This window comes from Streptomyces sp. AC550_RSS872, from assembly GCF_019049285.1.
Lineage (GTDB): Bacteria > Actinomycetota > Actinomycetes > Streptomycetales > Streptomycetaceae > Streptomyces.
The window spans coordinates 1-114,826 of record NZ_JAGMUL010000032.1 but is presented as its reverse complement, the minus strand read 5'-3'; the positions used below and the strand labels follow the sequence as shown (position 1 = coordinate 114,826).

General features: G+C 71.2%; 97 protein-coding genes, 5 pseudogenes and 1 riboswitch (1 of these 103 cut by a window edge). Of the genes and pseudogenes, 35 read left to right on the top strand and 67 right to left on the bottom strand.

What is annotated here, in order from left to right; all coding sequences use genetic code 11:
* Positions 1 to 152 (bottom strand): annotated as a pseudogene (locus tag KUM44_RS45405) (D-alanyl-D-alanine dipeptidase); its annotated part reaches 236 nt to the left of the window's first position; the annotation flags it as partial.
* A 106-nt stretch (positions 153 to 258) separates the two neighbouring features.
* Between KUM44_RS45405 and KUM44_RS16240 the strand changes: the two are divergent.
* From KUM44_RS16240 to glpK, 5 genes and pseudogenes are all read left to right on the top strand, one after another.
* Complete coding sequence (locus tag KUM44_RS16240; protein ID WP_217208598.1) at positions 259 to 684, top strand: Zn-ribbon domain-containing OB-fold protein; 426 nt, start codon at positions 259 to 261, stop codon at positions 682 to 684.
* Positions 681 to 1,871: a lipid-transfer protein gene (locus tag KUM44_RS16235; RefSeq protein ID WP_217208587.1), complete on the top strand. Its 1,191-nt coding sequence runs from the start codon at positions 681 to 683 to the stop codon at positions 1,869 to 1,871. The genes KUM44_RS16240 and KUM44_RS16235 overlap by 4 nt, the downstream gene beginning before the upstream one ends.
* 107 nt (positions 1,872 to 1,978) lie before the next feature.
* Entirely contained in the window at positions 1,979 to 3,631 is a 1,653-nt protein-coding gene (locus tag KUM44_RS16230; protein WP_217208586.1) for a GGDEF domain-containing protein, read from the top strand.
* A gap of 479 nt (positions 3,632 to 4,110) precedes the next feature.
* Positions 4,111 to 4,836, top strand: coding sequence for an MIP/aquaporin family protein (locus KUM44_RS16225; protein WP_217208585.1), 726 nt, complete (start codon positions 4,111 to 4,113; stop codon positions 4,834 to 4,836).
* A gap of 21 nt (positions 4,837 to 4,857) precedes the next feature.
* Positions 4,858 to 6,371, top strand: a pseudogene (gene glpK, locus KUM44_RS16220) (glycerol kinase GlpK).
* 128 nt (positions 6,372 to 6,499) lie between these two features.
* On the opposite strand, the gene KUM44_RS16215 reads toward glpK, so the two are convergent.
* From KUM44_RS16215 to KUM44_RS16195, 5 genes are read right to left on the bottom strand one after another with little or no spacing between them, the layout of a single operon-like run.
* Positions 6,500 to 7,105, bottom strand: coding sequence for an ATP/GTP-binding protein (locus KUM44_RS16215; RefSeq protein WP_217208584.1), 606 nt, complete (start codon positions 7,103 to 7,105; stop codon positions 6,500 to 6,502).
* The gene (locus KUM44_RS16210; protein WP_217208583.1) at positions 7,086 to 10,736 is read right to left on the bottom strand and encodes a hydantoinase B/oxoprolinase family protein; all 3,651 of its coding nucleotides are present in this window, start codon (positions 10,734 to 10,736) and stop codon (positions 7,086 to 7,088) included. Before KUM44_RS16210 ends, KUM44_RS16215 begins: the two co-directional genes overlap by 20 nt.
* 24 nt (positions 10,737 to 10,760) lie before the next feature.
* Positions 10,761 to 11,156: a DUF742 domain-containing protein gene (locus KUM44_RS16205; RefSeq protein WP_217208582.1), complete on the bottom strand. Its 396-nt coding sequence runs from the start codon at positions 11,154 to 11,156 to the stop codon at positions 10,761 to 10,763.
* A 9-nt stretch (positions 11,157 to 11,165) separates the two neighbouring features.
* The gene (locus tag KUM44_RS16200; RefSeq protein ID WP_217208581.1) at positions 11,166 to 11,603 is read right to left on the bottom strand and encodes a roadblock/LC7 domain-containing protein; all 438 of its coding nucleotides are present in this window, start codon (positions 11,601 to 11,603) and stop codon (positions 11,166 to 11,168) included.
* Entirely contained in the window at positions 11,600 to 14,455 is a 2,856-nt protein-coding gene (locus KUM44_RS16195) for a nitrate- and nitrite sensing domain-containing protein (RefSeq protein ID WP_217208580.1), read from the bottom strand. The genes KUM44_RS16200 and KUM44_RS16195 overlap by 4 nt, the downstream gene beginning before the upstream one ends.
* Positions 14,456 to 14,876: 421 nt before the next feature.
* On the opposite strand from KUM44_RS16195, the gene KUM44_RS16190 reads away from it, so the two are divergent.
* Together KUM44_RS16190 and KUM44_RS16185 are read left to right on the top strand one after the other, a co-directional pair.
* Positions 14,877 to 15,524 carry a hypothetical protein gene (locus tag KUM44_RS16190; RefSeq protein WP_217208579.1) on the top strand — a complete coding sequence of 216 codons (648 nt, stop codon included), beginning with the start codon at positions 14,877 to 14,879 and terminating at the stop codon, positions 15,522 to 15,524.
* A 191-nt stretch (positions 15,525 to 15,715) separates the two neighbouring features.
* Positions 15,716 to 16,699 (top strand): annotated as a pseudogene (locus KUM44_RS16185) (amino acid permease); the annotation flags it as partial.
* Here the strand turns inward: KUM44_RS16185 and KUM44_RS16180 are convergent.
* The 4 genes from KUM44_RS16180 to KUM44_RS16165 form a co-directional block, all read right to left on the bottom strand.
* Positions 16,700 to 21,400 (bottom strand): hypothetical protein, encoded by a 4,701-nt coding sequence (locus KUM44_RS16180; RefSeq protein ID WP_217208578.1) that lies wholly within the window; start codon positions 21,398 to 21,400, stop codon positions 16,700 to 16,702. It abuts the pseudogene before it with no gap.
* 101 nt (positions 21,401 to 21,501) lie between these two features.
* Positions 21,502 to 22,383: a hypothetical protein gene (locus KUM44_RS16175; protein ID WP_217208577.1), complete on the bottom strand. Its 882-nt coding sequence runs from the start codon at positions 22,381 to 22,383 to the stop codon at positions 21,502 to 21,504.
* Between the two features lie 31 nt (positions 22,384 to 22,414).
* A complete protein-coding gene (locus KUM44_RS16170; RefSeq protein ID WP_217208576.1) occupies positions 22,415 to 23,941 on the bottom strand; it encodes a hypothetical protein in 1,527 nt (508 codons plus the stop codon).
* Between the two features lie 82 nt (positions 23,942 to 24,023).
* Entirely contained in the window at positions 24,024 to 24,716 is a 693-nt protein-coding gene (locus tag KUM44_RS16165; protein ID WP_217208575.1) for a GntR family transcriptional regulator, read from the bottom strand.
* A gap of 129 nt (positions 24,717 to 24,845) precedes the next feature.
* Between KUM44_RS16165 and KUM44_RS16160 the strand changes: the two genes are divergently transcribed.
* The 5 genes from KUM44_RS16160 to KUM44_RS16140 are packed head-to-tail and all read left to right on the top strand — an operon-like array spanning position 24,846 to position 29,251.
* Positions 24,846 to 26,144 carry an MFS transporter gene (locus KUM44_RS16160; RefSeq protein WP_217208574.1) on the top strand — a complete coding sequence of 433 codons (1,299 nt, stop codon included), beginning with the start codon at positions 24,846 to 24,848 and terminating at the stop codon, positions 26,142 to 26,144.
* Positions 26,141 to 26,962, top strand: coding sequence for a putative hydro-lyase (locus KUM44_RS16155; RefSeq protein WP_217208573.1), 822 nt, complete (start codon positions 26,141 to 26,143; stop codon positions 26,960 to 26,962). Before KUM44_RS16160 ends, KUM44_RS16155 begins: the two co-directional genes overlap by 4 nt.
* Before the next feature lie 50 nt (positions 26,963 to 27,012).
* Positions 27,013 to 27,771, top strand: a complete 759-nt coding sequence (locus tag KUM44_RS16150) for a LamB/YcsF family protein (protein ID WP_217208572.1) — start codon at positions 27,013 to 27,015, stop codon at positions 27,769 to 27,771.
* The gene (locus tag KUM44_RS16145; RefSeq protein ID WP_217208571.1) at positions 27,768 to 28,385 is read left to right on the top strand and encodes an allophanate hydrolase subunit 1; all 618 of its coding nucleotides are present in this window, start codon (positions 27,768 to 27,770) and stop codon (positions 28,383 to 28,385) included. Before KUM44_RS16150 ends, KUM44_RS16145 begins: the two co-directional genes overlap by 4 nt.
* On the top strand, positions 28,382 to 29,251 hold the full coding sequence (locus tag KUM44_RS16140) for a biotin-dependent carboxyltransferase family protein (RefSeq protein WP_217208570.1): 870 nt from the start codon (positions 28,382 to 28,384) through the stop codon (positions 29,249 to 29,251). The genes KUM44_RS16145 and KUM44_RS16140 overlap by 4 nt, the downstream gene beginning before the upstream one ends.
* A gap of 199 nt (positions 29,252 to 29,450) precedes the next feature.
* Here the strand turns inward: KUM44_RS16140 and KUM44_RS16135 are convergent.
* From KUM44_RS16135 to KUM44_RS16115, 5 genes and pseudogenes are all read right to left on the bottom strand, one after another.
* Positions 29,451 to 30,299 (bottom strand): annotated as a pseudogene (locus KUM44_RS16135) (SGNH/GDSL hydrolase family protein); the annotation flags it as partial.
* A complete protein-coding gene (locus KUM44_RS16130) occupies positions 30,296 to 31,495 on the bottom strand; it encodes a glycosyltransferase (protein ID WP_217208568.1) in 1,200 nt (399 codons plus the stop codon). The gene KUM44_RS16130 and the pseudogene KUM44_RS16135, both read right to left, overlap by 4 nt.
* A complete protein-coding gene (locus tag KUM44_RS16125) occupies positions 31,492 to 32,622 on the bottom strand; it encodes a glycosyltransferase family 1 protein (protein WP_217208567.1) in 1,131 nt (376 codons plus the stop codon). The genes KUM44_RS16130 and KUM44_RS16125 overlap by 4 nt, the downstream gene beginning before the upstream one ends.
* A 197-nt stretch (positions 32,623 to 32,819) precedes the next feature.
* Entirely contained in the window at positions 32,820 to 34,238 is a 1,419-nt protein-coding gene (locus KUM44_RS16120; RefSeq protein ID WP_217208566.1) for a HEAT repeat domain-containing protein, read from the bottom strand.
* 301 nt (positions 34,239 to 34,539) lie between these two features.
* A complete protein-coding gene (locus tag KUM44_RS16115) occupies positions 34,540 to 34,932 on the bottom strand; it encodes an ankyrin repeat domain-containing protein (RefSeq protein ID WP_030054818.1) in 393 nt (130 codons plus the stop codon).
* A 347-nt stretch (positions 34,933 to 35,279) separates the two neighbouring features.
* On the opposite strand from KUM44_RS16115, the gene KUM44_RS16110 reads away from it, so the two are divergent.
* Entirely contained in the window at positions 35,280 to 35,474 is a 195-nt protein-coding gene (locus tag KUM44_RS16110) for a hypothetical protein (RefSeq protein WP_004002760.1), read from the top strand.
* Between the two features lie 40 nt (positions 35,475 to 35,514).
* On the top strand, positions 35,515 to 37,164 hold the full coding sequence (locus KUM44_RS16105; RefSeq protein ID WP_217208565.1) for a hypothetical protein: 1,650 nt from the start codon (positions 35,515 to 35,517) through the stop codon (positions 37,162 to 37,164).
* Positions 37,165 to 37,268: 104 nt separating this feature from the next.
* Here KUM44_RS16105 and KUM44_RS16100 read toward each other — a convergent pair whose 3' ends face one another.
* Positions 37,269 to 38,768 (bottom strand): PLP-dependent aminotransferase family protein, encoded by a 1,500-nt coding sequence (locus KUM44_RS16100; RefSeq protein WP_217208564.1) that lies wholly within the window; start codon positions 38,766 to 38,768, stop codon positions 37,269 to 37,271.
* A gap of 29 nt (positions 38,769 to 38,797) precedes the next feature.
* Here KUM44_RS16100 and KUM44_RS16095 point away from each other — a divergent pair, with 29 nt between their 5' ends.
* The 4 genes from KUM44_RS16095 to KUM44_RS16080 all read left to right on the top strand — a co-directional run bounded on the left by KUM44_RS16095 (position 38,798) and on the right by KUM44_RS16080 (position 42,396).
* Complete coding sequence (locus KUM44_RS16095) at positions 38,798 to 39,547, top strand: YitT family protein (protein ID WP_374202045.1); 750 nt, start codon at positions 38,798 to 38,800, stop codon at positions 39,545 to 39,547.
* Positions 39,544 to 40,314 (top strand): glycerophosphodiester phosphodiesterase, encoded by a 771-nt coding sequence (locus KUM44_RS16090; RefSeq protein WP_217208563.1) that lies wholly within the window; start codon positions 39,544 to 39,546, stop codon positions 40,312 to 40,314. Before KUM44_RS16095 ends, KUM44_RS16090 begins: the two co-directional genes overlap by 4 nt.
* A 55-nt stretch (positions 40,315 to 40,369) precedes the next feature.
* A complete protein-coding gene (locus KUM44_RS16085) occupies positions 40,370 to 41,743 on the top strand; it encodes an MFS transporter (protein WP_217208562.1) in 1,374 nt (457 codons plus the stop codon).
* Positions 41,744 to 42,021: 278 nt separating this feature from the next.
* The gene (locus KUM44_RS16080) at positions 42,022 to 42,396 is read left to right on the top strand and encodes an RNA polymerase-binding protein RbpA (protein WP_003977404.1); all 375 of its coding nucleotides are present in this window, start codon (positions 42,022 to 42,024) and stop codon (positions 42,394 to 42,396) included.
* A gap of 137 nt (positions 42,397 to 42,533) precedes the next feature.
* On the opposite strand, the gene fxsA is transcribed toward KUM44_RS16080, so the two are convergent.
* The 4 genes from fxsA to KUM44_RS16060 form a co-directional block, all read right to left on the bottom strand.
* Positions 42,534 to 43,088, bottom strand: a complete 555-nt coding sequence (gene fxsA, locus KUM44_RS16075; RefSeq protein WP_217208561.1) for an FxsA family membrane protein — start codon at positions 43,086 to 43,088, stop codon at positions 42,534 to 42,536.
* Positions 43,089 to 43,158: 70 nt separating this feature from the next.
* Complete coding sequence (locus tag KUM44_RS16070; protein WP_217208560.1) at positions 43,159 to 43,971, bottom strand: polyprenol monophosphomannose synthase; 813 nt, start codon at positions 43,969 to 43,971, stop codon at positions 43,159 to 43,161.
* A 556-nt stretch (positions 43,972 to 44,527) separates the two neighbouring features.
* A complete protein-coding gene (locus KUM44_RS16065) occupies positions 44,528 to 46,132 on the bottom strand; it encodes an amidohydrolase (RefSeq protein WP_217208559.1) in 1,605 nt (534 codons plus the stop codon).
* Positions 46,133 to 46,305: 173 nt separating this feature from the next.
* A complete protein-coding gene (locus KUM44_RS16060; protein ID WP_016434164.1) occupies positions 46,306 to 46,746 on the bottom strand; it encodes an Lrp/AsnC family transcriptional regulator in 441 nt (146 codons plus the stop codon).
* A 269-nt stretch (positions 46,747 to 47,015) separates the two neighbouring features.
* Here KUM44_RS16060 and KUM44_RS16055 point away from each other — a divergent pair, with 269 nt between their 5' ends.
* Positions 47,016 to 47,450: a hypothetical protein gene (locus KUM44_RS16055; RefSeq protein ID WP_217208558.1), complete on the top strand. Its 435-nt coding sequence runs from the start codon at positions 47,016 to 47,018 to the stop codon at positions 47,448 to 47,450.
* A 40-nt stretch (positions 47,451 to 47,490) separates the two neighbouring features.
* On the opposite strand, the gene KUM44_RS47570 is transcribed toward KUM44_RS16055, so the two are convergent.
* Positions 47,491 to 47,670, bottom strand: coding sequence for a hypothetical protein (locus KUM44_RS47570; protein ID WP_374202044.1), 180 nt, complete (start codon positions 47,668 to 47,670; stop codon positions 47,491 to 47,493).
* Positions 47,625 to 48,107, bottom strand: coding sequence for a phosphotransferase (locus KUM44_RS16050; RefSeq protein WP_374202043.1), 483 nt, complete (start codon positions 48,105 to 48,107; stop codon positions 47,625 to 47,627). The genes KUM44_RS47570 and KUM44_RS16050 overlap by 46 nt, the downstream gene beginning before the upstream one ends.
* Positions 48,108 to 48,313: 206 nt before the next feature.
* Between KUM44_RS16050 and KUM44_RS47565 the strand changes: the two genes are divergently transcribed.
* Positions 48,314 to 48,562 carry a hypothetical protein gene (locus KUM44_RS47565; RefSeq protein WP_254389586.1) on the top strand — a complete coding sequence of 83 codons (249 nt, stop codon included), beginning with the start codon at positions 48,314 to 48,316 and terminating at the stop codon, positions 48,560 to 48,562.
* On the opposite strand, the gene KUM44_RS16045 is transcribed toward KUM44_RS47565, so the two are convergent.
* Complete coding sequence (locus KUM44_RS16045; RefSeq protein ID WP_217208557.1) at positions 48,525 to 49,697, bottom strand: acyl-CoA dehydrogenase family protein; 1,173 nt, start codon at positions 49,695 to 49,697, stop codon at positions 48,525 to 48,527. The genes KUM44_RS47565 and KUM44_RS16045 overlap by 38 nt on opposite strands.
* Positions 49,698 to 50,032: 335 nt before the next feature.
* Between KUM44_RS16045 and KUM44_RS16040 the strand changes: the two genes are divergently transcribed.
* The gene (locus KUM44_RS16040) at positions 50,033 to 51,271 is read left to right on the top strand and encodes a glycoside hydrolase family 18 protein (RefSeq protein ID WP_217208556.1); all 1,239 of its coding nucleotides are present in this window, start codon (positions 50,033 to 50,035) and stop codon (positions 51,269 to 51,271) included.
* A 71-nt stretch (positions 51,272 to 51,342) separates the two neighbouring features.
* Here KUM44_RS16040 and KUM44_RS16035 read toward each other — a convergent pair whose 3' ends face one another.
* From KUM44_RS16035 to KUM44_RS16015, 5 genes are all read right to left on the bottom strand, one after another.
* On the bottom strand, positions 51,343 to 52,002 hold the full coding sequence (locus tag KUM44_RS16035) for a TetR/AcrR family transcriptional regulator (RefSeq protein WP_217208555.1): 660 nt from the start codon (positions 52,000 to 52,002) through the stop codon (positions 51,343 to 51,345).
* Between the two features lie 147 nt (positions 52,003 to 52,149).
* Positions 52,150 to 52,290, bottom strand: a complete 141-nt coding sequence (locus KUM44_RS16030; RefSeq protein WP_217208554.1) for an SCO1431 family membrane protein — start codon at positions 52,288 to 52,290, stop codon at positions 52,150 to 52,152.
* A gap of 64 nt (positions 52,291 to 52,354) precedes the next feature.
* A complete protein-coding gene (locus tag KUM44_RS16025; RefSeq protein WP_217208553.1) occupies positions 52,355 to 53,719 on the bottom strand; it encodes a peptidase C39 family protein in 1,365 nt (454 codons plus the stop codon).
* A 289-nt stretch (positions 53,720 to 54,008) separates the two neighbouring features.
* Positions 54,009 to 55,550: an amino acid permease gene (locus KUM44_RS16020; RefSeq protein WP_217208552.1), complete on the bottom strand. Its 1,542-nt coding sequence runs from the start codon at positions 55,548 to 55,550 to the stop codon at positions 54,009 to 54,011.
* A gap of 37 nt (positions 55,551 to 55,587) precedes the next feature.
* Positions 55,588 to 56,541 (bottom strand): hypothetical protein, encoded by a 954-nt coding sequence (locus tag KUM44_RS16015; RefSeq protein WP_217208551.1) that lies wholly within the window; start codon positions 56,539 to 56,541, stop codon positions 55,588 to 55,590.
* Between the two features lie 266 nt (positions 56,542 to 56,807).
* Here KUM44_RS16015 and KUM44_RS16010 point away from each other — a divergent pair, with 266 nt between their 5' ends.
* Complete coding sequence (locus KUM44_RS16010; protein ID WP_217208596.1) at positions 56,808 to 57,428, top strand: uridine kinase; 621 nt, start codon at positions 56,808 to 56,810, stop codon at positions 57,426 to 57,428.
* A 438-nt stretch (positions 57,429 to 57,866) separates the two neighbouring features.
* Entirely contained in the window at positions 57,867 to 59,732 is a 1,866-nt protein-coding gene (locus KUM44_RS16005) for an AAA family ATPase (protein WP_217208550.1), read from the top strand.
* 145 nt (positions 59,733 to 59,877) lie between these two features.
* Here KUM44_RS16005 and KUM44_RS16000 read toward each other — a convergent pair whose 3' ends face one another.
* The 9 genes from KUM44_RS16000 to KUM44_RS15960 all read right to left on the bottom strand — a co-directional run bounded on the left by KUM44_RS16000 (position 59,878) and on the right by KUM44_RS15960 (position 67,354).
* The gene (locus tag KUM44_RS16000; protein ID WP_217208549.1) at positions 59,878 to 60,966 is read right to left on the bottom strand and encodes a hemolysin family protein; all 1,089 of its coding nucleotides are present in this window, start codon (positions 60,964 to 60,966) and stop codon (positions 59,878 to 59,880) included.
* Positions 60,963 to 62,288 (bottom strand): hemolysin family protein, encoded by a 1,326-nt coding sequence (locus tag KUM44_RS15995; protein WP_217208548.1) that lies wholly within the window; start codon positions 62,286 to 62,288, stop codon positions 60,963 to 60,965. Before KUM44_RS15995 ends, KUM44_RS16000 begins: the two co-directional genes overlap by 4 nt.
* A gap of 222 nt (positions 62,289 to 62,510) precedes the next feature.
* Positions 62,511 to 62,978 (bottom strand): PH domain-containing protein, encoded by a 468-nt coding sequence (locus KUM44_RS15990; protein ID WP_217208547.1) that lies wholly within the window; start codon positions 62,976 to 62,978, stop codon positions 62,511 to 62,513.
* Positions 62,979 to 62,997: 19 nt separating this feature from the next.
* Positions 62,998 to 63,849: an ATP phosphoribosyltransferase gene (gene hisG, locus KUM44_RS15985; RefSeq protein WP_217208546.1), complete on the bottom strand. Its 852-nt coding sequence runs from the start codon at positions 63,847 to 63,849 to the stop codon at positions 62,998 to 63,000.
* A 50-nt stretch (positions 63,850 to 63,899) separates the two neighbouring features.
* On the bottom strand, positions 63,900 to 64,172 hold the full coding sequence (locus tag KUM44_RS15980) for a phosphoribosyl-ATP diphosphatase (RefSeq protein WP_031486114.1): 273 nt from the start codon (positions 64,170 to 64,172) through the stop codon (positions 63,900 to 63,902).
* Between the two features lie 34 nt (positions 64,173 to 64,206).
* Positions 64,207 to 64,692 (bottom strand): 6,7-dimethyl-8-ribityllumazine synthase, encoded by a 486-nt coding sequence (gene ribH / locus KUM44_RS15975; protein WP_217208545.1) that lies wholly within the window; start codon positions 64,690 to 64,692, stop codon positions 64,207 to 64,209.
* Positions 64,693 to 64,716: 24 nt separating this feature from the next.
* Positions 64,717 to 66,102: a GTP cyclohydrolase II gene (gene ribA / locus KUM44_RS15970; protein WP_217208544.1), complete on the bottom strand. Its 1,386-nt coding sequence runs from the start codon at positions 66,100 to 66,102 to the stop codon at positions 64,717 to 64,719.
* Positions 66,099 to 66,740: a nicotinamide mononucleotide transporter family protein gene (locus KUM44_RS15965; protein ID WP_217208543.1), complete on the bottom strand. Its 642-nt coding sequence runs from the start codon at positions 66,738 to 66,740 to the stop codon at positions 66,099 to 66,101. The genes ribA and KUM44_RS15965 overlap by 4 nt, the downstream gene beginning before the upstream one ends.
* A complete protein-coding gene (locus KUM44_RS15960; protein ID WP_217208542.1) occupies positions 66,737 to 67,354 on the bottom strand; it encodes a riboflavin synthase in 618 nt (205 codons plus the stop codon). Before KUM44_RS15960 ends, KUM44_RS15965 begins: the two co-directional genes overlap by 4 nt.
* Positions 67,355 to 67,501: 147 nt before the next feature.
* A riboswitch (FMN riboswitch) is annotated at positions 67,502 to 67,632 on the bottom strand.
* 171 nt (positions 67,633 to 67,803) lie between these two features.
* Here KUM44_RS15960 and KUM44_RS15955 point away from each other — a divergent pair.
* The 3 genes and pseudogenes from KUM44_RS15955 to KUM44_RS15945 all read left to right on the top strand — a co-directional run.
* Positions 67,804 to 68,481: pseudogene (locus KUM44_RS15955) on the top strand (glycosyl hydrolase family 18 protein); the annotation flags it as partial.
* 114 nt (positions 68,482 to 68,595) lie between these two features.
* Positions 68,596 to 69,483 (top strand): RNA polymerase sigma-70 factor, encoded by an 888-nt coding sequence (locus KUM44_RS15950; RefSeq protein ID WP_217208541.1) that lies wholly within the window; start codon positions 68,596 to 68,598, stop codon positions 69,481 to 69,483.
* A 114-nt stretch (positions 69,484 to 69,597) separates the two neighbouring features.
* Positions 69,598 to 70,353, top strand: a complete 756-nt coding sequence (locus tag KUM44_RS15945) for an SDR family oxidoreductase (RefSeq protein WP_217208540.1) — start codon at positions 69,598 to 69,600, stop codon at positions 70,351 to 70,353.
* Positions 70,354 to 70,465: 112 nt separating this feature from the next.
* On the opposite strand, the gene KUM44_RS15940 is transcribed toward KUM44_RS15945, so the two are convergent.
* Complete coding sequence (locus KUM44_RS15940) at positions 70,466 to 71,791, bottom strand: ROK family transcriptional regulator (protein WP_217208539.1); 1,326 nt, start codon at positions 71,789 to 71,791, stop codon at positions 70,466 to 70,468.
* Between the two features lie 159 nt (positions 71,792 to 71,950).
* On the opposite strand from KUM44_RS15940, the gene KUM44_RS15935 reads away from it, so the two are divergent.
* A complete protein-coding gene (locus KUM44_RS15935) occupies positions 71,951 to 73,162 on the top strand; it encodes an MFS transporter (RefSeq protein WP_217208538.1) in 1,212 nt (403 codons plus the stop codon).
* A 111-nt stretch (positions 73,163 to 73,273) separates the two neighbouring features.
* The gene (locus KUM44_RS15930) at positions 73,274 to 74,683 is read left to right on the top strand and encodes a uracil-xanthine permease family protein (protein WP_217208537.1); all 1,410 of its coding nucleotides are present in this window, start codon (positions 73,274 to 73,276) and stop codon (positions 74,681 to 74,683) included.
* Here the strand turns inward: KUM44_RS15930 and KUM44_RS15925 are convergent.
* Positions 74,665 to 75,807 (bottom strand): glycoside hydrolase family 6 protein, encoded by a 1,143-nt coding sequence (locus KUM44_RS15925; RefSeq protein WP_217208595.1) that lies wholly within the window; start codon positions 75,805 to 75,807, stop codon positions 74,665 to 74,667. The two genes, KUM44_RS15930 and KUM44_RS15925, sit on opposite strands and share 19 nt — an antisense overlap.
* Positions 75,808 to 75,981: 174 nt before the next feature.
* On the opposite strand from KUM44_RS15925, the gene KUM44_RS15920 reads away from it, so the two are divergent.
* A complete protein-coding gene (locus KUM44_RS15920; RefSeq protein WP_217208536.1) occupies positions 75,982 to 76,668 on the top strand; it encodes a DUF5995 family protein in 687 nt (228 codons plus the stop codon).
* A gap of 88 nt (positions 76,669 to 76,756) precedes the next feature.
* The gene (locus KUM44_RS15915; protein WP_217208535.1) at positions 76,757 to 77,686 is read left to right on the top strand and encodes an LLM class F420-dependent oxidoreductase; all 930 of its coding nucleotides are present in this window, start codon (positions 76,757 to 76,759) and stop codon (positions 77,684 to 77,686) included.
* A 15-nt stretch (positions 77,687 to 77,701) separates the two neighbouring features.
* On the opposite strand, the gene KUM44_RS15910 is transcribed toward KUM44_RS15915, so the two are convergent.
* Complete coding sequence (locus KUM44_RS15910; protein ID WP_217208534.1) at positions 77,702 to 79,399, bottom strand: NAD(P)/FAD-dependent oxidoreductase; 1,698 nt, start codon at positions 79,397 to 79,399, stop codon at positions 77,702 to 77,704.
* Between the two features lie 47 nt (positions 79,400 to 79,446).
* On the bottom strand, positions 79,447 to 80,235 hold the full coding sequence (locus KUM44_RS15905; protein WP_217208533.1) for a carbon-nitrogen hydrolase family protein: 789 nt from the start codon (positions 80,233 to 80,235) through the stop codon (positions 79,447 to 79,449).
* Positions 80,236 to 80,534: 299 nt separating this feature from the next.
* On the opposite strand from KUM44_RS15905, the gene KUM44_RS15900 reads away from it, so the two are divergent.
* On the top strand, positions 80,535 to 81,077 hold the full coding sequence (locus KUM44_RS15900; RefSeq protein ID WP_217208532.1) for a Repetin: 543 nt from the start codon (positions 80,535 to 80,537) through the stop codon (positions 81,075 to 81,077).
* On the opposite strand, the gene KUM44_RS15895 is transcribed toward KUM44_RS15900, so the two are convergent.
* The gene (locus KUM44_RS15895; RefSeq protein ID WP_217208531.1) at positions 81,046 to 82,242 is read right to left on the bottom strand and encodes an MFS transporter; all 1,197 of its coding nucleotides are present in this window, start codon (positions 82,240 to 82,242) and stop codon (positions 81,046 to 81,048) included. The two genes, KUM44_RS15900 and KUM44_RS15895, sit on opposite strands and share 32 nt — an antisense overlap.
* Before the next feature lie 243 nt (positions 82,243 to 82,485).
* Between KUM44_RS15895 and KUM44_RS15890 the strand changes: the two genes are divergently transcribed.
* The gene (locus tag KUM44_RS15890; RefSeq protein ID WP_217208530.1) at positions 82,486 to 82,893 is read left to right on the top strand and encodes a hypothetical protein; all 408 of its coding nucleotides are present in this window, start codon (positions 82,486 to 82,488) and stop codon (positions 82,891 to 82,893) included.
* Between the two features lie 30 nt (positions 82,894 to 82,923).
* Here the strand turns inward: KUM44_RS15890 and KUM44_RS15885 are convergent, their stop codons facing one another.
* The 6 genes from KUM44_RS15885 to rpe form a co-directional block, all read right to left on the bottom strand.
* Entirely contained in the window at positions 82,924 to 83,376 is a 453-nt protein-coding gene (locus KUM44_RS15885; protein ID WP_048581051.1) for an Lrp/AsnC family transcriptional regulator, read from the bottom strand.
* Positions 83,377 to 83,386: 10 nt separating this feature from the next.
* On the bottom strand, positions 83,387 to 84,868 hold the full coding sequence (locus tag KUM44_RS15880) for an amino acid permease (RefSeq protein ID WP_217208529.1): 1,482 nt from the start codon (positions 84,866 to 84,868) through the stop codon (positions 83,387 to 83,389).
* A 410-nt stretch (positions 84,869 to 85,278) separates the two neighbouring features.
* Positions 85,279 to 86,721, bottom strand: coding sequence for a GuaB1 family IMP dehydrogenase-related protein (locus KUM44_RS15875; RefSeq protein WP_217208528.1), 1,443 nt, complete (start codon positions 86,719 to 86,721; stop codon positions 85,279 to 85,281).
* A 132-nt stretch (positions 86,722 to 86,853) separates the two neighbouring features.
* Positions 86,854 to 87,165 (bottom strand): barstar family protein, encoded by a 312-nt coding sequence (locus KUM44_RS15870; RefSeq protein ID WP_217208594.1) that lies wholly within the window; start codon positions 87,163 to 87,165, stop codon positions 86,854 to 86,856.
* An 88-nt stretch (positions 87,166 to 87,253) separates the two neighbouring features.
* The gene (locus KUM44_RS15865; protein WP_217208527.1) at positions 87,254 to 88,297 is read right to left on the bottom strand and encodes a sugar-binding transcriptional regulator; all 1,044 of its coding nucleotides are present in this window, start codon (positions 88,295 to 88,297) and stop codon (positions 87,254 to 87,256) included.
* 78 nt (positions 88,298 to 88,375) lie between these two features.
* The gene (gene rpe, locus KUM44_RS15860) at positions 88,376 to 89,062 is read right to left on the bottom strand and encodes a ribulose-phosphate 3-epimerase (RefSeq protein ID WP_217208526.1); all 687 of its coding nucleotides are present in this window, start codon (positions 89,060 to 89,062) and stop codon (positions 88,376 to 88,378) included.
* A 134-nt stretch (positions 89,063 to 89,196) separates the two neighbouring features.
* Between rpe and KUM44_RS15855 the strand changes: the two genes are divergently transcribed.
* Positions 89,197 to 91,377, top strand: a complete 2,181-nt coding sequence (locus KUM44_RS15855; RefSeq protein ID WP_217208525.1) for an MMPL family transporter — start codon at positions 89,197 to 89,199, stop codon at positions 91,375 to 91,377.
* 192 nt (positions 91,378 to 91,569) lie between these two features.
* On the opposite strand, the gene KUM44_RS15850 is transcribed toward KUM44_RS15855, so the two are convergent.
* Both KUM44_RS15850 and fmt read right to left on the bottom strand, forming a co-directional pair.
* Complete coding sequence (locus KUM44_RS15850; RefSeq protein WP_217208524.1) at positions 91,570 to 92,988, bottom strand: RsmB/NOP family class I SAM-dependent RNA methyltransferase; 1,419 nt, start codon at positions 92,986 to 92,988, stop codon at positions 91,570 to 91,572.
* 106 nt (positions 92,989 to 93,094) lie between these two features.
* Positions 93,095 to 94,027 (bottom strand): methionyl-tRNA formyltransferase, encoded by a 933-nt coding sequence (gene fmt / locus KUM44_RS15845; protein WP_217208523.1) that lies wholly within the window; start codon positions 94,025 to 94,027, stop codon positions 93,095 to 93,097.
* A 278-nt stretch (positions 94,028 to 94,305) separates the two neighbouring features.
* Between fmt and KUM44_RS15840 the strand changes: the two genes are divergently transcribed.
* A complete protein-coding gene (locus KUM44_RS15840; protein ID WP_217208522.1) occupies positions 94,306 to 94,848 on the top strand; it encodes a hypothetical protein in 543 nt (180 codons plus the stop codon).
* Between the two features lie 151 nt (positions 94,849 to 94,999).
* On the opposite strand, the gene KUM44_RS15835 is transcribed toward KUM44_RS15840, so the two are convergent.
* The 14 genes from KUM44_RS15835 to pyrR all read right to left on the bottom strand — a co-directional run bounded on the left by KUM44_RS15835 (position 95,000) and on the right by pyrR (position 111,634).
* Positions 95,000 to 97,153 (bottom strand): primosomal protein N', encoded by a 2,154-nt coding sequence (locus KUM44_RS15835; RefSeq protein ID WP_217208521.1) that lies wholly within the window; start codon positions 97,151 to 97,153, stop codon positions 95,000 to 95,002.
* A 122-nt stretch (positions 97,154 to 97,275) separates the two neighbouring features.
* Positions 97,276 to 98,484 (bottom strand): methionine adenosyltransferase, encoded by a 1,209-nt coding sequence (metK, locus tag KUM44_RS15830; protein WP_217208520.1) that lies wholly within the window; start codon positions 98,482 to 98,484, stop codon positions 97,276 to 97,278.
* Positions 98,485 to 98,715: 231 nt separating this feature from the next.
* The gene (coaBC, locus tag KUM44_RS15825; RefSeq protein ID WP_217208519.1) at positions 98,716 to 99,927 is read right to left on the bottom strand and encodes a bifunctional phosphopantothenoylcysteine decarboxylase/phosphopantothenate--cysteine ligase CoaBC; all 1,212 of its coding nucleotides are present in this window, start codon (positions 99,925 to 99,927) and stop codon (positions 98,716 to 98,718) included.
* Positions 99,928 to 100,067: 140 nt separating this feature from the next.
* Positions 100,068 to 100,340, bottom strand: coding sequence for a DNA-directed RNA polymerase subunit omega (rpoZ, locus tag KUM44_RS15820; protein WP_003988945.1), 273 nt, complete (start codon positions 100,338 to 100,340; stop codon positions 100,068 to 100,070).
* A 67-nt stretch (positions 100,341 to 100,407) separates the two neighbouring features.
* Positions 100,408 to 100,965: a guanylate kinase gene (gmk, locus tag KUM44_RS15815; RefSeq protein ID WP_217208518.1), complete on the bottom strand. Its 558-nt coding sequence runs from the start codon at positions 100,963 to 100,965 to the stop codon at positions 100,408 to 100,410.
* Positions 100,966 to 101,023: 58 nt separating this feature from the next.
* Positions 101,024 to 101,347, bottom strand: coding sequence for an integration host factor (locus KUM44_RS15810; protein ID WP_003977346.1), 324 nt, complete (start codon positions 101,345 to 101,347; stop codon positions 101,024 to 101,026).
* A 299-nt stretch (positions 101,348 to 101,646) separates the two neighbouring features.
* On the bottom strand, positions 101,647 to 102,492 hold the full coding sequence (pyrF, locus tag KUM44_RS15805) for an orotidine-5'-phosphate decarboxylase (RefSeq protein WP_217208517.1): 846 nt from the start codon (positions 102,490 to 102,492) through the stop codon (positions 101,647 to 101,649).
* Positions 102,489 to 103,604: a quinone-dependent dihydroorotate dehydrogenase gene (locus tag KUM44_RS15800; protein ID WP_217208516.1), complete on the bottom strand. Its 1,116-nt coding sequence runs from the start codon at positions 103,602 to 103,604 to the stop codon at positions 102,489 to 102,491. The genes pyrF and KUM44_RS15800 overlap by 4 nt, the downstream gene beginning before the upstream one ends.
* Before the next feature lie 51 nt (positions 103,605 to 103,655).
* The gene (gene carB, locus KUM44_RS15795) at positions 103,656 to 106,964 is read right to left on the bottom strand and encodes a carbamoyl-phosphate synthase large subunit (RefSeq protein WP_217208515.1); all 3,309 of its coding nucleotides are present in this window, start codon (positions 106,962 to 106,964) and stop codon (positions 103,656 to 103,658) included.
* Positions 106,957 to 108,099 (bottom strand): glutamine-hydrolyzing carbamoyl-phosphate synthase small subunit, encoded by a 1,143-nt coding sequence (carA, locus tag KUM44_RS15790; protein ID WP_217208514.1) that lies wholly within the window; start codon positions 108,097 to 108,099, stop codon positions 106,957 to 106,959. The genes carB and carA overlap by 8 nt, the downstream gene beginning before the upstream one ends.
* On the bottom strand, positions 108,096 to 108,689 hold the full coding sequence (locus KUM44_RS15785) for a hypothetical protein (protein ID WP_217208513.1): 594 nt from the start codon (positions 108,687 to 108,689) through the stop codon (positions 108,096 to 108,098). Before KUM44_RS15785 ends, carA begins: the two co-directional genes overlap by 4 nt.
* Entirely contained in the window at positions 108,686 to 109,972 is a 1,287-nt protein-coding gene (locus KUM44_RS15780; protein ID WP_217208512.1) for a dihydroorotase, read from the bottom strand. The genes KUM44_RS15785 and KUM44_RS15780 overlap by 4 nt, the downstream gene beginning before the upstream one ends.
* 5 nt (positions 109,973 to 109,977) lie before the next feature.
* Positions 109,978 to 110,958, bottom strand: a complete 981-nt coding sequence (locus tag KUM44_RS15775) for an aspartate carbamoyltransferase catalytic subunit (RefSeq protein ID WP_217208511.1) — start codon at positions 110,956 to 110,958, stop codon at positions 109,978 to 109,980.
* Between the two features lie 103 nt (positions 110,959 to 111,061).
* Positions 111,062 to 111,634, bottom strand: coding sequence for a bifunctional pyr operon transcriptional regulator/uracil phosphoribosyltransferase PyrR (gene pyrR / locus KUM44_RS15770; protein ID WP_217208510.1), 573 nt, complete (start codon positions 111,632 to 111,634; stop codon positions 111,062 to 111,064).
* Between the two features lie 253 nt (positions 111,635 to 111,887).
* On the opposite strand from pyrR, the gene bldD reads away from it, so the two are divergent.
* Positions 111,888 to 112,391 (top strand): transcriptional regulator BldD, encoded by a 504-nt coding sequence (gene bldD, locus KUM44_RS15765; RefSeq protein WP_004002691.1) that lies wholly within the window; start codon positions 111,888 to 111,890, stop codon positions 112,389 to 112,391.
* A 177-nt stretch (positions 112,392 to 112,568) separates the two neighbouring features.
* Here bldD and nusB read toward each other — a convergent pair whose 3' ends face one another.
* The 3 genes from nusB to KUM44_RS15750 are packed head-to-tail and all read right to left on the bottom strand — an operon-like array spanning position 112,569 to position 114,730.
* Complete coding sequence (nusB, locus tag KUM44_RS15760) at positions 112,569 to 113,003, bottom strand: transcription antitermination factor NusB (RefSeq protein WP_217208509.1); 435 nt, start codon at positions 113,001 to 113,003, stop codon at positions 112,569 to 112,571.
* A gap of 2 nt (positions 113,004 to 113,005) precedes the next feature.
* On the bottom strand, positions 113,006 to 113,572 hold the full coding sequence (efp, locus tag KUM44_RS15755; RefSeq protein ID WP_031486831.1) for an elongation factor P: 567 nt from the start codon (positions 113,570 to 113,572) through the stop codon (positions 113,006 to 113,008).
* Between the two features lie 51 nt (positions 113,573 to 113,623).
* Positions 113,624 to 114,730, bottom strand: a complete 1,107-nt coding sequence (locus KUM44_RS15750) for an aminopeptidase P family protein (RefSeq protein WP_217208508.1) — start codon at positions 114,728 to 114,730, stop codon at positions 113,624 to 113,626.
* Positions 114,731 to 114,826: the final 96 nt, after the last annotated feature.

Here is a 114,826-nt window from a genome sequence, read left to right as displayed (position 1 = left end):
TTGTGCGGGGTGAAATAGCGCATCTCCTCAATGCTGGTGGGGTCCACGGTTCTCAGCGCCCCGAAATTCTCCGGCGCGGTGGCTCGCGTTTCGCCTGGGCGTGTCCTGCGTCTGTCAGGAGTCCGTTCCGCGAGGGAAGCAGCCGGATGCAATCCACTCGCAAGGTCGCTCTGCCGCTTCGCGTTTGCCCGTGGCACACTTCTGACGTCCCGTCAGATTCATTTCTCAGGAGGGACTATGCCACGCACGCGCATGCCTGTGGTCGCCCGGTGGTTCGCCGGTGACGGGGAGAACTTCCGGCTGCTGGGCACCCGCTGCTCGACCTGCGCTTCGGTCTTCTTTCCGCGGGAGGACGCCCACTGCCGCAACCCGGACTGCTCCGGCGGTGACCTGGAGGAGGTGCCGCTCTCGCGGCGCGGGCGCGTCTGGTCGTACACGGACAGCCGGTATCGGCCTCCGTCACCCTATGTGACCGATCCGGAACTTCCCTGGGAGCCGTACGCGTTGATCGCTGTGGAGCTGGAATCCGAGCGCCTCGTGGTGCTGGGACAGGCGGTTCCCGGGATCACCATCGCCGATCTGACGGTGGGCATGGAGGTCGAGGTCGTTCCGGGCGTGCTGCACGAGGACTCCGAGACCATCTGGACGACCTGGCATTGGCGGCCGACGGGGGTGGCGACGTGACGGACGAGGTGGCGGTGCTCGGTGTGGGGATGCACCCCTGGGGAAAGTGGGGACGCGGCTTCGTCGAGTACGGGGTGGCAGCGGCCCGCGCGGCACTCTCCGACGCGGGACTGGAGTGGCGGGACATCGGGTCGATCGTCGGTGCGGACACCGTGCGGGGTGGCTATCCGGGCTATGTGGCGGGGGCGACGTTCGCGAAGGCGCTCGGCTGGCAGGGCGCCCGGGTCACGAGCGTGTACGCGGCGTGCGCGTCCGGGGCGCAGGCCGTCAACACCGCGCGGGCGCAGATACTTTCGGGACTTGCGGACGTGGTGCTCGTGGTGGGGGCCGATGCGGCTCCCAAGGGGTTCTTCCGGCCGGCGGGCGGTGACCGGCCCGACGATCCGGACTGGCTCCGCTTCCGAGTTCTCGGTGCGACCAATCCTGCGTACTTCGGGTTGTACGCGCGTCGGCGGATGGCCGTGCACGGGGACAGACCGGAGGACTTCGCGCAGGTCAAGGTGAAGAACGCCGCACTGGGCGCGCTGAATCCCTACGCCCGCTACCGCAAGCCGGTCACCGCCGAGGAGGTCGCCGCCTCCGCGGTGGTCGCCGACCCGCTGCGGCTGCTCGACATCTGCGCGACCTCGGACGGAGGCGCTGCCCTTGTGCTGGCCGGCATGGAGTTCGCGCGTCGGCACGGTGCCACGGATCCGGTGCGTATCCGTGCGGTGTCCACTGTGACGCCGCGCTACCCCAACACGGTCCTGGATCTGCCCGACATAGCGACGGACTCGGCAGCGGCGGTGCGACCGGCGGACGGAACGTTCCGGGAATCGATCGCGCGCGCCGCCTACGAGGAGGCGGGCCTCGGCCCCGAGGACCTGAGCTTCGCAGAGGTCTACGACCTGTCCACCTCGCTGGAGTTGCAGTGGTATGAGGATCTGGGCCTGTGCGGCCAGGGCGAGGCCGTGAAGCTGCTGCGGGAGGGCTCGACAGCGCCGGGTGGACGCATACCCGTGAACATGAGCGGTGGCCTGGCGTCGTTCGGGGAGGCTGTTCCCGCCCAGGCCATCGCCCAGGTGTGCGAACTCACTTGGCAGCTGAGAGGAGGTGCTGGTGACCGGCAGGTCGCCGGGGCGCGGGTGGGCATCGCCGCGAACCAGGGGCTGTTCGGGCACGGGTCCGCGGTGGTCGCGGTGCGCTGAGACCTGACGACCAGGCATATATCTACGCAGCGTAAGCAACCCGGAATCCTGTGTGAACGTCTCATGAACTGGACTCGGGGGTGCGTGGTCGGCGCAATCATGCTCCCGTGGACTCCTGGACGGATACTCTCCGCTTCGCTTTCCAACCGGTGGTCAATCTGACGACCGGGGGAGTCGCGGGGCTGGAGATACTCGCCCGCCCGGAGACCGGCGACGTCCTGGCCGAAGCCCGCCGTGACCCCGAACTCGACGGTCGGCTGGCCGTGTTGGCGTTTCGTGCGGCAGCTCGCAAGGAGACGTTGCTGCCCATGTACGTCAACGTGTTCGCCGGCACTCTCGCCGACCTGGGCGGGCTCACCCCGCTGCGCGAGGCCGTGCGCGTGGCGGGTCGGTTGCCGTGGGAGGTGACGATCGACATCGGGCCGCCGTACACGCACGTGCCCCAGCAGGCGCTGCTGGAAGCGATCGGCGCCCTCCGCGGTCAGGGTTTCCGGATCTGTGCGGACGGCGTCGGAGACGGAGACGTCCCGCTGCGGTTGCTCACAGAGATGGCGCCGGACCTCGTGAAGCTCGACGCGTCCATGCTGACGCGACCGGCGGGGGCGCGGGCGATGCGGACGCTGTGCGAGCAGTTGGGCGCGCTCCTGTGCGTCGAGGGCGTGGAGACGGAACTGCAGTGCGCGTCCGCGCGGTCGGCCGGTGCGCAGCTGGCACAGGGTGACCTCTTCGCCCCGCCGGCTCGGCTGCCCGCGGCGGAGGTTTACGTTCCACCGCGCTCCCCCGGACTGGCGGCGACGCCGCGATCGGGACCGTCGGTGCGGGAGTTCGTGCGGCCGGCCGCACTGCTGCCCGCCACCGCGTCCGCCGGCCAGGTTCGGGCGCTGCTGACCGGGTCGCCGGACGTGTCCGGCGTCCTGCTGGTGGACCGCAGCGGTGTTCCGGTGCGATCGGTGCATCGTTCCCGCTTCCTGCTGTCGATGTCGGGTCGCTACGGCCATGCCCTCTATGCGGACCGGCCCGCGGCCAAGCTGGGGGATCAGCCGCGCACGGTAGGCGACGACGCCACGGCGTGGGAGGTGCTGGACGTCGTCGCGGACGGCGGCAGGGACCGCACCTCGGACGATGTGGCCGTGGTCGACCGGTACGGCCGGTGTGTGGGCGTCGTACGGCTCGCGGACCTCGTGCGGGCCCTGGCTGAGACCCGGGTCGAGGAGGCGGCCGGACTCAACCCGCTGACGCGGCTGCCGGGCTCGGACGCGATCACCGGCGAGGTGGACCGGCGGATCGCGGACGGGCGGACGTTCGCGCTGAGTTGGCTGGATGTCGACCACTTCAAACAGGTCAACGACGGAGCCGGTTTCGCGGCTGGCGACGAACTCATCCGGTCAGTGGGACGAGCGCTGCAACACGCGGCGTCGGACAGTACCCGCGTGGGTCACATCGGCGGGGACGACTTCCTGGTACTGGCGGATCCGGAGGGGTTGAACCCGCTGGCCGCCTCGGTCCTCGACACACCTTGGTCGGCAGCTGGACATCCCGTCACATTGTCGCTGGCCACCGTCCTGTGCGAACCCGGCAGCGTGACGGACCACCGGCAGGCGGCTTCCTGTCTGGCTCCGCTGAAGAAGGCCGCGAAGTCACTGAGCGGGGCGAGCTGGGTGCTGGGCCGCGCGGGGCTGCCCGGGCTGGAGATCCTGCGCGGGGTGGAGGCCGCCCCGCCCCAGGCTGAGTGCGCGGTGGCGGAGCCCGGCAGGGGGTGAGACGCTTTCTCCACGTGGCCGGCGGTGGCTGAAAGGTGACCGCGGGCCTCAGCACAGTCATGACCATCGGCCTCTGCCGGGTCCAGCAGGAACTGGCCTGCCTGCCGGCCCCAGCAGGGCCTCGGTGCCCATCCCACCCACCAGCGGGCGCGCCAGGAGCACGGTCGGCGTGGGTCCGTGCCCCGTCGGCACGCCCTCAACCGTTGGCGTCGGCGACCTTGACGCCCTCTGGACGCCGGTGAACACTTCCCGGTGTCAGCCGACATCGCCGTACATTCTCGGCGTATCCACGCACTGCGCCGTGCGGTTCCGCCTGGACCAAGGCCCACTCCCCCACGGGTGATTCGGCTGCTACGGCACGCTCGTCACGGACGCCGGGCGGGGCGCGGGACCATCCCTGCCTTCGGCTGAAGTCGCCATGGGAAACGCACCCCGCAGGAGAACCGGGCCGATGGTCCCGGTCAGGCCTAGGAGCCGCCATGAGCAATGGAGACATATTTCTCGGTGAGGTCATCGGGACCGCGATCCTGATCCTCTTCGGGGCCGGCGTGGTCGCCGCCGTCGTACTCAACTACTCCAAGGCCAAGGACGCGGGCTGGGTCGTCATCGCCTTCGGCTGGGGTTTCGGCGTGATGGCCGGCGCGTACACCGCCGCACCGCTGTCCGGCGGGCAGCTCAACCCGGCCGTGACGCTCGGGATCGCCATCGACACCGGGGAATGGGACAAGGTCCCCGTCTACATCGCCGGCCAGATGGTCGGCGCGATCCTCGGTGCGGTGCTTTGCTGGCTGGTCTACTACGCGCAGTTCCAGGCCAACGCCGACGAGGACATCGCTCAGCCGACCCTGGGGATCTTCTCCACCGCGCCCGCGATCCGCAACACCGTGGCGAACCTCATCACCGAGATCATCGCGACGATAGCGCTGGTGCTGCCGATCCTCGCCTTCGGGCTGACCAAGGGACTCGGTGTGTCCGGCACCGCGATTCTGATCGTCTCGTTCTTGGTCGTCGGCATCGGTCTGTCGCTCGGCGGTCCCACGGGATACGCGATCAACCCGGCCCGTGACCTGGGCCCCCGCATCGTCCACGCCCTGCTCCCGATTCCCAACAAGGGCACCTCGGACTGGGGTTACTCGTGGATTCCGGTAGTGGGACCGCTGATCGGCGGGGCGCTGTCCGGGCTCATCTTCAACGCAGCCTTCTGAAGAACCGACGAAGGGGACGCCATGACGGACAAGTTCGTCGCCGCCATCGACCAGGGCACGACCTCGAGCCGCTGCATCATCTTCAACCAGGACGGCGCCATCGTGGCCGTCGACCAGCGCGAGCACCGCCAGATCTTCCCCAAGCCCGGCTGGGTGGAACACGACGCCACCGAGATCTGGTCCAAGGTGCAGGCCGTGGTCGCCGGTGCGATCGCCAAGGCCGGGCTGCGTGCCGACCAACTCAGCGCGCTCGGCATCACCAACCAGCGTGAGACGACGGTTCTTTGGGACCGTGCCACCGGCAAGCCGGTGCACAACGCGATCGTGTGGCAGGACACCCGTACGGCGGCGTTGTGCAACCAGCTCGGCGGCTCGCACGGGCAGGACCGTTTCCGCGAGCAGACCGGCCTGCCGTTGGCGAGCTACTTCTCCGGCCCCAAGGCGGCCTGGCTGCTGGACAACGTGCCCGGTCTCAGGGCCCGTGCCGAGCGCGGCGAGATCGCCTTCGGCACCATCGACTCCTGGCTGATCTGGAACCTCACCGGCGGCACGGACGGCGGACACCACGTCACCGACGTGACGAACGCCGGACGCACCATGCTGATGAATCTGGAGACCCTCCAGTGGGACTCCTCGATCCTCTCCGCCATGAGCGTGCCGGAGGCCGTGCTTCCGGAGATCAAGTCCTCCGCCGAGGTGTACGGGACCGCCGTCGGGCAGCTGGCCGGGGTGCCGGTCGCCTCGGCCCTGGGCGACCAGCAGGCCGCCGTGTTCGGGCAGGCCTGCTACGCGACGTGGGCACGGCGAAGAACACGTACGGCACGGGCAGCTTCCTGCTGCTCAACACCGGTAACCGGCCGGTGCCGTCGAAGAGCGGCCTGCTGACGACCATGGGCTACAAGATCGGCAGTGAGGCGCCGGTGTACTGCCTGGAGGGGTCCATAGCCATAACGGGTGCGCTGGTCCAGTGGTTCCGCGACCAGCTCGGCATCATCCGCACCGCCGACGAGATCGAGTCCCTGGCGGCGAGCGTCGAGGACAACGGCGGCGCGTACATCGTGCCCGCCTTCTCCGGCCTGTTCGCACCGTACTGGCGCTCCGACGCGCGCGGGGTGATCACGGGACTGACGCGGTACGTCACCAAGGCGCACCTCGCCCGCGCGGTCCTGGAGGCGACGAGCTGGCAGACGCGCGAGGTCGTGGACGCCATGTACCAGGACTCCGGTGTGCAGATCACGACCCTGAAGGTCGACGGCGGCATGACGAAGAACAACCTGCTCATGCAGCACCAGGCGGATGTGCTCGACGTGCCGGTGATCCGGCCCAAGGTCTCCGAGACGACCTGCCTGGGTGCCGCGTACGCGGCAGGGCTGGCCACCGGGGTGTGGAACGACCTGGACGAGCTCAAGGCGCACTGGGCGAAGGACGCGGAGTGGACGCCCGCCATGACCGCCGATGTACGGGACCGCGAGTACCACAACTGGCGCAAGGCGGTGGAGAAGAGCTTCGGCTGGCAGGAGGACGGCGAGAGCTGACGGGACGGCTGAAGCCGAAGAACGGTCCACGCGTGCGTGCGTCCCGCGTGAGAGCCACGCGCGTGTGCCCATGAACCACGGCTCGTACCCCGGTCGGCGGGGGTACGGGCCGTGCCAGTCTCCCGGCGTCAGGTGGCCACGGTCTCGCGGCGGTCCGCCTGGAAGGCCATCGCGTGCTGGACGACACCGATGAGGATCTCCTTCACGGACTCCCTGTCGCGGGCGTCGCACAGCAGCAGCGGTACGTCGCTGTCGAGGTCCAGGGCCTGCCGGATGTCCTCCGCCGGGTAACGGTCCGCCCCCTCGAAGCAGTTGACGCCGACGAGGAAGGGTATGGAGCGCCGCTCGAAGTAGTCGACGGCCGCGAAGCAGTCCTCGAGGCGGCGGGTGTCGGCGAGCACGACGGCCCCGAGCGCGCCTTCGGACAGCTCGTCCCACATGAACCAGAACCGCTCCTGGCCTGGCGTGCCGAAGAGGTACAGCACCAGGTCCTCGCGCAGGGTGATGCGGCCGAAGTCCATGGCAACGGTGGTGGTGCGCTTGCCCTCGACACCGCTCGTGTCGTCGACCGGGCGGCCGGCCTCGGTGAGCAGTTCCTCGGTACGCAGCGGCCTGATCTCGCTGACCGCGCCGACGAGGGTGGTCTTGCCCACACCGAAGCCGCCGGCCACCAGGATCTTGAGCGTGACGGGCTCGACCGGAGGCTTCCCGCGCTCAGAACGCCCGAAGATCATCGATCTCTTCTCCTGCTTGATGGGGGTCGCGCGACGGCCGGCCGTAGCCACCGCCGCCAGGGGTTTCGATGACGAGTACGTCGCCGGGTCCGACGTCCGCGGAGTCGCTTCCGCCGAGTGCGGTGACCGTTCCGTCGGCGTGCTCCACGCGGTTGGCTCCCAGCGCGCCGGGTTCGCCGCCCGCCATTCCGTACGGCGGGACCCGGCGGTGCTGGGACAGCGTCGAGACGGTCATGGGCTCGTGGAACCGGATGCGGCGCACGGCGCCGTCCCCGCCGCGCCACTGGCCGGCCCCGCCGCTGCCGCGTCGAACGGCGAACTCGTCGAGTTCTACGGGCAGTCGCCACTCCAGCACTTCAGGATCGGTGAGCCGCGAGTTGGTCATGTGGGTCTGGACGACGGGCGCGCCGGGGAACCCGTTGCCCGCGCCGGATCCGGAGGCCACGGTCTCGTAGTACTGGTGGCGTTCGTTGCCGAAGGTGACGTTGTTCATGGTGCCGGAGCCCTCGGCCTGGACGCCCAGTGCGGCGTAAAGGGCGCCGGTGATGGCCTGGGAGGTCTCCACGTTGCCCGCGACGACCGCTGCCGGGGGTTCGGGGGCGAGCATGGAACCGGACGGCACGATGATGTCGAGGGGGCGCAGGCAGCCGTCGTTGAGCGGGATGTCGTCGGCGACAAGGGTGCGGAAGACATACAGGACGGCGGCGTTGACGACCGAGAAGGGGGCGTTGAAGTTCGTGGCCAGTTGCGGGGACGTGCCGGTGAAGTCGACGGTGGCGGAGCGGTTCTCGCGGTCCACGCGCACGCGTACCCGGATGAACGCGCCGGAGTCGGTCTCGTAGCCGTACTCGCCGTCGTCCAGGGCGTCGATGACCCGGCGTACCGCTTCCTCAGCGTTGTCCTGGACGTGCTTCATGTACGCCTGGACGACGGCGAGGCCGAAGTTGTCGATCATGCGGGCGACTTCGTCGACGCCCTTCTGGTTGGCCGCGATCTGGGCGCGCAGGTCCGCGAGGTTGGTCTTGGGGTTGCGGGACGGGTAGGGCGCGTCGGTGAGCAGGCGGAGAGTCTCGCGCTCGCGGAAACGACCGTTCTCGGCGAGCAGCCAGTTGTCGAAGAGGATGCCCTCCTCCTCGATGGTGCGGCTGTTCGCGGGCATGGAGCCGGGGGCGATGCCGCCGATCTCCGCGTGGTGGCCGCGCGAGGCGACGTAGAAGAGGATCTCCGGCTCACGCTCCGTGTTCGTCGCGCTGTTCGTGTCGAAGACCGGAGTGATCACGGTGACGTCGGGGAGGTGGGTGCCGCCGTGGTACGGGTCGTTGACGGCGTAAGTGTCGCCTGGACGCATCCCGGAACCGCGACGCCGGATGACCTCCTTCACGCTGGTCCCCATCGAGCCCAGGTGGACGGGGATGTGCGGGGCGTTGGCCACCAGGTTTCCGTCCGGGTCGAAGAGCGCGCAGGAGAAGTCCAGGCGTTCCTTGATGTTGACGGACTGGGCCGTTGATTCGAGGCGGGCGCCCATCTGTTCGGCGATGGACATGAAGAGGTTGTTGAAGACCTCGAGAAGAACCGGATCGGCTTTCGTGTCGAGATCGGAACTCTCCGTAATCGCCACGCGTTCCATGACCAGATGCCCGTCTTCGGTCGTCGCGGCTTGCCAGCCGTCGTCGACGACGGTCGTCGAGCTGGCCTCGGTGATGATCGCCGGGCCGGTGACAGTCTCGCCGGGGGGCAGGTCCTCCCGGCGGTGGAGGGGCACGTCGCGCCACGTGCCGCCCGTGTGGAGGCGGACGGTTTCCGGTGCGGCCGGGCTGCCTTCAGGGGTGGCTTCGTAGGGGGCGAGGACGGAGAGATCGGGGGGTTCGGTGATGCCGGTGGCTTCGACGGAGAGGGCTTCGACGACGATCGGGCGGTCGAGCGTGAAGGAGTACGTGGCGCGATGACGATCTTCGAAGGCGCGCCTCATCGTGTCGGGCTCGGTGAGCTCGACGGTGAGGGTGGTGTCGGTGCCGTCGTAGCGGAGTTGGGCGCGGCGGGTGGCCTTGATGCGGTCCTCGGGGACGTCCTCGTCGAGGAGTTCGGTACGGGCAGCGGATTCCAGGTCGTCCGCCGTCTTGTGGACGCCGGACATCGAGGCGGCCTCCAGGGGTGCCTCGACGGACTGTTCGCGCATGGCCGTGGTGTCGGCGAGGCCGATACCGAGCGCGGAGAGAACGCCGGCCATGGGCGGCACCAGGACGGTGCGGATGCCGAGGGAGTCGGCGACCATGCACGCGTGCTGGCCACCCGCTCCACCGAAGGTGGTGAGGGCGTAGCGGGTGACGTCGTGGCCCTTCTGTACGGAGATCCGCTTGACGGCGTTGGCGATGTTGGCGACCGCGATCTGAAGGTAGCCCTCGGCGACCTGCTCGGGCGTGCGGTCGTCGCCGGTCTGCTCCCGGATGTCGTGGGCGAGGGCGCTGAAGCGGTCGCGGACGAGGGCCGCGTCGAGCGACTGATCGCCTTCGGGGCCGAACACCTTGGGGAAGTGGGCGGGTTGAATGCGGCCGAGCATCACGTTTGCGTCGGTGACCGCGAGCGGGCCGCCGCCCCGGTAGCAGGCGGGCCCCGGGTCCGCGCCCGCCGAGTCCGGCCCTACGCGGTAGCGGGACCCGTCGAAGTGGAGGACCGAGCCGCCGCCCGCTGCGACGGTGTGGATGTCCAGCATGGGGGCGCGCAGCCTGACCCCGGCGATCTGGGTGGTGAAGACGCGTTCGTACTCGCCGGCGAAGTGCGAGACGTCGGTGGAGGTGCCGCCCATGTCGAAGCCGATGACTCGGTCGAAGCCGGCGAGCTGCGACATACGCGCCATGCCGACGATGCCTCCGGCGGGGCCGGAGAGGATCGCGTCCTTGCCGCGGAACTGCCCGGCTTCGGCGAGACCGCCGTTGGACTGCATGAACATCAGCCGTACGCCTTCGAGCTCGTCGGCGACGCGCTGGACGTAGCGGCGCAGCACGGGCGAGAGGTAGGCGTCGACGACGGCGGTGTCCCCGCGCGGGACGATCTTCATCAGGGGGCTGACCTCGCTGGACAGCGAGATCTGCGGGAAGCCGATACGGGCGGAGAGCTGCCCGACGGCCTGTTCGTGGGCGGGGTGGAGGTGGCTGTGCATGCAGACCACGGCGACGGCGCGGATCCCGTCGTCGTACGCCTCTTGGAGTCGGCCTTCGAGGGCGTCCAGGTCGAGCGCGCGCACTACGGTGCCGTCGGCGGCGATGCGCTCGTCGATCTCTACGACCCGTTCGTAGAGCAGCTCGGGCAGTTCGATACGGCGGGCGAAGATGCGCGGGCGGTTCTGGTAGGCGATGCGCAGGGCGTCGCGGAAGCCCCGGGTGATGACGAGGAGGGTCCGCTCGCCCTTGCGCTCGAGGAGGGCGTTCGTGGCGACCGTCGTGCCCATACGGACCGCCTCGACGGGGTCCTGGGAACCGTCGAGCAGTTCGCGTACGCCTGCGACGGCCGCGTCGGAGTAGCGAGCCGGATTCTCCGAGAGGAGCTTGTGCGTCAGCAGCCGGCCGTCCGGGCGGCGCGCGACGATGTCCGTGAAGGTGCCGCCTCGGTCGACCCAGAACTGCCAGCCTGTCACGTCACTACCCCGCTTCCGCGCCGCTCACAGCGCCCGCAGGCCGTTGATCACGTCGCGCAGAATACTCTCGTCCACCAGCTCCGCAGGCGGTACTGGCCGGTTCACATGGACGAATTCCGCGTCCACGAGATCCCCGATGAGAACCCGTACGACTCCGATGGGGAGATCGAGCTCGGCGGAGAGTTCGGCGACGGACTGCGGGGCGTGACGGCACAGTCCGACGATGTCCACGTGTTCCGGGGACAGCGTCGAGTCCGCTTCCGGGTCGTCCGCGTGCGGTTCCGCGACGACCACCGCGATCAGGTCGAGGCGGTGCTGGGCCGCACTGGTGGTGCGGCCCCGCGTCATGGCGTACGGACGAACGACTGGTCCGGCCTCGTCGTCGAACCAGTGGCTTCTTCCCTGACCCTCAGCGCTCATGCCATCCCACTACCCGCCCGCGGGCAGATCGGTGCGCGGAGCGGTGCCCAGGTGTACCCCGACACGCTTGACGAGCAGCGTCATCTCGTAGGCGACCAGACCGACGTCGGAGTCGGCGTCCGAGAGCACCGCGAGGCAGCTGCCGTCGCCGGCGGCCGTCACGAACAGGAACGCGTCGTCGAGCTCGACGACGGTCTGCCGGACGTTGCCCGCCTCGAAGTGCCGGCCCACGCCCTTGGCGAGGCTGTGGAAGCCGGACGCGACGGCGGCCAGGTGCTCGCTGTCCTCGCGGGTCAGGTCCTTGGACACACCCGTCGGCAGGCCGTCGCCGGAGAGCACGAGGGCCTTGCGAATGCTGGCGACGCGGTCCACCAGATCGTCGAGGAGCCAGTTGAGCTCGCCGGACTGGTTGGTCGCGGCGTGGCCGGTCGCCTTCGGTGCGGTCATCGACCGTCCCCCTTAGTCGTTCGTTGTGGTGCTGTGCCGGTGTGGGCGTCATCGCCCTCGGCGTTCTCCTGGCGGCCGCGCTGCCAGCCGCGTTGGAGGGAGGCCATACGGCTGCGGACCTCGTCCGCGTCCCGCTCGGCGAGCTCCGCACGGTCCTCGCCGCGCTGTGCGGGGCCTTGCTTGAGCTGCGGAGCGAGGCTGGCCTGTCGCACGCGCCGGGGCAGCGGTCCAACGCCGGAGCCGGTCTGCGGTTGCGCTGCGGCCCGGTTCGGGGCGGGGTCGTCGGGACCGCTCGACGCGATGGCGGGACGCCGTGTGCGTCTCGGGAGAGCCGGGGGTTCCGGCGGCTCACCATGGCCGTGCCCGGTGGAGAGCGAGGCGTCGCCGCGGTCGCTGATCCGGTCGGGCGCGTCGGCTCCTTCGCCGTGGTGTCCGGTACCGCGGCGGCGGGTCGGCAAGGGAGCGAGGCCGTTCGGCTCCGGACGGCTCGGGCCCGGCGAAGGCTCCGGGTCCGGTTTCTCCCGCCGGGAGCGCTGCTCGGTCACCGGACGTCCGTGCGAGCTGACCAGCTTGGGTGTCCGGCTGCGGCGGGGCAGCGGGACCGGGGCGCTCACCTCGTCGTCCGGGTCGGCAGGCCCCGGTCCGCCATGGATGCCGGAGACCGGGCGCTGTTCGCCGAGGGGGCCTGTCGTCTCGTCCTCCGTGGCGGCGAGGGTGCGACGCGGGCGGAAGAGGCCGCCGCGCTCGGTTTCCTCGTCGTCGAGCCCGTCCGGGAAGTCGCTGATGGCGTCGAGATCGACGGGGGCTTCCAGCTCGACCGGGCCGTCGAGGAGCGAGGCGGGCAGGCCGGGCACACGGGCGGGCACATGGGACAGGGCGGCCCGGCGCGCCTCCTCCAGCTCGGCCTCCTTGGAGGGCGTGGGACGGTCGAGGCGGAATCCGATGCCGTTGGTGTCGGGGACGTCGTCCGTGAGGAGTGCGTCGGGGATGAAGACGACGGCGGTGGTCCCGCCGTACGGCGACGGCTGCAGCGAGACCCGGACGTTCTGCCGCTGGGCGAGGCGGCTGACCACGAACAGGCCGAGCCGGTCGGTGTCGGACAGTTCGAATTCGGGTGTCTCGGCGAGCCGGAGGTTGGCGTCCAGGAGAACGTCGGCCGCCATGCCCAGGCCGCGGTCGTGGATCTCCAGGGTGAAGCCGTTGGCGACCCGCTCGCCCAGCACCTGGACGGCGGTGTGCGGCGGGGAGAACACCGTGGCGTTCTCCAGGAGTTCGGCCACGAGGTGGGTGATGTCCGCGACGGCCGGGCCGGTGACGGCGACGCGCGGCAGACGGCGGACCTCGATGCGCTCGTAGTCCTCGACCTCGGCCACGGCGGCACGCACGACGTCCATGAGCTGCACGGGTTTGCGCCACTGCCGTGAGGGGGCGGCGCCGGAGAGGATCACCAGGCCCTCGGCGTGCCGGCGCATACGGGTGGTCAGGTGGTCCAGGCGGAACAGGTCGGCGAGTTCGTCGGTGTCCTCGGTCCGGCGTTCCATGGTGTCGAGGAGCGTGAGCTGCTTGTGGAGGAGGACCTGGCTGCGGCGGGCGAGGTTGACGAAGACCTCGGAGACGCCGGCGCGCAGTTCGGCCTGCTTGACAGCGGCCTCGACGGCGGCTCGCTGGAGGGTGTTGAGGGCCTGGCCGACCTCGCCGATCTCGTTCTTGTCGTACTCCAGGCGCGGTACCTCGGTCTCCACGTCGACCTGTTCTCCGGCGGAGAGGCGGCGCATCACGCTGGGCAGCCGTACGCCGGATGCCTCGTGGGCCTCCAGGCGCAGCTGGCGCAGATCGCGAATCAGAGCGCGGCCGATGCGCACGGACAGGACGAGCGAGAACAGCAGGGCGAGCAGACCGAGGACGCCCGCGACGGCCGCCTTGATGATGACGCCCATCGCGACGGGGCTGACACGGTCCTGATAACGCGTGCCCGCCTCGTCGTTCATTTGGCTGAGCTCGTCGAGGACGCCCGCGGCGGCGGTGTCCCAGGTCTTGGCGTCGACGGTGCTGGGCCTGCCGGGCTGGGTGGCGATGACGGCCTGTTCGGCGTCGTGCAGTGGCGCCGTGGAGGCGTTCCGCCAGAACCGCTCGTAGCGTTCACGTTCCGACGAGGGCAGGTCCATCAGGCTGAGCTCGTACATCAGCGTGCGCTGGGCGACGAGATCGGAGACGTCCTGTATCTCCTCGCGCGAGAGCTTTCCGACCACGAGGGCGGAGCTGAGCAACGCGTCCTCGCGGGAGAGCAGTTCACGGGCTCGGGCGACGTTGAGAAGAGCGCGGGCCTGCTTGTCCATCGCGACGCTGTCGATCCCGTCGAGGGAGCCCAGCAGGGCGTAACAGGGGTCTACGAGCCGGTTGTAGAGGTCGAGGGCCTTGGTGCGGGTGACCGTTGCGTCCTCGACACTGCGGCGCAGGGGGCTGATGCCCTCGAAGGCGTCAAGGACGGCGGTCAGGCGCTCGCTGTCTCCTTGGTCCAACCCGTCGCGGACGTCAGGGTCCTTGGCGTTCTTGCGGATCTCGGCGACGGCGGCGTCGGTGGCGTTCCGGGTGGCCCGCAGTGCGGTCAGGGCGTCCGAGGCCCGGCGATCGGCGAGATAGACCAGTGCCTGGCGGCGTTCCTGCTGTAGGACGCGGACGGCGTCCTCGGTGGAGTAGCCGATCTTCTCGACGAGGGACGAGACCGTGAACAGCTGGGCCACACCTCGCCCTGTGAGTACCGTGGCGAAACCCCAGATGGCGGTCAGGGACACCAGCGGCACGAGAAGCAGCGCCACCATCTTCCGGCGGATCGACTTCCCGCGAAAGCGCATGGCCTCCCCCAGCTCAAACCCCCCAACCGGGCAGGGGGCACACCTGTGCGTCAACAATTGGCGCGAGCCTACTACCGACGCACAAGTAACTCGAAGATACATCCGGAAGCTGAACTTCCGCACTGCCGACGAGACATGGCGAGTTGTCCGGGCATTGCGGGAGATTGCCTCCCGTGATCCCCCGGCGGCCGCGGGGAGGGATCCGGCCGGTCTGCGGGGCCAGTTGGCCGGAAATTTATCCTTCTCGGGAATCTTCGGGAGGTCTCGATCGTCCTTCTGTACGGGAATGGGGGCGGAAGGAGCCACAGGAGCCGCATCCCGTCCCCGGGCGGCGTAAAACAGCGCAAGCCGGGCAGCCACTGGGGAGCCGGGTCTTCAGGCACGGGCAAGCGGTCTGCTGGCGGTGGGGAGTGACACGTTGATGGGCACGGCGGAGCGGCACGAGGCGGCCGAGGACGGCGCCACGGCGCCAGTGACGGCGCGGCGCGGCCCCGAAGCGCTGGATCGCGACATTCCGGTGGACGGAGGCGAGACGACGGGCGGCCGAGACGTCCCGGTGGGCGCGAGTGCGATGACAGCGGACGAGCGTGACACCTCGGCCGGCTCCGGTGTCGAGGCCACGAGGGACGAGCGCACAGTCGTGACAAGCGGCAGCGGGGCGAGCCGAGCTTGGTCGGCCCACCGGCCACTGTGGGTGGAGGAGCCCGCCCGACGGCCCCGGATGCCGGATCCGGTGCGGACGTCGGCCGTGCGAGCGGTGCTGATCATCGCGGTCACACTGATCCAGGCGATGGTGGCCTTCCTGTGCACCATGGCGGGATCATGGCTGGCCTTCCCGATGGTGATCAGCAGTGTGGTCAGCACCGTGGTGGCCACCTGGGGCGCCCTGGACGTCTGGGTGACGCGCCAGGTGTGGAAGCAGCGCAACGGCGTGGTCTCGACGCCGAGCAGCACGGCGCGCGCCCTGCGTCGTGAGCGGCGGCGGGCTCGACGCCAGGCGCGGCAGGCCGAGCGCGCACAGAAACGAATACGGCGGCAGGGCGGGGCCGGGCAGTTGTCGCACTCCTGAGGGTCGAGCGGCGCGAAGCCGGCGGCCACAGCGCGGTGCCGCCCTCAGCGTGCGGCAAGTCGGCCCCTGGCCGCCCGGGCCAGAGCCAGGGCCAGGGCCGCTGCCGTTCCACCGTGCCGCTACCGCCGGCTCAGGACCAGGTCGAGCGAACCGCCCCTGGAAGGGCACGTCATACGACGTCGACCGTCCCCGTCGTATTGATCGTCCTGTTCGCCGTCCACATCACCCGCGGCCCGCAGGTGGTCATGGAGACGAACGGCACCGGCGCGGGCTACGGCGCCGGCTATCTGGGCGCGTTCCTCGTGGCGTCACTGGCGTCCGCGTACGTCATGTACGGCTTCGACACGGCCTCCTCCCTCGGCGAGGAGTGCCTGGACCCGTCGCGCAACGCGCCACGTGCCATCATCCGCGCCATCGTGGCCTCGTTCGTCCTCGGCGGCCTGATCCTGCTGCTCGCGCTGATGAGCGTCTCCAGCCTGAACGGCGAGAAACTGTCGACGGACGGCCTCCAGTACGTCGTGCTCAACGTGCTCGGCCCCACGGCCGGCAAGGCGATGCTGTGGTGCGTGCTGATCGCCGTCACCGTGTGCGCCCTGGCGGTCCACACCGCGGCGATCCGGCTGGCGTTCGCGATGGCCCGGGACAACAACCTCCCGGCGTCCTCACGGCTGGCACGGGTCAGCCCGCGCTTCCAGACACCGATACTGCCGACCGTGATCATCGGCCTCCTGGCGCTCGCCATCCTGGTGGTCAACATCCGCCAGCCGCAGATCTTCACCGTCGTCACCAGCATCGGCATCATCATGATCTACCTCGCCTACCTCGGGGTCACCGCGCCGATGCTGGTGGCGCGACTGCGCGGCAAGTGGCAGCCGGCCGGCGACGGCAAGTTCTCCCTGGGCCGGTGGGGGCTGTTGGTCAACATCGTCGCCGTGGTGTGGGGCGCGGGCATGACCCTCAACCTGATCTGGCCGCGCGCCTCGGTCTACAACGCGACGGCTCCGTACCACTGGTATCTGCGGTGGGGCGCGGTGCTGTTCGTAGCGGTCATCGCGGGCGGCGGCTTCGCCTACTACTGGTTCGTCCAACGGCATCGGACGGGCGTCCTCGCCGAACACAGCCTGGAGACGACGGCCACGCCCGCCCAGGTCGACGTGTCGAAGGAGGACGTCTGATCAGCCGGCTGTCGCCGCGGGCCGCTTGTACATGCGCGTCGCCGTGATCTCGCTGTGCACCGCCTCCCCCGCCTGGGGCTGCTGGGGCAGTCCCGGGCGGAGGTGTTCCTCCACGCTGATGTACTTCAGGCCCGCCCTGAGGTCGGCGTCGTTGCGCAGTCGGATGACCAGCGGGAACTCGGCAAGCGCGGTCGTGTCGAACAGGCCGGTGGTGTAGAGGAGCTGGACGCCGAGCGCGTCCGACACGGCGCGCTGGAGTTCCAGCAGGTAGGTGGCGTTGGCACGGCCGATCGGGTTGTCGAGGAACAGGGTCCCGGCGTGCCGGTGCTTGTCCCGGCCCCGGTCGTTCGAACGCAGCGCGGCCATCGTGCAGTACAGGGCGATGGCCGCCGTGAGCAGCTGACCTCCCGAGAACACGTCGCCCATCTGCCCGACGGGTACGCGCTCGGCACGCAGCACGGCATCCGGCTTGAGGATCTCGACGGCTACGCCCTTCGGCTGAAGTGCCGCGGCAACGCCGCGCAGCAGCAGGGACATGCCGTCGCGTCGCAGGTCCGAGTTCTTCTTCACCGCGGCCCGGGTCGCCTCGTCGATGACCTCGCCCAGCCGTTCGGTGAGGGTGGCCTGGTCGGGCTCCTCGAAGCGGATGCGCAGGAACTCCTGCCCGGACCACTCGCCGAGGCCCTCGGGCAGCCGGGACAGCCGCTGGGCGGACCGCAGGGTCGTCAGCGCCGACTCGACCAGGCCCCTGAGCCGGTCCACGATCGAGTCGCGGTTGCGCTCCAGTTGCGCCAACTCGTCGGTGAGCACACGGAGTCGGGGCGCGAAGGCGTCCGCCCACTTCTGTGCGTGCTCGGGCAGCGCCGATGCGGGCAGCTCACGGATCTGCTGGCGGGCGGGGGTGCGGACCTGCTCGTAGCGCGTGGAGTTGGCGTGCCGTACGAGCACATCGCTCGCCTCGCGCACGGCGGCCTCGGCGGCGGAGAGGTCGGCGGCGCAGCCGCGCAGCGACCGGCGGGCCTCGGCGGCGGACTGCCGGGCCTCCTCCGGGTTGCCGGGGTACGGCTCGGGCGTCTCCTGTTCCTCGTCCGAGGTGTGCTCGCGCAGCAGGTCGCGCAGCATCGCGGCGATCTCGTCGAAGCCGCCTGCCGCGTCCTCGGCGGCGCGGTGCTCTTCGAGGAGCTCGGCGTGGGCCTCGCGGGCCTGTGTCAACGCCTCGGTGCGGGAGGCCAGTTCGGCGGTCGCGGTGCGCAGCAGGGCCTGCGCGTGCTCGGCGTCGCGCGGCTGGAGTTCCTCGGACAGCTCGGTATGTGCCTCGCCGCCCTCGGGCGCGTGCCGCTCGGCCTCGCCGCGCAGCCGCCCGAGCTGCTCGCTCGCGCTGGACATACGGGTCTCCAGGAGCTGGACGAGCTCCTCCGCGCGCGTGGCGGCCGCTTGCCGGGAGGGACCGTCGGAGCCGTCGGGCGACTGAAGGAGCTGCTCGGCCCGGGTACGGACCTTGTTGCTCAGCCGGTCCAGCTCCGCGCGGGCCGCGCTCTCGTCGCTCTCGGCCCGGGCCTGCTCGGCCCGCAGATCCGCGCCTACGCCGACCTTCTCGTACACCTGGGAGGCGGCCCGGTACGCCTCGCGCAGCGCGGGCAGGGACGACCTCGGGGCATCGGCGTCCGCGTCGGTGTCCGGTACGTCGTCGGGGGCGCCGGCGATCTCCGAGCGCTCGGCGCGCAGGGCACGCGCGGTGCGGCGCGCGTCATCGGCAGCGCGCTGGGCGGCACGGCGGTCCTCGTCGGCGGCCCGGGCACGCTCCAGGCACACCTGGGCGCGGGCCTCGGACTCGGTGGCCTCGTCGGCGAGTTCACGCAGCTTGACCTGCCAGCCGGCCCGCTCGCGCAGCCGGAAGGCCAGCCCGGCCAGGGCGTCGGCGGCGCGCCGGGCCTTTTGCGCGGCCTCCTGCCGCTCGTCGCGAACCTGGGCGGCCTCGGCGGCGGCTTCGTCGGCCTCGGCCCGCACGGTCCGCGCCTCGGCCAACTCGGCCTCGGACTCCTCGGCGAACGCGCGCGTGTCCCGGGCGGTCTGCGCCAGCTCGACCAGGTGGCCGGCCGGGCAGCCGGTCCGCCAGGAGGCGAGCCGCGCCGCCAGTTCCCGGTCCTTGCCGAGCCGGGCGGCGAGCGTCCGGATCTCCTCGTCCCGCTCGGTCGCCCGCGCGCGCAGCGCCTGCCGCTCCTCGTCGGCGGCATGCTCGTCGTGCATGGCGGGGTTCGGCGGCACGAGGAAGACGTCCCCGCTGTGCGCATCGGGCGCCGGGGTCGGGGCGAGCAGGGCTGCCGCCGTTCCGACCGCGACGGCCGACCGGGGCAGCAGCGCGGCGTCGCCGAGCGCCTCACGGGCACGCGCGTGCGTGTCGGGGTCGGTGATGATCACGCCGTCGACCAGTTCGGGCCGGGCCGCCAGTACGCGCGCGTGGTCGGCGGGGTCGACGGCCTGGGCGAGATAGCGCCAGCCGGGCAGGGCCGGGATGCCCTGTTCGCCGAGGAACTCCACGGTGGCCAGCACGTCCGGGCCGGGCGGCAGCAGCCCGCCGTCGCCGAGCGCACCCAGGATCCGGGAGTCGTCGGCGGCTGCCGTACGCAGCTCGAAGAGCTGCCGTTCGGCGGCGGAGACGGCGTCGTCGAGCAGTTCCCGCAGCTCGTCGGCGAACCGGTCCAGGTCCTCCGGCGTCAGGGCGCCTTCGCCGGCGGCACCCGAGGCGGCCTCCTGCGCGCCGTCGCGGGCGGTCGTGCTCCCCTTGCCGTCGTCACGACTGCGGGGTGCGGGCACGGCCCCGCGTCGCACACCGGATTCGGCGGCCTCCCCGAACTCACCGGTCAAACCGATCAGTTCGGCCAGCCGCTCCTCCGCCGCCAGCCCCTCGGCGAGACGGCGCTCGGCATCGTAGGCGCGCTCCGCAGCGGTTGCCGCGTCCGCCGCGCGGGCCGCCGTCAGCTCCGCGCGGGACTCGGTTGATGCCGCTTCGCGCGCGTGCTCCGCGGCTCGCCTGGATGCCTCGCGGGCGGTGTCCCAGGCGGCGACGGCCGTCTTCTCGGCGTCGCTCGCCGCGAGGGCCGCGCGGGCCGGGTCGGCGTCGGGCGCGCTGTCGTCGAGCCAGCCCGCGCGCACGGCCTCGGCGGTCTCCTGCTCGACCTCCGACAGCCGCTGCCGCAGATGCCCGACCTCGCTGCGGGCCCGCTGCGCCTCGGTGGCGGCGGCGGTGGAGTCCCGGTACGCGGAGTCGCTGACCTCCTGGAGGGAGGCGGACCGCTCCTCCTCCTCGTTGGCGAGTGCCTCGGCGCTCTGCGCGGCCGCTTGCAGGGCCCGTACGAGATCGACGGCGGCCTTGGCACGGGCGGCCAGCGCGGGGGCGGCGTCCCGCTCGGCCTCCTGGATCGCGGTGGCCACGCGCGCGACGCGGTCGGCGGCGGCGCGGTGTCGCAGCGCGGTCTCGGCTGCCTGCCAGGCGGAGTGCAGCGTGCGCGCCTCGGCGAGCTCGCGCTTCTGTGCGGCCGCCGTCTTCTCAGCCGCCGAGAGCGCCAACGAGGCGTGCCGGTAGGCGAGTTCGGCGGCGATCAGCGCGCTGCGCTCCCGCGCCGCCTCAGAGTGGGTGACGGCGTACGCGGCGGCGGTGACCCGCTGGGCGAGGTCGCCCGCCCGGACGCGCTCCTGGACTCCGCGCGCGGACAGCCGCCGGGCCAGGGTCCGGGTCCGCCGCTCGGCACCGGCGTGGATGTCACGCGCGCGTGAGCGGGTCTCGGCGACCTCGACGATCCGCCCGAGCAGGTCGACGGACCCGGCGGTGAAGTCCCGTTCGGCGATCAGCTCGGCACGCCGGCCCAGCTTGTTGCCGAAGCCGCTGACCAGGTCGGCGAGGCCGTCGGTGTCGCGGGTGTCCGTGACGGCCCGCAGCAGCAGGTCGGTGAAGTCGGAGTCCTTCTTGACCGCGAAGAGGCCGGCGGCCTCACCCTCGTCGGCGTTCATCTCCCGCTGGTAGCGGAAGAGTTCGGGGTCGAGGCCGAGGTCGCCGAGGTGCTCGATCCAGCGGTCGTGGATCTCCTCCCAGTGCACCTCCAGATGCGGATAGGCCTTGCCCGCCTCGGTGATGGCGTCCCGGAAGCCCTTCATGGTGCGGCGTCGGCCCTGGGCGCCCGACTGGCCCTCGACGGGCGGCCGTACGGCAGTGGACTCGGCGACGGGCAGGTTGTCCAGGCTCAGCCCGGGTCCGGGCCGGAAGGAGTACCAGGCCTCGGCGAACTTGCGCGGGTCGTTGGAGACCTGGCGTCCGCGCCACTCGCTGGCCTTGCCGACGACGACGCACTCGCCGGTGAGCGTGTGCTGCCACTCCAGCGCGACATGCCCGCAGTCGTCGGCGAGCAGGAACTTGCGCAGCACTCCGGAGCTGGCGCCGCCCAGGGTGTTGCGGTGGCCCGGCAGCATCACGGAGAAGATCAGCTTGAGCAGGACCGACTTGCCGCCGCCGTTCTCCAGGAAGAGCACCCCGGCGGGAGCGGGCCTGCGCGGCGGCCCTACGGGCTCCTCCTCGAAGAACTCCGCCTGCGTGGGCGCGGGATCGGGCACGGGCTCGCCCACACCGCGCAGGTCCAGCACGGTGTCGGCATAGCGCGCACCGGCCGGCCCGATGGAGTAGAGGCGGACCCGGGACAGCTCGTACATGGCGGACTCTCGTAAGTCTTCGGCTAGGTCTTGGGCGGATCAGGGACGTTCGGGGATTCAGGTGGAAGGGACTCGGGCGGGGGGATTCAGGAGCCGGGGACTCAGGCGGAGTGGAACGGCAGCCCGGCGTCGGCCACCAGCTCCAGATCGTCCGTGTCCTCGGCGGCCAGCAGCGTCGGCGTGCCGTCGGTGACCGGGACCACGCCCAGCTCCAGCAGTTCGGCCATGGCGGCGCTGCCCGCCATGTCACGCACCTGGAGTTGGTAGCGGGCCGTGGTGCGGTACGTGCCGCCGTTGTCGTCGCCGGTGCGCTGGAGGAAGCCGGAGTCGGTGAGGAAGGCGGCCGCCTTGCCGACGATGCCGGTGGTGGAACCGGCGAGTCTGCGCGCGTCCTTGGTGGCGCCGGTCGCGCTGCGTCTCACCCAGATCCGCCAGGCGGCCTCGAGACCGGGCGCGTCCGTCGCCGGGTCGGTGTTCTCACCCTGTTCGTCGGCGCGCTCCTCCAGCCGCCGGCAGGCCTGCCGTACGAAGGCGTCGACGCCGTTGACCGTGACGCGCCCGATGTAGCCGTCGTCGGCGAGGTCCTCGGGCCGAGGGAACGCCATCGCGGCGATGGCGAGATGGGCCAGGCCGTGCAGGAAGCGGTCGCTGCCGTCGGCGGAGGTACGACGCGCGTAGTCGCCCATGCGGACGGCGAACACGGAGTCCTCGGCGGCCGTCACGGCCATCCCCGCGCGCGGGGACACCTCCAGCACGACCAGTCCGAGCCCGGCGGCCACGGCGTCCGCGAGCCGCGCGAACGGCGGGTCCTCGCGGTAGCGCCGCAGCAGTTCCGCGTACTCCTGGTCCCGCGCGGGTTGCAGCTTCGGCTGGAGGCCGAAGGCGACCAGCCGGGCCGCGTCGGCGGCGTCGGCGGGGGTGACGGCGGCGGTCGCCGACGGGGCAGGGGCCTCCGCGTCACTCCATTCGACGTGCTCGCTCACGGTCGGTGCTCCTTGCTGCGCTGTTGCTCACTCATGCCGCTTCCGTCCTGTCCGCCGCCATCCCGGCCGCGTCCAGCAGGGCCGTACCGACGATGAGGTCGGCTCCGCCGAACTCGGGATCGTCCAGCTCTGTCCCGTCGTCCACGGCGAACAGCAGCTTCTCCTCGCCCTGCCGATAGGCCGTGCCGACCGGCGGGCTGGCCGCGTGAACGGCCAGCAACGCGACGAGATACGGCAGATCGGGGTCCTGTCGACGCGCCTGGGCCAGCAGCCCGGACAGTCTGCGCGGCGCGTCGGCCGGCAGGTCCAGCAGATCCATCGCCGCGGCCAGCTGCTCCTCGCTGAACCGGCTGTCGTCCGGCGTCGCGACGAGGTCCGGCTCGGGCATCTCGGCGCCCAGGTGCTCCCGCTCCACGGGCGGCGTCAGCAGTATGTCGACGAGGTCACCGACCCGCACCGACACCGGCGTGCGCAACCCGGTCCCGCGCGCGAAGAAGGCGTCCGTGACCCGGACGGACTGCTCCAGGGGCAACGGCAGGACGGGGGCGAGGAGATGGCCGTAGAGGTCGATCCCCGACGTCGTCATCGGCGTCGCGAAGGCCTGTCGGTCCTGTTCGGCGCGGAAGAGCGGTCCGGCCTCCAGCAGCCGCGACTGCAACTGCGTGTGCCGTCGGATGCAGTCCTTCACGATGTCGACCAGCTCGGCGGCGCGCCGCTTTTGCTCCGGGCCCTCGGTCTCGTCGCGGGCCTTGCGGATGTTGGTGAGGATCGCGTTCTCGTGGCGGTAGCGGTCGGCGACGTGGTCGAGGGCCTCGGCGATCATGTCCGGCACCGCGTTCAGCCAGTCGACCGCGCGGACGTTGCGGCGGGTCGCGTCCAGGGCCCTGCGGAGCGTCTCCGAGTACTGCACGGTCCGGTACCGGGCCTGCTCGGCGGCCAGCTGCGCGTCGGCGAGGCGGCCGCGGTTGATCAGCACCTCCAGCTTGACCTCGGCGGCGATCTGGGCGCTGGTGACGTCGGTGTCGAGGGCGCCGACGAGGACGTTGACCGCCTCGTCGGTCGTGCGGAGGTAGACGGTGCCGCCCGGCCCCGGCACCTCCTCGATCAGCTTGAAGTCGTAGTCACGGCGGACATAGCTGCCGTCCGGCGCGAACGTGCCGTAAACGGCACGGAAGCCGCGGTCCACGCTGCCGACGTTGATCAGGTTCTCCAGGACCCAGCGGGCCACCCGCTCGTGCTCGGCGACGGGGCGCTGCGGGGCCTGGGCGGCGATGCGCGGGATGAGGCGGGCGACGATCTCGTCGTGGTCGGCGCCCGTGTCGAAGTCCATGTTCAGTGTGACCAGGTCGATGGCGGCGAGGGCCACCTCGGCCATGCCGTACACCGAGTACTCGCCGGCGAGGTTGGCTTTGCGGGTGTCGAGGTCGTGCAGCGGCGCAGTGCACGCGAGCGCACGCAGCCGCCGCGCCAGCCCCTCGTCGGCGGCCGGGCCCGGAGCCGGGCGCGGCCCCGCGCTGAGCTGGGGCGGAACACGGTCCGTCGATGCAGGCGAAGTCACGGTGCACAGACTAGGTCCTGGGTCTGACATCGGCCCAAACGTCGGCGCTCCACCGGGGGAGCCGCAGTGGCAGGTCCCGCGGCTACGGGGCGCTCACGCGTCGCCGGTAGACCTCCACCACCCGCTCCAGCGAATCGTCGAGATAGACCGCGAGCAGCTTCTCGGCCTCGCTCCTGTCCCCCGCCTCCAAGGCCCTCAGGATCTCCCGGTTGCGCGCGAGGTACGGCTCGTGCAGCCGCCGCGGATCGTCCACCACATGAAAGGCCAGGCGCAGCTCCGCGAAGACGCTGCGCATCAACTCGTCCGTGCGGGCGCTCCCCGCGAGGGAGACCAGCTCCCGGTGGAAGTGGATGTTGGCGGTACCCAGCCCTTTCCAGTCACCTTCACGCGCCGCCCGCTGCCCCTCGTCGACGGCATCGGCGAGGCCGTCCAGGGCATGCGGCGGCTCGCCGAGGCCCCGTACGACGGCGCACTCGACGAGCCGGCGCGTCCGGTAGATGTCCTCGACGTCCTCCACGGTCAGGACCCGTACGAAAACGCCCCGGTTCAGCTCGTGCACCAGCAGCCGTTCATGGGTGAGCAGCCGGAATGCCTCGCGCAGTGTGTTGCGGGACACACCGAGCGCCCCTCCGATGCTGTCCTCCGACAGCCGGGTGCCGGGTGGGAAGAACCCTTCGGCGATACGGCTCCTGAGGATGTCCGAGACCCGCTCCGCGGTGCTCGTGCGGCCCAGGAGGGCACGGTCGTCGGCCAGTCCGCCCAGCTGCTCTGCCATGCCCGGAATTCAACCGCAGACACGAGAACGAAACAACAGGGGTATTGAAGGATCGTTCAACGATCCTCTACCTTGCTGCTCACCGTTCAGCTCAGCCCCGCACCCTCCGTCCCTCTCTGCGAGGTGCCCATGAGCACGACCCCTCCGCCGCAGGCGCTGCCCGACGCCCACTCCTCCGCTGACGAACGCGCCGCCGACGACGGCGCGTTGGCCTGGCTGCGCGCCCTGGGGCCGCGCGGCCGGCGCGCCTTCGCGGGCGCTTTCGGCGGCTATGCCCTGGATTCGTACGACTACTTCACGCTGCCGCTCAGCATGGTCGCGCTCGCCGCGTACTTCGGCCTGGACAGCGGCCAGACCGGTCTGTTCACCACCGTCACGCTGGTGGTCTCGGCGATCGGTGGCGCCCTCGCGGGTGTGCTGGCCGACCGGATCGGCCGGGTCAGGGCGCTGATGATCACGGTCGTCACCTACGCCGTCTTCACCGTCGCCTGCGGCTTCGCGCCCAACTACGAGACTCTGCTGGTCTTCCGCGCCCTCCAGGGCCTCGGCTTCGGCGGTGAGTGGGCGGTCGGCGCGATCCTGGTCGCCGAGTACGCGAGCGCCAGGCACCGGGGCCGGACCCTCGGCGCGATCCAGAGCTCCTGGGCCGTCGGCTGGGCGCTGGCCGCGATCATGTACACACTGGTCTTCTCGCTCGTCGACGACGACCTGGCCTGGCGCGTGATGTTCTGGACCGGTGCGCTGCCCGCCCTGTTGGTCATCTGGATGCGACGCCGGGTGCACGACGCGCCGGAAGCGGTCGCCGTACGCGAACAGAGCCCGCAGAAGGGTTCGTTCGCGGCCATCTTCAAGCCCGGCCTGCTGCGGACGACGGTCTTCGCGGGGCTGCTCTCCACCGGTGTCCAGGGCGGCTACTACACCCTGGCCACCTGGGTGCCGACGTATCTGAAGACCGAGCGCGACCTGTCGGTCGTCGGCACGGGCGGCTATCTGACGTTCCTGATCTCGGGCGCCTTCATCGGATACCTGACCGGCGGTTACCTCACCGACCGGCTGGGCCGCCGCCGCAACATCTGGCTGTTCGCACTGCTGTCGGCCATCTGCATCCTCGCGTACGCGAACATCCCGGACGGCGCCAACACCCTGCTCCTGGTGCTCGGTTTCCCGCTCGGGTTCTGCATGTCGGCGATCTTCAGCGGTTTCGGGTCCTACCTGAGCGAGCTGTACCCGACGGCGGTGCGCGGTACGGGACAGGGCTTCACGTACAACACCGGCCGTGCGGTCGGCGCCGTCTTCCCCACCACGGTCGGCTTCCTGGCCGACAGCTGGGGCGTGGGCGGCGCGCTGGTCTTCGGGGCGATCGGTTACGGCATCGCCGCCCTGGCGCTGCTCGGGCTGCCGGAGACGCGTGGGAAGGAGCTGGCGTGAACCGCACGGACGACCGCCCGGTCGCTCTCGTCGAGGAGCACGCGCACGCGTGGAGCCCGAAAACGGCACGCACCCGCTTCCGGAAGGGCCTCACGGGCCCCACGGCCGGGGTCGCGGCGGGCCACACCCAGGTCAACCTGATCTCGGTACCCGCCGACTGGGCGTACGACATGCTGCTGTTCTGCCAGCGCAACCCCAAACCCTGCCCGGTCCTGGACGTCACGGACGCCGGTTCGTGGACGACCGTCCTCGCCGAGGGCGCCGACCTGCGCACGGATCTGCCGCGCTACCGGGTGTGGCGGGACGGCGAGTTGGTCGACGAGCCGACGGACGTGCGCGCGCACTGGCGCGGTGATCTGGTGTCGTTCCTGATCGGGTGCAGCTTCACCTTCGAGTGGGCGCTGATCGCGGCGGGCGTCCCGATCCGCCATGTCGAGCAGGGCCGCAACGTGCCGATGTACGTGACCAGCCGTCAGTGCCGTCCGGCGGGGCGACTGCGCGGCCCGCTGGTGGTGTCCATGCGCCCGGTGCCGCCGGCCCACGTGGCGGCGGCGCTGAGGGAGACCGGCCTCCTCCCGGCGGTGCACGGCAGCCCCGTGCACTGCGGTGATCCGGCCGCCCTGGGCATCGCCGACCTGGGCCGCCCCGACTTCGGCGATCCGGTGGACGCCGGGCCGGACGACATCCCGATGTTCTGGGCGTGCGGAGTGACCCCGCAGGCCGCCGTGATGGCCTCGCGGCCGCCGTTCGCCATCACCCACGCGCCGGGCCAGATGTTCCTCACCGACGCCCGCGACGAGCGGTACCGCGTCGCCTGACAGCCGTCCGGCACGAGACATCGCCGGACAGACGAGACACAGAAGGAACCATGACCTCGATCGATCTGAACGCCGACCTCGGCGAGGGCTTCGGCCGCTGGCAGCTCACCGACGACGAACGCCTGCTGTCCGTCGTCACGAGCGCCAACGTGGCCTGCGGCTTCCACGCCGGGGACGCGGCCACCATGCGGCGGGTGTGCGAGCAGGCGGCCGGGCGCGGCGTACGGATCGGCGCCCAGGTCTCCTACCGGGACCTGGCGGGGTTCGGGAGGCGCGCGATGGACGTGCCGCCCGCCGAGCTGGCGGCCGAAGTGGCCTACCAGATCGGCGCCCTGGAGGTGTTCGCGCGAGCGGCGGGCACGCGCGTGTCGTACGTCAAGCCGCACGGCGCGCTCTACAACCGGGTCGTGCACGACGAGGAACAGGCCGGCGCGGTCGTCGACGGTGTGCTCTTGGCGGACGCCGCACTGCCCGTGCTCGGGCTGCCGGGCTCGCGGCTGCTGGAGCTGGCGGCCAAGGCCGGACTCCCGGCCGTCACGGAGGCGTTCGCGGACCGTGCGTACACCGAGCAGGGCACCCTCGTGCCGCGTGGCCAGGACGGCGCCGTGGTCACCGACCCGGATGCCGTCGTGGAGCGCTCGGTGGGGCTGGCCCGCGGGGGCGTGGTCGCCTCCCATTCGGGGGCCCCGGTCGAGGTACGCGCGCGTTCCCTGTGCCTGCACGGGGACACGCCCGGCGCCGTCGAGCTGGCCCGCCGGGTGCGGGCGCGGCTGGAGGAGTCGGGTGTCCGGGTGGAGGCCTTCGTATGAGGGCACTGCCCGTCGGCGACGACGCCCTGCTCGTCGAGGTGGCCTCGGGCGAGGAGGCCCAGGCGCTGCACGCGGAACTGCTGCGCCGCCGCGCGGCGGGCTCGCTGTCGGTGCGCGAGATCGTCCCCGCGGCCCGGACCGTCCTGCTCGACGGCCTCGCCGACCCGGCCCGCCTGGCCTTCGAACTGACCACCGCCGCGGTGCCGCCCGCTCCCCCACGCGCGCGTGAGGTCGTCGAACTCCCGGTGCGCTACGACGGCCCCGACCTCACCGACGTGGCCGCGCAGTGGGGCGTCGCCCCGCGCGAAGTGGCCCGTATCCACGCGGACACCGAGTTCAGCGTCGCCTTCTGCGGCTTCGCCCCCGGGTTCGGCTATCTGACCGGCCTGCCGCCGCGCTACGACGTCCCGCGCCGGGCCACCCCGCGCACGGCCGTCCCCGCAGGCGCGGTGGCGCTGGCGGGCCCGTACACGGGCGTGTACCCGCGCTCGTCGCCGGGCGGCTGGCAACTGATCGGCACCACGGACAGCGTGCTGTGGGACCACACACGTGTGCCGGCCGCGCTGCTGTCGCCGGGCACGCGCGTGCGCTTCGTTCCGGTGGGGAGCTCATGACCGACCGCGCGCTCGGCGTCGTACGCGCCGGAGCGCTCACCACCGTGCAGGACCTCGGCCGCCCCGGACACGCCCACCTGGGCGTGCCCCGCTCGGGCTCGCTGGACGGGCCGGCGGCGGCGCTGGCCAACCGGCTGGTCGGCAATGCCCCGGAGGCCGCCGTACTGGAGACCACGCTCAACGGCTGTGCCGTGCGGCCCCGTTCGACGGTGACCGTGGCCGTCGGCGGCGCGCCCTGCCGCGTCACGGTCGACGGACGCCCGGTCGCCTGGGGTGCTCCGGTGCGCGTGCCCGCCGGTGCGCTCCTGGACGTCGGCGTGGCCGTGTCGGGCGTACGGAGCTACGTGGCCGTCTCCGGCGGCATCGCCGTCGAGCCGGTCCTCGGCAGCCGCTCCAAGGACCTCCTGTCCGGCCTCGGCCCACCGCCCCTCACCGACGGCACGGTGCTCCCCCTGGGCCTGCCGACGCGGCTCCACACGCGCGTGGACGTCGCCCCGCAGCCGGCACCGCCCGTCGAACTCGTCCTTCGCGTGACGCCCGGCCCGCGCGACGACTGGTTCACCCCGGCGGCCGTGCGCGCCTTCACCTCCCGCGTCTTCCGCGTGTCCCCCGCGAGCAACCGCATCGGGCTGCGCACCGAGGGTCCCGCCCTGGAACGGGCGATCACCCGCGAACTCCCCAGCGAGGGCGTCGTCCTGGGCGCGGTCCAGGTCCCGCCCGACGGCCGTCCGGTCGTGTTCCTGGCCGACCATCCGACGACGGGCGGCTACCCGGTCATCGCCGTCGTCCGCGCTGCCGACCTCCCGGCCGCCGCGCAGGCGGTACCGGGCACCCCGGTGCGCTTCGTGGCCGTACGCCGTCGCTGAACGCCTCTCTCCGCCGCGCACGCGTGCGCTACGCCGCCTCCGGGGCGGGTTGCTGCCCCGGAACCGAACGCGGTCCCGGTACCGACAAGCCCTCCGGCAGGGGCCACTGCCCCGGTACCGACCGGGGCTCCGGTACGGGCCGCTCCAGCACGGGCCGCTCGATCACCGACCGAGGCCCCGGCACAGGCGGCCGCTCCAGCGCGGCCCGCTGCTCCGGCAACGGCACCGCCAGCGAGGCCAGCGCCACGGACACCGACTGCGCCGCGCGCAGGTCGAGCCGGCCGCAGGTGCCCTTCGCACGGTGCCGCATCTCGATGGCGGCGAGGCGCAGCAGCTGGGGCAGCAGGTCGTTGCAGCGCCGGATCACCCAGGCGGTGCCGGCGGTGGCCAGCCACAGCAGGCTCGCCGACCTGGTGGGCGGCGGGAACTCGGGCTCCACCGAAGGCGCGGCCCCGGTCGCGATGCCCCGCTTGGCCAGAATCGCGTGGAAGCGCGAGGCCAGTTGCCGGTGCCCACGCTCCCCGGGATGCAACCGGTCCGAGCTCCACATCGCGCGGTCGCCGATCCAGTCGTCGTCGACGGCGTGCAGATGTACCGCCCCGTACCGCTCGGACAGCGTGTGGACCACCGTGTTGACCGCCCGCTGCCGTCGGGCCAGCGGGGCGCCCAGCACCCCCGGCAGCCCCAGCATCGTGCCCGGGTCGGGCAGACAGGCCGTGAGCAACGCGGTGCCCTGCCGGGCGAAGGACGCGTAGACCTTGTCGAGGCGTTCGGCGATCTTCTCGATGTCGTAGGTGCCGCGCAGGGTGTCGTTGACGCCCACGACCACGGACGCGACCTGCGGGCACAGCGCCAGCGCGGCGGGCAGCTGGGTCTCCAGCACGTCCCGTGTCTGTGCCCCGCTGACCGCCAGGTTGGTGAACTCTGCGGAGGGTTCGGACAGCCCGGCGGCGAGCAGCGCGGCCCAGCCGCGCCACCCGTCCCCCACGGGATCGCCCACGCCCTCGGTCAGCGAGTCCCCGAGGGCGACGTACCGCAGCGGTCTCATGCCGCGCCCTCCGCACGCGCGAAGGGACGCACCGGCACCGCCGCGTCGTGCGCGGTGAGGAAGGCGTCCACCGCCGTGCCCCACCCGAAGCACTCCGCACGCGCGCGTGCCGCCTCCCGGCGCTCGCGCTCGGGTCGGTCGAGCAGCATCTCCACGGCGTCCGCGAAGGCGTCCCCGTCGTTGGCCGCGGTGGCCCCGGCGGAGCCGATCACCTCGGGCAGCGCGGACGACGAGCTGGCCACGACAGGAGTGCCGCAGGCCATGGCCTCCAGTGCGGCGAGCCCGAACGTCTCGGCGGGGCCGGGGGCCAGGCAGATGTCGGCGGAGGCCTGGAGCGCGCCGAGCAGGCTGCGGTCGGCGACATGCCCGAGGAAGGTCACCGGCAGGTCGCGCTCCTGCGCCCGCTGTTCGAGCCGCGCCCGCAAAGGGCCGTTTCCGGCCACCACGAGCACCGCGCGCACACCGCGTCCGCGCAGCGACTCCAGGGCGTCCAGCGCGGTGCCGGGCCGCTTCTCCACGGAGAGCCGGGAGCACATCACGAGGAGCTTCTCGTCGGCACGCGCGTGTGTCTCGCGCAGCGCCGCGTCGCGCAGGGTGGGACGCCGGTTCATCAGATCGACGCCCAGCGGGGCCCGTACGACGTTGCGGGCGCCGATCCGCACGAACTCCCGCTCGGCGAACTCGGTGGTGCACACGACCTTCGAGTAGGTGTGGGCCGTACGGACGTTGAGGGCGTCTGCGGCGCGGCGGGAGAGGTTCTCCGACAGGCCCCAGGTGCGCAGCACTCCGTCGGCGGTCTCGTGGGAGACCATCACGGCGGGGACCCGGGCCCGGCGGGCCCACCTGCCGGTCCAGCGCAGCGTGGTGCGGTCGGAGACCTCCAGGCGGTCGGGGGCGAGCTCCTCCAGGAGGGCCGCGACCCGCCGCTTGTCGATGAGCACGCGGTAGCCGCCGGTGCCGGGGAGCATCGGGCCGGGCAGGGTGATCACGCGGCCCTGCTCGGTCTCGCAGTCGCCGTACTTCTCGCCCGGCACGACAAGGACCGGGTCGTGGCCCGCCAGCTTGAAGCCCTTGCCCAGCTCGCGCAGCGCGGTCCGCAGCCCGCCTGAGGCGGGGGCGACGAAGTTCGCCAGCCGGACGATGCGCAACGAGGCGTTGACCGGCGTGTTCGTGGAAGTGTTCACCGAGCTGTTCATACCGCCACCGCCGGCCTCCGTGCCTTCAGCACGGCCTCGTAGTGGGTGATCAGTTGGTCGCCGATGGCCGCCCAGGTGCGCCCCTCGACCGTGGCACGCCCTGCGGCCCCGTACGCGGCCCGCAGCGCGGGGTCGGCGGCCAGGGACCGTACGGCGTCCCGTACGGCGTCGGCGTCGCGCGGCGGCACCAGGAGCCCGGTGCGGCCGTGGTCGACCAGGTCCAGCGGTCCGCCGGCGGCGGGCGCGACGACGGGCACGCCGCTCGCCATGGCCTCCTGCACGGTCTGGCAGAAGGTCTCGAACGGACCCGTGTGGGCGAAGACGTCGAAGGAGGCGAAGATCCGGGCGAGGTCGTCGCCGCCGCGGCGGCCCAGGAAGACCGCGCCGGGCAGCGCCTCGGCGAGGGCGGGCTGACTCGGCCCGTCGCCGACGATCACGACCTTCACGCCCGGCAGGCCGCACACGCCGGAGAGCAGGTCGATGTGTTTCTCGGGGGCGAGCCGGCCGACGTAGCCGACGATGGTCTCGCCGTTCGGGGCGAGTTCGCGGCGCAGTGCCTCGTCCCGGAGTCCGGGGCGGAAGCGCGCGGTGTCCACGCCGCGTGCCCACAGCTGGAGCCGGGGCACCCCGTGGGTCTGAAGGTCGTTCATGGACGCGCTGGACGGGACGAGGGTGAGGTCGGCGGCGGAGTGGACGGAGCGTATGCGCCGCCAGGCCGCGGCCTCGCCGGCGCCCATGTAGGTGCGGGCGTATCCGGCCAGGTCGGTCTGGTAGACGGCGACGGCGGGGATACCGAGCCGGGCGGCGGCGGCCATGCCGCGCACGCCGAGGACGAAGGGGCTGGCCAGGTGCACGATGTCGGGCTGGTGCTGGATCAGCGCGGCGGCGAGGCGCCGGCTGGGGAGCGCGACCCTGACCTGGGGATAGCCGGGGAGCGGGAGGGAGGGGACATGGACGACGGGACAGGGCGCCAGGGCGGCGGCCGCCTTGTTACCGGGAGCGGGGGCCGGGGCGACGACGATGGGGGCGTGACCGCGATCGACGAGGTGTCGGGCGGTCTGGAGCGCGCAGTGGGCCACGCCGTTCACATCGGGGGGAAAGGATTCGGTCACGATGACTACACGCATACCGGTGTTGTCGCCGTGCTGGACGTGGCCGCGTCAAAGTGGATCTTTCCGAACGACAAACGTCCCATGAGCGTTCCGCGGCGCCCCCGAGCGGGTCAGGTCATGTCCATGCACGCCTGACCCGCAGGTCACCCGGAGTTCACCCGGCGGGCGGATCTCCGCGACATTCACAGCGCGGACACATGCCCGCCCGCGGGTCAGCCGGAGGTCGTGTCCGGCCCGATGCGGCTGCGTACGGCCGTCTGCACCTCGGCCTCCTCGGCCGGATCGGCGGCCAGCCGGCGCAGTCGCTCGACGACGCGTGTGTCACCGGTCTCGGCGTGCCGGGCGGCGATCTCGCGGGTGGTCTCCTCGCAGTCCCAGAGGCACTCGACGGCGAAGCCGGACGGGAAGGAGGGGTCGGTGGCGGCCAGGGCACGGGCGGTGCGGCCGCGCAGATGGGAGGAGGCGGTCTCGCGGTAGATATGGCGCAGGACCGGGGCAGCGCAGACGATGCCGAGCCGTCCGGTGCCGTCGACGAGGGTCCACAGCGTCGGGGCGTCGGGGCCCTCGCCCCGTACGGCCTCCCGTAGTGCCGCGAGGACCAGGTCCTTGTCCTCGGCCCCGCCCCGGCAGGCGAGCATGCGCCCGGCGGCGGCGCCCAGCGGATCGGGCCGTCCGGCCCAGCCACGCGCGCGGTCCACGGCGGCGACGCTGCGCATCCGCTCGAAGGCGTCGACGGCGGCCTCCACGACGGCCGACGAGCCGGTGATCACAGCCGCCTCGATCAGGTCGGGGGCAGCGGGATCATTGCTGTCCGCGAGGTAGCGCAGGGCGGTGCAGCGGGCGCCGTCGGTGCCGTCCTTGGCCGCGGCGACGATGTCGGGCCGGTCCTCGGGGCCCGCGACGGCCATCAGGCACCGCGCGGCGGGCACATGGAGCGCGACTCCGCGCTCGATGCCCTGCTGGGCCCACTCGAAGACCGCCTGCACGCTCCACCCCGGACGGGGCCCGGTAGGTCGCATCTGCCGCTGCCAGCGGTCGAAGCAGCCGGCCTCGTGCGCGGCACGCACACGCGTGGCGATCGATTCGCGCGGATCCTCCGCCCACAGCCGCCACGGCCGTGGCTCAAAAGCATCGCGTACGGCGGCGGCGAGCTCGGCCTCGCCCTCGGGATCGGCCGGGAAACGCGCGAGGACGGGCGCGGCGAGGGCACGCAGCCCCGCGTCGTCGTCCCTGAGTGCCAGCTCGTCCAGAGCCCAGGCCCAGTTGGCGCCCGTGGCGGCGTACCTGCGCAGCAGTTGGAGCGCGTCCCGCCTGCCGTAGGAGGCGAGGTGGCCGAGGACGGCCAGAGCCAGCCCCGTACGTGACTCCTCGGTGTCGAGGACGTCCTCGACGTCGAAGAGGTGCGCCTCGATCTCGTCCAGCTCGCCGTTCAGGTCGAGGAAGAGACGGGCGTAGTACAGGGAGCGGTTCTCCACCTGCCAGTCGTGGCGGGGGTCCCGCAGCACACAGTGGTTCAGGGCCGCGAGCGCCTCGGCGCGCGGGGCGGTGAGCGCGTGCAGTGTGCCGTCGCCGCGACCCCGCTGAAGCAGGCCGAGCAGCGTACCGCTGGGCGCTATGACCGGTTCGAACATGGGAAACAGCCTCACATCAAGCGTCGACGCAACCGGGGTTCTTGCTTCACCTGGCCGCGTGACAACACGTCGGGGCGCCCGCCGTTTCCTGCTTGCTGTAGACCATCTTCCTCTGCCTCTCGTCGGTGGCCCATGCGGACCGCATCACGGCCCGCGCGGTGCGGCAACACCTGCCCAGCCATCGCGTCCGTGAATCACGACGTCATGATGACTCGGCACTTCCGTCTGCCGCGACCGAAATTTCGGCGGCCCTGTACCGCCTCCCCCGTTTTCCGTGTTCTTGCTGGTCAGATCACTCGGATCAGTGTGCGCCGAACAGCTCGAGCAGTTCGGTCTTGCCGAACATGCGGGCCGTGTCGACGGCCGAGGGGGTGCCCGCGGCCGGGTCGGCGCCGGCCTCCAGAAGGACCTTGATCACTTCCGTCTCCCCCTTGAAGACGGCACCGGCGAGCGGTGTCTGCCCCCGGTCGTTGACACGGTCGCCCTCGGCACCCCGGGCGAGGAGGGCGCGGACCGCGTCGGCGTGGCCGTGATAGGCGGCGAGCATCACGAGGGAGTCGCCGCGGTCGTTGGTGAGGTTGGCGGGAACGCCCGCGTCGACGTACGCCACGAGCGCCTCGGTCTGCCCCTGCCGGGCCAGATCGAAGATCTTGGTCGCCAGCTCCACGACCTCGGGGTCGGGGGCATCAGTCATCGGCCGGACCGCCTCTCACTACGAACACGGGGACTGCGGGAACTGCGGGAACTACTGGTACTGCGGGAACTGCTGGTGAGCACCGGGTACGACCGGCGAGCGGTGTCGGCCGTACGAGTGATTCGCCAGGGTACTGGCTCGCGCGGCACATGACCCGATGCGCCCGCGGAAAAGATCATCGCAGACACTGCCGGACGCAACACCCAAGCTCAGCCGTGCAAGGACACTCCGCCAACAGTAGGAAATCTGCCGAATTTCACCCAGTTGCACCTTTTATCGTATGGATACATCCTGTGAGCCTGGAAGTACTCATGGTGACTGTCCCCACCCAAACCAGGAGCACTCACATGATCCTCTCCATCTCAGGCGTCGTACTGCTCGGCATCGTCGTCTTCATCTTCTTCCGCAAGGACGGGCTGAAGGCGTCCCACGCCCTGATCTCAGCCCTGTTCGGCTTCTATCTGGCCAGCACGGCCATCGCCCCGAGCATCAAGGCCGGCGGCGAGAGCCTGGCGAGCCTCCTGGGCGGCATCCAGTTCTGACGCCGCCCGTCCAGCCCGTACGCACCTCCAGGAGACAGCAGTGGCCCGCCGCCCCCTCCCCCGCATCCTGAGCACAGGCAGCGCGCAGATCGCCCGAAGCCGGGAGCTGGCCCGGGCGCAGCTCACCCGAAGCCGGGAACTGGCCCGGACGGCGAGCGACAGCGCCTCTGACGTCCTCCATCCGCTGATCACGATCACCCGCGGTCTGCGCCGGCTGGCCTCGGCCGGGCGGCGCAGGTGGGCCGACACCCCCAAGGACAAACGCGGACCGCTGCTGTTCCTGGTGGCCTCGGTGATCCTGGTCGTGGCGCTCGTGCCGTACGGGCCGCTGCTCGCCGTCATCACCCTGATGGCGGCGGCAGCCTGGCAGGGCAGGGATCGCGAACCGGCCACGCCCGACGGGCCCGACGAGTCCCAGACGGAGCGGCTGAGATCGCTGTACGAGGCGCTGGTCCCGTACTTCTCCGCCGCCGACGACCCCGCGCCGCTGTACACCCACGGCGGCGAGTGGGAGAAGGCCTTCCCGGAGTACGAGTTCGACGGCACGAGCCGGATCAGCAGTCTTCTGGTCCGCTACCCGGCCTACTTCACCGACGGCGAGGCGGCGGCCCGCGCGCGGATCGAGCACCTGCTGACGGCGAAGTCCGGCCGCGGCCGGGAGTACCACTTCGCCTGGGACGAGGAGGGCAACGAGCTCGCGGTGAGCGTCCTCGCGCCGCTGCCCACCGACATCGCCGCCCAGCGCTTCGTCACGGCCCCCGGCGAAACCGTCCTCGGCTTCACCGACCCCACCCTGGTCCAGCGCATGCTGCCGCTCACCCACGGCGCTCAGCAGCGCGACGTACCGCCGGTCGTCTGGCGCACCGGCATCCGCTCCACCGAGCCCCATCTGCTGGCCCTGGGCCAGCCGGGCAGCGGCACCTCGACCCTGCTGCGCTCCATCGCCCTCCAGGCCCTTCAGTACGGCGACGTGGTCATCGTCGAGGGCGGCGGCACCGGCGAGTACGCGTGCCTGACCGGCCGGGACGGCGTCCTGGCGGTCGAGTGCGGGCTGGCCGGAGCGCTGGCGAGCGTGGAGTGGGCGGCGACGGAGACGGAGCGGCGCCTGATCGCCGTGAACCGGGCCCGCCAGGCGGGCAACCCGCCGCCGGAGGACACCAAGCGGCCGCTGTGGATCCTCCTGGACCGCCCGACCGCCTTCTCCCATCTCGCCGCCGCGGACAACCGCAAGGACCCGCAGTCCCTGCTCCAGGTCCCGCTCCGGCACGGCCGTGCTGTGGGCGTCACGGTCGTCGTGGCCGAGCAGTGGGACGGCCTGGACGCGCTGAGCGACGCCGTGCGCCAGCACACACGCGCGCGTGTCGTGCTCGGCCCCGCCACGGCGGAGCAACTGCGGACGGCCCTGGGCGCTCCCCCGCACACCACTCCGGTCGCCGACGTCCCGCCCGGCCGCGGCTACGCCCGTCTGGGCACCGGCCCGGTCCACCGCCTCCAGGTCCCGGCGACCCCGGACCCGTACGACGACGCGACCAGCGACGCACACCGGCAGGCCGTCCTGGAACTGCTGCCGGAGCGGACGACGCCGGTGGAGGCGGAGACGCTGGGCCGGCTGGAGAAGGCGGACCAGGAGCCGGAACCGGTACCTGCGGAAGCCGTGGTGGCGGAGGCCGTGGCGGCGGAGACTTCGTGACCCGGGCGGCGTGCCGGGCGGCGTGCCGGGTGGCGTGCCGGGTGGCGTGAGGCACCGGCCCGCCCCCGCTGCCACCCCGGCGCCCGGCCCTCACCCCGGGCGCATCACGCGACGAACGGCCGCGTCGACTCCCCCGCCCCGGTCGCCCCGCTCTCCACCAGCCGCGCCGCCGCCCCCAACCGCGCCGCGGCCTCCTCCGCCACCGCGCCCCCCACGGTGAACGGCAGCCGCACATACCCCTCGAAGGCCCCGTCCACCCCGAACCGGGGCCCGGACGGCACCCGGACCCCCACCCGCTCCCCGACTTCCGCGAGCCGCGAGCCCGACAGGCCGCCCGTCCGGACCCACAGCGTGAGCCCGCCCCGCGGCACCTCGAACTCCCACCCGGGCAGCTCCCGCCGCACCGCGGTGACGAGCGCGTCCCGGTTCTCCCGGGCCTGCCCCCGCCGCAGCTCCACCGCCTGCTCCCAACCCCCCGTACCGAACAGCCAGTTCACGGCCAGCTGCTCCAGGACGGGCGTGCCCAGATCGGCGTACGCGCGCGCGGCCACGAGACTGCGGATCACGTCCGGAGCCGCCCGTACCCAGCCGATCCGCATCCCCGCCCAGAAGGCCTTGCTGGCCGACCCGACGGTGATGACGGTCGACCCCGCGGGGTCGAAGGCGCACACCGCGCGCGGCATCTCCACGTCCGGGTCGAGCCACAGCTCGCTCATCGTCTCGTCGGCGACCAGCACCGTCCCCGCCGACCGCGCCGCGTCCACCAGCCGCCGCCGCTGGTCCTCGTCGGCCAGCGCCCCGGTCGGGTTGTGGAAGTCGGCGACGACATAGGCGAGCCGGGGCGCCGCCTCCCGCAGCACCTGCCGCCACCGGTCCACGTCCCAGCCGGCCAGCCCGTCGGCCATGGCGACGGGCACGAGCCGGGCGCCCGCCTCCCGCATCAGCTGGAGGATGTTGGCGTAGGACGGCGACTCGACCGCGATCCGCTCACCACGGCCCGCGAACAGATGACAGATCGCGTCCATGGCGCCCATGGCCCCGGTCGTCACCATGATCTGCTCGGGCATGGTCGCGATCCCGCGCGCCGAGTACCGGTCGGCGATCATCGCGCGCAGCGCCGGCAGCCCGGCCGGATAGTCGCCGTGGGTGTGGGCGTACGGGGGCAGTTCCTCCAGGGCGCCCTGGACGGCACGGGTCAGCCAGGGCTCGGGCGCGGGCAGCGCCGCGGTGCCCAGGTCGATCATCGAGCCCAGCGCCTCGGGCGGCAGCGGCTCCAGACCACGGGCGGGCAACGGGTTCCCGGCCGGTACGGCCGTCCAGCTCCCGGCCCCGCGTCGCGACTCCAGGAACCCCTCGGTGCGCAGCGCCTCGTACGCGGCGGCCACGGTCGTGCGGCTCACCGACAGGGCGAGGGCCAGTTCCCGCTCGGCGGGCAGCCGCGCGGCGACCGGTACGCGCCCCTCCAGGACGAGCAGTCGGATGCCGTCGGCCAGGGACCGGTACGCGGGCGGGCGCTTGGTGCCGGGGCCGGCGGGGCGGTCCTGCTGGGAGGTGAGCAGCCGGGCGAGCTGCGCGGCCCCCACCGCGGAAGTCCACTGCGCCATGATTCCAGTCCACCTTCCCCAAATTGGCCATGGAAGGCGCCGCCTCCCAAGCCACAGGGTGTCATGCATCAGTCCACTACCACCACAGGGGGCACGTCTTGTCCACGCAGGGGCATCCCACGAAACGGCTCACGCACGGACATCTCATACGGCGGCTGTCACAGCTCTACGTCGGGCTCGCGCTGTACGGCGCGAGCTCGGCACTGCTCGTCGAGGCGGGTCTGGGCCTGGAGCCCTGGAACGTGCTGCACCAGGGCCTCGCCGAACGCACCGGCCTGACGATCGGCGTCGTGTCGATCATCGTCGGCGCGGCAGTGCTGCTCCTGTGGATCCCGCTGCGCCAGCGCCCGGGCCTCGGCACCGTCTCCAACGTCTTCGTGGTCGGCCTCGCCATGGACGGCACGCTCGCTCTGCTTCCCGAGGCCCACACCCTGACCGTACGGATCCCCCTCCTCCTGGCCGGTATCGTGCTCAACGGCCTGGCCACCGGCCTCTACATCGCCGCCCGCTTCGGACCCGGCCCCCGCGACGGCCTGATGACCGGCCTGCACCAGCGAACCGGCCGCTCGATCCGCCTGATGCGCACGGCCGTCGAGGTCGCGGTCGTCGTAACCGGCTTCGCGCTGGGCGGCACGGTCGGCGCCGGCACGGTCCTCTACGCGGTGTCCATCGGCCCGCTCGCCCAGCTCTTCCTGCGCGTGTTCGCCGTCCCCTCGGCATCGGACGGCAGCACGGTCGTTGCCACCGGGCAACCCCGGGGGGCGATACTGCGTCCGTGAGCACCACGCGGATACGCCACCCCTACCTCGACCACCCCGGCCCGATCCCCTTCGCCCACCGGGGCGGTGCGGCCGACGGCCTGGAGAACACCGTGCTTCAGTTCCGGCGCGCGGTCGACATGGGCTACCGGTACATCGAGACCGACGTCCACACCACGCGCGACGGCAAGCTCGTCGCGTTCCACGACTCGACGCTGGACCGGGTCACGGACGGGGCGGGCCGGATCGCGGACCTGCTCTGGGACGACGTACGGCACGCGCGCGTGGCGGGCAGGGAGCCGGTGCCCCTCTTCGAGGAACTCCTGGAGACCTTCCCCGAGGTCCGCTGGAACGTCGACCTCAAGGCCGAGCCGGCGCTCCACCCCTTCCTGGAGCTGATGGAGCGCACCGGCGCCTGGGACCGCGTCTGCGTCGGCTCCTTCTCCGAGGCCCGCGTCATCCGCGCCCAGCGCCTGGCCGGACCGCGCCTGGCGACGTCGTACGGCACCCGGGGCGTCCTCAACCTGCGGCTGCGCTCCTGGGGCGTCCCGGCCGCGCTGCGCCGCTCGGCGGTCGCCGCCCAGGTGCCCGAGGCCCAGTCGGGGATCCAGGTGGTGGACCACCGCTTCGTTCGGGCCGCCCACGCGCGCGGGCTTCAGGTGCACGTGTGGACCATCAATGATCCCGAGGTGATGCACCGGCTCCTGGACCTGGGAGTCGATGGCATCATGACCGATCACATCGACACACTGCGCAAGGTCATGGAGGACCGCGGCGTCTGGGTCTGACCCCCGCCCCCGCCCCCAGCCGCGCACGGGATCATCACGGGGAAGCGAGGGCGCGGTGGGCACCGGAACCGTGCGGACAGAGCCGGCCGACGAGGCCGCCGGACGCCGGCGCGAGCAGCGCGGCTGGTACTTCTACGACTGGGCGTGCTCCGTCTACTCGACGAGCGTGCTCACCGTGTTCCTGGGCCCGTATCTGACGTCGGTCGCCGAGGAGGCGGCGGACGCGGACGGGTTCGTCCACCCCTTGGGCATCCCGGTGCGCGCGGGGTCGTTCTTCGCGTACTCGGTGTCCCTGTCGGTGATCGTGGCCGTCCTGGTGATGCCCCTGGTGGGCGCGGCGGCCGACCGCACCGGCCGCAAGAAGCCCCTCCTGGCGGCCGCCGCCTACACGGGAGCCACGGCCACCACGGCCATGTTCTTCCTGGACGGCGACCGCTATCTGCTCGGCGGCGTGCTCCTGATCGTCGCGAACGCGGCCCAGTCGGTCGCGATGATGCTCTACAACTCCTACCTCCCGCAGATCGCCCCGCCCGAGGAGCGCGACGCGGTCTCCTCCCGCGGCTGGGCCTTCGGCTACGCGTCGGGCTCCCTCATGCTGATCGTGAACCTGGTCCTGTATCTGGCGCACGACTCCTTCGGCGTCTCCGAGAGCACGGCGGTCCGCATCTGCCTCGCCTCGGCCGGCCTGTGGTGGGGCGGCTTCGCCCTGATACCGCTCCGCCGGCTGCGCGACCGCCGCGCCCGGAGCGAGGCGGGCGAAGAGGCACCGGCCGGGAAGAAGCAGGCCGCCATGGGCTTCCGGCAGCTCGCGGCAACCATCCGCGACATGCGCCGCCATCCGCTGACGCTCGCCTTCCTCCTCGCCTACCTGATCTACAACGACGGCATCCAGACGGTCATCTCCCAGGCCTCGATCTACGGCTCCGAGGAACTCGGCCTCGGCCAGTCGACGCTCATCGGCGCCGTACTGCTGGTCCAGGTGCTGGCCGTGGTGGGAGCGCTGACGATGGGGCGGCTGGCTCGGACGTACGGCGCGAAGCGGACCATTCTCGGCTCGCTGATCGCGTGGACGGTGACGCTGGCGGCCGGGTACTTCCTGCCGGCCGGGGCACCGGTGTGGTTCTTCGTGCTGGCCGCCGGCATCGGGCTGGTCCTCGGCGGCAGCCAGGCCCTGTCCCGGTCCCTGTTCTCCCATCTCGTTCCGCCGGGGAAGGAGGCCGAATACTTCTCGGCGTACGAGATGAGCGACCGCGGCATGAGCTGGCTGGGCCCACTGCTGTTCGGGCTCACCTACCAGCTGACCGGAAGTTATCGAGACGCGATCATCTCCCTCGTGGCCTTCTTCGTCCTCGGATTCGCCCTGCTCGCAAGGGTTCCGGTGCGCCGGGCGATCAGCGAGGCGGGCAATCCGGTGCCGAACACGATTTAGCGTTCCGAGTGAAAGGGCGGTAGTGTACGCGTTTGGCCTGCCAGGCGTACCGTTACTGCGCGTCAAAGATGCCGAAACGCTGGGTTACATCTGCTAGCAGATGTGACAAACCGGGCGCTGGTGGGTACGACATTGGTCAGCAAGGCTGCGGCTACGACGGCGACGCATCACCCGGAACGGGACACGGAACGGGAATCTTTACCGCCGACCGGACGTTGACCGGATGACGACGACAGCGACACCTGTCCTGTGGGCGACAAGCCCGGGAGGCACGATTCATGAGTGAGCGAGCTCTTCGCGGCACGCGCCTCGTGGTGACCAGCTACGAGACGGACCGCGGCATCGACCTGGCCCCGCGCCAGGCCGTGGAGTACGCATGCGAGAAGGGGCACCGGTTCGAGATGCCCTTCTCGGTCGAGGCGGAGATCCCGCCGGAGTGGGAGTGCAAGGTCTGCGGGGCCCAGGCACTCCTCGTGGACGGCGACGGCCCTGAGGAGAAGAAGGCCAAGCCCGCGCGTACACATTGGGACATGCTGATGGAGCGGCGTACCCGCGAGGAACTCGAAGAGGTCCTCGAGGAACGACTCGCCGTTCTCCGCTCCGGGGCGATGAACATCGCAGTTCACCCCCGGGACAGCCGTAAGTCCGCTTAACCCCCGCGGGGCTTGGGCGGAACCACCAGGCAACGTGTAACCGCGGGCGTCGTACGGGAAGGTGACGTACGACGCCCGCGGTTTGGCGTGCCCAAAAAAAGAAGCCCGGCGCTCACTTGCGCCGGGCTCTTTGCATGTCAGCGCGTCAGCGGCGGCCTCGGCCCCTCCGGGGCGCTCCCCGGCTCGTCCCTGATGACCTCACCCTGGACGACCTTGCCGTCGGGGCGGTGCATACGGGCCTGCTGGAAGGCGTCACCCAACGAACCCGAGGTCGCCTCGCGCAGCTTCCGCTCGAACGTCCGCTCCGCACGACGGCTCAGCGCCTTCTGGACCGGCGGGATCAGCAGGAGCAGACCCAGCGCGTCCGAGATCAGGCCCGGCAGCATGATCAGCAGGCCGCCCAGCATCATCAGGCCGTTGCCACCACCGCTGGTCGGGGTGCCACCGCGCTGAAGCGCCTCGTTCAGGGCCTGGAAAGCGCGTCGGCCCGCCCGCTTGATCACCACCGAACCGAGCACGAGACCGGCGAGCAGCAGCAGGAACACCACGAGTCCGCTCGTCGCGTCCGCGACCACGGTGAGCAGCCAGATCTCCAGCACCAGCCAGGCGGCGACACCCAACGGCAGGAAGGTGCGCAGTCGGGAGCGGCGGGGCCGGGCGGGGTAGGTGGGGGTCGGTGCGCCAGTCGTCATGCGTCCAGTGTGCCTGGGCCCGGCTCAGAGCGGGATAAGAGGACGGGGACGAGCGGGACAGGAGGGGGGACTACGACGGCCGGGGCGGCGACGACGGCTTCGTACGGCTCATCAACTTGCCGACGCGCTCCCGCGCGCCCCATGACGTGACCCGCCACAGCGCCTCGACCAGGATGTCGCGGCTCATCTTCGAGTCACCGAGCTCCCGCTCGACGAAGGTGATCGGCACCTCGACGACATGGAAGCCGGCCTTGACCGCGCGGCGGGCGAGGTCGACCTGGAAGCAGTAGCCCTGGGAGGCGACGTCGTCGAGGCCGAGGCCCTCCAGGGTCTCGCGGCGGAAGGCGCGGTAGCCGCCGGTGATGTCGCGCAGCGGCAGGTCCAGGGCGAGCCGGGAGTAGAGGCTGCCGCCGCGGGAGATGAACTCGCGGGACTTGGGCCAGTTCACGACGCGGCCGCCGGGCACCCAGCGGGAGCCGAGGACGAGGTCGGCGCCCTTGAGGGCGGTCAGCAGACGGGGCAGTTCCTCGGGCTGGTGGGAGCCGTCGGCGTCCATCTCGATCAGGACGCCGTAGTCGTGCTCGATGCCCCAGCGGAAGCCCGCGAGATAGGCGGCGCCGAGGCCCTCCTTGCCCTTGCGGTGCAGGACCTGGACGTGGTCGTCCTCGACGGCCAGTTCGTCCGCGAGCTTGCCGGTGCCGTCGGGGCTGTTGTCGTCGGCGACGAGCACGTGCGCCTCGGGGACCGCCTTGCGGACCCGGCCGACGATGCTCTTGATGTTCTCCGCCTCGTTGTAGGTCGGAATGATCACCAACGCCGTGCCGAGCGGCCCGAACTGCCTCCCCCGGTGCTGTGCCCCGAGAGTCCCGTCGCCGTCGTTCACTGCTGCCCCTTCATGTCCGTACGCAGACGTCCACCATAGTGGTCGCGGCCTGCGCTGACGCGACCGCACGTTCGTATGGTGGTGTCGATTCCGCAAGAGCGGGGTAAGCATGCGTCTTCTGTGTGGGGACGCCGGCGCGCGTCTCCTGCGGATGGGGGCCCGGCGCCCTTCGGGCCGGCCTGGGACCCGCTGGCTGCGGGTCGACCGAAAGCCGTTGTCTACTGAGCTCCCGGGCCCCACCCGGGTCACACCTCCCCGACCGGCCGGAACGTTCCGTCGTCGCCGCGCTGGCACTGAGCCTGGCTCCCAGTGACGGTGCCCCGGTGCGGCACACCGTCCCTGACCCAGCGGCGTTGCGACGGGTTCCCGGAAGTTCCGCGGTTGCCCGGTCGGGCGTCCGGTGGTGGACCCGGCCGAACCTACCGGCCTCGGGCCGCCGCCTGTCAACAGCCGTTTTACCTGCGGGTATTCACCCAATTCGCTGGTCAGCGCGGAGGATACGCAGGTCGCGCCGAGGGGCGGCGCGCGATGATCGGGTTCGCGCCACCCCGGGAGATCACTCGCCCGGCCGTACGAAGACCGTTCGTCCGCCCACCACCGTGCGCAGGCAGGTGGGGAGGTCCCGGCCCGGGCTCAGGTCGGGCAGGCCGGGCGTGCCGGAGCGGGGGTCGGTGGACCAGCGCGCGACCCGGTCGTCGGGGGCCTGGACCACCAGTTCGTCGGTGCGCCACACGGCGTAGTCGGCGGGCGCGCCCGGCACCAGGACGCCCGCGTCGTCGCGCCCGATCGCCCGCCAGCCGCCACGCGTGTGCGCCGTGAACGCGGCGCGCACGGAGACCCGGTGCTCGGGCGTGTGATGGAAGGCCGCCGCGCGGACCGTGCCCCACGGATCGAGCGGTGTGACGGGGCTGTCGGAGCCGAAGGCGAGGGGTACGCCGACGCGCAGCAGGGCCGCGAAGGGGTTGAGGGAGCGGGCGCGTTCGGCACCCAGGCGCTGGACGTACATGCCGTCCTCGCCGCCCCACAGCGCGTCGAAGGCGGGCTGGACGGAGGCGGTCAGGCCCAGCTCGGCGAAGGCGGCGATGGTCTCGGGGGTGAGCATCTCGGCGTGCTCGACGCGATGGCGGGCGGCGCGCAGGCGGGCGAGGCCGACCTTCTCGGCGGCGGCCCGCACACCCTCGACGACAGCGGTGACGGCGGCGTCGCCGATCGCGTGGAAGCCCGCCTGGAGGCCCGCCTCGGTACAGGCGACGACATGGGCGGCGACGGCGGCGGCGTCCAGGTAGGCGGTGCCGGTGTGGCCCGCGTCGGTGTACGGCTGGTGCAGACAGGCGGTGTGCGAGCCGAGGGCGCCGTCGACGAAGAGATCACCGGCCGCGCCGGCCGCGCCCAGCTCCCGCGCCTTGCGCACGTCCTGCTCGGCCCAGTAGCCGACGACCCGCGGCCCGGCCTCCTCGCCGGCCAGCCGGAGCAAGCCGCTGAAGTCGTCCTCGGAGGAGATGTCCGGCCCAGCGCACTCATGGACGGTGCCGATCCCGAGGGACGCGGCGTGTGCGAGCGCGGCCCGCTGGGCCTCGCCGCGCTGGGCGGGCGTGATGGAGGCCAGCGCGGTGGCGCGTACGGCGTGATGGGCGTCGGCGACCAGCGGCCCGTCGACCGTGCCGGGGCCGCCCGGCGTCATGTCCAGCAGGGCCGTGGTGACGACCGCCGAGTGGACGTCGATCCGGGAGAGGTAGAGAGGACGGCCGCCGGCGGCCTCGTCGAGCTCGGCGCGCGTCGGGGGCCGCCCGCCGGGCCAGCGGGCGGCGTCCCAGCCGTGTCCGAGGAGCACGCGGTCGTCGGGCCGGGCGGCGGCGAACTCCCGCACGAGACCCAGAGCCGCCTCCAGAGAGGGGGCACCGGACAGATCGAGACCGGTCAGGGCGAGACCCGTGGCGGTGGTGTGCACATGAGCATCGGTGAACGCGGGCGTGACCAGCGCACCGTCCAGATCGACGACCTCGTCCACCCCGTCGGCGAAGGCATCGGCGGCCCCCTCGGACCCCACCCAGGCCACCTGCCCCCGCTCCACGACCATGGCGGTGGCGAATGGATCGGCGGGGCTGTGGACCTCTCCTCGACGGAGAAGGAGGGTCTTCGGCTCGGGGCTGCGCTCAGTCATGGGGACCAGTTTCCCGCCTCACCCCGCGCACTCAGAACACGGGGCGCCCTCAATGCAGCCAAGGTGCGCCGGGCCGTGTCGACATGCGGCTCCGCCGTGTGGGCACGACCGGCCACGAATCACCCGCAGCCGACGAACGACGGACAGCCCAACGGCGATTGGTCCCCCGTAGGTCAAACCCGCGGCGGCCGCGCCTCGTACGGCGTGGACAACACCACCGTCGTCCGCGTGGACACCCCCGCCAACGACCGAAGCCGAGCCAACAGCTCCTCCAGCTCGTGCGGCGTGGCCACCCGAACCTTGAGGATGTAGTTCTCGTCGCCCGCCACGCTGTGACAGGCCTCGATCTCGGGCACTCCGGCCAGCCGGTCCGCGATGTCGTCCGGCGCGCTGGGATCGAACGGTTTCACCGAGATGAACGCGGTCATGGGCAGCCCCACGGCCTCGGGGTCCACGACCGCGGCATAGCCCCGGATGACGCCACGCTGCTCCAGCCGCCGCACCCGCTGGTGCACGGCAGACGTGGACAGACCCGTGGCCTTGCCCAGATCGGTGTAGCTCATCCGCCCGTCCTTGACGAGCAGCTGCACGATTTGTCGGTCCAGCTCCTCCATGGCGCAAGAACCTACAGTGCGGTTGATCTCCTCGGATACCTGAGCAGCCCAGGTCATACCCGGTTCGTAATGTCCACGGGAAGCGGTTGCGGGCCGACCGGTGGGACAAACCGGCCGCCGCGGGCACCTGCGGGCGGCATGTGACGAAGGCCACAGGCCCTGAACAGTCTCCGTGATGCTCCCGTGATTAACGCCGAGAGCAGGCGGGAAGTGCTTGCTGTGGTCGAGGCCGCAGTGCCGTCACGGCCCAGCCCGAGGGGGAGAACCCAATGCAGAGTCTTAAGCGTCCTGGTCGAACCGCACCCAAGCGCCTCCAGGCAGTCGTCGAGCCCGAGCCGGAGGGCGTCGAACCCGACGCCTTCGACGAGGAACTCGACGCGTACGACACCTTCGAGATGTTCCGGGTGATCTGCCCGGACTGCGCGCAGCCCATCGCCCTGCTGGCCGACGAGGAGGTCCTGCCGGAGCACGCGCTGTGCGCCTCGCCGTGGAACCCGTTCGGCCTGACGGTCTGCGCCGGTACGGGCCGCAGGGCCGCCGAGGCCCGCTCCGCGGACGAGTCACCGGAGCCCCAGGAGCAGGACACCGCCCTCCTGTTGACGCTCCCGCAGGGACTGAACTGGCGGACCCAGCCCTTCTCGCACGTCGGCGGCCCGGGCTCGCGCCCCATCAGGGTCCCGGTCATGCGCCGGCAGGCCGCCTGAGCGCACGCCGCTCAGCGCGACGGCGCCGGCGTCGCATCGCTCAATCCCAGTAGCTGCCCTGCACCATGGCTCTCAGGCTGCCGTGGTGCAGGATCAGTGTGTCCGGGTCCGCATGTCGGGCCGCCGGGACGGCGACTTCGCCGAAGTGGGCCTGGCGGCAGGCGATCCCGAGCATCACGATGGCGTGCCGCAGGGCCGCGTACAGCGTGTGGACGTCCATGTCGTGGGGCGTGTGGCCGGTGAGGTCGGCATCAGCGGGCCTCGATGCGGTCGTGGCAGGAAGTCCGGCGGTCCGCGCTGCCCGAAGGTGACCGTCAGGTCCTGGAAGAAGCGGTGCAGACAGACCGTCCACCCGAGGTCGACCTCGGGCGAGGCGAGGGCCGCCATCTCCCGGTCGAGGACGGCGGTGGGTTCGAACCCGTCGCAGACGATGTTCCCGATGCGGGCGTCGCCCCGGTTGAGCACTGGTATGCCCGGGGCTCGCGGCCAGAGCTCCTCCAGGCGGGCGAACGCGTCCTTGATCAGTGGCGAGCGGGCTCGTCCGTCAACCACCCATTCGTAGTACGCGCGTTGGGCCGTGACGTGTCGTCGCAGCGCGCCGCCCTCACCCGGAAGGGGGAGGAACTCGACCTGCTCCAGGGGAACTTGGTCGCGCAACGGGCCAGCACTCCGATCGTGGCCGCCTCCAGGTGATCGCGCTCCTCAGGCGGTCGTCGTCGGTCTCGGCATACCTCCCTGGAGGCAGCTCGGCTGACGGTACGTCAGGCATCGGCAGGTGGCCAGAGCGGGAGCCGGACGGCCGTGAACTCACGCCCGATTCCGGCGGGCGGTGACTTGTCCCCCCACCTCCGCGTTGCCCTGGTATGCCCCCCACCTATTCAGCGACCGGGCCTCAGCGCCGCATCTTCGTGCCGCGGCCCGCGGGAGCGCTGGCGCCGGCGCCTCCGCAGCAACCGGATCCGCCCATCTACCGCGAGCTGATGCGTACCTGGGCCGACCGTGGCCGGACCCTGCCCGGGCGCCACGACCCGGAGTGGATCCGGCTCGCGGCGCCGACGGTCAAGCACGGTCAGTTCAGCGTCCCTCGGGACCTGCTAGGTGACGGGCGATGACCATCCGCTGAATCTGGTTGGTGCCCTCGACGATCTGGAGGACCTTGGCCTCGCGCATATAGCGCTCGGCCGGGAAGTCCGCGGTATAGCCGTACCCGCCGAGGATCTGGACGGCGTCGGTGGTGGCCTTCATCGCCGTGTCGGTGCAGTGCAGCTTGGCCATCGCCGCCTGCTTGGCGAACGGGCGGCCCGCGTCGCGCAGTCGCGCCGCCGTGAGGTACAGCGCGCGGCCCGCCTCGATCTGGGTCGCCATGTCGGCGAGCATGAAGCGCAGGCCCTGGAAGTCGGCGATCGGCTTGCCGAACTGCCGGCGCTCGGTCGCGTACGCCACCGCCTCGTCCAGCGCCGCCTGGGCGACGCCGATGGCACAGGCCGCGATGCCGAGCCGGCCGGAGTCGAGCGCGGACAGGGCGATGGCGAAGCCCTGGCCCACGTCGCCGATGCGCCGGTCGTCGCCGACCCGGACGCCGTCGAAGTGGACCTGGGCGGTGGGTGATCCCTTCATGCCCATCTTCTTCTCGGGCGCCGCCGCGCTCACCCCCTCGGCGTCGCCGGGCACCAGGAACGCGGTGATCCCGCGCGGGCCCTCCTCGCCGGTGCGCGCCATGACCGTGTAGAAGTCGGCGATGCCGCCGTGGGTGATCCAGGCCTTGGTGCCGGTGATCACCCAGTCGTCGCCGTCGCGCACCGCCTTGGTGCGCAGCGAGGCCGCGTCCGAACCCGACGCGGGCTCGGAGAGGCAGTACGCACCGAGCAGCCCGCCGCCGAGCATCGCGGGCAGGTGCTCGACCTGCTGCTGCTTGGTGCCGTAGGCGGCGAGGGAGTAGCAGGCCAGGGAGTGCACGCTGACGCCGAGGCCGACGGTGAGGCGGACCGCGGCGAGCTCTTCGAGGACCTGGAGGTAGACCTCGTACGGCTGGTCGCCGCCGCCGTACTCGGAGTCGTACGGCAGGCCGAGCAGTCCCGATTCCGAGAGCAGGGCGAAGACCTCGCGCGGGAAGCGGCCGGAGTCCTCCTCCTCGGCCGCCTTCGGGGCGATCTCACGCTGCGCGATGTCGCGGACGAGCGAGATCAGATCCCGGGCCTCATCCGTGGGCAGTTGACGGTCCACGGACTGCGGGGCGCGGTCGGGCATGGCGACGATCCTCCCTGTCGGGCACATCGGCGGTCATCCGCCTTGGGTGGGGCGGCTCCGCCGGGTCTCTCCGGTGCCGGGCCGATGCTCGCATTTCCGGGTCTCGGAAGCTGCTGACCAGCGGCTGTGCGCTGTGAGTATGCCCGATCGGAGGCATCGCGTCACCGGTTAACGACCGCTCACTGAAAGAAGTATCCAGCACGTTATCCGCAGCACCGAAATTGGTCCGAACCATTGACGCAGTGGTCTAGTCCTCCTACGGTGACGGATCAACGCATCAGCGCGTCCATGCCAATCGGAGCATGCTCCCCTCTCCCCCCACGAGGAGACACCCGATGCACCTCTCGCACCGCCCGCGCGCCCGGCTCATGGCGCTCGCCTCCGCCGCGTGCGCGGCCGTCCTCGGCGCCGGACTGCTCGCCGGCGCGGGCACCGCCACCGCTGAACCCGCCGCCAAGCCGAAGCTCGCCGCCGGCTCCAAGGTCGTCGGCTACTTCACCGAATGGGGCACCTACGACCGCAAGTACTACGTCAAGAACATCGAGACGTCCGGCTCCGCGGCCAAGCTCACCCACATCAACTACGCCTTCGGCAATGTCACCGCCGGCAAGTGCGCGATCGGCGACTCCTACGCGGCAACCGAACGCACCTACACCGCCGCCGAGTCCGTGGACGGCGTCGCCGACACCTGGGACCAGCCGCTGCGCGGCACGTTCAACCAGCTGCGTGAACTGAAGAAGAAGCACCCGGGCCTGAAGGTGCTGTGGTCCTTCGGCGGCTGGACCTGGTCGAACGGCTTCGGCGAGGCCGCGCGCAACCCGGCCGCCTTCGCCCAGTCCTGCTACGACCTGGTCGAGAACTCCAAGTGGGCCGACGTCTTCGACGGCATCGACATCGACTGGGAGTACCCGAACGCCTGCGGCGCCACCTGCGACACCAGCGGCCGCGAGGCCTTCAAGAACCTGATGGCGGCGGTGCGCGCCAAGTTCGGCTCCGGCAACCTCGTCACCGCGGCGATCACGGCCGACGCCACGAGCGGCGGCAAGATCGACGCGGCGAACTACGCGGGCGCGGCCCAGTACGTCGACTGGTACAACCCGATGACGTACGACTTCTTCGGCGCCTGGGACGCGACCGGCCCCACGGCTCCGCATTCGGCACTGAACTCCTACTCCGGCATCCCGAAGGCGGACTTCCACACCTCGGCGACCATCGCCAAGCTCAAGGGCCTCGGCATCCCGTCCGACAAGCTGCTGCTCGGCATCGGCTTCTACGGCCGCGGCTGGACCGGCGTCACCCAGTCTGCCCCGGGCGGCACGGCGACCGGGGCCGCCCCCGGCACCTACGAGGCGGGCATCGAGGACTACAAGGTGCTCAAGACCAAGTGCCCGGCGACCGGGACCGTGGGCGGCACGGCGTACGCCAAGTGCGGGAGCCAGTGGTGGAGTTACGACACCCCCGCGACCATCGCGGCGAAGATGACGTACAAGAACCAGCAGGGGCTCGGCGGGACCTTCTTCTGGGAGCTGAGCGGGGACACGTCGGGCGGTGAACTGATCAAGTCCATCAAGTAGCGGGTCCCCACGGGGGGACGCAGGGGCGGAGGGCCACGAGCCTCCGCCCCTGTGTCCTGTCGCTCGCCGGGTCAGCTCGCCCGGCGCGCGGGCTCCGGGGCCGGGTAGGCGGGGTCCATCTCCTCGATGGCACGCATGGCGCCGCCCAGCGTCTTCACCAGCAGCTCGCGCATGGTGTCGCGGGACAGTTCGGGGCGCTCCGTCCAGTCCAGGGTGGCGCCCTCCACGCTGCACACCCAGGCCAGCAGGCCCATGCGGGCGAGCGGGGCGATGTCGGTGCGGCCGTACGCCCCCTCGGCGATGGTCGCCACGATGGCCTCGCGCACGCCGTCCCGGATGGCGTGCACCTCGGTGTCGAAGCCGACGCCGCCGCTGACGATGGTGCGGTAGGCGGCCTGGTTGTGCTCGGCGTAGCGGAGGTAGCTGTCGATGGTGCGGTGCACACGGTCGACCGGCTGGAGTTCGAGGCCGCTCGCGGCGAAGGTCACCAGGTCGGCGACGGAGTCCTGGATGATCGCCAGGTAGTAACCGCGCTTGGACTGGAAGTAGTAGTAGATCAGCCCCTTGGCGACATGGGCCTGGCGGGCGATGTCGTCCATGGAGAGCGCGTCGTACGACGTGTCGGCGAACAGCTTCCGCCCGATGCCGATGAGTTCGGCACGGCGCGCCATCGAGCGCTCGGTGCCGCGCGCCCGGGGCCGGGTCGCGTCACGCTGTTGACTAATATTCAATTTAGACCCTGTTGCTCAACGGGCGGCGGGACATCCGCAGTATGGCAGACCTGCACCAGCTGCTCGTTCGAGTCTGATCGAGTTTGATGAGCCTGCTCGACAACAGGGTCGGGATATGTCCGATCAAAGGGACCGGTGTGTGTCAGGTCACAGCAGGCCGAGCTGCGTGATCAGCATCGCGACGACCACGACGAGGGTCCAGCCCATGACGTGCTCGAGGATCTTCGGGCCGTCTTCCTCGGGGCCGCCGGTACGGACGCGCGCGGCGGTGGCGGAGTGCGTGGTCATAGGCCCACCCTGCCACCGCGGACGGCCTGTGCGGCGGAGACCTTGCTCACAGCACGCCCGGCGTTCACACCACGCCCACCGCCGCGAGCGCCGTGCGCTGGCGCGGGGTCGGACGCGCCGGGAAGTAGAGGTAGCAGACGCCGCCGGTGCCGGAGGCGACCTTGCCCTCGGCGTTGTACCGCTTGGTCCGCAGCCAGATGTTCTCCCACTCGCGCCGCTTGTAGACGCGCCGCACCGCCTCGTTGCTCGGCGAGTTGGGGTCGTTGGCGATCACGTCGCCGTCGGCGGTGAAGCCGATGACGGTCATGAGATGCCCGGCGGTGCCGTACCCCGCCCCGGTCAGCTCCCCCTTCAGAAAGGACTGGGACGTTATGGCCGGGATACCGGCCGCGATCAGCGTCTCCAGGTCGGTGAGCGAGCGAAGGCGGGTGACGACGCCCTGGAGGTCCTTGAAGGTGGCCGCGTAGGCGGCGTTGAACGGCCAGTTCCCGCAGCCGTCGTACTGGTGGTCGAAGGTGAACCGGGCCGCGTGACAGACCTGCGGATCGGCGAACGCCGGGTCGACCCAGGCCAGCTGCTCCGGGGTGAGCCGGCCGCCCCAGTACTCGACGACCATCTGCGAGGAGGTGGGACTGCACCAGGCCTCGCCTCCGTTGTCGTACTCCGGGTACTGGCCGATGTGGATCTCCTGCGAGTAGCGCGGGACGGTCAGCTCCCGGTCGAGACCGGGGGTGGAGGCGGGGACGGTGAAGCGGTCGGGGACGTCGGAGCCCATCACGCCGGCCCGCCACACGGTGGGGGTGAGTTCCGTGCCGGGCCTGCGGTGCAGGGTCAGCCGCAGCCGGTACGAGGCGACGCGCAGTCCGGCGGCCGGGTCGTCGACGGCGAGGGTGTCCGTCCACACGGTGCTCTTGCCGTCGCTCTGGTCGTCGACCGAGGTCCGCCTGATGTCCTGGTCGCCGGCGGCCCAGCGGCCCAGCACGTACCAGGGGGTGGCGGTGCCGTCCGAGTAGGTCCCCTGGAGTTCGATCTGGATCCAGGTGCCGGCGGGGGTGTGCGCGTTCCAGGAGGCGATCACCTCGGTCGCGGGGACGGTGAGCCGGTGGACGGGGGACGTCCAGGTCGCGTAGTCCCAGGGGGCGCTCTCGCCGGTGTGCGGGTCCGTGTAGTCGCGGGTGCCCGCCGCCGTGGCGATGACGAGGCCGGGGCGACTGCCGGCGACGGCCCGGGTGCCCTGGGCGGTACCGCCGCGCCAGTCGGTGTACGTGGTCCAGGCGCGGTTGTCGACGGTGCGGACCGGGGCCTGTACGGGGGCCTCGGCCTCGGCGCTGATGTCGAGGGCGACCGCCGCGCCCGCGCTTGCGGTGGCGGTTGCGGCGACCGCTGCTGCCAGAACGATTCTGCGGGACGGCTGCTCGGCTCTGCTCATGGGCGGAAGACCCCCAGGTGTCCGGGTCGGGCGGGTCCAGTGCACGGCTGTCCGCCCACTATGGCCGCAGGGGCGGGCGTCTGCCAGCACGTCGGCCCGGGCGCGCCTACGCATACCGGTGTTGACCACTGGCACGACCTGAGGAGAGGCCGAATGGCCCAATCGCCTTACGGACGGGGTGGGTGAGCGGACGCAGGAGCGGGCGAGGCTCCCGGCGTCCGCGCCGCGCGGGCTTCGGACGCCGGGAGGGGTGACGAGTCGTCAGACGAGAGCCGCCGTCGGACGAGTGTCAGACGAGGTCCATCGCCGCGACCTCGTCGGGGCGGCCGTAGCTGACCGGGCCGTGGAAGCGGCGGCGGGCGCTGGTGAACCACCACACGGTGGCCACGGCCAGGACGACGGCCAGGGCGACCGGCGCGTAGTTGAAGGTGTCGGCGGTGACCGGTGAGGCGTGCGGCAGCATGAACAGGACGCTGCTGAGCAGGATCCAGGTCACCGCGGCGACCCCGACCGGGCGCCCCCAGCGCCCCAGGTGCCAGGGCCCCGGCTGGAACTCGTCGCCCAGGCGCAGCCGGAGCAGGATGGGGACGGCGTACGCGAGGAAGAGTCCCACCACGTTGACGCTGACGATGGCGGTGAACGCAGTGTGCGACCACCAGCCGGGCACCACGAGCGCCAGCGAGCAGGCGACCGCCAGCCACACCGCCTTCACTGGGGTGCGGGTGCGTGGCGAGACCGAATGCCACCAGCGGGAGCCGGGCATCGCGCCGTCCCGGGCGAAGGCGAAGATCTGCCGGGTGTTGCTGGTGAGATTGGCGAGACCGCAGAAGAGCATGGCGCCGATCACGATCAGCAGCAGCACCTTCGCGGTGCCCGCGCCGAGTCCGTCGATCAGGATCTGCACGGGCGGCGCGTCGGCGCTCGCCACCCGGTCGTAGTCACGAATGCTGTAGACCAATGCGAGCATCAGCAGCAGTCCCGCTATCGCCGAGTAGGCGATGGCCCGGGTGATCCCGCGCGGCGCATTGACCGTCGCCCGGACCGTTTCCTCGGACATGTGGAAGCTGCCGTCGAAGCCGGTGAAGGTCCAGCTGGTGACCAGCAGACCGAGCATCCCGCCATAAAGGCCGCTGGTGAAACCGGTGTTGTTCGCGAAATGCGTGACGAACGAAGCCGACTGATGATGATCGGGCATGACCATCAGGGCAGTCACGATGATCACGAGTCCGATCAGCAGCCACCACACGGAGATCCGGTTCAGTACGGCCACCAGCTGCACGGTATAGGTGTTGGCGAGCCCCTGGAGCACGATGATCAGCGCCGTGATCAGCACCGTTCGGTGCCCGGTCGGCTCGTACGAGGGCCATTGCAGGGCGATGAACGCCTGGATGAAGGTGGCGGCGGCGTACCCGGTGGCGGCCGTGCCGCCCACCTGGCCCACGAAGTTCAGCCAGCCCGTGTACCAGGACCAGGCGCCCTTGTGCCGCTTGGCGAGCTTTCCCGCGGAGAAATAGAGCGCGCCGCTCGTCGGATAGGCGGAGGCGACCTCTGCCATCGATGCTCCCACGAAGAGCACCATGACGGAGACGCCGATCCACCCGAACACGAGAATACTGGGGCCGCCCGCGTTCAGACCGAATCCGAAACCCGAGAAGATGCCCGAGATGATGTTGATGATGGTGAAGGAGATGGCGAAATTGTCGAATGCCTGGAAGCGGCGGGTGAGTTTCCTCGGATAACCCATCGCATGGAGCGTGGCGTCATCGTCGAGCGCGATCGGATCGGCTCCCCCGCGTGCTCCGGCACGCGGGACCGATATCCGTTCTGACACGGGTCGGGCCTTTCTCTCGGTGGGGGGTTGCGGCCCGTCAGGCGCTCGGCACCGGCAGCCCGCAGGCGCGGCGCGCCCGGGACAGCTGCGCGGCCGGGTCACCGAAGACGGACCAGGGCATGCGCGAGGCGTACGGCCCCATCGCCGTGAAGACGGCGCGTGCCTCCTCCTCGCACCGGGCCATGACCAGGGCATGCGCGAGGTAGGCCAGGTCGAGGACCGGAGTGAAGGGGTAGCCGGCCACCGCGGGCAGCCAGTTCTGGTGGATCGACAGCGAGGTCGAGCGCCACTGCGGCTGCTCCCAGACCCGGTCGGCGAGCAGCCTGGTCGGGTCGTAGCACTCCACCAGGGCGACCAGCGGCAGCAGGCGCAGCGGCGAGTCGGCGGGCGCCCGCTGGCCCAGGAAGGCGGCGACGTCCCAGGCGGCTGTCACGGAGCCGCCGTACCGGGTGAAGAAGCAGGCCAGAAAGCGGTGGTGGGCCTCGCGGTGCCAGGGGTCGAGCGAGAGGATGTGGGCGAACAGCCGCCAGGGGCCGGGCGGTGCCGTGAGCAGTCCGCGCGGCGCCCGGTCGCGCAGCCGGTGCAGCCGGGCCATCGCCAGCTTGGCCACCAAGGGGGTGGGATCGCCGGGGGTCGCCGCTGCGGCCCGGTCGCAGGCGGCCAGCGCTATGCGCTCCAGGGCCTCGGTCCGCGGGTCGCGTGCGTCGGCCGCGCGCAGCGCCCGCAGCACGGCCACCCGCGCCCACATCAGCGCCGCCTCCGGGCCGGGCGCCTCATGCAGCCAGCGCTCGACGAGGTCGGAGTCGGCGGCCTCCGAGGCGAGCACAAGAGAGCGATGGGCGCGCAGGGCGAAGTCACCGCGGGTTTCGGCCAGGGCGTCGAGGGAGCTCAGATAGCGGCCGGCCCGGACATCGACGCATACGCTCCCGAGCACGCGGTCGTCGGCCGCCGGATGCCACACATACTGCCCCTCGAATAACCCCGCGGCCATCTGTCCCAGCCCATCCCCGTTACGGCACCTCACAGTTGCACTCCTGGCACCCTACTCAGCGTGCGGCTCAACCGGAACGTGGATTTCACCGGGGTGGCCGGAGTTTTTCGGCGGGATTGCGGACAGCCGTCGACTAGTTCAAAGTGACACCTTTTCTCATCTCGTTCCCGCACTCCATCCCGCCCCGTCTCCACAACCGCTTTCACCCACTACTAGAATGTTCCAAAGAAATATGCCCACCACCCCGTCTCACTTCGGGAAAAACGATTCACAACCTCGCCACCCGGCTCCGCCGCCTCCCTCCGTCCTGCGGTCCGGTCCGCCTGATCGCCGTCGACGGACACGCCGGCTCGGGAAAGTCCACGTTCGCCGGGCAGTTGGCCCGGGCGCTGGGCGACGCCCCGGTGCTGCATCTCGACGACATCGCGAGCCATGACGAGCTGTTCGGGTGGACCGGGCGCCTGCTGGCCCAGGTGATCGAACCGCTCACTCGGGGAGAGGCCGCCCACTACACCCCCTACGACTGGCGGACCCGCCGGTTCGGACCGCCTGTCGCCGTGCCGCCCTCCCCGGTCATCGTCGTCGAGGGAGTGGGCGCCGGCCGTCGCGCGCTGCGCCCGCACCTCGCCCAGCTGCTGTGGATGGATCTGCCGCACGAGGAGTCCTGGACCCGGGGACGCTCGCGGGACGGGGCGGAGCAGCGGGAGTTCTGGGACGGGTGGGTCAGGGCGGAGCTGAGGCACTTCGCGGAGGACCCGTCCCGGCCCTTCGCCGACCTTCTGGTTCAGCAGAGCGGGAAGGGGTATGAGGTGATTCCTGGGCCCGCTGGGACTATTGGACCAGACCAGCCGCTCACACACGGTGACGACCCATCCGCAATGTGCTGAACTTGTGAAGAGCCCTCTCGGGCAAGTTCGCGGAGTGCCTCAACTCTGCTTGACCCGGGGGCCGTACAGGACTTACGTTCTCAATGTGCGGTGAATCGAAGCCGCCCATTGACGCGAAGCCCCCGGTTGTTCCCCCGTGATCGGGGGCTTCGTTCTGCTCTGACTCCTCTTTTCGGGCGCCGAGAGGCGTGATTCGCTCACCCTCGGTCACCGAGCGCGCTCCGCCCGATCCGCTCCCACCTCACCAAACGGCCGGTGCGGCACCCTGGGGCGGGCGACACCCTCGCAGGTACGATGCCCTCGGTGCGACGTACGGACGGCTGCTCTGCGCACCGTTGCAACTCCGGTCCGCGGCACGGCGGTTCGATCGATCCGATCAAGGCGGCCGACGGACGAGCGGTCGGTCAACCGACGGGGGCACGGTTTGTGGGGGACGTGATGGACTTCGGCACGCAGGGCCCCGAGGCCCCGGCCGACCTCGCCTGGTTGCGAGGTGTGGATGCCTACACGATGGGGGCGTATCCGCAGGCGGAGGAGGAGTTCCGCACCGCGGTACGGATCGATCCCGGGATGGCCGACGGCTGGCTCGGTCTGCACGCGCTGCGCGTCGACACGACGACCGCGCTGCTGCGGATGTTCCGGCACCGGGAGCGCTTCGGGGAGCAGCGCGCCCGGCATCGGCGGACCATCAACTCCTGGTACTGGCTGGGCTGGTGGGTGCAGCCGGTGCTGGAGAGCCCGCGGGATCTGCTCCTCGCCCACGCCTCGCACTGGCTGGACGGACGGCATGTGCCGGAGCTGGACCGGGCGCTGGCCGGGCTTCCGCCCGTCGACACCGACCACCAGGTCCGCTTTCTGCACGCCTGCCGCGCCTATCTGGTCAAGGACTGGGAGCAGCTCGTACGGCACACCGACCCGCTGCTCGAGGACACGATGCTCGGCATCGAGGCGGGCCTGTTCGGTGGCATGGCACGGGTCCGCCTGGAGATGTACGGCCAGGCCGAGCCGCTGCTCGCGGCCGCGCTGATGCGGTGCCGCAGCGAGCAGCCGCAGCGCAAGGAGCTGCGGTACTGGCTGGCGCGGGCGCACGAGGGCACGGGCCGGTCCGCCGCCGCGCTCCCCCTCTACCGCGCGGTGCACCGCGTCGACCCCGCCTTCATGGACACCTCGGCCCGGCTCGCGGCCATCGCCGAAGGCGACGGCTACGACGACACCACCGACCTCGCGGCGATCACGCTGACCGGGTTCGGCGGGGACGTGGGTGACGGGCCCGACGGGCTCGACCCGCTCTTCGGAACCGAGGGGCGGGACCTGAAGCTGTCCGACCCCGACCTGCCGCCGACCGGGCCGCTGCCGTCGGTGGTGGATCCGACGGTGCGCGAGAAGACCGCGGTGTCGTCGCAGCCGCTGCCCGCCGGGCCGACCGACCCCCAGTTACTCGAGGAGGCGCTCGCCGAGCTCGAGCGCATGGTGGGGCTGGAGCCCGTCAAGCGGCAGGTCAAGGCGTTGTCCGCCCAGTTGAACATGGCCCGGCTGCGGGCCGGGCAGGGACTGCCGGTGCAGCCGCCCAAACGGCACTTTGTCTTCTCCGGCCCGTCGGGCACCGGCAAGACCACGGTCGCGCGCATCCTGGGCCGTGTCTTCTACGCCCTCGGGCTCCTCGGCGGCGACCATCTCGTGGAGGCCCAGCGGGCGGACCTCGTCGGCGAGTATCTGGGCCAGACGGCCGTCAAGGCCAACGAGCTCATCGACTCCGCGCTCGGTGGTGTCCTCTTCGTCGACGAGGCCTACTCCCTCTCCAACACCGGCTACGGCAAGGGCGACGCGTACGGCGACGAGGCCCTCCAGGTGCTGCTGAAGCGGGCCGAGGACAACCGGGACCACCTGGTCGTGATCCTCGCCGGCTACCCCGAGGGCATGGACCGTCTGCTGGCCGCCAATCCCGGGCTCTCCTCGCGCTTCACGACCCGCGTCGACTTCCCCTCGTACCGCCCCCTCGAACTGACCTCCATCGGCGAGGTGCTCGCCTCCGAGAACGGGGACGTCTGGGACGAGGAGGCGCTGGACGAGCTGCGGTCCATCGCGGGGCACGTGGTCGACCAGGGGTGGATCGACGAGCTGGGCAACGGGCGGTTCCTGCGGACGCTGTACGAGAAGAGCTGTGCGTACCGGGATCTGCGGTTGTCGACCTACCCCGGGGCGCTGACTCGGGACGACTTGTCGACACTTCGGCTGCCGGATCTGATGCAGGCCTATGGGGAAGTGCTGTCGGGGCGGGGGCCGCAGGATCCGTCGGCCATGTGAGGTTCCCGCCCCCGCCGCCCCTACCCTTCCCATCCTTGAGGGGGCTCCGCCCCTTCGGCCCCGCCAGGGGGCGCCGCCCCCTGGACCCCCGCTCCTCAAACGCCGGAGGGGCCGAAAGAACCGGACGCCGGAGGGGCTGAAGATGTCAGCCCGTCAGTGCTCCCTCCGGCTCCCCCGTGCTCAGGCGCGGCCCCGTCACCCGTACCTCCGGCAGTTCCCGGTGGGCCGGGTCCCGTACCTCGCCGACCAGGAGTTCCAGTACGTCTTCCAGGGCGACGAGGCCGAGGACCCGGCCGGAGGCGTCGGCCACCTGGGCGAGGTGGGTGGCGGCGCGGCGCATGACGGTGAGGGCGTCGTCCAGGGGGAGCTCGGAGCGCAGGGTCGTCATCGGGCGCCATACGTGCTGCGGCACCGCGCGTTCGGACTCCTCCAGGTCCAGTACGTCCTTCACGTGCAGGTAGCCCATGAAGGCGCCGGTCTCCGCCGCCACCGGGAAGCGGGAGTAGCCGGTGCGGGCGGTGAGCGCGACGATCTGGCCGGGGGTGACCGACGGGCTGACCGTGACCAGGGACTCGCGCTTCAGCAGGACGTCCGTCACCGGGCGGGAGCCCAGTTCCAGGGCGTCCCCCAAACGTTCCTGCTCCTCGGGGTCGAGCAGCCCGGCCTGGCCGGAGTCCTCGACGAGGCGGTTGAGCTGCTCGCTGGTGAAGACGGCCTCGACCTCGTCCTTCGGTTCGACGCGGAAGAGCCGCAGGATGGCGTGCGCGACGGCGCCGAGAGCGACGGTGATCGGGCGGCAGAAGCGGGCGAAGTAGACCAGGCCGGGGCTGAGCCACAGCGCGACCTTCTCCGGCGCCGCCATCGCCATGTTCTTCGGCAGCATCTCGCCGATGACCAGGTGGGCGAAGACCACCGCGGCGAGCGCGATGACATAGGTGAGCGGGTGGATCATCCCCTCCGGCAGGTGGACCCACTCGAACAACGGCTCCAGCAGATGCGCCACCGTGGGCTCCGCCACCGCGCCCAGCGTCAGCGAGCACACCGTGATGCCGAACTGCGCCGCCGCCATCATCTGCGGCAGCCGCTCCAGGCCGTACAGCACCTGGCGCGCTCGGGCCGTGTCCAGCGGCTCGATCTGGCTGCGGCGGACCGAGACCAGGGCGAACTCGGCGCCGACGAAGAACCCGTTGGCCAGGACCAGCAGCGCCGCGAAGAGAAGTTGGAGCACGCTCATCGGGCGACCTCCACCACGGCCCCGGTCCGGACCAGCCGGACGCGTTCGGCGCGGTAGTGACCGACCCGGCGCACCGACAGCCGCCAGCCGGGCAGTTCCGCCTTGTCGCCGACGGCCGGGATACGGCCGAGCAGATCGGCGACCAGCCCGGCGACGGTCTCGTACGGCCCCTCGGGCACGTCGAGTCCTATGCGCTGGAGGATGTCGACCCGGCAGCTGCCGTCGGCGTCCCAGGCGGGCCGGCCGTCCTCCGGCGGGGCGGCGGCGAGTTCGGGCAGGTCCTGCCCGTCGTGCTCGTCGCGGACCTCGCCGACGATCTCCTCGACGATGTCCTCCAGGGTGACGACCCCGGCCGTGCCGCCGTACTCGTCGACGACGACCGCGATGGGCTGCTCGCTGCGCAGCTGCGCGAGGAGTGGCTGGACCGGCAGGGTCTCGGGGACCAGCAGGGCCGGGCGGGCGATACGGACGACGGGGGTGCGCAGCCGTTCACTCGAACGGATCGCCAGGGCGTCCTTCAGATGAACCATGCCGACGACCTCGTCGATCTTCTCGCGGTAGACCGGGAAGCGGGACAGACCGGTGGCGCGGGTCAGGTTCACCACGTCCTCGGCGGTCGCCGACGACTGGAGCGCGCTGACCTTCACGCGCGGGGTCATCACGTGCTGCGCGGTCAGCTCGGCGAGCGACAGGGTCCGTACGAAGAGATCCGCGGTGTCCTGCTCCAGGGCGCCGGCCTGGGCGGAGTGGCGGGCCAGGGAGACGAGCTCGCCGGGGGTGCGGGCGGAGGCCAGCTCCTCGGTCGGCTCGATGCCCAGGGCGCGCACGAGACGGTTGGCGACGGAGTTGAGCCCGGCGATCACCGGGCGGAACAGGCGCGCGAACACGTGCTGCGGGCCGGCGACGAAGCGCGCGACCTGCATCGGCCGGGACACCGCCCAGTTCTTGGGCACGAGCTCACCGATCACCATCTGCACGGCCGAGGCCAGCAGCATGCCGACGACCACGGCCACCCCGGGCACCGCGCCCTCGGGGATGCCGATCGCGGTGAAGGGGCGGCCCAGCAGCTCCGCGAGCGCCGGTTCGGCGAGCATGCCGACGACGAGGGAGGTGATGGTGATGCCGAGCTGGGTGCCGGAGAGCTGGAAGGACAGTTCCTTCAGTGACTCGACGACCCGGCGGGCCCGTCGGTCGCCCTCGGCGGCGGCCTTCTCGGCGTCCGTCGCCTCGACCGTGACCAGGCCGAACTCGGCGGCCACGAAGAAGCCGTTGGCGAGAATCAGGAGGAACGCGGCTGCCAGAAGCAGCAAGGGGATGCTCATGATGCCGCCGCCCCGGTATGTCGGGAGGGGGCGGCGCAGGTACTACAGGACGATCCGTCCATCGCTGGAGGGAATCACTCCTCGGGTAGCAGGGGGCCTTTGAGGCCGGCTGGGACATCAAAGGCGGAGGCGTCGGAAAACGCCTCCGCCAACAGATTAATCAAGACATGGCGATTTACGTCAGGGTGAACGTGCCCCCGTGAGCCCCGATGGCCCCCTGAGTCAGCCCTGATGCTCCTCCGGATCCCTGATGGCACGGGCCTCGGCGAGCGCCCGCAGAGCGCGCGCGTCGGCGATGGCCCGCTGCTTGGCGATGCCGGGCTGGATGCCGAGCGCGGGCAGACTGGTGCCGTCGCTGAGGTTCAGGAACACCCAGGGGTCGCCCGGACGGAGGTTCACCTGGACGATCTCGGCCCACTCCAGCCGGCGCTTGGTGGCGATGTTCACCACGGTGACGCCGGACTCGTCGGCGACGACCTTCACCCGCGCCAGCATGGCCAGCACGCCGAACATCAGCGCGCCGGTGAAGACGAAGCTGAGGCGCTCGCCGGGGCCGAGCTTCTCCAGCAGCAGCGCGACCGCCGTGATGACGACGAAGATCGCGATGCCGGCGGTGAGCAGGACGGCCCGGGTGCGGCCCGGCCGGAACGTCACGGGCAGGGTGGGCAGTTCGGAGGATTCGGAGGACATCGGTGTACGGCCCCTCGGGTCAGAGGCGGCAGGCGTGGATGGCCGTGGTCAGGATGGCCCGCGCGCCGATGTCGTACAGGTCGTCCATGATGCGCTGGGCTTCCTTGGCCGGAACCATGGCCCGGACGGCGACCCAGCCCTCGTTGTGCAGCGGCGAGACGGTCGGCGACTCCAGGCCCGGGGTGAGGGCCACGGCCTTCTCCAGCTGCTCGACGCGGCAGTCGTAGTCCATCATCACGTACGTCCGCGCGACCAGGACGCCCTGGAGGCGGCGCAGGAACTGCTGGACCTTGGGCTCCTCGCCGTCCGCGCCGGTGCGGCGGATGACGACGGCCTCGGACTTCATGATCGGGTCGCCGACGACCTCCAGGCCGGCGTTGCGCAGCGAGGTGCCCGTCTCGACGACGTCCGCGATGACCTGGGCGACACCGAGCTGGATGGCGGTCTCGACGGCGCCGTCGAGGTGGACGACGGAGGCGTCGATGCCGTGGTCGGCGAGGTGCTTGGCGACGATGCCCTCGTAGGAGGTGGCGACCGTCTTGCCGTTCAGGTCCGCCAGGTCGTCGCCGACGGTGCCCGGCTTGGTGGCGAAGCGGAAGGTGGAGCGGGCGAAGCCGAGGGCCAGGATCTCCTCGGCGTTGGCGCCGGAGTCGATCAGCAGGTCACGGCCGGTGAGACCGATGTCGAGCTGCCCGGAGGCGACGTAGATGGCGATGTCGCGGGGGCGGAGGTAGAAGAACTCGACGTCGTTCCCGGGGTCGACGATCCGCAGTTCCTTGGACTCGCGGCGCTGGAGGTAGCCGGCCTCATGCAGCATCTCCGCCGCAGGGCCGGACAGGGAACCCTTGTTGGGGACGGCGATGCGCAGCATGAGGTCGGCTTCCTTCGTTCGCTCTTACGGGTGTGCTGGGTTGCTGGTGCTCAGAGGTGGGCGTAGACGTCGTCGAGGGAGATCCCGCGCGCGACCATCATCACCTGGACGTGGTAGAGCAGCTGCGAGATCTCCTCGGCGGCGGCTTCCTTGCCCTCGTACTCGGCGGCCATCCAGACCTCGGCGGCCTCCTCGACGACCTTCTTGCCGATGGCATGGACGCCCTTGCCGACCAGCTCAGCGGTGCGGGAAGTGGCGGGGTCGCCGTTCGCGGCCTTGTGCTGGAGCTCGGTGAAGAGCTCCTCGAAAGTCTTCTTGGACATGGTGGCGCCCACTCTACGCGTTTGACCGGACGACCTAACGCCACGGTTCAGATACTGAGCGGAGCGTCGCCGCCGTCGCCACGGCCGCCGTCACCGCCTCGTGTCCCTTGTCCTCGGTGGAGCCCTCGATGCCGGCCCGGTCCAGGGCCTGCTCCTCGGTGTCGCAGGTCAGCACGCCGAAGCCGACGGGGACCCCGGTCTCGACCGACACCTGGGTCAGGCCCTGGCTCACGCCCTGGCACACGTACTCGAAGTGCGGGGTGCCGCCGCGGATGACCACGCCGAGCGCCACGATGGCGTCGTAGCCGCGGCCCGCGAGAACCTTGGCGACCACCGGGAGTTCCCAGCTGCCGGGGACCCTGAGCAGGGTCGGCTCGTCGATCCCCAGGTCGTGCAGGGCGCGCAGCGCGCCGTCCACCAGACCGTCCATCACCTTCTCGTGCCACTGCGCCGCGATGACCGCGACCCGCAGGTCGCCCACATTGCGTACGGACAGCTCCGGTGCGCCCTTGCCGCTCACGTTCCTGAGTCTCCTCGTGTGCTCTTACTGGTTGGTGCAGGTGGACAGGGAGGCCGGGGCGGCCCCGGGGGCCGGGTCCAGCCAGGGCAGGTCGTGCCCCATCCGGTCGCGCTTGGTGCGCAGGTACGTCAGGTTGTGCTCGCCCGCCTGTACGGGCATCGGCTCCCGCTCGGCGACCTTCAGGCCGTGGCCGGTGAGCGCGTCGGTCTTGTCGGGGTTGTTGGTCAGCAGGCGCACGCTGTGCACGCCGAGGTCGACCAGGATCCGCGCGCCGGCGCCGTAGTCGCGGGCGTCGGCGGGCAGGCCGAGTTCGAGGTTGGCGTCGAGGGTGTCGCGGCCGCGCTCCTGGAGTTCGTAGGCGCGCAGCTTGGACATCAGGCCGATACCCCGGCCCTCGTGTCCGCGCAGATAGACGACGACTCCGCGGCCCTCGTCCTGGATGCGTTCCAGCGCGGCCTCCAGCTGGGGGCCGCAGTCGCAGCGCAGGGAGTGGAAGACATCGCCCGTCAGGCACTCGGAGTGGACGCGGACGACAACGTCCTCGCCGTCGCCGATCTCGCCGTGGACGAGGGCGACATGCTCGACGCCGTCGACGGTGGAGCGGTAGCCGTATGCCGTGAAGGCGCCGTGGGCGGTGGGCAGGTGGACCTCGGCCTCGCGCAGGACGGCCGGCCGGCCCGGCAGCCGCTGCTCGCCGAGGACGGGTCGCCGCTCGGCCGGGGTCTGCTCCTGCTCGGCCCGCTCCGCACGCTCGGTGTCGCGGCGGTAGGCGATCAGGTCCTCGATGGAGATGATCGTCAGGCCGTGCTTGCGGGCGAACGGGATCAGCTCGGGCAGCCGCAGCATCTCGCCGTCCTCGCCGGCGATCTCGACGATGGCGCCGGCCGGGCGCAGCCCCGCGAGGCGGGCGAGGTCGACGGCGGCCTCGGTGTGGCCGTTGCGGACGAGGACGCCGCCGGGCCGGGCGCGCAGCGGGAAGATGTGGCCGGGGCGGACGAGATCCGACGGCTCCGCCTTGCCGCTCGCGAGGAGCTGGAGCGTGGTCGCCCGGTCGGAGGCGGAGATGCCGGTGGTCACACCGTGCGCGGCGGAGGCGTCGACGGAGACGGTGAACGCGGTCTTCATCGACTCGGTGTTGTCCGCGACCATCTGCGGCAGTTCGAGCCGCTCCAGCTCCTCGGGCTCCATGGGCGCGCAGATCAGGCCGCGGCACTCGCTCATCATGAAGGCGACGATCTCGGGGGTCGCGTGCTCGGCGGCGATGACGAGGTCGCCCTCGTTCTCCCGGTCCTCGTCGTCGACGACCACGATCGGGCGGCCGGCCGCGATGTCGGCGATGGCCTGCTCGATCGGGTCGAGGGTGAGGTCCTCGACGCCCTCGGTGCGGTACAGGATCGGTGCCGTGGTCATGCCGGCGCTCCTTCCAGGACGGGCCGCGTGTCCCTGCGGGAGCGCAGCCACCAGTCGCGCATGCCCCACAGGACGAGTGCGCCGTAGATGACGTAGACGAAGCCGGAGAAGGCGTAGCCGTTGGCGAAGTTGAGGGGGACGCCGACCAGGTCGACGAGGAGCCAGGCGAACCAGAACTCGACCATGCCGCGCGCCTGGGCGTACATGGCGACGATGGTGCCGACGAAGATGTAGGCGTCGGGCCAGGGGTCCCAGGACAGGGTGGGGTACGCCTTGAAGAGCAGCGCCACCGCGACGGTGCCGGCGGCGGCCGCTGCGGCCATCGCGCCGCGCTCGCGCCAGGTGGCGAACCGGACGCTGATGTGGCCGTCCTCGCCCTGTCCCTTGCCGCGCTGCCACTGCCACCAGCCGTAGAGGGCGACGAGCATGACGACCGCCTGCTTGCCCGCGCTGCCGGTGAGGTGGCCGAAGAAGGCGCCGAAGAGGATCAGGCCGGCCAGGAACTGCACGGGCCAGGTCCATATGGAGCGTCGCCAGCCGAGGGCGAGGGCGGCGAGGCCGAAGAGGTTGCCGACCATGTCCGACCAGAGGATGTGCTGGCCGAACAGGGTGAAGGCCTCGGAGTTCAGCGAGTTCACCGGGCACTCGCCCCTTCGGAGTTGAGCCGGTCGCCCAGCATCCGCTCGACGTACTTGGCGATGACGTCGACCTCGAGGTTGACCGGGTCGCCGGGCTGCTTCCGGCCGAGCGTGGTCAGGTCGAGGGTGGTCGGGATGAGGCTGACGGTGAAGTAGTCGGGGCCGGCGTCGACGACGGTGAGGCTGATGCCGTCGACGGTGATGGAGCCCTTCTCGACGACGTACCGGGAGAGGTCCGCGGGCAGCGAGATCTTGACGATCTCCCAGTGCTCGGAGGGCTTGCGCTCCAGTACCTCGCCGGTGCCGTCGACGTGCCCCTGCACGATGTGCCCGCCGAGGCGCGCGCCCACGGCGGTGGGGCGCTCCAGGTTGACGCGGGAGCCGACCGTGAGGATGCCCAGGCTGGAGCGGTTCAGGGTCTCGGCCATGACGTCGGCGGTGAACTCGTCGCCCTCGTGGTCGACGACCGTGAGGCAGACGCCGTTGACCGCGATGGAGTCGCCGTGCTGTGCGCCTTCGGTGACGACGGGGCCGCGCAGTCGGAAGCGACAGGCGTCGTCGAGGGTCTCGACAGCCGTGACGTGGCCCAGCTCTTCGACGATTCCGGTGAACACTTCCCGGGTCCTCCTGCCTCATTCGGGCACGGACTCCGGGGCTGTCGATGACGACAGAATGTACGAGCAGGAACACCGAGGGCGACGCCGATACAGGGCTCGCCACGAGGGCGAACCCATACGGCGGCGCGCACGAATGCCCGCCCGCCGCGCACTGCCTCCCATCCGGACTTTAACCGTCGGTCCAGGAATTTCACCTGGTCAACCGGCCGCTGGAAGCGACCGGGTCGCGGACTGTAACCGCCGGTTCGGACTTTCACCGACCCCGGAGTGCGCTGCTTCTGGTACAGGGCCAGTGTGCCACGGCCGGTCCACGTCCATGCGGGCGAATGTTGTGGGGTGGCTCACAGGCCGCCCGACCGAGCCTCTTGCGAGATTGGTCCATACCTATTGACGCACTGGTCTAGTCCTCTCTAGGGTCTGCGCAACGTCCGTGGAGAGGAACCGACTTGCTGTCCCTTTCACGCAACCGGGCGAGACCCGCCCTGCTCGCCGCCCTCGGCACGATCGCCGGCCTGGTGCTCGCCGGTCTCCCGGCGTCCGTCTCGCACGCCGCCGAGCAGGAGTCCTGCCGCCCCGACGGCCTCTACCGGACGCCCGGCGTCGACGTCCCGTACTGCTCGGTCCACGACACGGCCGGCCAGGAGGAGATGGGCGCCGACCACCAGCGCCGGGTGATCGGCTACTTCACCGGCCGGCGCACCGGCAAGGACGGCACGCCCGCCTACCTCGCCCCGGACATCCCGTGGGACAAGGTCACCCACCTCAACTACGCCTTCGCGCACATCGACGGCGGCAACAGGATCTCCGTGGGCACGGACAACGAGACGAACCCGGCGACGGGAAAGACCTGGCCCGGTGTGAGCGGCGCGGAGATGGACCCGGGATTCCCCTACAAGGGCCATTTCAATCTGCTGAACAAATTCAAGAAGCAGCACCCGGGCGTCAAGACGCTGATCTCGGTGGGCGGTTGGGCCGAGACCGGCGGCTATTGCGACGACGGGGGCACCCGTGTGAACTCGGGTGGCTTCTACTCGATGGCCACGAACGCCGACGGTTCGGCCAATCGGTCCGGCATCGACACGTTCGCGGATTCGGCGGTCACGTTCATCCGGAAGTACGGCTTCCCGGCCGGGACTCGGCTGACCGGGGCGTAGTCGGCCCGGCGGCGGTGACGACGGCCCTTGCCCGCCGCCGGGTCTCCCAACTCCCGCCACCTGCCGTTCTGGCAGGGTGAGGACATGACCACCGCCATCGCCGACGAGTTCGAGACCCATCGCCCCCGGCTGTTCGGTCTGGCCTACCGCATGCTGGGCTCCGCGGACGAGGCCGAGGACACCGTCCAGGACGCGTATCTGCGCTTCAGCGGCGCGGACCGTACGGCGATCGAGTACCCGGCGGCCTGGCTCGCCAAGGTCGTCACCAACCTCTGTCTCACCCGGCTGACGTCGGCCAGGGCCCGGCGCGAACAGTACGTCGGGCCCTGGCTGCCGGAGCCCGTGGTCACCTCGGACGGCGTACTCGGGCCGCTGGAGTCCGCCGAGCAGCGGGACGCCGTGTCCATGGCGATGCTGGTGCTGCTGGAGCGGCTCACCCCGACCGAGCGGGCCGTGTACGTGCTGCGGGAGGCGTTCGCGTACGGCCACCGGGAGATCGCCGAGACGCTGGATCTGACCGAGGCCAACTGCCGACAGCTGTACCGGCGGGCGGTCCAGCGGGTGGGTGAGGAGCGGGCGCGGTTCGAGCCGTCTCCCGAGCGGCAGGAGGAGCTGGTCAGGTCGTTCCTCACGGCGGCCCGCGACGGTGACCTCGACGGCCTGGAGAAGCTGCTGGCGGCCGACGTCGTCTGGTCGAGCGACGGCGGCGGCAAGGTCTCGGCGGCCCGGCGGCCGATCGAGGGCCGGGACAAGGTGTTCCGCTTCCTGGCCGGGGCGACGCGGACCTTCCTGGCGGGCGTGGACTTCACGGCGGTCGAGATCAACGGCGCGACGGCGCTGGCCGCGTGGGAGGGCGACACGCTGCTCTCGGTGACGGCGTTCGACGTGCGGGACGGGCTGGTCGCGCATGCGTGGGCCGTGGTGAACCCGGACAAGCTGGACTTCGTACGCCGCCAGCTGACACGGGCGTAACGGAGTCGGCGGCAATCCCACCCGCGGCTGTCACATTTCACGCGGGGTACTCGGTCCCAGCTGACGAGGGGCGCTCCAGCCGGGAGCGCCCGGCGTCCGAAGGGACTGAACAGCATGACCACGATCCTGGTGACCGGCGGCACGGGCACGCTCGGCAGGCTCGTCACCGAGCGATTGCGGGCGGACGGCCACGAGGTGCGGGTGCTCAGCAGGCACGCCCAGCCGTACGCCGTCGACCTGCGCAAAGGCGGGCCCGGCCTGGACGCGGCGCTGGACGGCGTGGACACGGTCGTGCACTGCGCGACCTCGCCGGGCGGCGGTGACGAGGAGGCGGCGGCGCACCTGATCGCCGCGGCGCGGAGGGGCGGCGTACGGCACCTTGTGTACATCTCGATCGTCGGCGTCGACCGGGTGCCGTTCGGCTACTACAAGAGCAAGCTCGCGGTGGAGCGGCTGGTGGAGGAGTCGGGGCTCGGCTGGACCGTGCTGCGCGCGACCCAGTTCCATGATCTGCTGGTGCGGGTGCTCGGCATCCTGTCGAAGTCGCCGGTCATGCTGCTCCCGGCCCGGGTGAAGGACCAGCCCGTCGAGGTGGCGGAGGTCGCGGCCCGCCTCGCCGAACTGGCGCTGGACGCCCCGGCCGGACGCGTCGAGGACATGGGCGGCCCCGAGGTGAGGACCTTCGACTCACTGGCTCGCGCCTACCTCGGGGCCACGGGCCGCAGGCGCGTCGTCCTGCGCGTCCCGCTGCGGGGGAAGGCGTACGACGGCTTCCGCTCGGGCGGTCATCTGGCGCCGGGGCATGCGGTGGGCAAGGGGACGTTCGAGGAGTATCTGGGGCGGCGGTTCGGGGGCGAACAGGGCGCTTGACCAGGGCTTCTTCGGTCCGGGCCACCGGTCCGGGCCACCGGTCCGGGCCACCGGTCCGGGCCACCGGTCCGGGCCACCGGTCCGGGCCACCGGTCCGGGCCACCGGTCCGGATCACCGGTCCGGCGGCCCGAAGAGCTCGTCCTGCGCGGCGTCCCGCGCCGTGAGCAGCGCTCCGCGCAGGACGGCACCGCCACCCAGGCCGGTGGGCCGGACCACGGTCGCCAACGGCGACATCCGTCGGATCCGCTCCTCCACCCGCCCGGCGAGCACCTCCCCGCCGGCCTGCCCGACCTCCCCGCCGAGGACCACACAGCCGGGGTCGAGGACGGCGACGACGGAGGCGACCCCCACGGCGAGGCGATCGGCGATGGCGTCGAGGAAGCGGTCGGCCGAGGCTGGGTCGCCGGAGGGGCTCGGGGAGACGGTGGCCCCGGCCACGCGGGAAGCCCCGACCGCCTCTCGAGGCGCTTCGGCGCGAACTTCCCCGGCGCTCTCGCCCTCGACGTTCTCGCCGGGGGCGGCCTGCCCCGCGACCACCCGTCCCACAGCCTCCCTGACGATCCCGGCGGCGAGCGGCTCGTGCGCGGATGCGCCCTCGATCGGCAACCCGTACGCCCTCGCCAGCTCCACGATCGCCGCCGACCCGGCCAGGGAGTGGAACCCGCCCTCGCAGTCCACCGCCGACGGCAGTCCGGACGTGCCCGGGACCGGCAGGAAGCCGATCTCACCGGTGCCGCCGGAGGTTCCTCGGCGCAACGCCCCGTCGAGGACCACGGCGGCGCCCGTGCCGTGGCCGAGCCAGAGCAGGACGAAGGTGTCGCGGTCGCGGGCCACGCCGTCGCGCTGTTCGGCGAGGGCGGCGAGGTTGGTCTCGTTCTCGACGCTGACGCGGGCCTCGGGAAGCCGTTCCTGGAGGGCCGCGACCAGGCGGCGATGCCATTCGGGCAGTCCGGTGGAGTCGCGGAGCTCTCCGCTCGCCGGGTCGATCAGGCCCGGGGCGCCTATCCCCACCGTATGGAGCCGGTCCGCCCCCGCCTCCTTCGCGACCCGCTCCACGAGCGTGACCGCCTGCTCCACCGCGGGCCCGGTCCCCATGTCGCCGCCGATCGGTACCGCCGCCTCGGCGAGCACTGCCCCGACCAGGTCGGACACCACCACGGAGACGCCTTCGGTACGGACGTCCAGTGCCGCGAGATGGGCGCGGTCGGCGACGATGCCGTACAGCTTGGCGTTAGGGCCGCGCCGCTGCTCGCCGGCCTCGCCGACGACCGCGATCAGACCGGCGGCCGTGAGGCGTTCGACGAGGTCGGCGACGGTCGGCCGGGACAGGCCGGTCAGCTGCTTCAACTGCCCTGCCGTCAGCGGGCCCTCCTGCTGGAGCAGTCGCAGGGCGAGCCGGTCGTTGATGGCCCGGGCGGTGCTCGGGGATGCGGGCATGCCGGGATCCTTCCAGATCGGCGGGGCCGTGCGGTGGGCGGCCGGGATATCCCCTATCTATCAGGCAGGGACCCTGATAGTTTACGCGCGGCGTCGGCACAGAGTGCGGTGCGCACGGAACGAAGTCCGCGCGGAGCGAGGACCGGGAGGGGCCGGACAATGGGTGAGGTGGTCTACGACCTGCGCGAGGTGAAGCGCGCCCGGTACGCCGTGGCGGCCGTCTTCGCCGTGCACGGCGCCGTCACCGGCTCGTTCGCGACGCGGGTGCCATGGATCCAGGACCATGCCGGGGTCAGCGCGGGCCAGCTGGGGCTGGCGCTCGCCTTCCCCGCGCTCGGCGCCTCCCTCGCGATGCCGCTGGCGGGCAGCATCAGCCACCGCTTCGGCGCCCGGAACGCCCTGCGCGGACTGATCGCCCTGTGGACGCTCGCCCTGGTCCTGCCCTCCCTGGCCCCCAACCTGCTGACCCTGTGCCTGGCGCTGTTCACCTACGGCGCCACCGCGGGGATGGCGGACGTGGCGATGAACGCGCTCGGCGTCGAGGTCGAGAACCGCCTCGGCCGGTCGATCATGTCCGGGCTGCACGGCATGTGGAGCGCGGGCGCCCTGATCGGCTCGGCGGCCGGCACCCTCGCGGCCCACCTGGGTTCGGACGCCCGGCTGCACCACGCGCTGGCTGCGGTGACCCTCACCGTCCTGGGCGTCGCGGCCTGCCAGTGGGTGCTCGACCTGCAACCCGCCGAGGACGAGGAGCCGCCGCCCCGGTTCGCGCTGCCGCCCAAGTCGGCGCTGCTCATCGGCGCGGTCGGGTTCTGCGCGGTCTTCGCCGAGGGCGCGAGCCTGGACTGGTCAGCGGTCTATCTGCGCGACCAGCTGGAGACCTCGGCCGGACTCGCGGCGGCGTGCACCACCGGCTTCACCCTCACCATGGCGCTCGCCCGGATCGCCGGGGACAGGATCGTGGACCGCTACGGCGCCGTGCGCACGGTCCGGTTCAGCGGCGTCCTCGCGACGCTCGGCGGCCTGCTGATCGTCGTGTCGGACCAGCCGGCCGTGGCGATGGCCGGGTTCGCGCTGCTGGGTCTGGGCATCGCGGTGGTCGTGCCGCTCTGCTTCGCGGCCGCCGGCCGCAGCGGCAGCAACCCCTCCCTCGCCATCGCGGGTGTCGCGACGATCACGTACACCTCGGGTCTGATCGCCCCGAGCGCGATCGGCGGAATCGCCCAGGCCACCAGCCTGATGGTGTCCTTCTGCCTGGTGACCGTGCTGTCCTTCGGCCTCGTCGTGTTCGCGCGCGTCCTGCGCGCCGGTGACCGCGACCGCCCGAAGGTCGGGCGACCGGACGCGGCAGTTCCTGACCCGCGGCCCTGAACCCCTCGCTCCACGGCGCCGGCCGTGGCTGTCGGCCCAGGTCGGGCGCGGTTCTCCACGTACCTGACAATGGTCCGGTCACCACCCGCACGACGAAAGCGAAACCGCACCATGGATCTCGGCGTCCGCTGGAAACTGCACGGCGACGGACGCACGCCGGCGCCCGGAGCGGTGGTCCGCCCCGACGAACGGCTCTCGTGGCCCCGCACCGTCGGGCTCGGCGCCCAGCACGTGGTGGCCATGTTCGGCGCGTCCTTCGTGGCGCCGGTCCTGATGGGGCTCGACCCCAACCTGGCGATCATGATGTCCGGCGTCGCGACGCTGGTCTTCCTGCTCGCGACCCGGGGCCGGGTGCCCAGTTACCTCGGCTGCTCCCTCTCCTTCGTCGGTGTCGCCGCGGTCATCCGGGCCGACGGCGGTACGAGCGCGACCGTCACCGGCGCGGTCCTCGTCGTCGGCGCCGTGCTGTTCCTGGTCGGTCTCGCGGTGCGGCGCTTCGGCGCGCGGATCATCCACGCCACGATGCCGCCGATCGTCACCGGCGCCGTGGTGATGCTGATCGGCTTCAACCTCGCTCCGGTGACGGCTTCGACGTACTGGCCGCAGGACCAGTGGACGGCGCTGCTGGTGATGCTGTTCACCGGTCTGGCGGTGGTCTGTCTGCGCGGGTTCTGGTCCCGTATCGCGATCTTCCTGGGCCTGGTCTTCGGCTACGGCATCTCCTGGGCCTTCGACCGGATCTTCGGGAAGATCCACTCGGTGGACGCGAGCGGCAGACTCACCGACCACTGGCGGCTCGACCTCTCCGGGGTCTCGAAAGCCGACTGGATCGGGCTGCCCGACCTGCACGGCCCGTCCTTCCAGTGGTCGGCGATCCTGGTGGCGCTGCCCGTCGTCATCGCCCTGGTCGCCGAGAACGCCGGGCACGTCAAGGCGGTCGGCGAGATGACCGGCGACAACCTGGACGACAAGCTGGGCACCGCGATCTCCGCGGACGGCGTCGCCTCGATGCTCTCCACGGCGGTGGGCGGCCCGCCCAACACCACGTACTCCGAGAACATCGGCGTGATGGCCGCGACCCGCGTCTACTCGACCGCCGCCTACTGGGCCGCCGCCGGCTTCGCGCTGCTCTTCGGCGTCTGCCCCAAGTTCGGCGCGGTCGTGGCCGCGATCCCGGGCGGCGTCCTCGGCGGCATCACCGTCATCCTGTACGGCATGATCGGCCTGCTCGGCGCGCAGATCTGGATCAACGCCAAGGTCGACCTGCGCAATCCGCTCAACCTCGTCCCGGCGGCGGCGGGCATCATCATCGGCGTCGGCAACGTCACCATGGAGTTCACCGACACCTTCGAGCTCAGCGGCATCGCCCTGGGCACGCTCGTCGTCATCACCGGCTACCACGCACTGCGGGCCTTCGCCCCGGCCCATCTCAAGACGCAGGAGCCGCTGCTCGACGAGGGCACGTCCTCCTACGACGAGGAGAGCGGTGCCGGTGACGGGGCTCAGCGCGCCAAGTCGTAGGCGTACGACGCCGTGAAGGTCCCCGGCCTCCCCTTGCACCCGTCCGACTCCCCCGGCAGCTTCACCCACAGGTAGCCGTCGATCCGCGTCTCCCCCGTGCTGAGGGTCGGCGCCCGGCCCAGCTTGCGGCCGACAGGGTCGCACCACTCCCCGTCGGCCGGGGCCCCGGCGCCGTTGCGGCTGGTGTCGATCACGGCGCCGAGGCTCGCGGGGCCGCCGAGGGCGTCGAGGACCTGTCGGTCGTAGGCGATCTCGTCGGTCGTGGCATGGAAGTTGGAGACGTTGCTGAAGACGCCGTCGGAGGACGCGGGCGAGGCGGCGCCGGCCTGTCGCAGCCACTCCGCCTGTTTGCCGGGCGTGTGCCAGCCGGAGTGCCCGGCGTCGTAGTAGACGCGCGCCCTGGGGTTCGCCGTCTTGAAGGCGCGCCCCGCGCGGGCCAACGAGGCGAAGCGGTCGGCGCGTTCGGCGGCGGAGAGGCACTCGGACTGGGCGACGGAGTCGGGCTCCAGGATCACGATGACGTCGGAGGAGCCGAGCCCGGCGGCGAACCTGTCGATCCAGGCGTCGTAGGCGCCGAGGTCGGGCGCCCCGCCCTGGGAGTGCCCGCCGCAGTCACGGTCGGGTATCGCGTACGGCACCACCACGGGCACCCGCCCCAGCGCCGAGCCGGCCGAAGTGACCGCGCGGACCCGGGCGGTGACGGTGTCCGGCGTGAAGTCGGCGAACCACACGGCGGCCGGCTGGGCGGCGATCCGGGACGCGATGACGGCGTGGCGCGGGTCTTCGGCGTTGCCGCGGACCCACTCCAGCACCTGGGAGTCGGGGTGGCGGTAGAGGCGGGCGGAGACCACGGTCGGCTGCCGGCTCCTCTCGGTCCTGGTCGGGGAGGGTGTGGGGCTCGCGGGGCCGGCCTTCTGCTCCTTCGGGGTCGGTGAAGTCGGCGTCGGGGACGGGGACTTCGTGGCCGAAGGGGAGAGCGAGGGCACGAGCGGCAGAGAGTCCAGGCTGGGTGAGCGCGTCACCTCGGGCGGCCTGGCCTCCTCGGAGCGCCCTCTGTCGTCGAGCGCGGAGATCATGCCGGTCGCGGTGCCGACGGCGACCACGACCCAGGCCGCCACGACCATGGCATGGCGCCGGACCGCCCTCCTGCGCTCGGACCTGCGTGCGGCCAGTCGCTGGGCACGTAAGCCTGGCACCGTCCCGCTCCCCCTCCCCCGACAGCGAGCGCGTTCCCCCGTTCTGGGGAAGCGCCGGGCCCGCCGACACTTCCGCCAGCCTAAAGCTGGGACTCTGCCCCCATGGCGCAATGCGAACAATTCACCACACCCGTGGACGCCGTCATCTCCCGTATGCGCGCCCTCCACGCGACCCTGCCCGAACGCGACGGGGTGGCCGTCTTCAACCGTGTCTACCTCACCGTCACGGAGACCGTCGACCGGCACATCGACGGTGGTCGTTTCGCGGACGCACGGGCGGCGATCACGCTGGACGTGCGGTTCGCGGAGCGGTATCTCAAGGCGGTCGAGCGGGCCGAGGACGAGCGGCGCCCGCCCGCCTGCTGGCGGCCTCTGTTCCAGATGCGCCGGCATCCCGGAGTACGTCCGTTGCAGTTCGCGCTCGCGGGCATCAACGCGCACATCGGCCACGATCTGGCGCTCGCCGTGGTGGACGCCTGTCGTAGCCTCGACTGCGAACCGGCCGATCTGGAGGACGAGTTCGATCGGGTGGGTGATCTCCTCGTCTCGCTGGAGGAGCGCGTCCGCGAAGAGCTGATGCCGGGCCCCGACGTGCTCCAGATCGCCGACCCGCTCACCCATCTGCTCGGTTCCTGGAGCCTGGAGCGGGCCCGGGACGCCACCTGGGCGACGGCGCGGGCACTGTGGGCGCTGCGCCGACTGCCGGATGTCGCCGAGGAGTTCACCGAGCGGCTGGACGCGGCCGTGGGGTTCGCGGGACGCATGATGCTCACGCCGCTGCCGGAGTGATGCGGCCACTCCTGTGACGGATCCCCTCAACTGGTAGATGAACGTTGTACGTTCGACAGGAGTGGACCTCTTGCAAAGGAGCACAGGCATGGCGACTCGACTCGGACTGGCACTCCCCCAGAACAGGCAGTACGACCTCGGCAGGGACGTCCCGGACGTGGCACGCGCCGCGGAGGCGGTGGGCTACGAGAGTCTGTGGGTGTACGAGCGGGCCCTGTTCCCCGAGCCCGCCACCCAGGGCCTGTACGGCATCGAGGGCCTGCCCTGGCCGGATGCCTACCGCGGGGTCGCCGACCCGCTGGTCACGCTCACGCTGGCGGCCGCGGCCACCGAGCGGGCCCGGCTCGGCACCAGCGTGCTGGTGGCCCCGCTGCACGTGCCCTTCCAGCTCGCCAAGTCGCTCGCCACCCTGGACGCGGCGAGCGGCGGCCGGGTCGTCGCGGGCCTCGGCACCGGCTGGTCGCACGACGAGTACGCGGCGGCCGGCGTGCGCACCTTCGAGGAGCGCGGCCGGGTCCTCGACGAGGTGATCGAGGTGTGCCGCGCGGTGTGGGGCCCGGACCCGGTGTCGTACGACGGCCGCATCACGAAGATCGCCCCCGCCGTGGTCGGCCCCAAGCCCGCCCGGCCCCTCCCGATCCTGCTGGCCGCCTCCACCCGCAAGGCGCAGCGCCGGCTCGTGGACCACGCCGACGGGTGGATGCCCGTCGCCATGAGCACCGAGTCGCTGGCCAAGCAGTGGCAGGAGCTGCGGGACCTGGCCGCCGAGCGGGGTCGCACGGCGCCGTTGCAGACGGTGGTGCGCACCAACGCGCGCTACTCCGCCAAGGGACACGCGGGCCCCGACCGCGCACCCTTCCACGGCAGCGTCGACCAGATCGTCGAGGACCTGGCCGCGTACGCCGAGGTCGGCCTGGACGAGATCTTCGTCGACCTCCAGAGCTCCGTGCGCGACGCCCAGGAGCTCAAGGACGTCGCGGCGGAGGTGTACGAGAAGGCACGGGCGGCCGGGATCTGACGGTCCGGCGAGGGCTCAGTCCTCGGGCAGCTCGACCGGCGCGATCTCGTCGTAGACGTCGCCCGGCCCCGGGTTGGTCGCGTCGGTGGCCCCGCCGAAGTGGTGCATGACGCCCCAGACCGCGTTCAGCGCGGTCTGGACGGCGCCCTCGGCCCAGCCGGCCGTCCAGGAGATGTCGTCTCCGGCGAGGAAGATGCCCCGCTTGTCCTCGGGCAGGCGGTCCTGCATGAAGTGCGTGAACAGGCGCCGCTGGTAGCGGTAGTGGCCGGGGAGGTTGGCCTTGAACGCGCCCATGAAGTACGGCTCGTTCTCCCACGACACCGTCACCGGACTGCCGATGATGTGCTTCCTGATGTCGACCTTCGGGTAGATCTCGCCGAGCGACTTCAGCATGACCTCCATCCGCTCGCTCGCGGACAGCGGCAGCCACTTCAGGCTGTCGTCGCACCAGGTGTAGGAGAGACAGATGACGGCAGGCCTGTCCGGACCGTCGTCGAGCAGGTAGGTGCCGCGCGTCATACGGTCGGTGAGCGTCATCGACATGACGTCCCGGCCCGTCTCCTCGTCCTTGTCGAGCCAGAAGGGCCGGTCGACCGGCACGAACAGCTTCGAGCTCTCCATGTAGTGGGTCCGCTCGATCGCCGTCCAGTGGTCGATCGGGAAGAGCGAGTCGTCGCAGGCGATCTTCGACAGCAGCATCCAGGACTGGGCGGTGAAGACGGCCGCCTGGTACGTACGGATGTCACCGTTCGCGTCGGTCACGGTGATCCGGTTGCCGGCGGTGCGGTGCAGCCGGGTCACGGCCGGGCGAGGGGCGCCGTTCTCGTGCAGCTTCGCCAGCGACGTCCCGTAGGCCCAGTGGACGATCTTCTCCGGCTCCCGCTCCCACAGGCGCAGCGGCAGCTGCTGGGAGCCACCGACGATGCCGCGGTGGTGGTCGTCGGCCTCGGTGTAGACGACGCGCAGGATCTCCAGGATGGAGTTGGGGAAGTCGGTGTCCCAGCCGCCGGTGCCGAAGCCGACCTGGCCGAAGATCTCGCGGTGCCGGAAGGACTTGAAGGCCTCGGAGTCGCAGAGGAACCCGTAGAACGTCTGGTTGTCGAGCTTCTCGACGAGCTTCGCCCAGATCTCCCGGATGCGCGGCACGTCCCGCTCGCGCATCGCCCGGTTCATGTCGGAGAAGTCGGCGCCCTCGTCCAGGCACTTGTTCCAGGCCTCGGCGACGTCCCGGTAGACCTGCGGGAGGTCGTCGATGGTCTCGGCGTAGTGCGACTCGCCCTTGAGGTCGACGACGGTCGAAGGCGTCGCCTCGGCGAGGGGGTTGGGGAAGGGCTCGGTCTTCAGGCCCACCAGGTCGATGTAGTGCTGGAGGGCCGTGGAGGACGGCGGGAAGCGCATCGCGCCCATCTCGGCGGTCAGGGCGGGGTCGCACCCGTCGAAGCCGACGGTCCGCAGCCGCCCGCCGATCTGGTCGGCCTCGTACACGACGGGCTTGAGGCCCATCTTCATCAGCTCGTACGCGGCCACGATCCCGGAAAGGCCGCCTCCGATGACCGCGACCTCGGTGCCGTGCTCGGTCGCGGGTATCTGGCCGAGCCCCGCCGGGTGGGCGAGGAAGTCGTCGTAGGCGTACGGGAAGTCCGGGCCGAACATGGTGATCGGCGGCTGCTGCTCGTCGGCGTGCTGGACGGCGTTGGGCACCGTGGACGTCATGGGGGTACGGACTCCTTGCGCAAACAGGGACTGCGGGGGGCAGAGGCTCAGATCAGGGACCCGTACAGACCGGGGCGGCGGTCCTTCAGGTACGGGTTCTCCTCGCGGGAGGCGGCGAGGAACGCGGGGTCGACGTCGGCGAGAAGCAGTTCCTCACCGCGGCCGCCGCGGGTGCGCGCCACCCCGTCGGGACCGGCGAGCGCGGAGAGGCCGACGAACTCGAACTCCCCTTCCCGGCCGACCCGGTTGACGTACGCGACGTACATCTGGTTCTCGAAGGCCCGCACCGGGATCATCGACTCGGCGACGAACTGGAACGGGTGCATCTGCGCGGTCGGGACGATCAGGAGGTCCGTGCCGGCGAGGGCGTGCGCGCGGACGTTCTCCGGGAACTCGACGTCGTAGCAGATCAGGATGCCGACGCGGAGGCCGTCGAGCTCGGCCTGGACGACCGGCTGGTCCCCTGGCGTGAAGTGGTCGCGCTCGAAGCAGCCGAACAGGTGGGTCTTGCGATAGTTGGCGAGGCGCGTGCCGGCGGCGGAGATCAGCTGGGCGGAGTTGAAGACGGCGTCACCGTCGCGCTCCGGGTAGCCGTAGCCGACCGCCAGGCCGTGCCGGGTCGCGATCTCGGCGACCGTGTCCGCGCAGTCGCCGTCGGCGGGCTCGGCGAGGCGGGCGATGTCGTCGCCGATCGCGTACCCGGTCAGGAACATCTCCGGCGCCACCAGCAGCCCGGCGCCGGCGGCGGCGGCGCGGCCCGCGGCCTCGTCGAGGACCTTGAGGTTCTCGGCGGTAGAGCCGGGGCGGCCGGAGCTCTGGAGCAGGGCGGTGCGCATGCGTGATCCTCACCGGGCGGAGGGTGGTTGGAGGGGCCATGTAGAAGGTACGGGCGGCTGACCAGGGCGGACAAGAAGGAGCCGTTGCGCGCCGGTGAGCGGTTTGTTGCGTCGGTCATGCGTCCGGCGGCGATTCGTTGCGCACCCTCGAACGGAGGCCCCGTCCTCCTCGCAGCGGAGGGCCGCGCGGGTGTCCCCGCCGTACGGCGGAGGCCGGGTCCCGTCCTCGGTGCGATGTGCCCGGGGCGCGCCTCCGCGACAGTGGTGACCGTCCGTTTGACCTGCGGAAAGGACTGCCAATGAACCGCCGTACGAAGACCGTCGTGCTCTGCTGTGCGCTGCTGCTGCTCACCGCCGGAACGGTAGGTCCCGCCGCCATCGCAACGGACGGGCCGCAGCAGCGCGAGGCCGCCGCGCTCACCGGCACGGCCAAGCTGTACCGCTCGGCCGGGGACGACATCACCTTCTCGTTCGACGCGCATCTGGCGGCGAAGGACACCGCCGACCCGACGAGGGCCACCGGCACCTTCGAGTGGAGCCACTACCTGAACGGCGAGGGCGCCTGGGCGAAGGCCGAGGTCGACTGTCTCGTCACCGGCGGCAAGGTGGCCGTGGTCTCCGGGGTGATCACCTCCTCCGATCTGCCGGGCGCCGAGGGCAGGCGGGTCGGTATCACCGTCCATGACGTCGGCCGGCACGACCGGCTCGGCTACAGCTGGGCCTCGACGGGCAGCCCCGTCGAGACGAAGGAGCTGCCCAAGTGCGTCGGCTCCGCCCCCTTCGAGAAGGTCAAGAAGGGGACGGGCGACTTCACGGTCGTGCCGTGGCGGCCCGACTTCTAGCCAGCGTCAGCGCCGTCACCAGGTAGGGGATCGCCAGCACCGCGAAGACAGTGCTGTGCGCCGCTTCCGTGCCGAGCAGGGCGTACACACCGAAGGTCGCGACCGTGGCCAGCTCGGTGCCCAGGCTCGCCACGGAGGTGAGCGTGGCCCGGCGGGACTCGTCGATGCGGTGCTGGAGGCGCACGTCGGCGAGCACCTCGGCCAGCTGGAACCCGGCGAAGGCCAGGCTCACCAGCGCGACACCGGCCAGGGAGCGGGCCGCGGCGCCGACGGCCAGGGCGAGTGCAGCGCCCGCGAGCAGCGCCGCGAGCCCGGTCGTGCCGAGGCGTTCGGCCGGTCCGGTCAGGAGGCTGCCGAGGGTGACACCGGCCCAGATCAGCATGATCAGATACGGCACGGTCGCCTCGGCGACGCCGATGTCCCGGACCAGCAGCGGCGTGTACTCGTCGAGCGCGCCCCATACCGCGGCGACGGCCGGGACCAGCAGCAGGGCGCCACGCACCGAACGGTCCCCGCGGACCTCGGCGAGTCCGGTCCGCAGGGTCGTCGCCCAGCGGTCGTGGCCGGTCTCCGGCCGCACCCGGTGCTCGGGGAACCGGGTCGCGACGGCGGCGGTCAGCACACAGGCCGCGAAACTCGCGGCACCGACCGCCGCATAGCCTCCCCGGGCGAAGACCGGCCCCGCGAGGCCGAGGGAGGACACGGTGCCCAGCAGCCGCGCGGCCCTGGCCCGGCCCATGGTCCGCGCATACCGGCCTGCGGCACCCAGCCGGTCCAGCTCGTCGTACACCAGCGCCTCCAGCGCACCCGAGCCGAGCGCTCCGCCGGCGCCCCACAGGACGAAGCCGACCGCGAAGGCCCAGTACGACGGGACGGCCACCCACAGCGCGAAGCCGACGGCCGTGAGCAGCGGGCCGATCCACAGCAGCCGACGCCGCGACACCGTGTCGGCCCAGGCGCCGGAGGGCACCTCCAGCACCACGGCGGTGATCGACCACAGGGCGAACAGGGTGGAGATCTGCCAGAGCGACAGACCGGTGTCGGCGAAAAGCAGCGCGTACACCGGGTAGAGCAGGACGAAGTCGTCGAGGAACGAGTAGCCGTACAGCGTGGCCGTGAGGCGTCGGACGCCGGTGGCGGGCACGCGTGCAGGTGAGAGTGTCATGAGGCCTTCCCGCAGGGACTGTTCGGACACCGGGGATACGGCGCCCGAGGCGGCCCTCGGGAGGCACGACTGGTGGATCAATGTCGCCAGGTCATGGCATCGATGGTAGGCGGCCCCGGCGCGGGAGCGCAGGCGAAATCACCGTCGAGGAGGAGAGCCGCACCGCCCGCCTCCGCCGAGCGGCGACGCACGCCGGCCCCCGGGAGGACGCCGGTGCGCGGTGCCGCGCGCGAGACTCCCGGCATGGACGCCAACGAGATCCTCGACCTGCCGTACGTCGACACGCACACGTCGATCGTCGCCGCGGCGCCGGACGCCGTCTGGCGTGCCCTCGGCGAGACCGTGAACCAACCCTGGTTCCACGTGGTCACCGCGATACCCGGCAAGGAACTGTCCGTCGCCGGAAGCCACCCCTTCTCGACGTACGCCCTGATCTTCCGGCTGGAGGAGGCGGGAGCCGACCGCACCTGGGTGCGCGCCGAGACCCGGGCCGAGTTCCCGGGGCCGGCCGGCCGCCTCTACCGGCTCCTGGTGATAGGAACGGGCGGCCACGCATTGGTCGTACGGCGCATGCTGACGACGGTGGGCAAACGCGCCGCAAAGGGGCGCGGGGAACTGCGCGACCAGCCAGAACGGCGCCGCAGACGATAGACGACACCTCGCGGCACTCCTGGCGGAGCGCTACGTGGGCGACCCGGAAGAAAACCTTCGCAACAACGGCGACAACACCAGCACCGACTTGGTCCGCTCCACGAACGGCTCCCCCGCGATCCGCTCCAAGACCCGCTCGAAGTGCCGCATGTCGGAGGCGAAGACCTGCACGACCGCGTCGGCGTCCCCGGTAACGGTGGAGGCGGCCACGACCTCCTGGTACCGCTCCAGCCCCCGCCGGATCGTGTCCGGCGAGGTGTTGTGCCGGCAGTAGATCTCGACGAACCCCTCGGTCTCCCAGCCGAGCGCCGACGGGTCCACCCGTACGGTGAACCCGGTGATGGCACCGGTGGCGCGCAGCCGGTCCACGCGCCGCTTCACGGCGGGCGCGGACAGGCCGACGAGCTGCCCGATGTCCGCGTAGGAGCGGCGGGCGTCCTCGGCGAGGGCGTGCACGATGCGTTCGTCGAGATCGTTCAGCACTGCGGGTGGTTCACTTCACTTCTGGCGTGGCTGCTTGCGCGGCAAGACGGGAACGGCGATAGCCGTACAGGAAGTAGAACACGAGTCCGGCGGCCATCCAGCACCCGAAGACCACCCAGGTCACGGTGTCGAGGCTGAACATGTTATACGCGCAGAACAGGAAGCCCAGCACCGGCAGCACCGGCCCGAACGGCACCCTGAACGTGCGCTCGAGCTCGGGCCGCCGGTGACGCAGGACGATCACCGCGATGTTGACCAGCGCGAAGGCGAACAGCGTGCCGATGCTGGTGGCGTCGACGAGCTTGCCCAGCGGGATGAGGGCGGCGAGGGCACCGCAGAACACGGACACGATGATCGTGTTGAGCCGCGGCGCACCGGTCTTCCGGTGGACCTTGCCGAGCGCCTTCGGGACCAGGCCGTCACGGGACATCGCGAACAGGATGCGGGTCTGGCCGTACAGCACGGTGAGGACGACGCTCGCGATGGAGATGACGGCGCCGAGGGCGAGCAGGGTGCCCCAGAAGCTCTGGCCGCTGACATCGTTCATGATCGCGGCGAGCGAGGCGTTGGAGCCCTCGAACTTCGTCCAGTGCCAGGCGCCGACGGCGACACCCGCGACAAGGACGTACAGCGCGGTCACGATGATCAGCGACAGCATGATCGCCCGCGGCAGGTCCTTCTTGGGGTCCTTGGCCTCCTCACCGGCGGTGGAGGCGGCGTCGAAGCCGATGTACGAGAAGAAGAGCGTCGCACCCGCGGCGCTCACGCCGGCCATGCCGAGCGGCATGAAGTCGGAGTAGTTGCCGGACTTGAAGCCCATGAACCCGACCGCGCAGAACAGCACCAGCGCGGCGATCTTGACGGCCACCATGATCGTGTTGGCGCGTGCGGACTCGCGGACGCCGCCCAGCAGGAACACCATCGCCAGCAGGACGACGATCAGCGCGGGCAGATTGATGATCCCGCCCTCGCCGGGTGCCGAGGACAGCACGGACGGGATGGTGACGCCTATGGTCCCGTCGAGCAGCTCGTTGAGGTACTCGCCCCAGCCGACGGCTACGGCGGCCACCGAGACGCCGTACTCCAGCACCAGACACCAGCCGCAGACCCAGGCCACGAGCTCGCCCATCGTTGCGTACGCATACGAGTACGAGGACCCGGCGACGGGGATGCTGCCGGCCAGCTCGGCGTAGGAAAGGGCCGAGAAGAGCGCCGTCAGACCGGCGATCACGAAGGCCAGGGTGACCGCGGGACCGGCCTCCGGGACGGCGTCGCCGAGGACGACGAAAATGCCGGTGCCGAGGGTGGCGCCGATGCTGATCATGGTCAGCTGCCACATGCCGAGGGAGCGCCGCAGGGACCCTCCCTCACCCTGGCCACCCTCTGCGACCAGGTGTTCCACGGGCTTGCGACGCATGAGGCGCGCGGCGACGCCCGGGGACGGCGGGCCTGTCTGGGGACGGTTCTGCGGGGGTGCGCCTTGGTCGAGCACGCGCTGACTCCTTCGTCGCTGCCTCTCAGGGCGGCGGGGACCGGCGGCACCCTGCGACAACAGGAACCCACCGAGCGGGGTCCCTGCCACGCCACGTACGAGGCGACAGCCTACGAGGCGGAACGTTGCTGGTGAAATGCAGCAACCTTGCGTGTACGTGCAAGATCATTGCGTTGCTGGGGGCTAGGTGGGTGTTCGTTGCAGCAGGGCTTTCGACCGTTGCGCGGGGCGGGGGCAAGGGTGGCGGCTGCGGGTATTCGGTGGCTGGTCGCGCGGTTCCCCCCGCCCCTTGAGTACGTGCAGTGGACGTCCTTCAGGGGCGCGGGGAACTGCGCGACCAGCCCCCACGCACCCGCAGCCGCCCGAACACAGCCGCACCGGAGCTATTGGACGCCGGCGTTGACCAAGCGTCAGCTCCAGCTGGCGTGCAGCGGCTTGCCCTCGGCGTAACCGGCCGCACTCTGAATCCCGACGACCGCCTTCTCCGCGAACTCCTCCAGAGACCCGGCACCGGCGTACGTGCACGACGACCGCACGCCCGCGATGATCGAATCGATCAGGTCCTCCACGCCCGGGCGGGCCGGGTCGAGGAACATGCGGGAGGTGGAGATGCCCTCCTCGAAGAGCGCCTTGCGGGCGCGGTCGTACGACGACTCCTCGGACGTACGGTTGCGCACGGCACGCGCGGACGCCATGCCGAACGACTCCTTGTAGGCACGCCCCTGCGCGTCGTGCTGGAGGTCGCCCGGGGATTCGTAGGTGCCCGCGAACCACGAGCCGACCATCACGTTGGACGCACCGGCCGCGAGCGCCATGGCGACGTCGCGCGGGTGCCGGACACCGCCGTCGGCCCACACGTGCTTGCCGTACTTCTTCGCCTCGGCCGCGCACTCCAGCACCGCGGAGAACTGCGGCCGGCCGACGCCGGTCATCATGCGGGTCGTGCACATCGCACCCGGACCGACACCGACCTTGATGATGTCGGCGCCCGCCTCGATCAGATCCCGTACCCCCTCGGCGGCGACGATGTTGCCCGCGACGATCGGCACCTGCGGGTCGAGCGCCCGCACGGTCCGGATCGCGGCGATCATCGACTCCTGGTGACCGTGCGCCGTGTCGATGACGAGCGTGTCGACGCCGGCGTCGAGCAGTTGCTTGGCCTTGCCCGCCACGTCGCCGTTGATGCCGACGGCGGCCGCGATGCGCAGCTTGCCGTTCCCGTCGACGGCCGGGGTGTACAGCGTGGCGCGCAGGGCGCCCTTGCGGGTGAGGATGCCGGCGAGGCGGCCGTCCGCGTCGACGGCGGGGGCGTAGCGCCGGTTGTGGTGGTCGAGGGTGTTGAAGGCCTCGCGCGGGTCCTGGTCCGCGTCGAGGAGCAGCAGGTCCCGGGACATGACCACTTCGAGCTGCGTGAAGCGGTCCACGCCGGACAGGTCGGCGTCGGTGACCACGCCGATCGGCTTGAAGTCGTCGTCGACGACGACACCGGCGTTGTGCGCGCGCTTGGGCAGCAGGGCCAGCGCGTCGGCGACGGTCTGGTGCGGGGCCAGCACGATCGGGGTGTCGAGGACGTGGTGGCGGCTCTTCACCCAGGAGACGACCTCGGTGACGACCTCGATCGGGATGTCCTGCGGTATGACCACCAGGCCGCCGCGCCGGGCCACCGTCTCGGCCATACGGCGGCCGGCGATGGCGGTCATGTTGGCGACGACCAGCGGGATCGTGGTGCCCGTGCCGTCCGGGGAGCTGAGGTCCACGCCCTGCCGCGAGCCGACCGCGCTGCGGCTCGGGACCATGAAGACGTCGTCGTACGTCAGGTCGTACGCGGGCTGGATGTCATTGAGAAAACGCACGTGCTGCACATCCCAGTCGATCAGAGGTGGCCCCCGGACAGGTCAGCCAGGGGAGAAGAGCACGTACTTCATTGTCCCATGCTGACCGGATCGCGCTGCACGGTCGCTTCATACGAGCAGGTCAGAGGGACCTTAGGAGGATCCTCCGAGAGCGAGCAGAACAGTGAGCGAGGGCGCCCGGTCCACGGCCGCGGAGAACACCTCCTGGGCGATCTCCCACTCCTCCGGCCGCGCCTTCGCGTACGGCTGCCAGTTCCGTACGACGACCAGCAGCCCGTCCGCGGCTTCCTTGGGCCATACGGAGGGGTCGGCGAGGCTGTCGGCGAGGGCGTCCCAGTTGCGGCCGAACCAGTCGGGGAACTCCAGGGTCAGGGCGCAGCGGTCCATCAGGGCCGCCTTGTCCGTCACCCCGTCGAGGTCCAGCGTGACCGCGAGGTCCGTCATCTCAGTACCGCCAAGTCCGTAGTGATCGTCGATGAACGAGGGGATGAACGAGGGGGCGGCCACCGGGCCACCCCCTCCTGACATACCGTCACTGCCCGTCCGGGTCAGCCCTGTTGAGCGTGGACCTCGGGGTCGGCCCCGCCGTCATCAGCACGTCCGCCGCCGACGTGTCCGTCACCAGGCTCGTGACGAGCCCGGACCGCAGCACCGCGTCGATCGCGGCGGCCTTGCGCGCCCCGCCCGCGATGGCGACGACCTCCGGGATACGGCGGAGCTGGTCCGCCTTGACGGTGATGCACCGCTCCCCGAGGTCCCGTCCGACCCGGCGCCCCTCGGCGTCGAAGAGGTGCGCGGACATCTCGGCCGCGACGCCGAGCGAGGCGTAGTGGGCCCGCTCCTCGTCGCTGAGCATGTCGTGCACCGTGGAGATGCCGGGCTCCCAGGAGCCGATGGAGACACAGGCGACCGTGACCTTGTCGAAGTACTCGAAGGCCCGGGCGATCCCGGTCTGGTGGCGCAGCGCCGCCGCGGTGGCCGCGTCCGGCAGCAGCATCGGCGCGTAGATGGGGTGCGCGTCGCCGCCGGAGACCTGCGCGGCCCGTCGTACCGCCTCCACCGAGCCGCGCTCGGCGGTCCCGGCGTCGTACACGCCGGTCAACTGCACCACCGTGCAGGGTGGCAGCCGGTCGAGCGCGGCCGCCATGTGGATGGTCGACCGGCCCCAGGCCAGGCCCAGCACATCCCCTTCGTTCACCAGTTCGCCGAGCAGGTCGGCGGCCACTTCTCCCAGGTTCTCGGGGTCGGGCGTCTCCTCGGCCTCGGCCGGGGACTCGACCACGACGGCGTGCCTGAGGCCGTAGCGGGCGCGCAGCGCGTCCGAGCGCTCCGCGTCCAGCTCGGCCGGGACTCGGATCTCGATGCGCACCAGATCCCGTTCGAGAGCGGTCTCCAGGACCCGGGCCACCTTGAAGCGGCTGACGCCGAACTCCTCGGCGATCTGGATCTTGGATTTGCCCTCGAGGTAGAAGCGGCGGGCCATGGCCGCCGCCTGCACCAGCTCAGCGGGTCCCATCCGCATGGCTGACCGGCCCGCCGACATACCCGACACGGCGATCTCCTCACTTCTGTTCACACTCTGGATTCGCCGTTCATCCTTGCAGATCCGGCGCTCTTGATCCGCCCTGATGGGCGCCGTTCACGTTCCCTTGGCTCAGTGGTCGCATGCCCAGGCGGCGGTCTTCGTGGCGCCCTCCGCCTGCTTGCGCAATGCACGTACCGCCTCGGCGGGGTCCTCGGCCCCGTACACCGCCGAACCGGCGACGAACACGTCCGCGCCCGCCTCGGCGCACCGCTCGATGGTGGAGGCCGCGACCCCACCGTCCACCTGGAGCCACAGCTGAAGGCCGTGCTTGCTGATCAACTCGCGGGTACGTCGAATCTTCGGAAGCATGATGTCGAGAAACGCCTGACCACCGAAGCCCGGCTCGACCGTCATGATCAGCAGCATGTCGAGTTCGGGGAGCAGATCCTCGTACGGCTCGATGGGCGTCGCGGGCTTGAGCGCCATGGAGGCGCGGGCGCCCTTGGCCCGGATCTCCCGGGCCAGCCGCACCGGTGCCGCGGCGGCCTCGACATGGAAGGTGACGGAGGAGGCCCCCGCTTCCACGTACTGGGGCGCCCACCGATCGGGGGCCTCGATCATCAGATGGCAGTCCAGCGGGGTGTCCGTCGCACGGGCCAGGGACTCTACGACCGGCACGCCGAGCGTGAGGTTCGGGACGAAATGGTTGTCCATGACGTCGACGTGGAGGAAGTCGGCTCCTTCGACCGCCTTCGCCTCGTCCGCGAGGCGAGCGAAGTCGGCGGACAGGATGCTGGGGTTGATCTGCACGGCCATGACCCAAGACTGCCATGTCCGGGCACGAATGTTCGCGCCGGTACACAGCTGAGACGTTCATCGGATGTTGTGTCCGGTTCGCCCGTGCCATGCTGGGCGCCCGACGGGACCGTTGGACGGCTGCGGGGGTGGCCATGACGGAGATCCAGGACGAGCGGTGGCCGCAGCCACAGCGGCCGACCGGGGCGGGCCGACGGGGCATCGCACATGTGGTGTGCGGGCGACGCGCCAAGTGGGCGGTGCTCGTCCTGTGGCTCGCGGTGCTGTTCCTGACGGCACCCTTCGCACAGAAGCTGACCGACGCGCAGGACAACGACGCGGCGTCCTGGCTGCCGGGATCCGCGGAATCCACCCAAGTCCTGGAAATCTCCGAGAACTTCAGGCCTGAGCAGATCCCCGCGATCGTCGTCTACGCCCGCGACGGCGGCCTGACGGCCCAGGACCGGGCGGCGATCACCGAGGACGTCGCCCGGCTCAAGCAGCTCACCGACCACGGCATCCGCGGCGCCGAGACCCGGGGCCCGGTCTTCAACCGTGCGGTGGACCCGCAGGCGGCCCAGGTCCAGGTCCCGATCACGATGGACGAGAAGGGCTGGGAGCGCATCGCGCCCGCCGTCGACTCCATCAGGGACATCGCCGGCACGGGCGGCGCCGGGCTCGCTGTGCACATCACGGGCCCCGGCGGCACCTCCGCCGACTTCTCCGAGGCCTTCGAGGGCATCGACTCCACCCTCCTCCTCTCGGCGATGGCGGTCGTCATCGTCATGCTCCTGATCACCTACCGCAGCCCGACCCTGCTCCTGATCCCCCTCGTCTCCGTGATCGTCGCCCTGCTCACCGCGCAGGCCTTCATCTATCTCCTGGCGGAACACGCGGGCCTGACGGTGAACGGCCAGAGCGCCGGCATCCTCACGGTCCTGGTCTTCGGCGCGGGCACGGACTACGCGCTCCTGCTGGTGGCCCGCTACCGGGAGGAACTCCGCCGTCACGAGGACCGCCACGAGGCCATGGCCCTGGCCCTGCACCGCGCGGGCCCGGCGGTGATCGCCTCCGGCGCGACCGTCGTCCTCAGCATGCTGGTGCTGCTGGCGGCGGAGATGAACTCGACGCGCGGCCTCGGCCCGGTGGCCGCGATCGGGGTCGCCGTCGCTCTGATCGCGATGCTGACCCTGTTCCCCGCCCTTCTGGTCATCTTCGGCCGCTGGATCTTCTGGCCGGTGATCCCGCACCTGGGCACGGAGAACCCGGAGACCCGGGGCATCTGGGCCCGCATGGGCCGCCGTATCGCCCACCGTCCCCGCATGGTCTGGACGGTCACGGCGATTGCCCTGGCCGTCTGTTCCCTCGGGCTGATCCAACTCCGCGCCGAGGGCCTGAGCAACGCCGACGCCTTCACCGACAAACCGGACTCCATCACCGGCCAGGAGATCTCCGAACGCTACTTCCCGGCCGGCAGCGGCGACCCCCTGGTCATCATCAGCAACCAGGCCCAGGCCGTGCAGGTGGGCCGCGCCGTAGCCGGCACAGAGGGGGTCGTCCCCACCTCGCTGGGCCTCCCACCGGGCACGAAGCCCTCCTACGAGGGCAAGGTGCTCTTCGAGGCGACGATGACCGCCCCCGCCGACAGCGAGGCCGCGAAACAGACCGTCGAACGGGTACGGGACGCCGTCCACGCGGTACCGGACGCGGATGCGCAGGTAGGCGGCGGTACGGCGGCCCTGCTGGACATGGACGAGGCGACGACCCACGACAACATACTGATCATCCCGCTGGTCCTGCTGGTGGTCCTGCTGATCCTCACCGCCCTGCTCCGCGCCCTGATCGCCCCGCTGCTCCTGATCGGCACGGTGATCCTGTCCTTCACGGCCGCCCTCGGCATCAGCGCCCTGGCCTTCCGCCACCTCTTCGACTACGCGGGCGAGTCGACCGACTTCCCCCTCTTCGTCTTCGTCTTCCTGGTGGCGCTGGGCATCGACTACAACATCTTCCTCACCACCCGCATCCGCGAGGAAGCAGCCCACCAGGGCACCCGCCCCGGCGTCGTCACCGGCCTCGCCGCCACCGGCGCGGTCATCACCTCGGCGGGCCTGGTCCTCGCAGGCACCTTCGCCGCCCTCGGCACCCTCCCCATGGTCGCCTTCGCCGAAATAGGCTTCGCCGTAGCCCTGGGCGTCCTCCTGGACACCTTCATCGTCCGCTCGGTCCTGGTGACGTCCCTGTTCCTGGACGTGGGCCCGAAGGTGTGGTGGCCACATCGACTGGCACGAAGCGAACAGGAGCCGGACCGGACGCCTGCCGACCCGCCCGGCGCGTAAGGAGGACCCATTGCCACCCACCCTGAGGGACTTCACCGGCCCGGGCAATCTCAGCCCGTCCGGCGTTTGAGGACGAGGCCCTTCGGGCCGAAGCGGGGGTCCATGGGGCGGCAGCCCCCTGGTGGGGTCGAAGGGGCGGAGCCCCTTCAAGGGACGGGAAGGGTAGGGGCGGCGGGGGCGAAACGCGCCGGGTCAGCCCACCCGCCGGATCAGCGCCAGATACATCGCATCCGTCCCATGCAGATGAGGCCACAACTGCACATCAGGCCCCTCCCCCAACTCCGGAACCCCCACCAACAACCCCCGAGCATCGATCAACTCGGCCCCACCCCGCTGCTTCAACACGTCCTCCACGACGGCCCGAGTCTCAGCAAGATGAGGCGAGCACGTCGCATACCCCACGACCCCACCCACCCGCACGGAATCAAGAGCCGCCCGCAGCAACCCCCGCTGCAACGGCCCAAACTCGTCAAGATCCTCCGGCCGCCGCCGCCACCGAGCCTCCGGCCGCCGCCGCAACGCCCCCAGCCCCGTACACGGCACATCCACCAGCACCCGGTCAAAGCTCCCGCCCCGCCAGGCAGGCCGCGTCCCATCCGCGGTGATCACCTGATACGGCCCCGGATTACCCTCCAGCGCCTTCGCCACAAGCCCCGCCCGATGCGGCTGCTTCTCGGAGGCGAGCAACATGGCCCCCCGCTCGGCGGCCAACGCCCCGAGCAGCGCCGCCTTGCCCCCAGGCCCGGCACACCCGTCGAGCCACTTCTCGTCGGGCCCCTCCAACGGCGCGTTGGCCAGCGCAAGGGCGACCAGCTGACTCCCCTCGTCCTGCACCCCCGCACGCCCTTCCCGTACGGCCTCCACGGCCCCCGGCTCCCCGCCTTCGGCGAGCCGCACGGCATACGGCGACCACCGCCCCGGCACCGCCGCCTCCTCACCGAGCAGTTCCTCGGTCGTGGCCCGCCCCGGCCGCGCGACGAGCGTCACCTCGGGCCGCTCGTTGTCGGCGGCCAGCAACCGCTCGATCCCGGCCCGCCCACCGCCGAGCGAGTCCCAGAGCGCCGAGACGACCCACCGCGGATGCGAGTGCACCACGGCGAGATGGTCCTCGGGATCGTCGTCGTACGGCGGAGCGACCCGCTGGATCCACCCGTCGAGATCGTCCTGCGCGACCTTCCGCAGCACGGCGTTGACGAACTTGGCCCGCCCGTCGCCCAGAACGACCCGCGCGAGCTCCACGGACGCGGACACGGCGGCATGCGGCGGAATCCGCGTCCCGAGCAGCTGATGCGCTCCCAGGCTGAGCACGTCGAGCACCGGCGGGTCGACCTCACGCAGGGGCCGGTCCACACAGGCGGCGATGACGGCGTCGTACGTCCCCTGCCACCGCAGCGTCCCGTACACCAACTCGGTGGCGAGCGCGGCGTCGCGCCCGTCGAAGTCGCCCTTCTCCCGCGCCTTGCGCAGCAGCGGCGGCAGCACGAGGTTGGCGTACGCGTCCCGCTCGTCCACGGCGCGCAGCGCCTCGAAGGCGAGGACGCGGACGGGGTCCTTCTTGGGCCGTCGATAGGGCTTGCCGGGCCTGCGGGGCCGACGGGAGGTGTCGCTCACGAAAAAGGTGCTCCGGATTTGCTGGAAGAGATGTACGACCAGCGTACGTCGCACCACGACCGGGGCGTACGGCTGGTACATCCGAGGCCATGGCCCCGTCGGCCGGTCAGCCCCCGAGGCTCTCGCCGTCCCCGATCCGGACGCCCCGCGCCCAGTCGGCGGCCCGCATCGGCTTCTTGCCCTGGGCCTGCACCCACAGCAACTCGACGGCGTACGACCCGGTGCCGACGTACACGTTGTTCTTCCCCACGGACAGCGCACCCGGGCCGAGATCGTCCCGCCCGGGCACCGGCTGCACCTGGATGAGCTTGAGGCGCTCACCGCGGAACGTGGTCCAGGCACCCGGTGCGGGGGTGCACCCGCGCACGAGACGGTCGACGCGCAGGGACGGCGCGGCCCAGTCGATATGGGCGTCCTCGACGTTGACCTTGGGCGCGAGGGTGATCCCGTCGGACGGCTGCGGCACGGCCTTCAAGGTGCCGTCGGCGATCCCGTCCATGGTCGCGGCGAGCAGTCCGGCGCCGGCGAAGGCGAGCCTGGTCAGCAGGTCGCCGCTGGTGTCGGTGTGCCGGATCTCCTCGGTGACGGTGCCGTAGACCGGCCCGGAGTCGAGCCCCTCCTCGATGAGGAAGGTGGAGGCCCCGGTGATCTCGTCGCCCGCCATGATGGCGTGCTGCACGGGCGCGGCGCCACGCCAGGCGGGCAGCAGCGAGAAGTGCAGGTTGACCCAGCCGTGGGCCGGGATGTCGAGGGCGACGCGGGGCAGCAGGGCGCCGTAGGCGACGACGGGGCAGCAGTCGGGCGCGATCTCCCTGAGCCGCTCCAGGAACTCGGGGTCACGCGGCCGGGCCGGCTTGAGCACCTCGATCCCGGCCTCCTCGGCCCGCTCGGCCACCGGACTCGCCACCATCCGACGCCCACGCCCCGCCTGCGCGTCCGGCCGCGTCACAACAGCGGCCACCTCGTGCCGCCCGGAGGCGATCAGAGCGTCCAGAGCGGGAACAGCAACCTCAGGGGTACCGGCGAAGACAAGCTTCATGGGTGGACACGGGCCTCTCGGGCGGGGTCGGTTGGGCAACACACAAGTCTATGGGTGCCCGGGACGGGGCTCGCATGCGCGTGTGGGCAAGCATCCGCGGCAGGAGGCCGAGGCGCACACCCCCACCCAGGGGCGTAGGCATATGCCCATACGCCCCCACTGCGTGACCCACGGACCACTCCCGCGTTGGTCAAGAAAGAGTTGACCACAACGGGCCGCACCCGCCGCACCCGCGGCGCGGCCCTCTCCTTTTCAACGCCGGTTCGAGAGGCTTGTTCATGGCCGACCACGCAACCCACGACGCCCAGGCTCGGGCCAGCCTGCACTTGCTGGTGCGGGACATCGAGCGGGTCCGCCGGCAGGTGGACGCACTGCGTACGCTCACCGCCCAGCTGGGCAATGTCTACCGCCCGCGCCGCTCCGGCCCCTCCACGGGCTTCGTCGTCTACGGACGCGCCCCCGCCCCGACGGTCCGTCTCGCCCAGGAGCTACGGGACAGTGTCGAAACCCTGGTCACCGCAGCCGTGGACTTCGACCGCTCGCTCGGCTTCTCCTGGGACGCGGTCGGTTCTGCCCTCGGCGTCACCAAGCAGGCCGTCCATCGCCGCTACGGCGCGCGCCGCGCCGCCACCCAAGCGGCGGCCGAGGCCGAGCGGACGACCGAGCCCGCCGGCACCCGGACCGTCAATGTCACCACCACCCTCCCCACGGTGCCGACGGTCCCCGCGGCCCGCTCCATGCCGACGCAGCCGACGGCAGGCAGCCCCGCCATCCGCGACGAGGCCAGGCCCACGGCGTTCCCCGGCCCTCGCAACGGCTGACACCCCTCACGCTCTGCCCTCCCGAAGCGCACCCGGGAGGGCAGAGGCATGTCCGAAGCGGCTCGGCGGCCCTCCGGAACGCCGCACTCTCCTCACAACCTCCGGAACACCGCAGCCGGATCACAACCCCGGGACCCAGGGCTCACCGGCCTCACCCGATATCCGGCGGATCGATCCGCACCCGCACCCCGGCCTCCGCACCCCCCCGCGCCATCCGCGCCGCCTGCGCGGCCTTCAAGGCGGACGCCAACGCGGCCCCGCTCCCGGGCGGCACCCGCACCAACGCGCGGTCCCACTGCTCGCCGGGCGGCGGCGCCCCCACGCGCCGCGGTCGCCCCACAGCCGTGACGGGCACCGGTACGGGCCCCAACACCTCGGCCTCCGACGGCAGTTCGGCCGTACGGAGAAACTCGGCGACCGCCTCCCCGGGCCCGGCCACGGAAGCCATCCGGGACACCGGCGGAAACCCGAGCTCGGCCCGCTCCCCGAGTTCCCGGACCGCATGCCCGACGGGGTCCCACCGCACCAGCGCCTGCACCGGCCGCAGCGTGGGCTCGGCCACGACGACCACCGTCCCCCCGGCGCTCTGCGGCCGCACCAGCGAGGCGGCCGCGATCCAGCGGCGCAACGCGTCCTCCCCGGCCCGCAGATCGGGCCGCCCCAGCATGGCCCAGCCGTCCAGCAGCAGAGCAGCCGCATAACCGCCCTCGGCGACGGGCTCGGCCCCCGGCGTACTCACCACCAGCGAGGGAGTCCCCGGCACGGTGTCCAGCACATGCTCACGCCCGGAAGTCCGCACCGGAACGGCGGGAAAGGCACGCCCCAACTCCTCGGCGGTCCGCCTCGCCCCCACCACCTGCGCCCGCAACCGGAACGCACCGCACTCCGGACAGTGCCACGCCCCCTCCTCGCGCCCGCACCACCCGCACCGCAGGTCGGCCCCGGAGCCCTGCGCCTGGAGTGGCCCGGAGCAGTGCCGGCACCGAGCGGGGGCCCGGCAGTTGGCGCAGGCCATCCGCGGTACGTAGCCGCGCCGGGGCACCTGTACCAGAACCGGGCCCTGCCGCAGCCCTTCCCGCACCGCCTGCCAGGCGAGGGTAGGCAGCCGAGCGGCCCGCGCCGCCTCGTCCCGCGCGAGATCCGCGTCCCCCACGGTCCGTACGAGCGGAGCCGCACTCCGTACCTGCTCCCGCCCGGCCACCAACGGCCGGGCCCACCGGCTCTCCACGAGCTGGGCGGCCTCGACGGTGCAGCTCCAACTCCCCAGCAGAAAGGCGCACTTGTCCTGCGCCGCCCGCAGCAACAGGACATCGCGCGCGTGGGGCTGCGGGGCATGCTGCTCGCTGTGGCTGTCGTCGCCGTCGTCCCAGAGGGCGACCAGCCCAAGGTCCTGCACGGGCGCGAACATGGCCGCCCGAGTCCCCACGACCGCCCGCACGCTCCCACGGCGTACCGCGAGCCATTCCCGATACCGCTTCTCGGGCCCGGCGTCGGCGGTCAGCACCGCATGCCGTCCCTTGCCCATGAGCGAGGTCAGCGCGGCATCCACCCGCGCGACGGCCCGCCCGTCCGGCAGCACCACCAGCGCTCCCCGCCCGGAGGCCAGCGTCGCGACGACGGCCCGCGCCAGCTCCTCGCTCCAGGCGGGGCCGGGCAGCGCGTTCCACACGGCACGCGGCGCACCCCCGGAGGCCAGCGACTCCAGAAAGGCGGCCCCCCGCTCGTACCTTTCCCAGGACCCCGCCTCGGGCCTGCCGGGCGGTGCCAGCGGCTCCGGTGACGGCCGCTGCTCGGCCCGTGCGCTGCGCGGCGGCACGGCCAGCTGGAGCACATCGGCGAGCCCGCCCGCATACCGGTCGGCCACGGCCCGTGCGAGCCCGAGCAGCTCCTCGCTCAGCACCCGCTCAGGGGAAACGACCTGCGCGAGCGCCGCGAGCGGCCCGGGGTAGTCGGACTCGGCGAGGCGCGCGACCAGGAACCCGTCGATGAGCCCCCCGCCCTCACGCCGCCCCTCCCGCACCCGATGCCGCCCGGCGCCGAACCGCACCCGCACCCGCACCCCGGGCTGCGCGTCGGCGTCGAGCTCCGCCGGCACGGCATAGTCGAAGTACCGGTCGAGATGCAGTACGCCCTTGTCGACCAGGACCCGCGCGACCGGCAGTTCCTTCGCGAGCTCGGCCCCCCGCCAGGTCCTGGGCTTGGCCCGCGGCACCTTCGCCTGCCGCACGCTCTCCCGAATGAGCGCGAGCTGCTCGGGCGACGCCCCCTCGGCCCCGCCCTCACCGTTCTCGTTCTCGCTGCTCACGCTTGCATTCTTACCAAATGCCACTGACAACCGACGGTGCCCGGGATCAAGAGGGCAGCGGCACACGCACCGAGGCCCGGCCTCCCCACAGGGAGACCGGGCCTCTTACAGAGCTGGGACGCCTACAGGCCCACGGCCTTCTGTAGCGCCTCCACCCGGTCCGTGCGCTCCCAGGTGAACTCCGGCAGCTCACGGCCGAAGTGGCCGTAGGCCGCGGTCTGGGCGTAGATCGGGCGTAGCAGGTCCAGGTCACGGATGATCGCGGCCGGACGCAGGTCGAAGACCTGCTCGATGGCCTTCTCGATCTTCTCGGCGTCGACCTTGGCCGTGCCGAAGGTCTCGATGAACAGACCGACCGGCTCGGCCTTGCCGATCGCGTACGCCACCTGCACCTCGCAGCGGGAGGCCAGACCGGCCGCGACGACGTTCTTGGCGACCCAGCGCATCGCGTACGCCGCCGAACGGTCCACCTTGGACGGGTCCTTGCCGGAGAAGGCACCGCCGCCGTGACGGGCCATCCCGCCGTACGTGTCGATGATGATCTTCCGGCCGGTCAGACCCGCGTCACCCATCGGGCCGCCGATCTCGAAGCGACCGGTGGGGTTGACCAGGAGACGGTAGTTCTCGGTGTCGAGCTTGATGCCGTCGTCCAGGAGGGCCTTCAGCTCCGGCTCGACCACGAACTCCCGGATGTCGGGTGCGAGGAGGGAGTCGAGGTCGATGTCGCTCGCGTGCTGCGAGGAGACGACGACCGTGTCCAGGCGGACCGCCTTGTCGCCGTCGTACTCGATGGTGACCTGCGTCTTGCCGTCGGGGCGCAGGTAGGGGATGGTGCCGTTCTTGCGGACCTCGGAGAGGCGCTTGGACAGGCGGTGCGCCAGGAAGATCGGCAGCGGCATCAGCGTCGGCGTCTCGTCCGTCGCGTAGCCGAACATCAGGCCCTGGTCACCGGCGCCCTGGCGGTCCAGCTCGTCGTCGTCGCCCTCGACCCGCGACTCGTACGCCGTGTCCACGCCCTGCGCGATGTCCGGTGACTGCGAGCCGATCGAGACCGAGACACCGCAGGAAGCGCCGTCGAAGCCCTTCTTCGAGGAGTCGTAGCCGATCTCGAGGATCTTGTTGCGGACCAGCGTCGCGATGTCCGCGTACGTCTTGGTCGTGACCTCTCCGGCCACGTGCACCAGACCGGTCGTGATCAGGGTCTCGACGGCGACGCGGGACGTCGGGTCCTCACGCAGAAGCGCATCGAGAATGGTGTCGCTGATCTGGTCAGCGATCTTGTCGGGGTGACCCTCGGTCACGGACTCCGAGGTGAACAGGCGACGGGACACAACGCTCCCTGGGGTTGCAGCGGCTGCTGGCTGATCATGGGCGGACGGGACGGGGGCTGCGCCCGGCGTCGTCCGAGGACAGTTTATCTGTCGTGCTCGGCCACCGACCCCCTGTCTCGCCTCTCGGGAGCGCTGTGACCTGCGGCACGGGCATTCTGCCCAATCCCACGCACCCTTGGCCAGGGGCGCCACACCCGAATCGAGTGAGGCTCGAGAGATGCCGACAACGCATCAAACATTTGAACCCAGTCGGCGTGCCACCAGGTCCCATACGGTTTCGGCCAGGGCCTCTTTGGGCCCGTGGGGCACGGGTGTCTCGCTGCCGTCGGCGCCCAGGACGACCGCCTCGTTCTCCTCGGAGCCGAAGGTCTTGCGCTCGCCCACCTCGTTCACCACGAGGAGGTCGCACCCCTTGCGCTCCAGCTTCTTACGGCCGTTGGCGAGGACGTCGTCCGTCTCGGCGGCGAAGCCGACGACGACCTGGCCGGGGCGGGCGCGGTCGGTCGAGATCTCCGCGAGGATGTCCGGATTCCGCACCAGGGTGATGGGCTCGGGCTCCCGGCCGTCCTGCTTCTTGATCTTTCCGGCGGCGTACGTGGCCGGGCGGAAGTCCGCGACCGCCGCCGCCATGACCACCGCGTCGGCGTCCGGCGCCGCCTTGAGGACCGCCTCGCGCAGCTGTACGGCCGTGCCGACCTGGACGACGTCCACGCCGGCCGGGTCGGGCATGCCGGTGTTGGCGGCGATCAGTGTCACCCGGGCGCCCCGGGCTGCGGCGGTGCGGGCGAGGGCGTAGCCCTGCTTGCCGGAGGAGCGGTTGCCGAGGAAGCGGACCGGGTCGAGGGGCTCGCGGGTGCCGCCGGCGCTCACGACGACGTGCCGGCCCGTGAGGTCGGGCTCGGTGACGCCTCTGGCCAGCACACGGCGGCAGACCTCGAAGATCTCCGCGGGGTCCGGCAGCCGGCCCTTGCCGGTGTCGACGCCGGTGAGGCGGCCGACGGCGGGCTCGATGACGATCGCGCCGCGTCGGCGCAGCGTCGCCACGTTCTCCTGGGTGGCCGGGTGCTCCCACATCTCGGTGTGCATGGCGGGGGCGAAGACCACCGGGCAGCGGGCGGTGAGCAGGGTGTTGGTCAGCAGGTCGTCGGCGAGGCCGTGCGCGGCCCTGGCGAGCGTGTCGGCGGTGGCCGGGGCGACGACCACCAGGTCGGCGTGCTGGCCGATGCGGACGTGCGGGACCTCGTGGACGTCGTCCCAGACCTCTGTCGAGACGGGGTTGCCGGACAGGGCGGACCAGGTGGCGGCGCCGACGAAGTGCAGGGCGGAGCCGGTGGGGACGACGCGGACGTCGTGACCCGACTCGGTGAGTCTGCGCAGCAGCTCACAGGCCTTGTACGCGGCGATGCCGCCGCTGACCCCCAGAACGACCTTCGGCTTGTCCACCGGGCCTCCCCACTCGTTGACCGATGACTCCATGCTGCATCACAGCGGGGAGCGACGACCCCGCACTCCGAGCAGACCACAGGCCCGACAGTCGCGCTGCCGGGCCTGTGGAAAAGCCAGCTCAAAGCTGAAAATACTACTTACTGCGCCGGGCCCTCGACGGCCTCGGACGTCAGCAGACCCGCGTTGATCTCGCGCAGGGCGATCGAGAGCGGCTTCTCGTGAACGTGGGTGTCGACGAGCGGACCGACGTACTCGAGGAGGCCCTCGCCGAGCTGCGAGTAGTACGCGTTGATCTGGCGGGCCCGCTTGGCCGCGTAGATCACGAGGCTGTACTTCGAGTCGGTGGCCTCGAGGAGCTCGTCGATCGGCGGGTTGATGATGCCCTCGGGCGCGGAGATGGAAGAGGACACGCTCTACCTTCCGATGGATGGGAAAGAATCAGTGTGCATGATCAAGCCTGCAAACGATCAGGCACGATCACACAACGTCCATCAAGGCTAGCAGCTCGCGCGCCACGTCCTCGACGGAGGTGTTGACCAAGGTCACATCGAACTCCGGCTCGGCGGCCAGCTCGACCTTCGCCGCGTCCAGTCGGCGTTCGATCACCGCGGGCGGCTCGGTGCCACGTCCGGTGAGTCTGCGCACGAGCTCCTCCCAGGAGGGAGGGGCCAGGAACACGAGCTGGGCCTCCGCCATCGACTCGCGGACCTGCCTGGCGCCCTGGAGGTCGATCTCCAGGAGGACGGGTTCCCCCGCCTCCAGCCGCTCCAGCACGGCCGCACGCGGCGTGCCGTAGCGATTGCCGGCGAACTCGGCCCACTCCAGCAGCTCACCGTTGGCGATCAGCTTGTCCATCTCCTCGTCGGTGACGAAGAAGTAGTGGACTCCGTGCTGCTCGCCGGGGCGGGGCTTGCGGGTCGTCGCCGACACCGAGAGCCAGACCTCGGGGTGTTCCTTGCGCATATGGGCGACGACCGTGCTCTTGCCGACCCCGGAGGGGCCGGAGAGCACGGTCAGCCGCGGACGTTCACTCATGCAGCGATTATTCCAGCAATCCCGGAGTGCCCGGGACTCCCGGTCCGGAGTGACCGGATCAGGAGCCGGTGCTGCCGAACTCGCGCTCCAGGGAAGCGATCTGGTTCGAGCCGAGGCCACGCACGCGGCGGCTCTCGGAGATGCCGAGTCGCTCCATGATCTGCTTGGCGCGGACCTTGCCCACGCCCGGCAGGGACTCGAGCAGGGCGGAGACCTTCATCTTGCCGATGACGTCGTTCTCCTGGCCCTGCTTGATGACCTCGTGAAGGGAGGCGCCGGAGTGCTTGAGTCGATTCTTGACCTCGGCCCGCTCCCGGCGAGCCGCGGCGGCCTTTTCGAGCGCGGCTGCGCGCTGTTCAGGGGTAAGGGGCGGAAGAGCCACGCCTACGTCACCTCGGATGTTGAACTGTCGGATACGGACCGGTGAGGAACCTAGTCGCCCCACACCTGGGGAGCCACGAGCAACACGCTTGCCCGTTGACTCTCGTCGGAGACTAGCGGCCAAGTCCGCCAGAGTCAGCGAGAACAGCGGAAAAGTCCTGGTCAGCCTCCGTCAGGCCGGACATTTAGGACATAATGCCCTGGATTTGAGGATGTATTCAGACTCAAGTCGGCCTCGAGTCACTCACCGAAGCACTCATCGGAGGATTCACCGAGCGGCTCGAACGCCCCTGACGGCAGTCAGACACCCGACACAGCGACTCTGACCTCCTCGGCGAAGCGTGACGCGGCGTCACGCAGCGCGACGACATCGGGGCCGTGCCGCAGCACACCCCGGCTGACGTTCGGTACGACGTTGCGCGCGGCGCCGCCGAAGACGCGAGGAAGATCCGCCGGCGTGGCCCCCTGTGCCCCGATGCCGGGGGCGAGCAGCGGACCGTTGATGTCGAGTTCGTACGACGACAGGTCGCCGAGCGTGGCACCGACGACCGCCCCGAAGGAGCCCAGCGGCTCCTCCCCCACGTTCTCGGCAGCCAGGTGCGCCAGCATCGTCGCGCCGACGGTACGGCCGTCCGCGCGGACCGCGTGCTGGACCTCCCCACCCTCCGGGTTGGAGGTCAGCGCGAGCACGAACAGACCGGTGCCGCTCTCCCGGGCCAGCGCGACGGCGGGCGAGAGCGAGCCGTAGCCGAGGTAGGGCGAGACGGTCAGCGCGTCGGAGAAGAGGGGCGAGTCCTCGCGGAGGAAGGACTCGGCGTAGGCGGCCATGGTCGAGCCGATGTCGCCGCGCTTGGCGTCCATCACCACCAGCGCGCCGGCCGCCCGCGCCTCCTCGACCGACTTCTCCAGGACGGCGACGCCGCGCGAGCCGAAGCGCTCGAAGAACGCGCTCTGCGGCTTGAGCACGGCCACCCGGTCGGCCATCGCCTCGACGACCGTGCGGCTGAACCGCTCCAGGCCGGCCACATCGTCGTTCAGGCCCCACTCGGAGAGCAGGGACGCGTGCGGGTCGATGCCGACGCACAGGGGGCCACGCTCGTCCATCGCGCGGCGGAGGCGGGCACCAAAGGGTTCCAGGACAGTCATGCGGCTTCCTTCGCCTTCCTGACGTCGGCGCCGACCGCGTCGGCGAGGGTGTCGTACGGGCTGGTCCGCAGGCGTGCGGCGAGCCCTTTATGGATGGCACGGCCCCAGAAGGGCCCCTCATAGATGAAGGCGCTGTAGCCCTGGACCAGCGTGGCGCCGGCCAGGATGCGCTGCCAGGCGTCCTCTGCGTTCTCGACGCCGCCGACGCCCACGAGGGCGATGCGGTCGCCCACGCGCGCGTACAGGCGCCGCAGCACCTCCAGGGAACGCGCCTTCAGCGGAGCGCCGGAGAGCCCGCCGATCTCCTCGACCAGGGAGGGTTCGGATTTCAAACCGAGGCCCTCGCGCGCGATGGTGGTGTTCGTGGCGATGATCCCGTCGAGACCCAGCTCGACGGCCAGGTCGGCGACCGCGTCGACGTCCTCGTCGGCGAGGTCCGGCGCGATCTTCACCACCAGCGGCACGCGGCGGCTGGTCACCGTGCGGTCGGCGGCCTCGCGGACAGCGGTCAGCAGCGGGCGCAGCGACTCGGTGGCCTGGAGGTTGCGCAGGCCGGGCGTGTTGGGCGAGGAGACGTTGACCACCAGGTAGTCGGCGTACGGCGCCAGCCGCTCCGTCGACTTCACGTAGTCCCCGGCGGCCTCCGCCTCCGGGACGACCTTGGTCTTGCCGATGTTGACGCCCACGACGGTCCTGAAGACCGGCTCACGGGCCGCCAGACGGGCAGCCACGGCCAGCGAGCCCTCGTTGTTGAAGCCCATTCGGTTGATCAGCGCCCGGTCCTTCACGAGGCGGAACAGCCGCTTCTTGGGGTTGCCCGGCTGGGCCTCCCCCGTGACCGTGCCGATCTCGACGTGGTCGAAGCCCAGCATCGACATGCCGTCGATCGCGACCGCGTTCTTGTCGAAGCCGGCGGCGAGTCCGAAGGGGCCGTGCATGCGCAGCCCGAAGGCCTCGGTCCGCAGTTCCTCGTACCGGGGCGCGAGGGCGGCGGCGATGAACGTGCGCAGCACGGGGATGCGGACGGCGAGCCGGATCCAGCGGAAGGCCAGGTAGTGAGCCTGCTCCGGGTCCATCCGCTTGAAGACCAGATTGAAGAAGATCTTGTACATGGTTCCCTCACGAAGAGGGGGACACCGTTTCCGGTGTCCCCCTCAGGGCTGCTAGTCGCGGGCCGCGGTCAGGTGTTCCGCGTGTTCCTGGAGCGAACGGACGCCCACGTCACCGTGGTTGAGGGCGTCGATGCCCTGGACGGCGGCGGCGAGCGCCTGGACGGTCGTCAGGCACGGCACGGACCGCGCCACGGCGGCCGTACGGATGTCGTAGCCGTCGAGGCGGCCGCCGGTGCCGTACGGGGTGTTGACGATGAGGTCGACCTCGCCGTCGTGGATGAGCTGGACGATGGTCTTCTCACCGTTCGGGCCGGTGCCCTCGGACTGCTTGCGCACGACCGTCGCGTTGATGCCGTTGCGCTTGAGCACCTCGGCCGTGCCGGACGTGGCGAGCAGCTCGAAGCCGTGGGCGACCAGCTCGCGCGCGGGGAAGATCATCGAGCGCTTGTCGCGGTTGGCGACCGAGATGAAGGCGCGGCCCTTCGTCGGCAGCGGACCGTAGGCGCCTGCCTGCGACTTGGCGTACGCCGTGCCGAAGACGGAGTCGATGCCCATGACCTCGCCGGTCGAGCGCATCTCCGGGCCGAGGACGGTGTCGACACCGCGCCCGTGGATGTCGCGGAAGCGCGACCACGGCATGACGGCCTCCTTGACGGAGATCGGCGCGTCGAGCGGGAGTTCGCCGCCGTCGCCGGTCGCCGGGAGAAGCCCCTCGGCGCGCAGTTCGGCGATGGTCGCGCCCAGCGAGATCCGGGCGGCGGCCTTGGCCAGCGGCACCGCGGTCGCCTTCGAGGTGAAGGGAACCGTGCGGGACGCGCGCGGGTTGGCCTCCAGGACGTAGAGGATGTCGCCGGCCATCGCGAACTGGATGTTGATCAGGCCACGGACGCCGACGCCCTTGGCGATGGCCTCGGTCGAGGCGCGCAGGCGCTTGATGTCGAACCCGCCGAGCGTGATCGGCGGCAGCGCGCACGCCGAGTCGCCGGAGTGGATACCGGCCTCCTCGATGTGCTCCATGACGCCGCCGAGGTAGAGCTCGGTGCCGTCGTAGAGCGCGTCGACGTCGATCTCGATCGCGTCGTCCAGGAACCGGTCGACGAGGACCGGCCGCGAGGGGCTGATCTCGGTCGACTCGGCGATGTAGGACTCCAGCCGGGTCTCGTCGTAGACGATCTCCATGCCGCGCCCGCCGAGGACGTACGAGGGCCGTACGAGGACCGGGTAGCCGATCTCGTCGGCGATGGCCTTGGCGCCGGCGAAGGTGGTCGCGGTGCCGTGCTTGGGGGCCGGCAGGCCCGCCTCGGCGAGGACGCGGCCGAAGGCGCCCCGGTCCTCGGCAGCGTGGATGGCCTCGGGGGACGTACCGACGATCGGCACGCCGTTGTCCTTCAGCGCCTGCGACAGGCCCAGCGGGGTCTGGCCGCCCAGCTGGACCACCACGCCCGCAACCGGACCGGCCTGCTGCTCCGCGTGGACGATCTCCAGCACGTCTTCCAGCGTCAGCGGCTCGAAGTAGAGGCGGTCGGAGGTGTCGTAGTCCGTTGAGACGGTCTCGGGGTTGCAGTTGACCATCACGGTCTCGTACCCGGCGTCGCTCAGCGCGAAGGAGGCGTGGACGCAGGAGTAGTCGAACTCGATGCCCTGGCCGATGCGGTTCGGGCCGGAGCCCAGGATGATGACCGCGGGCTTCTCCCGCTGCGCGACCTCCGTCTCCTCGTCGTAGGACGAGTAGAAGTACGGCGTCTTGGCCGCGAACTCGGCGGCGCAGGTGTCGACCGTCTTGTAGACCGGGCGGATGCCCAGCGCGTGCCGGACCTCGCGGACGACGTCCTCGCGCAGTCCGCGGATCTCGGCGATCTGCTGGTCGGAGAAGCCGTGCCGCTTGGCCTCGGCGAGCAGGTCGGGGGTGAGCTCCGGCGCCTCGGCGAGCTCGTCGGCGATCTCCTTGATGAGGAAGAGCTGGTCGACGAACCAGGGGTCGATCTTCGTGTACTCGAAGACCTCCTCCTGCGTGGCACCCGCGCGGATGGCCTGCATGACCGCGTTGATACGGCCGTCGGTGGGCCGTACGGCCTCGCGCAGCAGCTCGGTCTTGTCGCCGGGCTCGCCGACGAACGTGAACTGGCTGCCCTTCTTCTCCAGCGAGCGCAGCGCCTTCTGGAAGGCCTCGGTGAAGTTACGGCCGATGGCCATGGCCTCGCCGACCGACTTCATGGTCGTCGTCAGCGTGGAGTCGGCCTGCGGGAACTTCTCGAAGGCGAACCGGGGGGCCTTGACGACCACGTAGTCGAGCGTCGGCTCGAAGGAGGCCGGGGTCTCCTGCGTGATGTCGTTCGGGATCTCGTCGAGGGTGTAGCCGACGGCGAGCTTGGCGGCGATCTTCGCGATCGGGAAGCCGGTCGCCTTGGAGGCGAGCGCCGAGGAGCGCGACACGCGCGGGTTCATCTCGATGACGATCACGCGACCGTCCTCGGGGTTCACCGCGAACTGGATGTTGCAGCCGCCGGTGTCGACGCCGACCTCGCGGATGACGGCGATGCCGATGTCACGCAGGATCTGGTACTCGCGGTCGGTCAGCGTCATGGCGGGCGCCACGGTGATCGAGTCACCGGTGTGCACGCCCATGGGATCGAAGTTCTCGATGGAGCAGACGACCACGACGTTGTCGTGCTTGTCGCGCATGAGCTCCAGCTCGTACTCCTTCCAGCCGAGGATGGACTCCTCCAGGAGCACCTCGGTGGTCGGCGAGAGGGTGAGGCCTTGGCCGGCGATGCGGCGCAGTTCCTCCTCGTCGTGCGCGAAGCCGGAGCCGGCGCCGCCCATGGTGAAGGAGGGGCGGACGACGACCGGGTAGCCGCCGAGCGTCTCCACGCCCGCGAGGACGTCCTCCATGGAGTGGCAGATGACCGAGCGGGCGGACTCGCCGTGGCCGATCTTGCCGCGGACGGCCTCGACGACCTCCTTGAAGAGGTCGCGGTCCTCGCCCTTGTTGATGGCCTCGACATTGGCACCGATCAGCTCGACGCCGTACTTCTCCAGGGTGCCCGCCTCGTGCAGCGAGATGGCCGTGTTGAGGGCCGTCTGACCGCCCAGGGTCGGCAGGAGCGCGTCGGGGCGCTCCTTGGCGATGATCTTCTCGACGAACTCCGGGGTGATCGGCTCGACGTACGTGGCGTCGGCGATCTCCGGGTCCGTCATGATCGTCGCCGGGTTGGAGTTCACGAGGATGACCCTGAGGCCCTCGGCGCGCAGGATGCGGCACGCCTGGGTGCCGGAGTAGTCGAACTCGGCGGCCTGGCCGATGACGATCGGGCCGGAGCCGATGACCAGGACGGACTGGATATCGGTGCGCTTAGGCACGCTGGCCCTCCATCAGGGATACGAAGCGGTCGAACAGGTAGGCGGCGTCGTGCGGGCCCGCTGCCGCTTCGGGGTGGTACTGGACGCTGAAGGCCGGGCGGTCGAGGAGCTGGAGCCCTTCCACCACGTTGTCGTTGAGGCAGACGTGGGAGACCTCGGCGCGGCCGTAGGGGGTCTCGGAGACCTTGTCGGTCGGGGCGTCCACGGCGAAGCCGTGGTTGTGCGCGGTGACCTCGACCTTGCCGGTCGTGCGGTCCTGCACGGGCTGGTTGATGCCCCGGTGGCCGTACTTGAGCTTGTACGTGCCGAAGCCCAGCGCCCGCCCCAGGATCTGGTTGCCGAAGCAGATACCGAAGAGCGGGGTGCCTCGCTCCAGGACCGCCTGCATGACGGAGACCGGGTGGTCGGCGGTGGCCGGGTCGCCCGGGCCGTTGGAGAAGAACACCCCGTCCGGGTTCACGGCGTACACGTCCTCGGCAGTCGCCGTGGCCGGCAGCACGTGCACCTCGATGCCGCGCTCGGCCATGCGGTGCGGGGTCATGCCCTTGATGCCGAGGTCGACGGCGGCGACGGTGAACTTCTTCTCGCCGATCGCCGGGACGACGTACGCCTCCTTGGTGGCGACCTCGGCGGAGAGGTCGGCACCCTTCATCTCGGGAGCCTGACGCACCTCGGCGAGCATGGTGCCCTCGTCGGGCAGCGCGTTGCCGGAGAAGATGCCGACGCGCATGGCGCCGCGCTCCCGCAGATGGCGGGTCAGCGCGCGGGTGTCGATGCTGGAGATCCCGACGACGCCCTGGTGGCGCAGCTCGTCGTCCAGCGAGCGCTTGGCGCGCCAGTTGGACGGCACGCGCGCGGGGTCGCGCACGACGTATCCGGCGACCCAGATCTGCTGGGATTCGGGGTCCTCGTCGTTGACGCCGGTGTTGCCGACGTGCGGGGCGGTCATCACGACGACCTGGCGGTGGTACGACGGGTCGGTGAGGGTCTCCTGGTAGCCGGTCATGCCGGTGGAGAACACGGCCTCGCCGAAGGTCACCCCCACGGCCCCGTAGGCGCGGCCGCGGAAGATCCGGCCGTCCTCCAGGACGAGTACCGCGGGAACCTTGTCGGCTCCCCTTGTGGAGGTCGTCATCGTTCGGCGCCTTCCGTGCTGTTGGTGTTGATCATGGAGTTAATGACGTCGACCCACTCGTTGTGCTCCGCCGCGTGGTCCGAGCGGAACCCGGAGTCGATCAGCCGGTCGCCGTGCGCCCAGGTCACGACGAGCAGTCCGCCCTCGGTCAGGACCTTGCCGGCGATGCCCTTGTCGAGCCGGGCCTCGCGCAGCCGGTCGGCCGGGACGAAGAAGTCGGCCGCGCCGGGGCGTACGACGTCCAGTCCCGCGTCCGTCAGGGTGAGCTCGACCCGGCTGCGGGTGCCGAGGCCGTGGGCCACGATGCGGTCCAGCCACTGACCTGCCGTGGTCGAGCCGTGGTAGCGGCCGCTCATGCTCAGTCTGGCCGGGCCGGGGTCGTCCGGCGCGCTGGGCAGCTCGGGCAGGTCGCCCTGGAGCGTGCCGCGCCACTTCCAGCCCTCGCGCATCAGCCAGTAGACGAGCGCGACGAAGAGGAGGAGGCCGACGACCCAGCCGACGCGGGCGGCCCAGTCGGTCACCTCGGCCGACTTCTGTTCGGCCGCGAGATGGGTACCGAGTCCGGTCGTGAGCAGTGTTGCAGGGGTCACGTGAGCTTCCCGTCGACGAGCGTGGCCTTGCCCCGGAGCCACGTGTGCGTCACACGGCCCGGCAGCTCACGCCCCTCGTACGGAGTGTTGCGGCTGCGCGAGGCGAAGCCTTCGGGGTCCACGGACCCACGGTATTCCGTGTCGACGAGCGTGAGGTTGGCGGGCTCACCAGCCGAGACGGGTCGTCCGTGCCCCTTGGCCTGCCCGATCTCGGCGGGCTTGACGGACATGCGCTCGGCGACCCCGGCCCAGGTGAGGAGCCCGGTGTCCACCATGGTCTCCTGCACCACTGACAACGCGGTCTCCAGGCCCACCATCCCCATGGCGGCCGCGGCCCACTCGCAGTCCTTGTCCTCGTGCGGGTGCGGGGCGTGGTCGGTGGCGACGATGTCGATCGTGCCGTCGGCGAGCGCCTCGCGCAGGGCGAGCACGTCACGCTCGGTGCGCAGCGGCGGGTTGACCTTGTAGACCGGGTTGTACGTGCGGACCAGCTCATCGGTGAGGAGGAGGTGGTGCGGGGTGACCTCGGCGGTGACGTCGATGCCGCGGGACTTGGCCCAGCGCACGATCTCGACGGACCCGGCGGTCGACAGGTGGCAGATGTGGACGCGGGAGCCGACGTGCTCGGCGAGCAGGACATCCCGGGCGATGATCGATTCTTCGGCCACCGCGGGCCAGCCCCCCAGCCCCAGCTCGGCGGAGACGATGCCCTCGTTCATCTGGGCGCCCTCGGTCAGCCGCGGCTCCTGCGCGTGCTGGGCGACGACACCGCCGAAAGCCTTCACGTACTCCAGCGCCCGGCGCATGATCACGGCGTCGTCGACACACTTGCCGTCGTCGGAGAAGACGGTGACACCGGCGGCCGACTCGTGCATGGCGCCCAGCTCGGCGAGCTTCTTGCCCTCCAGGCCGACGGTGACGGCACCGATGGGCTGCACATCGCAGTAACCGTGCTCCTGGCCGAGCCGGTAGACCTGCTCGACCACACCGGCGGTGTCGGCGACCGGAAAGGTGTTGGCCATGGCGAACACGGCCGTGTAGCCGCCGGAGGCCGCCGCGCGCGTGCCGGTCAGCACGGTCTCGGAGTCCTCGCGGCCCGGCTCACGCAGGTGCGTGTGCAGGTCGACCAGCCCCGGCAGCAGCACCTTGCCGGCCGCCTCGACGACCTGGGCGCCCTCGTCCGAGAGCCCCGTGCCGACCGCCTCGATCACGGCACCGTCGATCAGCACGTCCTGCGGCTCGCCGCCGAGCACCTTCGCACCACGGATCAGGATCTTGCTCATCTGTCTTACTTCTCCTCGGTGGTACGGGCGTGGGTGAGGGCGGGTTCGTTGCCCCCGAGCAGCAGATACAGAACGGCCATCCGGATGGACACTCCGTTTGCGACCTGCTCGACGACGGTGCAGCGCTCCGAGTCCGCGACCTCGGCGGTGATCTCCATACCGCGCACCATCGGGCCGGGGTGCATCACGATGGCGTGCTCGGGCATCCGCGCCATGCGGTCGCCGTCGAGGCCGTAGCGCCGCGAGTACTCGCGCTCGGTCGGGAAGAACGCGGCGTTCATACGCTCGCGCTGCACGCGCAGCATCATCACCGCGTCGGTCTTCGCCAGGGTGCTGTCGAGGTCGTACGACACCTCGCAGGGCCAGGTCTCGACGCCGACCGGCACCAGGGTCGGCGGGGCGACGAGGGTGACCTGGGCGCCGAGGGTGTGCAGCAGGTCGACGTTGGAGCGGGCGACCCGGCTGTGCAGGATGTCGCCGACGATCGTGATGCGCCTGCCGGACAGGTCATGCCCTATCCCGGCGTCCCGGCCGACCAGGCGCCGCCGCATGGTGAAGGCGTCCAGCAGGGCCTGGGTGGGGTGCTGGTGGGTGCCGTCGCCGGCGTTGATGACGGCGGCGTCGATCCAGCCGGAGTTGGCGAGGCGGTACGGCGCTCCGGAGGCGCCGTGCCGGATGACCACGGCGTCCACGCCCATGGCCTCCAGGGTCTGGGCGGTGTCCTTCAGGGACTCGCCCTTGGAGACGCTCGATCCCTTGGCGGTGAAGTTGATGACGTCCGCGGAGAGCCGCTTCTCGGCGGCCTCGAAGGAGATACGCGTGCGTGTGGAGTCCTCGAAGAAGAGGTTCACGACGGTGCGGCCGCGCAGGGTCGGCAGCTTCTTGATCGGCCGGTCGGCGACCCGGGCCATCTCCTCCGCGGTGTCGAGGATCAGGACGGCGTCGTCGCGGGTGAGGTCGGCGGCCGAGATGAGATGACGCTGCATCTGTCAGGCTCCGTAAGGCAGTTCAATCGGAAGATTTGGGGCAGACGGGCGCGCGCGAGGGCGCGCTGAGCGGGCGTACGGCAGTGGCCGTACGCCGTGGGCGCTACTGGGAGGTCTGCTTGGCACCGAGCAGCACGGTGTCGCGACCGTCCTCCTCGGCGAGCTGGACCTTGACCGTCTCCCGCAACGACGTGGGGAGGTTCTTGCCGACGTAGTCGGCGCGGATGGGCAGTTCGCGGTGGCCTCTGTCGACGAGGACCGCGAGCTGCACCGCACGGGGGCGCCCGATGTCGTTCAGGGCGTCGAGGGCGGCGCGGATGGTGCGGCCCGAGAAGAGGACGTCGTCGACGAGGACGACGAGGCGGCCGTCGATGCCGTCACCGGGGATCTCGGTGCGGGCCAGCGCACGCGGCGGGTGCATGCGCAGGTCGTCGCGGTACATGGTGATGTCGAGCGAGCCGACCGGGATCTTGCGCTCGGTGATCTGCTCGAGCTTGGCGGCGAGCCGCTGGGCGAGGAAGACGCCGCGGGTCGGAATGCCCAGGAGCACCACGTCGTCGGCGCCCTTGGCGCGTTCGACGATCTCGTGCGCGATGCGGGTCAACACCCGCGCGATGTCAGGGCCTTCGAGAACGGGCCGGGCGTCGGACGCTTGCGTGTCCTGCTGGCTGTCCATACGAAAAGGACCTCCTTCTCCGCCTCACGGGACGGACCTTAAAGGACGTCTGGTTTGCGCCATCCACCGTAGCAGGCCCGCGACCCGCTCCTGTTCACCCACTTGGCCTAATCGGCCACCGATAGCACGGAAGAGTCGGTGTGGACCATTCGGCTTGACGCGCCAGAGTAACGCTGCGTAACCTCACAGTGAGTTACCAACCGCGCGGCATGGAACCCAAGCCAGTCGCGTCGACCCAGTGCCGGGGAGCTATATGTCCAGCGAATACGCCAAACAGCTCGGGGCCAAGCTCCGGGCCATCCGCACCCAGCAGGGCCTTTCTCTTCACGGTGTCGAGGAGAAGTCCCAGGGACGCTGGAAGGCCGTTGTGGTCGGTTCGTACGAGCGCGGCGACCGCGCCGTGACCGTGCAGCGCCTCGCCGAGTTGGCGGATTTCTACGGCGTTCCGGTGCAGGAGCTGCTTCCGGGCACCACGCCGGGCGGGGCCGCCGAGCCGCCGCCGAAGCTGGTCCTGGACCTGGAGCGACTGGCCCACGTCCCGGCCGAGAAGGCGGGTCCGCTACAGCGGTACGCCGCGACGATCCAGTCGCAGCGCGGTGACTACAACGGCAAGGTGCTCTCGATCCGCCAGGACGACCTGCGCACCCTCGCCGTCATTTACGACCAGTCGCCCTCGGTCCTCACCGAGCAGCTGATCAGCTGGGGTGTGCTGGACGCGGACGCGCGTCGCGCGGTCTCCCACGCCGAGGAGAGCTGAGCCCTCCCAGAGGTTGAGGCCCTTCAGCAGAAACGTGCCGCCGGGGTGGCCGGAACTTTGCGGTTCTGGCCACCCCGGCGGCGTTCTATGGGGCTGAGGAAGGCCCAGAGGTACCGGAATGCCGGAGGGCCCGCAGCGGGGATGCTGCGGGCCCTCCGGCGTTCTTCCGAAACCCCTCTACGCCTCGTCGCGGCGCAGGGAGGGCTTCAGGTCCTTGAGCCGGCCGAGCAGGCCGTTGACGAACGAGGGCGACTCGTCCGTGGAGAACTCCTTCGCCAGCTGCACCATCTCGTCCAGCACGACCGCGTCCGGAGTCTCGTCGACCCAGATCAGCTCATGCGCGCCGAGACGCAGGATGTTGCGGTCCACGACCGGCATCCGGTCGAGCGTCCAGCCGACCGAGTACTGGGCGATCAGCTCGTCGATCCGCTGCGCGTGCACCGCGTAGCCCTCGACCAGCTGCATCGTGTACTCGCTCACCGGCGGCTGCCGGGTGTCGGTCCGGGAGAGCCGGACCCAGTCCGCGAGGACCGTCAGGACGTCGACGCCGCGCTGGTCGCCCTCGAAGAGGATCTGGAAGGCGCGCTTGCGGGCCGTGTTGCGGGCAGCCACGGTTAGCTGTTCACCCGGCCGAGGTAGTCGCTCGTGCGGGTGTCGACCTTGATCTTCTCACCGGTGGTGATGAAGAGCGGGACCTGGATCTGGTGGCCGGTCTCCAGCGTGGCGGGCTTGGTGCCGCCGGTGGAGCGGTCGCCCTGAACGCCCGGCTCGGTCTCCTGGACGACGAGCTCGACGGCGGCGGGCAGCTCGACGAAGAGCACCTCGCCCTCGTGCTGCGCGACGGTGGCGGTGAAGCCCTCGATCAGGAAGTTGGCGGCGTCGCCGACGGCCTTGCGGTCGACCATGAGCTGGTCGTAGGTCTCCATGTCCATGAAGACGAAGTACTCGCCGTCCATGTAGGAGAACTGCATGTCCCGCTTGTCGACGGTGGCCGTCTCGACCTTCACGCCGGCGTTGAAGGTCTTGTCGACGACCTTCCCGGAGAGCACGTTCTTGAGCTTGGTGCGCACGAAGGCCGGGCCCTTGCCGGGCTTGACGTGCTGGAACTCGACGACGGACCAGAGCTGGCCGCCTTCGAGCTTGAGCACCATGCCGTTCTTGAGGTCGTTCGTGGAAGCCACGGTTGCGGAATCTCCTGGACTGACGTGGACGACCCCGGCGCACGCTCCTGTCTAAAGGGCGAGCAGCTCCTTGGTCGTGATGGTGAGTAGCTCGGGTCCGCCGTCCGCCTCGGGGCGGACGACGAGCGTGTCATCGATCCGGACGCCGCCCCGGCCCGGGAGGTGGACCCCCGGTTCGACGGTGACCGGCACGCAAGCGTCCAGTTTACCCATGGCCGCGGGAGCCAACTGCGGGTCCTCGTCGATTTCGAGTCCCACACCGTGCCCCGTCAGCGACGGAAGGCCCTGCGCGTACCCCGCGGAGTCCAGCACCTGACGTGCCGCGCGGTCCACATCACGGTAGGCGGCGCCCGGCGCCAGCGACTCCCGTCCGGCGCGCTGAGCGGCGAAGACCAGGTCGTACAGCTCGATCTGCCAGTCCGCCGGGGACGTACCGATGACGAAGGTACGGCCGATCTCGCACCGGTAGCCACGGTACGTGGCCCCGAGGCAGACGGAGAGGAAGTCGCCCTCCTCCACCCGGCGGTCGGTCGGCCGATGGGCCCGTCGGCCGGCGTTCGGGCCGGTGGCGACCGAGGTGGCGAAGGCGGGGCCGTCGGCGCCGTGATCGACCAGGCGCCGTTCGAGTTCGAGGGCGAGGTGGCGTTCGGTACGGCCGACGAGGATCGATTCGAGCAGCTCCCCGAGTGCCTGGTCGGCGATCTCCGCGCCGATCCTGAGGCAGGAGATCTCCTCCTCGTCCTTGACCACCCGGAGCTGCTCGACCGCGCCGCCGAGGTCGGCCAGGCGCAGTCGCGGCACGACCGAGCGGATGGCTCGGTGACGGGCCACGGTGAGGTGGTGCTCCTCCACGGCGAGACAGACCCCGCCCTGCGTCGCGGCGAGGTCGGCCGCGGCTACGGCGGGGTCGCCTCCGGGGCCGGGGAGGGCGTGGATCCGCAGCGCCTCGTCGGGGCGGCCCTCGGTGGGGCGGTCGTCGGGCGGGCCGGCGCACACGAGCAGGTCTTCGGTCTTGCCGAGGAGCAGCACGGAGCCCTGCGGGGCGGCGCCCGCGAGGTAGCGGACGTTGGCGGGGCGGGAGATCAGCGCGGTGGCGCTGCCGCTGGCCTGGCAGCGGTCCCTCAGCCGGGATCGGCGGGTGGCGTACACCTCTGACATGACCCGAGCGTAAGAGCTCCGCTCGGTTGGCGCCGGTTGAGGGCGTCTGAGTGGGCGGTGTCTGGGATGTGGGGGTTGGTGGGGGTGGCGTGCGGG

Coding starts and splice junctions, on each gene's coding strand:
- KUM44_RS16225 (WP_217208585.1), top strand. CDS start 4,111: ATGAGCAATGGAGACATATTTCTCGGTGAGGTCATCGGGACCGCGATC.
- KUM44_RS16215 (WP_217208584.1), bottom strand. CDS start 7,105: ATGATCTTCGGGCGTTCTGAGCGCGGGAAGCCTCCGGTCGAGCCCGTC.
- KUM44_RS16205 (WP_217208582.1), bottom strand. CDS start 11,156: ATGAGCGCTGAGGGTCAGGGAAGAAGCCACTGGTTCGACGACGAGGCC.
- KUM44_RS16200 (WP_217208581.1), bottom strand. CDS start 11,603: ATGACCGCACCGAAGGCGACCGGCCACGCCGCGACCAACCAGTCCGGC.
- KUM44_RS16195 (WP_217208580.1), bottom strand. CDS start 14,455: ATGCGCTTTCGCGGGAAGTCGATCCGCCGGAAGATGGTGGCGCTGCTT.
- KUM44_RS16190 (WP_217208579.1), top strand. CDS start 14,877: ATGGGCACGGCGGAGCGGCACGAGGCGGCCGAGGACGGCGCCACGGCG.
- KUM44_RS16180 (WP_217208578.1), bottom strand. CDS start 21,400: ATGTACGAGCTGTCCCGGGTCCGCCTCTACTCCATCGGGCCGGCCGGT.
- KUM44_RS16165 (WP_217208575.1), bottom strand. CDS start 24,716: ATGGCAGAGCAGCTGGGCGGACTGGCCGACGACCGTGCCCTCCTGGGC.
- KUM44_RS16160 (WP_217208574.1), top strand. CDS start 24,846: ATGAGCACGACCCCTCCGCCGCAGGCGCTGCCCGACGCCCACTCCTCC.
- KUM44_RS16150 (WP_217208572.1), top strand. CDS start 27,013: ATGACCTCGATCGATCTGAACGCCGACCTCGGCGAGGGCTTCGGCCGC.
- KUM44_RS16145 (WP_217208571.1), top strand. CDS start 27,768: ATGAGGGCACTGCCCGTCGGCGACGACGCCCTGCTCGTCGAGGTGGCC.
- KUM44_RS16140 (WP_217208570.1), top strand. CDS start 28,382: ATGACCGACCGCGCGCTCGGCGTCGTACGCGCCGGAGCGCTCACCACC.
- KUM44_RS16130 (WP_217208568.1), bottom strand. CDS start 31,495: ATGAACAGCTCGGTGAACACTTCCACGAACACGCCGGTCAACGCCTCG.
- KUM44_RS16125 (WP_217208567.1), bottom strand. CDS start 32,622: ATGCGTGTAGTCATCGTGACCGAATCCTTTCCCCCCGATGTGAACGGC.
- KUM44_RS16120 (WP_217208566.1), bottom strand. CDS start 34,238: ATGTTCGAACCGGTCATAGCGCCCAGCGGTACGCTGCTCGGCCTGCTT.
- KUM44_RS16115 (WP_030054818.1), bottom strand. CDS start 34,932: ATGACTGATGCCCCCGACCCCGAGGTCGTGGAGCTGGCGACCAAGATC.
- KUM44_RS16110 (WP_004002760.1), top strand. CDS start 35,280: ATGATCCTCTCCATCTCAGGCGTCGTACTGCTCGGCATCGTCGTCTTC.
- KUM44_RS16100 (WP_217208564.1), bottom strand. CDS start 38,768: ATGGCGCAGTGGACTTCCGCGGTGGGGGCCGCGCAGCTCGCCCGGCTG.
- KUM44_RS16095 (WP_374202045.1), top strand. CDS start 38,798: ATGGAAGGCGCCGCCTCCCAAGCCACAGGGTGTCATGCATCAGTCCAC.
- KUM44_RS16080 (WP_003977404.1), top strand. CDS start 42,022: ATGAGTGAGCGAGCTCTTCGCGGCACGCGCCTCGTGGTGACCAGCTAC.
- fxsA (WP_217208561.1), bottom strand. CDS start 43,088: ATGACGACTGGCGCACCGACCCCCACCTACCCCGCCCGGCCCCGCCGC.
- KUM44_RS16065 (WP_217208559.1), bottom strand. CDS start 46,132: ATGACTGAGCGCAGCCCCGAGCCGAAGACCCTCCTTCTCCGTCGAGGA.
- KUM44_RS16060 (WP_016434164.1), bottom strand. CDS start 46,746: ATGGAGGAGCTGGACCGACAAATCGTGCAGCTGCTCGTCAAGGACGGG.
- KUM44_RS16055 (WP_217208558.1), top strand. CDS start 47,016: ATGCAGAGTCTTAAGCGTCCTGGTCGAACCGCACCCAAGCGCCTCCAG.
- KUM44_RS47570 (WP_374202044.1), bottom strand. CDS start 47,670: ATGGACGTCCACACGCTGTACGCGGCCCTGCGGCACGCCATCGTGATG.
- KUM44_RS47565 (WP_254389586.1), top strand. CDS start 48,314: ATGCCCCCCACCTATTCAGCGACCGGGCCTCAGCGCCGCATCTTCGTG.
- KUM44_RS16045 (WP_217208557.1), bottom strand. CDS start 49,697: ATGCCCGACCGCGCCCCGCAGTCCGTGGACCGTCAACTGCCCACGGAT.
- KUM44_RS16040 (WP_217208556.1), top strand. CDS start 50,033: ATGCACCTCTCGCACCGCCCGCGCGCCCGGCTCATGGCGCTCGCCTCC.
- KUM44_RS16030 (WP_217208554.1), bottom strand. CDS start 52,290: ATGACCACGCACTCCGCCACCGCCGCGCGCGTCCGTACCGGCGGCCCC.
- KUM44_RS16025 (WP_217208553.1), bottom strand. CDS start 53,719: ATGAGCAGAGCCGAGCAGCCGTCCCGCAGAATCGTTCTGGCAGCAGCG.
- KUM44_RS16015 (WP_217208551.1), bottom strand. CDS start 56,541: ATGGCCGCGGGGTTATTCGAGGGGCAGTATGTGTGGCATCCGGCGGCC.
- KUM44_RS16005 (WP_217208550.1), top strand. CDS start 57,867: ATGGACTTCGGCACGCAGGGCCCCGAGGCCCCGGCCGACCTCGCCTGG.
- KUM44_RS16000 (WP_217208549.1), bottom strand. CDS start 60,966: ATGAGCGTGCTCCAACTTCTCTTCGCGGCGCTGCTGGTCCTGGCCAAC.
- KUM44_RS15995 (WP_217208548.1), bottom strand. CDS start 62,288: ATGAGCATCCCCTTGCTGCTTCTGGCAGCCGCGTTCCTCCTGATTCTC.
- KUM44_RS15990 (WP_217208547.1), bottom strand. CDS start 62,978: ATGTCCTCCGAATCCTCCGAACTGCCCACCCTGCCCGTGACGTTCCGG.
- hisG (WP_217208546.1), bottom strand. CDS start 63,849: ATGCTGCGCATCGCCGTCCCCAACAAGGGTTCCCTGTCCGGCCCTGCG.
- KUM44_RS15980 (WP_031486114.1), bottom strand. CDS start 64,172: ATGTCCAAGAAGACTTTCGAGGAGCTCTTCACCGAGCTCCAGCACAAG.
- ribA (WP_217208544.1), bottom strand. CDS start 66,102: ATGACCACGGCACCGATCCTGTACCGCACCGAGGGCGTCGAGGACCTC.
- KUM44_RS15950 (WP_217208541.1), top strand. CDS start 68,596: ATGACCACCGCCATCGCCGACGAGTTCGAGACCCATCGCCCCCGGCTG.
- KUM44_RS15945 (WP_217208540.1), top strand. CDS start 69,598: ATGACCACGATCCTGGTGACCGGCGGCACGGGCACGCTCGGCAGGCTC.
- KUM44_RS15940 (WP_217208539.1), bottom strand. CDS start 71,791: ATGCCCGCATCCCCGAGCACCGCCCGGGCCATCAACGACCGGCTCGCC.
- KUM44_RS15935 (WP_217208538.1), top strand. CDS start 71,951: ATGGGTGAGGTGGTCTACGACCTGCGCGAGGTGAAGCGCGCCCGGTAC.
- KUM44_RS15930 (WP_217208537.1), top strand. CDS start 73,274: ATGGATCTCGGCGTCCGCTGGAAACTGCACGGCGACGGACGCACGCCG.
- KUM44_RS15925 (WP_217208595.1), bottom strand. CDS start 75,807: ATGGTCGTGGCGGCCTGGGTCGTGGTCGCCGTCGGCACCGCGACCGGC.
- KUM44_RS15920 (WP_217208536.1), top strand. CDS start 75,982: ATGGCGCAATGCGAACAATTCACCACACCCGTGGACGCCGTCATCTCC.
- KUM44_RS15915 (WP_217208535.1), top strand. CDS start 76,757: ATGGCGACTCGACTCGGACTGGCACTCCCCCAGAACAGGCAGTACGAC.
- KUM44_RS15910 (WP_217208534.1), bottom strand. CDS start 79,399: ATGACGTCCACGGTGCCCAACGCCGTCCAGCACGCCGACGAGCAGCAG.
- KUM44_RS15905 (WP_217208533.1), bottom strand. CDS start 80,235: ATGCGCACCGCCCTGCTCCAGAGCTCCGGCCGCCCCGGCTCTACCGCC.
- KUM44_RS15900 (WP_217208532.1), top strand. CDS start 80,535: ATGAACCGCCGTACGAAGACCGTCGTGCTCTGCTGTGCGCTGCTGCTG.
- KUM44_RS15895 (WP_217208531.1), bottom strand. CDS start 82,242: ATGACACTCTCACCTGCACGCGTGCCCGCCACCGGCGTCCGACGCCTC.
- KUM44_RS15890 (WP_217208530.1), top strand. CDS start 82,486: ATGGACGCCAACGAGATCCTCGACCTGCCGTACGTCGACACGCACACG.
- KUM44_RS15870 (WP_217208594.1), bottom strand. CDS start 87,165: ATGACGGACCTCGCGGTCACGCTGGACCTCGACGGGGTGACGGACAAG.
- rpe (WP_217208526.1), bottom strand. CDS start 89,062: ATGGCCGTGCAGATCAACCCCAGCATCCTGTCCGCCGACTTCGCTCGC.
- KUM44_RS15855 (WP_217208525.1), top strand. CDS start 89,197: ATGACGGAGATCCAGGACGAGCGGTGGCCGCAGCCACAGCGGCCGACC.
- fmt (WP_217208523.1), bottom strand. CDS start 94,027: ATGAAGCTTGTCTTCGCCGGTACCCCTGAGGTTGCTGTTCCCGCTCTG.
- KUM44_RS15840 (WP_217208522.1), top strand. CDS start 94,306: ATGGCCGACCACGCAACCCACGACGCCCAGGCTCGGGCCAGCCTGCAC.
- gmk (WP_217208518.1), bottom strand. CDS start 100,965: ATGAGTGAACGTCCGCGGCTGACCGTGCTCTCCGGCCCCTCCGGGGTC.
- pyrF (WP_217208517.1), bottom strand. CDS start 102,492: ATGACTGTCCTGGAACCCTTTGGTGCCCGCCTCCGCCGCGCGATGGAC.
- KUM44_RS15800 (WP_217208516.1), bottom strand. CDS start 103,604: ATGTACAAGATCTTCTTCAATCTGGTCTTCAAGCGGATGGACCCGGAG.
- carA (WP_217208514.1), bottom strand. CDS start 108,099: ATGACGACCTCCACAAGGGGAGCCGACAAGGTTCCCGCGGTACTCGTC.
- KUM44_RS15780 (WP_217208512.1), bottom strand. CDS start 109,972: ATGAGCAAGATCCTGATCCGTGGTGCGAAGGTGCTCGGCGGCGAGCCG.
- KUM44_RS15775 (WP_217208511.1), bottom strand. CDS start 110,958: ATGCAGCGTCATCTCATCTCGGCCGCCGACCTCACCCGCGACGACGCC.
- pyrR (WP_217208510.1), bottom strand. CDS start 111,634: ATGGACAGCCAGCAGGACACGCAAGCGTCCGACGCCCGGCCCGTTCTC.
- bldD (WP_004002691.1), top strand. CDS start 111,888: ATGTCCAGCGAATACGCCAAACAGCTCGGGGCCAAGCTCCGGGCCATC.
- KUM44_RS15750 (WP_217208508.1), bottom strand. CDS start 114,730: ATGTCAGAGGTGTACGCCACCCGCCGATCCCGGCTGAGGGACCGCTGC.